112 protein-coding genes (2 of these 112 running past the window's edge) are annotated in these 112540 nt (G+C 57.8%); 64 read left to right on the top strand and 48 right to left on the bottom strand.

The annotated features are described in order from the left end of the window. Window positions 1–383, bottom strand: the 5' portion of a protein-coding gene (locus tag ACAM27_RS07760; RefSeq protein ID WP_226538146.1) for a hypothetical protein. The gene continues 382 nt to the left of window position 1, outside the view; 383 of the gene's 765 nt are visible here — the first part of the coding sequence; its start codon is at window positions 381–383; the stop codon falls past the left edge of the window. A gap of 594 nt (window positions 384–977) precedes the next feature. Continuing rightward, window positions 978–1607: a TetR/AcrR family transcriptional regulator gene (locus ACAM27_RS07755; protein ID WP_222196930.1), complete on the bottom strand. Its 630-nt coding sequence runs from the start codon at window positions 1605–1607 to the stop codon at window positions 978–980. Between the two features lie 132 nt (window positions 1608–1739). Between ACAM27_RS07755 and ACAM27_RS07750 the strand changes: the two genes are divergently transcribed. From ACAM27_RS07750 to ACAM27_RS07715, 8 genes are all read left to right on the top strand, one after another. Next, a complete protein-coding gene (locus ACAM27_RS07750) occupies window positions 1740–3536 on the top strand; it encodes an acyclic terpene utilization AtuA family protein (RefSeq protein WP_222196928.1) in 1797 nt (598 codons plus the stop codon). Window positions 3537–3759: 223 nt separating this feature from the next. Next, window positions 3760–4626, top strand: a complete 867-nt coding sequence (locus ACAM27_RS07745) for an SDR family oxidoreductase (protein WP_121207154.1) — start codon at window positions 3760–3762, stop codon at window positions 4624–4626. 9 nt (window positions 4627–4635) lie between these two features. Then, entirely contained in the window at window positions 4636–6252 is a 1617-nt protein-coding gene (locus ACAM27_RS07740; protein ID WP_121207155.1) for an acyl-CoA carboxylase subunit beta, read from the top strand. A 30-nt stretch (window positions 6253–6282) separates the two neighbouring features. Continuing rightward, window positions 6283–7443: an acyl-CoA dehydrogenase family protein gene (locus ACAM27_RS07735; RefSeq protein ID WP_011786249.1), complete on the top strand. Its 1161-nt coding sequence runs from the start codon at window positions 6283–6285 to the stop codon at window positions 7441–7443. 181 nt (window positions 7444–7624) lie between these two features. Beyond that, on the top strand, window positions 7625–8452 hold the full coding sequence (locus ACAM27_RS07730) for an enoyl-CoA hydratase/isomerase family protein (protein WP_222534440.1): 828 nt from the start codon (window positions 7625–7627) through the stop codon (window positions 8450–8452). A gap of 217 nt (window positions 8453–8669) precedes the next feature. Continuing rightward, entirely contained in the window at window positions 8670–10628 is a 1959-nt protein-coding gene (locus ACAM27_RS07725) for an acetyl-CoA carboxylase biotin carboxylase subunit (RefSeq protein ID WP_369612800.1), read from the top strand. Beyond that, window positions 10625–11449, top strand: coding sequence for an NAD(P)-dependent oxidoreductase (locus ACAM27_RS07720; RefSeq protein WP_222534442.1), 825 nt, complete (start codon window positions 10625–10627; stop codon window positions 11447–11449). The genes ACAM27_RS07725 and ACAM27_RS07720 overlap by 4 nt, the downstream gene beginning before the upstream one ends. A 68-nt stretch (window positions 11450–11517) precedes the next feature. Further along, window positions 11518–13347 (top strand): long-chain-acyl-CoA synthetase, encoded by a 1830-nt coding sequence (locus ACAM27_RS07715; RefSeq protein WP_369612799.1) that lies wholly within the window; start codon window positions 11518–11520, stop codon window positions 13345–13347. A gap of 396 nt (window positions 13348–13743) precedes the next feature. Here ACAM27_RS07715 and ACAM27_RS07710 read toward each other — a convergent pair whose 3' ends face one another. Both ACAM27_RS07710 and ACAM27_RS07705 read right to left on the bottom strand, forming a co-directional pair. Then, the gene (locus ACAM27_RS07710; protein WP_369612798.1) at window positions 13744–14724 is read right to left on the bottom strand and encodes an NADPH:quinone oxidoreductase family protein; all 981 of its coding nucleotides are present in this window, start codon (window positions 14722–14724) and stop codon (window positions 13744–13746) included. A gap of 155 nt (window positions 14725–14879) precedes the next feature. Continuing rightward, window positions 14880–15449 (bottom strand): BLUF domain-containing protein, encoded by a 570-nt coding sequence (locus tag ACAM27_RS07705; protein WP_222534445.1) that lies wholly within the window; start codon window positions 15447–15449, stop codon window positions 14880–14882. A gap of 183 nt (window positions 15450–15632) precedes the next feature. Between ACAM27_RS07705 and ACAM27_RS07700 the strand changes: the two genes are divergently transcribed. From ACAM27_RS07700 to ACAM27_RS07680, 5 genes are all read left to right on the top strand, one after another. Continuing rightward, window positions 15633–16250, top strand: coding sequence for a trimeric intracellular cation channel family protein (locus tag ACAM27_RS07700; RefSeq protein ID WP_011786256.1), 618 nt, complete (start codon window positions 15633–15635; stop codon window positions 16248–16250). A gap of 132 nt (window positions 16251–16382) precedes the next feature. Beyond that, window positions 16383–17681, top strand: a complete 1299-nt coding sequence (locus tag ACAM27_RS07695; RefSeq protein ID WP_369612797.1) for an NCS2 family permease — start codon at window positions 16383–16385, stop codon at window positions 17679–17681. 31 nt (window positions 17682–17712) lie between these two features. Beyond that, window positions 17713–18255 carry an adenine phosphoribosyltransferase gene (locus ACAM27_RS07690; RefSeq protein WP_011786258.1) on the top strand — a complete coding sequence of 181 codons (543 nt, stop codon included), beginning with the start codon at window positions 17713–17715 and terminating at the stop codon, window positions 18253–18255. 14 nt (window positions 18256–18269) lie between these two features. Beyond that, window positions 18270–18932 carry a fumarylacetoacetate hydrolase family protein gene (locus ACAM27_RS07685; protein WP_022991437.1) on the top strand — a complete coding sequence of 221 codons (663 nt, stop codon included), beginning with the start codon at window positions 18270–18272 and terminating at the stop codon, window positions 18930–18932. Window positions 18933–18992: 60 nt separating this feature from the next. After that, window positions 18993–20297 (top strand): AarF/ABC1/UbiB kinase family protein, encoded by a 1305-nt coding sequence (locus ACAM27_RS07680; protein ID WP_011786260.1) that lies wholly within the window; start codon window positions 18993–18995, stop codon window positions 20295–20297. An 8-nt stretch (window positions 20298–20305) separates the two neighbouring features. Here ACAM27_RS07680 and ACAM27_RS07675 read toward each other — a convergent pair whose 3' ends face one another. Next, window positions 20306–20983 carry an NAD-dependent deacylase gene (locus ACAM27_RS07675; protein ID WP_141067175.1) on the bottom strand — a complete coding sequence of 226 codons (678 nt, stop codon included), beginning with the start codon at window positions 20981–20983 and terminating at the stop codon, window positions 20306–20308. Further along, window positions 20983–22386, bottom strand: coding sequence for an FAD-binding oxidoreductase (locus ACAM27_RS07670; protein ID WP_014422184.1), 1404 nt, complete (start codon window positions 22384–22386; stop codon window positions 20983–20985). The genes ACAM27_RS07675 and ACAM27_RS07670 overlap by 1 nt, the downstream gene beginning before the upstream one ends. A gap of 189 nt (window positions 22387–22575) precedes the next feature. Here ACAM27_RS07670 and serA point away from each other — a divergent pair, with 189 nt between their 5' ends. Both serA and ACAM27_RS07660 read left to right on the top strand, forming a co-directional pair. Further along, window positions 22576–23805 (top strand): phosphoglycerate dehydrogenase, encoded by a 1230-nt coding sequence (gene serA, locus ACAM27_RS07665; protein WP_011786263.1) that lies wholly within the window; start codon window positions 22576–22578, stop codon window positions 23803–23805. Window positions 23806–23993: 188 nt separating this feature from the next. Beyond that, a complete protein-coding gene (locus ACAM27_RS07660; RefSeq protein ID WP_011786264.1) occupies window positions 23994–24278 on the top strand; it encodes a hypothetical protein in 285 nt (94 codons plus the stop codon). A 70-nt stretch (window positions 24279–24348) separates the two neighbouring features. Here the strand turns inward: ACAM27_RS07660 and ACAM27_RS07655 are convergent, their stop codons facing one another. Both ACAM27_RS07655 and ACAM27_RS07650 read right to left on the bottom strand, forming a co-directional pair. Then, complete coding sequence (locus tag ACAM27_RS07655; protein ID WP_014422186.1) at window positions 24349–25005, bottom strand: OmpA family protein; 657 nt, start codon at window positions 25003–25005, stop codon at window positions 24349–24351. Window positions 25006–25062: 57 nt separating this feature from the next. Further along, the gene (locus ACAM27_RS07650) at window positions 25063–26052 is read right to left on the bottom strand and encodes an alpha/beta hydrolase (protein WP_011786266.1); all 990 of its coding nucleotides are present in this window, start codon (window positions 26050–26052) and stop codon (window positions 25063–25065) included. 70 nt (window positions 26053–26122) lie between these two features. Here ACAM27_RS07650 and ACAM27_RS07645 point away from each other — a divergent pair, with 70 nt between their 5' ends. After that, a complete protein-coding gene (locus ACAM27_RS07645; protein ID WP_141067174.1) occupies window positions 26123–27016 on the top strand; it encodes an alpha/beta hydrolase in 894 nt (297 codons plus the stop codon). On the opposite strand, the gene ACAM27_RS07640 is transcribed toward ACAM27_RS07645, so the two are convergent. The 4 genes from ACAM27_RS07640 to ACAM27_RS07625 are packed head-to-tail and all read right to left on the bottom strand — an operon-like array spanning window position 26994 to window position 31008. Then, window positions 26994–27272: a GIY-YIG nuclease family protein gene (locus tag ACAM27_RS07640; RefSeq protein WP_014422188.1), complete on the bottom strand. Its 279-nt coding sequence runs from the start codon at window positions 27270–27272 to the stop codon at window positions 26994–26996. The two genes, ACAM27_RS07645 and ACAM27_RS07640, sit on opposite strands and share 23 nt — an antisense overlap. After that, window positions 27265–28170: a DMT family transporter gene (locus ACAM27_RS07635; protein ID WP_036219955.1), complete on the bottom strand. Its 906-nt coding sequence runs from the start codon at window positions 28168–28170 to the stop codon at window positions 27265–27267. Before ACAM27_RS07635 ends, ACAM27_RS07640 begins: the two co-directional genes overlap by 8 nt. Further along, window positions 28163–29548 (bottom strand): sigma-54 dependent transcriptional regulator, encoded by a 1386-nt coding sequence (locus ACAM27_RS07630; RefSeq protein WP_222196920.1) that lies wholly within the window; start codon window positions 29546–29548, stop codon window positions 28163–28165. Before ACAM27_RS07630 ends, ACAM27_RS07635 begins: the two co-directional genes overlap by 8 nt. Further along, a complete protein-coding gene (locus ACAM27_RS07625; protein WP_223268789.1) occupies window positions 29545–31008 on the bottom strand; it encodes an ATP-binding protein in 1464 nt (487 codons plus the stop codon). The genes ACAM27_RS07630 and ACAM27_RS07625 overlap by 4 nt, the downstream gene beginning before the upstream one ends. A gap of 221 nt (window positions 31009–31229) precedes the next feature. Between ACAM27_RS07625 and ACAM27_RS07620 the strand changes: the two genes are divergently transcribed. Together ACAM27_RS07620 and dctP are read left to right on the top strand one after the other, a co-directional pair. Next, a complete protein-coding gene (locus tag ACAM27_RS07620; RefSeq protein ID WP_014422193.1) occupies window positions 31230–31619 on the top strand; it encodes a DUF4168 domain-containing protein in 390 nt (129 codons plus the stop codon). A 155-nt stretch (window positions 31620–31774) separates the two neighbouring features. Then, a complete protein-coding gene (gene dctP / locus ACAM27_RS07615) occupies window positions 31775–32836 on the top strand; it encodes a TRAP transporter substrate-binding protein DctP (protein WP_141067171.1) in 1062 nt (353 codons plus the stop codon). 15 nt (window positions 32837–32851) lie between these two features. Here the strand turns inward: dctP and ACAM27_RS07610 are convergent, their stop codons facing one another. From ACAM27_RS07610 to ACAM27_RS07600, 3 genes are read right to left on the bottom strand one after another with little or no spacing between them, the layout of a single operon-like run. After that, on the bottom strand, window positions 32852–33661 hold the full coding sequence (locus ACAM27_RS07610) for a mechanosensitive ion channel family protein (protein ID WP_011786274.1): 810 nt from the start codon (window positions 33659–33661) through the stop codon (window positions 32852–32854). Window positions 33662–33672: 11 nt separating this feature from the next. After that, complete coding sequence (locus tag ACAM27_RS07605) at window positions 33673–34884, bottom strand: hypothetical protein (RefSeq protein ID WP_141067170.1); 1212 nt, start codon at window positions 34882–34884, stop codon at window positions 33673–33675. A 16-nt stretch (window positions 34885–34900) separates the two neighbouring features. Continuing rightward, window positions 34901–35743 carry a 23S rRNA (adenine(2030)-N(6))-methyltransferase RlmJ gene (locus ACAM27_RS07600; RefSeq protein WP_141067169.1) on the bottom strand — a complete coding sequence of 281 codons (843 nt, stop codon included), beginning with the start codon at window positions 35741–35743 and terminating at the stop codon, window positions 34901–34903. Window positions 35744–35912: 169 nt separating this feature from the next. Between ACAM27_RS07600 and ACAM27_RS07595 the strand changes: the two genes are divergently transcribed. The 5 genes from ACAM27_RS07595 (at window position 35913) to ACAM27_RS07575 (ending at window position 42302) form a co-directional block, all read left to right on the top strand. After that, the gene (locus ACAM27_RS07595; protein WP_022989991.1) at window positions 35913–37208 is read left to right on the top strand and encodes an imelysin family protein; all 1296 of its coding nucleotides are present in this window, start codon (window positions 35913–35915) and stop codon (window positions 37206–37208) included. 139 nt (window positions 37209–37347) lie between these two features. Beyond that, on the top strand, window positions 37348–38757 hold the full coding sequence (locus tag ACAM27_RS07590; protein WP_141067168.1) for a di-heme oxidoredictase family protein: 1410 nt from the start codon (window positions 37348–37350) through the stop codon (window positions 38755–38757). A 9-nt stretch (window positions 38758–38766) separates the two neighbouring features. After that, complete coding sequence (locus ACAM27_RS07585) at window positions 38767–39801, top strand: imelysin family protein (protein ID WP_222534447.1); 1035 nt, start codon at window positions 38767–38769, stop codon at window positions 39799–39801. Between the two features lie 12 nt (window positions 39802–39813). Then, a complete protein-coding gene (locus tag ACAM27_RS07580; RefSeq protein WP_222534448.1) occupies window positions 39814–40908 on the top strand; it encodes a DUF1513 domain-containing protein in 1095 nt (364 codons plus the stop codon). Between the two features lie 80 nt (window positions 40909–40988). Then, window positions 40989–42302 carry an MFS transporter gene (locus tag ACAM27_RS07575; protein WP_011786281.1) on the top strand — a complete coding sequence of 438 codons (1314 nt, stop codon included), beginning with the start codon at window positions 40989–40991 and terminating at the stop codon, window positions 42300–42302. Between the two features lie 15 nt (window positions 42303–42317). On the opposite strand, the gene ACAM27_RS07570 is transcribed toward ACAM27_RS07575, so the two are convergent. From ACAM27_RS07570 to ACAM27_RS07550, 5 genes are all read right to left on the bottom strand, one after another. Further along, window positions 42318–42686 carry a membrane protein gene (locus ACAM27_RS07570; RefSeq protein WP_014422205.1) on the bottom strand — a complete coding sequence of 123 codons (369 nt, stop codon included), beginning with the start codon at window positions 42684–42686 and terminating at the stop codon, window positions 42318–42320. Between the two features lie 61 nt (window positions 42687–42747). Then, entirely contained in the window at window positions 42748–44388 is a 1641-nt protein-coding gene (locus tag ACAM27_RS07565; protein ID WP_222534450.1) for a methyl-accepting chemotaxis protein, read from the bottom strand. Window positions 44389–44625: 237 nt separating this feature from the next. Beyond that, complete coding sequence (locus ACAM27_RS07560) at window positions 44626–46641, bottom strand: PhoX family phosphatase (RefSeq protein WP_141067164.1); 2016 nt, start codon at window positions 46639–46641, stop codon at window positions 44626–44628. A 179-nt stretch (window positions 46642–46820) separates the two neighbouring features. Then, window positions 46821–47135 (bottom strand): hypothetical protein, encoded by a 315-nt coding sequence (locus ACAM27_RS07555; RefSeq protein WP_011786285.1) that lies wholly within the window; start codon window positions 47133–47135, stop codon window positions 46821–46823. A gap of 79 nt (window positions 47136–47214) precedes the next feature. Continuing rightward, entirely contained in the window at window positions 47215–47466 is a 252-nt protein-coding gene (locus ACAM27_RS07550; protein ID WP_022987979.1) for a hypothetical protein, read from the bottom strand. Between the two features lie 181 nt (window positions 47467–47647). Here ACAM27_RS07550 and ACAM27_RS07545 point away from each other — a divergent pair, with 181 nt between their 5' ends. Next, complete coding sequence (locus ACAM27_RS07545) at window positions 47648–48949, top strand: alkane 1-monooxygenase (protein ID WP_222534452.1); 1302 nt, start codon at window positions 47648–47650, stop codon at window positions 48947–48949. 66 nt (window positions 48950–49015) lie between these two features. Here ACAM27_RS07545 and ACAM27_RS07540 read toward each other — a convergent pair whose 3' ends face one another. Continuing rightward, window positions 49016–49795 carry a crotonase/enoyl-CoA hydratase family protein gene (locus ACAM27_RS07540; RefSeq protein WP_011786288.1) on the bottom strand — a complete coding sequence of 260 codons (780 nt, stop codon included), beginning with the start codon at window positions 49793–49795 and terminating at the stop codon, window positions 49016–49018. A 208-nt stretch (window positions 49796–50003) separates the two neighbouring features. Continuing rightward, on the bottom strand, window positions 50004–51806 hold the full coding sequence (locus ACAM27_RS07535; RefSeq protein WP_369612796.1) for an acyl-CoA dehydrogenase: 1803 nt from the start codon (window positions 51804–51806) through the stop codon (window positions 50004–50006). Between the two features lie 277 nt (window positions 51807–52083). On the opposite strand from ACAM27_RS07535, the gene ACAM27_RS07530 reads away from it, so the two are divergent. Next, window positions 52084–53076, top strand: a complete 993-nt coding sequence (locus ACAM27_RS07530; protein ID WP_222196906.1) for a GlxA family transcriptional regulator — start codon at window positions 52084–52086, stop codon at window positions 53074–53076. A gap of 140 nt (window positions 53077–53216) precedes the next feature. Beyond that, window positions 53217–53381, top strand: coding sequence for a hypothetical protein (locus ACAM27_RS07525; RefSeq protein ID WP_011786291.1), 165 nt, complete (start codon window positions 53217–53219; stop codon window positions 53379–53381). A 66-nt stretch (window positions 53382–53447) separates the two neighbouring features. Here the strand turns inward: ACAM27_RS07525 and ACAM27_RS07520 are convergent, their stop codons facing one another. Then, window positions 53448–55502, bottom strand: coding sequence for an NADPH-dependent 2,4-dienoyl-CoA reductase (locus tag ACAM27_RS07520; protein ID WP_011786292.1), 2055 nt, complete (start codon window positions 55500–55502; stop codon window positions 53448–53450). A gap of 352 nt (window positions 55503–55854) precedes the next feature. On the opposite strand from ACAM27_RS07520, the gene ACAM27_RS07515 reads away from it, so the two are divergent. The 15 genes from ACAM27_RS07515 (at window position 55855) to ACAM27_RS07445 (ending at window position 69603) form a co-directional block, all read left to right on the top strand. Further along, window positions 55855–58656 (top strand): monovalent cation/H+ antiporter subunit A, encoded by a 2802-nt coding sequence (locus ACAM27_RS07515; protein ID WP_011786293.1) that lies wholly within the window; start codon window positions 55855–55857, stop codon window positions 58654–58656. Beyond that, window positions 58656–59027, top strand: coding sequence for a Na+/H+ antiporter subunit C (locus ACAM27_RS07510; protein ID WP_011786294.1), 372 nt, complete (start codon window positions 58656–58658; stop codon window positions 59025–59027). Before ACAM27_RS07515 ends, ACAM27_RS07510 begins: the two co-directional genes overlap by 1 nt. Continuing rightward, window positions 59024–60541 carry a monovalent cation/H+ antiporter subunit D gene (locus ACAM27_RS07505; protein WP_369612795.1) on the top strand — a complete coding sequence of 506 codons (1518 nt, stop codon included), beginning with the start codon at window positions 59024–59026 and terminating at the stop codon, window positions 60539–60541. The genes ACAM27_RS07510 and ACAM27_RS07505 overlap by 4 nt, the downstream gene beginning before the upstream one ends. Further along, window positions 60541–61029, top strand: coding sequence for a Na+/H+ antiporter subunit E (locus ACAM27_RS07500; protein ID WP_011786296.1), 489 nt, complete (start codon window positions 60541–60543; stop codon window positions 61027–61029). Before ACAM27_RS07505 ends, ACAM27_RS07500 begins: the two co-directional genes overlap by 1 nt. Further along, window positions 61026–61295, top strand: coding sequence for a K+/H+ antiporter subunit F (locus ACAM27_RS07495; RefSeq protein ID WP_011786297.1), 270 nt, complete (start codon window positions 61026–61028; stop codon window positions 61293–61295). The genes ACAM27_RS07500 and ACAM27_RS07495 overlap by 4 nt, the downstream gene beginning before the upstream one ends. Before the next feature lie 15 nt (window positions 61296–61310). After that, the gene (locus ACAM27_RS07490; protein ID WP_011786298.1) at window positions 61311–61643 is read left to right on the top strand and encodes a Na+/H+ antiporter subunit G; all 333 of its coding nucleotides are present in this window, start codon (window positions 61311–61313) and stop codon (window positions 61641–61643) included. A gap of 121 nt (window positions 61644–61764) precedes the next feature. Beyond that, the gene (locus ACAM27_RS07485) at window positions 61765–64074 is read left to right on the top strand and encodes a putative monovalent cation/H+ antiporter subunit A (protein WP_369612794.1); all 2310 of its coding nucleotides are present in this window, start codon (window positions 61765–61767) and stop codon (window positions 64072–64074) included. Beyond that, window positions 64071–64496 carry a Na+/H+ antiporter subunit B gene (locus ACAM27_RS07480; protein WP_011786300.1) on the top strand — a complete coding sequence of 142 codons (426 nt, stop codon included), beginning with the start codon at window positions 64071–64073 and terminating at the stop codon, window positions 64494–64496. The genes ACAM27_RS07485 and ACAM27_RS07480 overlap by 4 nt, the downstream gene beginning before the upstream one ends. Window positions 64497–64530: 34 nt before the next feature. Then, window positions 64531–64878, top strand: coding sequence for a Na+/H+ antiporter subunit C (locus ACAM27_RS07475; RefSeq protein WP_014422217.1), 348 nt, complete (start codon window positions 64531–64533; stop codon window positions 64876–64878). Continuing rightward, window positions 64875–66389: a Na+/H+ antiporter subunit D gene (locus ACAM27_RS07470; protein ID WP_011786302.1), complete on the top strand. Its 1515-nt coding sequence runs from the start codon at window positions 64875–64877 to the stop codon at window positions 66387–66389. The genes ACAM27_RS07475 and ACAM27_RS07470 overlap by 4 nt, the downstream gene beginning before the upstream one ends. Further along, the gene (locus ACAM27_RS07465) at window positions 66386–66859 is read left to right on the top strand and encodes a Na+/H+ antiporter subunit E (protein ID WP_014422219.1); all 474 of its coding nucleotides are present in this window, start codon (window positions 66386–66388) and stop codon (window positions 66857–66859) included. The genes ACAM27_RS07470 and ACAM27_RS07465 overlap by 4 nt, the downstream gene beginning before the upstream one ends. Window positions 66860–66869: 10 nt before the next feature. Further along, on the top strand, window positions 66870–67142 hold the full coding sequence (locus ACAM27_RS07460) for a monovalent cation/H+ antiporter complex subunit F (RefSeq protein WP_011786304.1): 273 nt from the start codon (window positions 66870–66872) through the stop codon (window positions 67140–67142). Beyond that, window positions 67135–67545, top strand: coding sequence for a monovalent cation/H(+) antiporter subunit G (mnhG, locus tag ACAM27_RS07455; RefSeq protein WP_011786305.1), 411 nt, complete (start codon window positions 67135–67137; stop codon window positions 67543–67545). Before ACAM27_RS07460 ends, mnhG begins: the two co-directional genes overlap by 8 nt. A 66-nt stretch (window positions 67546–67611) precedes the next feature. Then, complete coding sequence (locus tag ACAM27_RS07450) at window positions 67612–67893, top strand: pyrimidine/purine nucleoside phosphorylase (protein ID WP_011786306.1); 282 nt, start codon at window positions 67612–67614, stop codon at window positions 67891–67893. 63 nt (window positions 67894–67956) lie between these two features. Beyond that, window positions 67957–69603, top strand: coding sequence for a fatty acid--CoA ligase (locus tag ACAM27_RS07445; protein WP_113879969.1), 1647 nt, complete (start codon window positions 67957–67959; stop codon window positions 69601–69603). Between the two features lie 82 nt (window positions 69604–69685). Here ACAM27_RS07445 and ACAM27_RS07440 read toward each other — a convergent pair whose 3' ends face one another. The 4 genes from ACAM27_RS07440 to ACAM27_RS07425 form a co-directional block, all read right to left on the bottom strand. After that, window positions 69686–70939, bottom strand: coding sequence for a D-amino acid dehydrogenase (locus ACAM27_RS07440; protein ID WP_023009140.1), 1254 nt, complete (start codon window positions 70937–70939; stop codon window positions 69686–69688). 42 nt (window positions 70940–70981) lie between these two features. Beyond that, entirely contained in the window at window positions 70982–71341 is a 360-nt protein-coding gene (locus ACAM27_RS07435) for a translation initiation factor Sui1 (protein ID WP_011786309.1), read from the bottom strand. Window positions 71342–71361: 20 nt separating this feature from the next. Beyond that, window positions 71362–71889 carry a DUF4136 domain-containing protein gene (locus ACAM27_RS07430; protein ID WP_369612793.1) on the bottom strand — a complete coding sequence of 176 codons (528 nt, stop codon included), beginning with the start codon at window positions 71887–71889 and terminating at the stop codon, window positions 71362–71364. A gap of 71 nt (window positions 71890–71960) precedes the next feature. Then, window positions 71961–72566 carry a YigZ family protein gene (locus ACAM27_RS07425; protein WP_022991475.1) on the bottom strand — a complete coding sequence of 202 codons (606 nt, stop codon included), beginning with the start codon at window positions 72564–72566 and terminating at the stop codon, window positions 71961–71963. Window positions 72567–72576: 10 nt separating this feature from the next. Here ACAM27_RS07425 and ACAM27_RS07420 point away from each other — a divergent pair, with 10 nt between their 5' ends. Continuing rightward, on the top strand, window positions 72577–72783 hold the full coding sequence (locus ACAM27_RS07420) for a hypothetical protein (RefSeq protein WP_224849769.1): 207 nt from the start codon (window positions 72577–72579) through the stop codon (window positions 72781–72783). Here ACAM27_RS07420 and ACAM27_RS07415 read toward each other — a convergent pair. Together ACAM27_RS07415 and ACAM27_RS07410 are read right to left on the bottom strand one after the other, a co-directional pair. Then, on the bottom strand, window positions 72760–74079 hold the full coding sequence (locus tag ACAM27_RS07415; RefSeq protein WP_369612792.1) for a sensor histidine kinase: 1320 nt from the start codon (window positions 74077–74079) through the stop codon (window positions 72760–72762). The genes ACAM27_RS07420 and ACAM27_RS07415 overlap by 24 nt on opposite strands. Beyond that, a complete protein-coding gene (locus tag ACAM27_RS07410) occupies window positions 74073–74762 on the bottom strand; it encodes a response regulator transcription factor (protein WP_022991478.1) in 690 nt (229 codons plus the stop codon). The genes ACAM27_RS07415 and ACAM27_RS07410 overlap by 7 nt, the downstream gene beginning before the upstream one ends. A gap of 166 nt (window positions 74763–74928) precedes the next feature. Here ACAM27_RS07410 and ACAM27_RS07405 point away from each other — a divergent pair, with 166 nt between their 5' ends. The 3 genes from ACAM27_RS07405 to ACAM27_RS07395 are packed head-to-tail and all read left to right on the top strand — an operon-like array spanning window position 74929 to window position 77222. Further along, entirely contained in the window at window positions 74929–75288 is a 360-nt protein-coding gene (locus ACAM27_RS07405) for a hypothetical protein (RefSeq protein ID WP_022991479.1), read from the top strand. 58 nt (window positions 75289–75346) lie between these two features. Beyond that, entirely contained in the window at window positions 75347–76513 is a 1167-nt protein-coding gene (locus ACAM27_RS07400; RefSeq protein WP_369612791.1) for a GNAT family N-acetyltransferase, read from the top strand. Window positions 76514–76559: 46 nt separating this feature from the next. Further along, complete coding sequence (locus ACAM27_RS07395) at window positions 76560–77222, top strand: hypothetical protein (protein ID WP_014422232.1); 663 nt, start codon at window positions 76560–76562, stop codon at window positions 77220–77222. A gap of 6 nt (window positions 77223–77228) precedes the next feature. On the opposite strand, the gene ACAM27_RS07390 is transcribed toward ACAM27_RS07395, so the two are convergent. Beyond that, complete coding sequence (locus ACAM27_RS07390) at window positions 77229–77444, bottom strand: dodecin (RefSeq protein ID WP_011786317.1); 216 nt, start codon at window positions 77442–77444, stop codon at window positions 77229–77231. A 156-nt stretch (window positions 77445–77600) separates the two neighbouring features. On the opposite strand from ACAM27_RS07390, the gene ACAM27_RS07385 reads away from it, so the two are divergent. Continuing rightward, window positions 77601–78374: a DUF3750 domain-containing protein gene (locus tag ACAM27_RS07385; RefSeq protein WP_369612790.1), complete on the top strand. Its 774-nt coding sequence runs from the start codon at window positions 77601–77603 to the stop codon at window positions 78372–78374. A 129-nt stretch (window positions 78375–78503) separates the two neighbouring features. Here ACAM27_RS07385 and ACAM27_RS07380 read toward each other — a convergent pair whose 3' ends face one another. From ACAM27_RS07380 to ACAM27_RS07370, 3 genes are all read right to left on the bottom strand, one after another. Continuing rightward, window positions 78504–79811 (bottom strand): hypothetical protein, encoded by a 1308-nt coding sequence (locus ACAM27_RS07380; protein WP_369612789.1) that lies wholly within the window; start codon window positions 79809–79811, stop codon window positions 78504–78506. A gap of 85 nt (window positions 79812–79896) precedes the next feature. Next, window positions 79897–80208 (bottom strand): AzlD family protein, encoded by a 312-nt coding sequence (locus ACAM27_RS07375; protein WP_206852721.1) that lies wholly within the window; start codon window positions 80206–80208, stop codon window positions 79897–79899. Further along, window positions 80198–80944, bottom strand: coding sequence for an AzlC family ABC transporter permease (locus ACAM27_RS07370; RefSeq protein ID WP_369612788.1), 747 nt, complete (start codon window positions 80942–80944; stop codon window positions 80198–80200). Before ACAM27_RS07370 ends, ACAM27_RS07375 begins: the two co-directional genes overlap by 11 nt. A gap of 303 nt (window positions 80945–81247) precedes the next feature. Here ACAM27_RS07370 and ACAM27_RS07365 point away from each other — a divergent pair, with 303 nt between their 5' ends. Together ACAM27_RS07365 and ACAM27_RS07360 are read left to right on the top strand one after the other, a co-directional pair. Beyond that, window positions 81248–82345, top strand: a complete 1098-nt coding sequence (locus ACAM27_RS07365; RefSeq protein WP_022991484.1) for a Glu/Leu/Phe/Val dehydrogenase dimerization domain-containing protein — start codon at window positions 81248–81250, stop codon at window positions 82343–82345. A 90-nt stretch (window positions 82346–82435) separates the two neighbouring features. Then, on the top strand, window positions 82436–83848 hold the full coding sequence (locus ACAM27_RS07360; RefSeq protein ID WP_369612787.1) for a sodium-dependent transporter: 1413 nt from the start codon (window positions 82436–82438) through the stop codon (window positions 83846–83848). Window positions 83849–83855: 7 nt separating this feature from the next. On the opposite strand, the gene ACAM27_RS07355 is transcribed toward ACAM27_RS07360, so the two are convergent. The 3 genes from ACAM27_RS07355 to ACAM27_RS07345 are packed head-to-tail and all read right to left on the bottom strand — an operon-like array spanning window position 83856 to window position 86915. Then, window positions 83856–84752 (bottom strand): NAD-dependent protein deacetylase, encoded by an 897-nt coding sequence (locus ACAM27_RS07355; RefSeq protein WP_369612786.1) that lies wholly within the window; start codon window positions 84750–84752, stop codon window positions 83856–83858. Between the two features lie 28 nt (window positions 84753–84780). Next, on the bottom strand, window positions 84781–85332 hold the full coding sequence (locus tag ACAM27_RS07350) for a DUF1415 domain-containing protein (RefSeq protein WP_219193733.1): 552 nt from the start codon (window positions 85330–85332) through the stop codon (window positions 84781–84783). Then, window positions 85329–86915, bottom strand: coding sequence for an ABC-F family ATPase (locus ACAM27_RS07345; protein WP_369612785.1), 1587 nt, complete (start codon window positions 86913–86915; stop codon window positions 85329–85331). The genes ACAM27_RS07350 and ACAM27_RS07345 overlap by 4 nt, the downstream gene beginning before the upstream one ends. 180 nt (window positions 86916–87095) lie before the next feature. Between ACAM27_RS07345 and ACAM27_RS07340 the strand changes: the two genes are divergently transcribed. Then, a complete protein-coding gene (locus ACAM27_RS07340) occupies window positions 87096–87374 on the top strand; it encodes a peptidylprolyl isomerase (RefSeq protein ID WP_008939100.1) in 279 nt (92 codons plus the stop codon). A gap of 57 nt (window positions 87375–87431) precedes the next feature. On the opposite strand, the gene ACAM27_RS07335 is transcribed toward ACAM27_RS07340, so the two are convergent. Next, window positions 87432–88259, bottom strand: coding sequence for a DUF2059 domain-containing protein (locus tag ACAM27_RS07335; RefSeq protein WP_011786327.1), 828 nt, complete (start codon window positions 88257–88259; stop codon window positions 87432–87434). Between the two features lie 90 nt (window positions 88260–88349). Between ACAM27_RS07335 and ACAM27_RS07330 the strand changes: the two genes are divergently transcribed. Then, entirely contained in the window at window positions 88350–89078 is a 729-nt protein-coding gene (locus ACAM27_RS07330) for a lysozyme-like domain containing protein (protein WP_226538145.1), read from the top strand. Between the two features lies 1 nt (window position 89079). Here ACAM27_RS07330 and ACAM27_RS07325 read toward each other — a convergent pair whose 3' ends face one another. Beyond that, window positions 89080–89979, bottom strand: coding sequence for a LysR family transcriptional regulator (locus ACAM27_RS07325; RefSeq protein ID WP_031210210.1), 900 nt, complete (start codon window positions 89977–89979; stop codon window positions 89080–89082). Window positions 89980–90106: 127 nt separating this feature from the next. On the opposite strand from ACAM27_RS07325, the gene ACAM27_RS07320 reads away from it, so the two are divergent. Beyond that, window positions 90107–90301 carry a hypothetical protein gene (locus tag ACAM27_RS07320; RefSeq protein ID WP_014422246.1) on the top strand — a complete coding sequence of 65 codons (195 nt, stop codon included), beginning with the start codon at window positions 90107–90109 and terminating at the stop codon, window positions 90299–90301. An 85-nt stretch (window positions 90302–90386) separates the two neighbouring features. Here ACAM27_RS07320 and ACAM27_RS07315 read toward each other — a convergent pair whose 3' ends face one another. Together ACAM27_RS07315 and ACAM27_RS07310 are read right to left on the bottom strand one after the other, a co-directional pair. Then, window positions 90387–92069: an AMP-binding protein gene (locus ACAM27_RS07315; protein WP_206852734.1), complete on the bottom strand. Its 1683-nt coding sequence runs from the start codon at window positions 92067–92069 to the stop codon at window positions 90387–90389. A gap of 315 nt (window positions 92070–92384) precedes the next feature. Next, window positions 92385–92813 carry an Lrp/AsnC family transcriptional regulator gene (locus ACAM27_RS07310; RefSeq protein WP_014422248.1) on the bottom strand — a complete coding sequence of 143 codons (429 nt, stop codon included), beginning with the start codon at window positions 92811–92813 and terminating at the stop codon, window positions 92385–92387. A gap of 115 nt (window positions 92814–92928) precedes the next feature. Between ACAM27_RS07310 and ACAM27_RS07305 the strand changes: the two genes are divergently transcribed. Further along, a complete protein-coding gene (locus ACAM27_RS07305; RefSeq protein WP_369612784.1) occupies window positions 92929–94029 on the top strand; it encodes an arginine N-succinyltransferase in 1101 nt (366 codons plus the stop codon). Continuing rightward, window positions 94019–94819 (top strand): DUF1338 domain-containing protein, encoded by an 801-nt coding sequence (locus ACAM27_RS07300; protein WP_369612783.1) that lies wholly within the window; start codon window positions 94019–94021, stop codon window positions 94817–94819. The genes ACAM27_RS07305 and ACAM27_RS07300 overlap by 11 nt, the downstream gene beginning before the upstream one ends. A gap of 13 nt (window positions 94820–94832) precedes the next feature. Here the strand turns inward: ACAM27_RS07300 and ACAM27_RS07295 are convergent, their stop codons facing one another. Beyond that, on the bottom strand, window positions 94833–95492 hold the full coding sequence (locus tag ACAM27_RS07295; RefSeq protein ID WP_369612782.1) for a protein-L-isoaspartate(D-aspartate) O-methyltransferase: 660 nt from the start codon (window positions 95490–95492) through the stop codon (window positions 94833–94835). Window positions 95493–95668: 176 nt separating this feature from the next. Between ACAM27_RS07295 and ACAM27_RS07290 the strand changes: the two genes are divergently transcribed. Continuing rightward, complete coding sequence (locus ACAM27_RS07290; RefSeq protein WP_369612781.1) at window positions 95669–96334, top strand: hypothetical protein; 666 nt, start codon at window positions 95669–95671, stop codon at window positions 96332–96334. A gap of 162 nt (window positions 96335–96496) precedes the next feature. Further along, on the top strand, window positions 96497–98179 hold the full coding sequence (locus tag ACAM27_RS07285; RefSeq protein WP_369612780.1) for a murein L,D-transpeptidase: 1683 nt from the start codon (window positions 96497–96499) through the stop codon (window positions 98177–98179). An 86-nt stretch (window positions 98180–98265) separates the two neighbouring features. Here the strand turns inward: ACAM27_RS07285 and ACAM27_RS07280 are convergent, their stop codons facing one another. From ACAM27_RS07280 to ACAM27_RS07270, 3 genes are read right to left on the bottom strand one after another with little or no spacing between them, the layout of a single operon-like run. Beyond that, window positions 98266–99792, bottom strand: a complete 1527-nt coding sequence (locus ACAM27_RS07280) for a tripartite tricarboxylate transporter permease (RefSeq protein WP_011786337.1) — start codon at window positions 99790–99792, stop codon at window positions 98266–98268. Further along, window positions 99792–100238 (bottom strand): tripartite tricarboxylate transporter TctB family protein, encoded by a 447-nt coding sequence (locus tag ACAM27_RS07275; protein WP_014422253.1) that lies wholly within the window; start codon window positions 100236–100238, stop codon window positions 99792–99794. Before ACAM27_RS07275 ends, ACAM27_RS07280 begins: the two co-directional genes overlap by 1 nt. After that, on the bottom strand, window positions 100235–101212 hold the full coding sequence (locus ACAM27_RS07270; RefSeq protein WP_369612779.1) for a Bug family tripartite tricarboxylate transporter substrate binding protein: 978 nt from the start codon (window positions 101210–101212) through the stop codon (window positions 100235–100237). The genes ACAM27_RS07275 and ACAM27_RS07270 overlap by 4 nt, the downstream gene beginning before the upstream one ends. 192 nt (window positions 101213–101404) lie before the next feature. Here ACAM27_RS07270 and ACAM27_RS07265 point away from each other — a divergent pair, with 192 nt between their 5' ends. From ACAM27_RS07265 to ACAM27_RS07250, 4 genes are all read left to right on the top strand, one after another. Then, complete coding sequence (locus ACAM27_RS07265; protein WP_369612778.1) at window positions 101405–103066, top strand: ATP-binding protein; 1662 nt, start codon at window positions 101405–101407, stop codon at window positions 103064–103066. After that, window positions 103063–103749, top strand: coding sequence for a response regulator (locus tag ACAM27_RS07260; RefSeq protein ID WP_369612777.1), 687 nt, complete (start codon window positions 103063–103065; stop codon window positions 103747–103749). Before ACAM27_RS07265 ends, ACAM27_RS07260 begins: the two co-directional genes overlap by 4 nt. A 56-nt stretch (window positions 103750–103805) precedes the next feature. Further along, the gene (locus ACAM27_RS07255; RefSeq protein WP_369612776.1) at window positions 103806–104264 is read left to right on the top strand and encodes a hypothetical protein; all 459 of its coding nucleotides are present in this window, start codon (window positions 103806–103808) and stop codon (window positions 104262–104264) included. A gap of 129 nt (window positions 104265–104393) precedes the next feature. Further along, window positions 104394–104570: a DUF1328 domain-containing protein gene (locus ACAM27_RS07250; protein ID WP_022991499.1), complete on the top strand. Its 177-nt coding sequence runs from the start codon at window positions 104394–104396 to the stop codon at window positions 104568–104570. A 2-nt stretch (window positions 104571–104572) separates the two neighbouring features. Here the strand turns inward: ACAM27_RS07250 and ACAM27_RS07245 are convergent, their stop codons facing one another. Next, a complete protein-coding gene (locus ACAM27_RS07245; RefSeq protein WP_369612775.1) occupies window positions 104573–105469 on the bottom strand; it encodes a DMT family transporter in 897 nt (298 codons plus the stop codon). 95 nt (window positions 105470–105564) lie between these two features. Continuing rightward, window positions 105565–105804, bottom strand: coding sequence for a TIGR02647 family protein (locus ACAM27_RS07240; RefSeq protein ID WP_011786345.1), 240 nt, complete (start codon window positions 105802–105804; stop codon window positions 105565–105567). A gap of 181 nt (window positions 105805–105985) precedes the next feature. Between ACAM27_RS07240 and ACAM27_RS07235 the strand changes: the two genes are divergently transcribed. The 5 genes from ACAM27_RS07235 (at window position 105986) to ACAM27_RS07215 (ending at window position 111745) form a co-directional block, all read left to right on the top strand. After that, window positions 105986–107341, top strand: a complete 1356-nt coding sequence (locus tag ACAM27_RS07235; RefSeq protein ID WP_369612774.1) for a dicarboxylate/amino acid:cation symporter — start codon at window positions 105986–105988, stop codon at window positions 107339–107341. A gap of 129 nt (window positions 107342–107470) precedes the next feature. Further along, window positions 107471–108184 carry a lytic transglycosylase domain-containing protein gene (locus ACAM27_RS07230; protein WP_369612773.1) on the top strand — a complete coding sequence of 238 codons (714 nt, stop codon included), beginning with the start codon at window positions 107471–107473 and terminating at the stop codon, window positions 108182–108184. Next, a complete protein-coding gene (locus ACAM27_RS07225) occupies window positions 108184–108945 on the top strand; it encodes a methyltransferase (RefSeq protein ID WP_278800554.1) in 762 nt (253 codons plus the stop codon). Before ACAM27_RS07230 ends, ACAM27_RS07225 begins: the two co-directional genes overlap by 1 nt. A gap of 135 nt (window positions 108946–109080) precedes the next feature. Beyond that, window positions 109081–110994: a hypothetical protein gene (locus tag ACAM27_RS07220; protein ID WP_369612772.1), complete on the top strand. Its 1914-nt coding sequence runs from the start codon at window positions 109081–109083 to the stop codon at window positions 110992–110994. A 58-nt stretch (window positions 110995–111052) separates the two neighbouring features. Continuing rightward, complete coding sequence (locus ACAM27_RS07215; protein WP_011786350.1) at window positions 111053–111745, top strand: pseudouridine synthase; 693 nt, start codon at window positions 111053–111055, stop codon at window positions 111743–111745. Window positions 111746–111760: 15 nt separating this feature from the next. Here the strand turns inward: ACAM27_RS07215 and yeiP are convergent, their stop codons facing one another. Together yeiP and ACAM27_RS07205 are read right to left on the bottom strand one after the other, a co-directional pair. Then, the gene (gene yeiP / locus ACAM27_RS07210) at window positions 111761–112327 is read right to left on the bottom strand and encodes an elongation factor P-like protein YeiP (protein ID WP_011786351.1); all 567 of its coding nucleotides are present in this window, start codon (window positions 112325–112327) and stop codon (window positions 111761–111763) included. Between the two features lie 73 nt (window positions 112328–112400). After that, window positions 112401–112540, bottom strand: partial view of an acyl-CoA thioesterase gene (locus ACAM27_RS07205; protein WP_022991506.1) — the 3' portion only. Its footprint extends 358 nt past the window's final position; the window shows 140 of its 498 coding nt (coding positions 359–498); the start codon falls outside the window, past its right edge — the gene reads right to left on this strand; it ends in the stop codon at window positions 112401–112403.

Raw genomic sequence — 112540 nt, 5'->3', positions numbered from 1 at the left:
GCCCGGATCGCATTTGGCAAACCGCCCCACTTTTCATTATCCACGCATTGGGCCGCACGCTCGGCCTGCGGAGCAATATTGCGGGGCACACCGGCGAGAGCACCAGAGTTGGAGTCGTTTACAATGGCCTGCATGCCAGTCAGCAAACCTAACAGGAAGGTCAGCTCATCCTGATCGTTATACAGAAACGGACACTCTAGGGGTTCCGCGGAAGGGTCGAAATCGTATGCAGCCATAGCTCGCTTGAAGGCTTCATGACGACGTTCTGCGGTGCGCGCGTAGAGTCGTTTGGCGAGTTCCCGAGCGTCCTTGGCAGCGGGCACATCACCTCGATATTCTGCACGAAGATAAGCCAATTCAGCTTCCCAGGCTCGGTATTCCATGCAATTCCCAGCCAACAGCATAAGCAGAGAGCCGGTTGAATCGGGCGCCTCTGTCACCCGCGAGAAAGAGTACACCAAAGAATCAGTGCCCTCTCCGAGCGCACATGCCATGCCCGTGTCAGACATTTTCAGTACATACGGTGTGGCCTCCGATTCTGCATAATTGGACAGCACGATGCCCGTGGTGGTGTAGATAGGATTCGTTGAACATCCGGCCAGCAAGAGTATCGCACTTGCCAACATCAAATGGCGTGCACGACTCATTGAATGGCGCGCTTGAGAGACCATTGAAGAGATCATAATTCGACCTGTCTGACATTGTTTTTGTATGTATGGGTTCGCGAGTATTTTTATCACAATTGATTCTCGTCAATCCCTGAACAACCGCCGGATAGACCTCGACCGCCGCTCGAACCATACAAAGGATGCGAGGATTATTGTCAGACAGAAATGGCTTGACTGCCGAAATCATTATGCCGATCAGGCCAATGGCCTAGATTGAAAAAGAAATAAACAGCATTAATTGATTCAGAACAATAAGTTATTTTTATCTTCCGTTTCGGAACAAGCGTGCCACTTTGTGACTTGTGCACATTAACATTGGTCAAGACCCAGCATCGCCATCACCTGATCGGTCAGTCCATCGAGGGTCAGACCACCCCGTTCCGGGCGATACCAGGTGACCGTCCAGCTCAGGGCGCCGGTCAACATTCTTCGGGTAATGAAAGGGTCCGCTCCAAGCTGGTGTTCCTTCGACAGCTGTTGAAGCGTAGACAACCACAGGTTTTCATAGATATCCCGCAACTCCAGCACTTCAGCCTGGGAGCTTTCCGAAAGACTGCGCCACTCATACACCAACACCGCCATGGCCTCTCCGGTCTGGCCGTTAATCGACTCCAGTTCTGCCCTGATCAGCGCCCGCAGTTTTTCTCTCGCTGAATCCGCCTGGTCGGCAGCGGCCTGCATCAAGGCGGTATTCAGCCGAATGGTCTCGACCATCACCGCCTTGAGAATTTCCTCCTTGGTGCGGAAATGGTGGAACAAGCTCCCTGACTGAATACCCACAGCCGCCGCCAGATCCCGCACCGTCGTGCGCTCGTAGCCTTTATCCCTGAACAGTCTTGCTGCTTCGTTTAACAGGCGCCCGCGGGCGCTGGAGGGATCAGACACAAGTTGCTCGGCAATGAGGGATTGCAGGATTGGGTTCTGGTTCACAAAGGCCATCCGGTTGTCTTGCTGGGACTTTTTATTCTACCCGAGATTTGCCTGTTTACAAACCAAGCGCTTGCTTGGTATTGTCGTTTCGATCGTTGGATAACCTCTCGCCAGTGCGGGTATCAGAACAAGGCCAAGAACATGTCAGACGCCAACAAAACCATCCGTATCGGTTGCTCCGCCGCTTTCTGGGGCGATACCGAAACCGCCGCTGCCCAACTGGTACGCCAGGGCAATATTGATTACCTGGTCGCCGATTACCTGGCCGAGATCACCATGTCGATCATGGCCGGCCAGAAGATGAAAGACCCGACTCAGGGCTACGCCCGGGATTTTGTGCAGACGGTGATGGCGCCTCTGCTCGGCGAGATAAAGGATAAAGGCATCCGGGTTCTGGCCAATGCCGGTGGAGTAAACCCGGTGGCTTGCCGCGATGCTCTGCAGGCCCTGTGTGAAAAGGCCGGCGTCGATCTGAAGATTGCGCTGGTGCTCGGCGATGATCTGTTGATGAAAAAGAAAAAGCTGGGCGATGCCGGCATTACTGAAATGACCACCGGTCAGCCCTTCCCCGCCATGATGGTGAGCCTGAACGCCTATCTGGGTGCGCCCGGCCTGGTGGCGGCCCTGGAACAGGGTGCCGACATCATTATCACCGGCCGTGTCGCAGACAGTGCGCTGGTGCTGGCGCCGCTGGTGCATGAATTCGGCTGGCGCTGGAACGACTACGACAAACTGGCCCAGGGCAGCCTGGCCGGGCATTTGCTGGAATGCGGCGCCCAGTCTACCGGCGGTAATTTCACCGACTGGGAACAGGTGGCTGATGGCTACGCCAATATGGGCTTTCCCATCGCCGAGGTCAGCGCCTCTGGCGATTTTGTGATGACCAAGCCCGAGGGCACCGGCGGCATGGTCAGCAGGGGCACTGTGGGCGAGCAGCTGGTGTATGAGATTGGCGACCCACGGGCTTACCTGCTGCCAGATGTAACCTGCGATTTCACTCAGGTGACACTGGAGGAAATCGACAAGGACCAGGTCCGGGTGTCCGGTGCCAGGGGACTGCCGCCGACAGACAGCTACAAGGTGTCAGGCACCTGGCCAGATGGATTCAAGTGCACAGTGACGTTCCTGCTGGCCGGCCTTGATGCCCGCGCCAAAGCACAACGAGTGGCGCAGGCTATTCTGGCCAGGACGTCAGCGATGTTTGCCGAGCGCGGCCTGCCGGATTATTCCGAAACCAGTATCGAATTGCTGGGCACCGAGACTACCTATGGCCCCCATGGCAAGGGCGACCAATGCCGGGAAGTGGTGGTGAAGATTGCCACCGCCCATCCGAAGAAAGAAGCCCTGGTGCTGTTTTCCAGGGAAATTGCCCAGGCCGCTACCGGTATGGCGCCTGGCATCACCGGTATTGTCGGCGGTCGGCCAACCGTGTGGCCGAAGATTCGTTTGTATTCCTGTCTGGTACCGAAATCGGAGGTAGCGGTTTCGGTGGATCTGGCTGGTGAGAAGTCTGAGGTGGAGGTAGCGACCGAAGGTGGTTTCAATCCGGGCGATCTCGCGGCTGAGCCGGAGTCCCGGATGGAGGTGGCAACGGATACCACAGTGCCGCTGCTCAAGCTGGCTTGGGCGCGGTCCGGGGATAAGGGCGATCACAGCAATATCGGGGTGATCGCGCGGGATCGAGAGTATGTTCCTTATATTGAGGCTGCGTTAACGGAACAGGCGGTGGCCGAGTGGATGGCTCATACGCTGAATCCTGAGTCCGGCAAGGTGACTCGCTGGTCTATGCCTGGGTTGCATGCGTTCAATTTCTTGCTGGAGCACAGTCTAGGTGGCGGCGGTGTGGCGTCGCTTAGAATTGATCCGCAGGGTAAGGCGTTTGCTCAGCAGTTGCTGGAGTTTCCAGTGCCTGTGCCTTCGAATCTGGTTCCTCAATGAATGTATTAACCCCGGTTCTGGGGCAAGAGCCCCGACAGGGCATTACTTCCCTGAGCTTGGGTGCAAGCGCCCACCGGGGTACAGCCTTCCGGGACACGCCGTAAATACGTCCGTGTAGGCTTGAGCGCAGCTTCCCTGCTGCGCACGGTCCCGGAAGGCTGTACCCCGGCGGAGCGCCCGAACGTTTTTCGTGGATTCTTTGGATTGGAATAGGGAATTTTGTATGAGTTATCAGTCTGTTCTTCGCCCGGGCTTGTTTGAAGGCCAGGTTTTTATTGTCACCGGTGGCGGTTCGGGGATTGGCCGCTGCACGGCTCACGAACTGGCGGCGCTCGGTGCCCGGGTTGCGCTGGTGGGTCGTAAGCAGGAGAAGGTAGACGCGGTTAAGGCCGAAATTGAGGAAGACGGCGGTATTGCCAGCGCCCATGCCTGCGATATTCGCGAGGAGGAGTCGGTCAAGACCACGGTGAAGGCCATTATTGAGACCCACGGCGGTCTGAACGGGGTGGTGAACAATGCCGGCGGGCAGTTTGCGTCTCCGTTAACAGGCATTAACCAGAAGGGGTGGGAAACCGTGGTGCGCACGAACCTGACCGGCGGTTTTCTGATTTCCCGGGAGGCCTATACCCAGGCCTTGAGTAAAACCGGCGGTTCGATTGTGAACATTGTGGCGGATATGTGGGGTGGTATGCCTGGCATGGGCCACTCAGGGGCCGCACGGGCCGGGATGGTGAATTTTACCCAGACGGCCGCGGTCGAATGGGCGCCGTCCGGGGTTCGGGTGAATGCGGTGGCGCCGGGGTGGATTGCGTCCAGCGGGATGGACAACTACCCGACCCATATGAAGTCGTGGATTCGCAGCCTGGCGGATGCGGTGCCGATCAAGCGGATGGGTACAGAATCAGAGGTGAGTTCGGCGATCTGTTTCCTGCTTAGCCCGGGCGCGGCGTTTATCAGTGGTGATTGTCTGCGGATTGACGGCGCGGCGTCCCAGGGTGGGCGTGTGTGGCCGATGCCGAAGGCGCAGAATAACGAGCCCTATAACGGTTTCCATCGGGCGGTAACGCCGAAAGTGTTGAGTGACGACTGAGGATTTCCCATGCAGGTACTGGAAACAACAATAAGCCCCCAGTCCGACGAGTTCCGGGCCAATGTCGAGGCCATGGAAGCGCATATCTCGACTTTCCGGGATGTGGAGCAAAAGGTTCTGGACCTGGCGGAATCGGCCCGGGAGAAGTTTACCAAGCGAGGCAAGCTGCTACCGCGGGATCGCATCAATCGGTTGCTGGATCGTGGCAGTGAGTTTCTGGAGCTGTGCTCCCTGGCCGGTTACAAGATGCATGATGACAAAGACGGTTCCATGGCCGGAGGCGGGATTATTGCCGGCATCGGCAGAGTAGCCGGAGTACGCTGCCTGGTGGTCGCAAGCAACAGTGCCATCAAGGGCGGAACCATTACTCCCGCCGGTCTGGACAAAACCCTGCGACTGCAGCAGATCGCCATGGAGAACAAATTGCCGGTGGTATCGCTGTCAGAATCCGGCGGCGCCAACCTGAACTATGCCACCGATATCTTCGTGCTGGGCGCCCGGGGCTTTGCGAACCAGGCCCGGATGTCTGCAGCCGGTATTCCACAGGTAACCGTCGTCCATGGCAACGCCACTGCCGGCGGGGCCTATCAACCGGGCCTGTCGGATTACGTAATTACCGTACGCGAGCAGGCGAAGATGTTCCTGGCCGGCCCGCCGCTTTTAAAAGCCGCGACCGGTGAGGTCGCCACCGATGAGGAACTGGGTGGAGCAGAAATGCACGCCACCGTTGCCGGCACCGCCGAATACCTGGCGGAAGACGATGCGGATGGCATCCGCCAGGCCCGGGAGATTCTGGGCGCCCTGCCCTGGAACGAAAATCTGCCACTACGCCAGGAACCACAGTGGGATGAGCCGCTGTATCCGGCGGAAGAGCTGCTGGGCGCAATTCCTTCCGATGCCAAGAAACCCTACGACGTGCGCGAGATCCTCGCCCGCATCGCCGACGGCTCTCGATTCCTGGATTTCAAGAACGATTACGACAGCCAGACGGTGTGCGGCACCATCCGGATTCACGGCCACAGTGTAGGTATTATCGGCAACAACGGTCCGATCACCCCTGCCGGCTCCACCAAGGCTGCGCAGTTTATCCAGCTTTGCGATCAGGCAGGCACGCCTATTCTGTTTCTGCATAACACCACCGGATTCATGGTCGGCACCCACTCCGAACAGAACGGCATCATCAAACACGGGTCGAAGATGATTCAGGCCGTGGCCAACTGCCGGGTACCAAAACTCGCCGTGGTGGTGGGCGGTTCCTACGGCGCCGGCAACTACGCCATGTGCGGCCGGGGCCTGGACCCGAGATTCATCTTCGCCTGGCCCAACAGCCGCACCGCCGTCATGGGCCCCGCCCAGGCCGGTAAGGTGATGCGCATCGTGGCTGAAGAAAAACAACGCAAAAGCGGTATCGAGCCGGACGAAAAGACCCTGTCGTTCCTGGAACAGGCGACCGCCAAAAAGCTGGAAGACGGCTCCACCGCCCTCTACGGCACTGCCAGACTCTGGGACGACGGCCTGATCGATCCGCGGGATACCCGCCGTGTCCTGGCCATGGTGCTTTCCGTTTGCCGTGAAGCCGAACAACGACCACTGCGACCCAACGTTTACGGCGTCGCCCGTTTCTGATTTCCACACTGATTTACCGGGAGAACAACAATGAAATTCACAGCCGAACACGAAGCCCTCAGAAAGACCGTCCGTGATTTCGTCGAAAAGGAAATCAATCCGCACTGCGATGAATGGGAGGAAGCCGGCGAGTTTCCCATTCACGACCTGTTCAAGAAACTCGGCAACCTGGGCCTGCTGGGCATTCAGAAGCCGGAGGAATACGGCGGCATGGGTCTGGATTACAGCTACAACCTCGTGGCTGCTGAAGAACTGGGCATGGCCAAGTGCGGCGGTGTTCCGCTGGCCGTGGGCGTACAGACTGACATGTGCACTCCCGCGATTGCGCGCTTCGGTTCCGATGAACTGAAACGGGACTTCCTGGCCCCGGCTATTGCTGGCGATATGGTGGGCTGTATCGGTGTGAGTGAAGTGGGCGCAGGCTCCGATGTGGCCGGCCTGAAAACCACGGCTAAGAAAGACGGCGATGACTACGTCATCAACGGCTCCAAGATGTGGATCACCAACTCCCCGAAAGCGGATTTCATGTGTCTGCTGGCCAACACCAGCGACGACAAACCCCACAAGAATAAAACCCTGATGATCGTGCCCATGAACACACCGGGCATCACTTTCAGCCCGCACCTGAACAAGCTGGGCATGCGTTCGTCAGAAACCGCCCAGGTGTTTCTGGACGACGTGCGAATTCCCCAACGCAACCGCATCGGCGCAGAAGGCACCGGCTTTATGATGCAGATGCTGCAGTTCCAGGAGGAGCGCATGTGGGGGGCCGCCAACGTAATCAAGGCCCTGGAAAACTGTGTCACGCAGACCATTGAATACTGCCGCGAGCGCAAGACCTTTGGCCAGCCGCTGATCGACAACCAGTACATTCATTTCCGCCTGGCGGAGTTACAGACCGAAATCGAAGCGCTGCGCGCGCTGACCTATCAGGCCTGTGAGCTGCACATTGAGGGCAAAGATGTCACCAAGCTGGCGTCGATGGCGAAACTGAAGGCCGGGCGTCTGGGTCGAGAAGTGACCGATGCTTGCCTGCAGTTCTGGGGTGGCAACGGTTACATGTGGGACAACCCCCTGTCACGGGCTTACCGCGATGTGCGGTTGGTCTCCATCGGCGGCGGTGCCGACGAAATCATGCTGGGCATCATCTGCAAGCTGATGGGCACCTTGCCTGGAAAGAAACGCGACTGACGCTGTGCAAGGCCTTGTGGGCAGGCAGGGCTTGGTGGAGGGCCATGAGGCGGGGATCCCTTTTCGGGACACGCCTACAAGCACATCCATGTGGGCTCGTTTCGGGCCGTCCATGGCCCTCAACGGTCCCGAAAAGGGATCCCCGCCTCATAGCCCCGAACATTTTACGTGGAGTCCTTTTATGGAACAGCAGCTACCACATTGCGAAACCCTGATTCTCGAAAAACAGGGCCCTACCCTGTTCATCACCATCAACCGCCCGGACGTCCGCAACGCTATGAGTCTGCAGATGGTCGCTGAACTGTCCACCATCTTCAGCGAGATCGAAAACGACATCAGCATCCGCGCCGCCGTCATCCGCGGCGCAGGTGGACATTTCTGCGCCGGCGGCGATATCAAAGACATGGCCGGCGCCCGGAGCCAGAAAGCCGGCGAAGGCCGCGATGACCCGTTCTACAAACTCAACCGCGCCTTCGGCCAGATGATCCAGCAAGTCAACGAATCCTCCAAAGTCGTCATCGCCATCACCGAAGGCGCCGTCATGGGCGGCGGCTTCGGCCTGGCCTGCGTCTCCGACCTGGCCATCGCCGGCCCGACTGCCAAATTCGGTATGCCGGAAACCACCCTCGGCGTCATCCCGGCCCAGATCGCCCCGTTCGTTGTCGAACGCATCGGCCTGACCCAGGCCCGTCGATTGGCGCTGCTAGGTTTGAGAATCGACGCAACGGAAGCCTGCAAACTCGGCATCGTTCACCAGGTTGCGGAATCCGAAGAACAGCTGAGCGCCATGCTGAATCAGGCCCTGGAACGGATACGCCTGTGCGCCCCCAATGCCACGGCAGAAACCAAGGCCCTGCTGCATCGGGTGGGACATGAAGCCATGGCCGGTTTACTCGATGACGCCGCTGAAAAATTCGCGGCCGCCATCCGGGGGCCCGAGGGCACGGAAGGCACTATGGCGTTCATGCAAAAGCGTGAGCCCAAGTGGGCAGAGCTCCCCAATCAATAACAACTAAATAATGTCTATTGACCGTAGTTGGGCAGACTCCGACAAGGTTCGGGGAGCGCCACTGGCAGGGTGGGCTTCCGGAAAATGTCGGAGGCCATGGATGGCCGGAGAGAAGCGCACATGGACGTGCTTGTAGCGGTTTTCCGGAAGCCCACCCTGGTGGTGGTGCGGACGAGCACCCAACCCAGGCGGCAAAGTAACCAGATAGGTAACGCGTATGCTAAAAAAACTTTTAATCGCTAACCGAGGCGAAATCGCCGTAAGGGTCATCCGTACAGCCAAGGCGCTGGGCTACCGAACCGTTGCCGTCTACTCCGAAGCCGACGCCAACGCCCTGCACGTTGAACAAGCCGACGAAGCCGTCTGCATCGGCCCGGCACAGGTTGCCGCGTCGTACCTCAACGCCGACGCCATCCTCGATGCCGCAAGGAAAACAGGCGCCGACTGCATCCACCCGGGCTACGGCTTCCTCTCTGAAAACTCCGGCTTCGCCAAAGCCGTCAAACAGGCCGGCCTCACCTTTGTAGGCCCTCCCGAAAACGCCATTGAACTCATGGGCAGCAAACGCCGCTCGAAAATCGCCATGCAGGAAGCCGGCGTGCCCGTAGTCCCTGGCTACGAAGGCAACAACGCTAGTGATGATGAACTCATCGCCGCAGCCCAGGACATCGGCTACCCCCTCATGCTCAAAGCCTCCGCAGGTGGCGGTGGCCGGGGCATGCGCCTGGTCGAGAGCGAGAGCGAGTTGGCCGACAACATTAAAAGGGCCCGCTCAGAAGCCAAACAGGCCTTCGGTGACGACGAACTGATCATCGAAAAAGCGGTCATCGAACCCCGGCACGTGGAAATCCAGGTTTTCGCAGACCACCACGGCAACGCCGTTTACCTGGGCGAGCGGGACTGCTCCGTACAGCGCCGGCACCAGAAAGTGGTTGAAGAAGCGCCCTCACCTTTTGTCACCCCGGAACTGCGTAAGGCCATGGGCGAAGCTGCTGTCAAAGCGGCCCTGGCCTGCGGTTACGAGGGCGCCGGTACCGTGGAATTCCTGGTCGACAAAGACCGCAATTTCTACTTCCTGGAAATGAACACTCGCCTACAGGTAGAACATCCGGTCACCGAACTGATTACCGGCCAGGATCTGGTGGCCTGGCAGTTGATGGTCGCTGAAGGCCGCCCGCTGCCTCTGGCCCAGGATAACATCCAACTCAATGGCCACGCCATCGAAGTGCGACTTTACGCCGAAGACCCGGCCAGTGGTTTCACCCCGCAAACCGGTACCCTGCACCAGTTCACCCCGGCCGAAGGCGAAGGCCTGCGGTTTGATACCGGCGTGCGCTCCGGTGACGTGGTCAGCCCCCACTACGATCCCATGCTGGCGAAAGTCATCGCCTGGGGCCAGAACCGGGACGAAGCCCGTCGCCGCCTGATCCGGGCGCTGGAAGACACCACAGTCTTTGGTGTGACCACCAACCGCCATTTCCTCAGCCGCATCATCGCCGATGACACCTTTGGTGCCGGTGAAGCCACCACGGCCTTCCTGCAGCAGGCCTTCAAGAATGATCCGTCACTGGCGCCCCAGCCGCTCACCATCCGCGAGCTGGCCCTGAGCGCCTGCGCATTGAGCCTCGGCCAATCCGCCCAGAAAGGCTGGAGTAACGCCCCCGCCACCGTCATGCCGATGAAGCTTGAGGCCCGGGACGAAACCGTGGAACTGCTGGTTCGGCACAGTGGCCACAAACTGCTGGTGGCCCACGGCGAAGAACACTATGAATTGCAACTGCAAAGCCAGGAACCAGGCCTGCTGTGCATTATCGACAACGGGGTTCGTCAGCGGTGCCAATACTACCGGAGCGGAGATTCCCTATATTTGCAGGCGTTCGGCCGTTCCTGGTGCGTTCGGGATATTACGCACCAACCCGCCCAAGGTGCCTTGGGCACCGGCAGCGGCAAGGTCCAGGCCACTATGGACGGTGCCATTATAGATGTACTGGTGGCAGAGGGAGATCAGGTGGGACAGGGCCAGACCCTGGTGATTCTGGAAGCCATGAAAATGGAGCATCCGGTTAAGGCGGATCGCACGGGCACCGTTGGCCAGTTGCTCGCCCGCAAAGGAGACCAGGTCAAGCGTGGCCAACTTCTGGCAGACGTGCAGTCCACTGAGGAGGCAGAATCATGAGCCGGCTACAGCAGCGCACAGTGTTTATAACCGGCGGTAGCCGGGGAATCGGCCGCGCTATTGCCCTGGCCTGCGCCCGGGAAGGCGCCAACGTGGTCATTGCAGCGAAAACCGATACCCCGCATCCGAAACTACCCGGCACCATCCACACGGTCGCTGAGGAAATTCGCAACGCCGGAGGCCAGGCGCTACCGCTGGTACTGGACGTGCGGGATGAACGACAGGTCCGCCAGCGAATCGACGAAGCCGCCGGTTATTTTGGCGGTATCGATGCCCTGGTGAACAACGCCGGGGCGATACGCCTGACCGGTGTCGAAAACCTGAAAGTGAGCCGATACGACCTGATGCATCAGGTCAACGCCCGGGCCGTATTCACCTGCAGTCAGGCGGCCCTGCCCTGGCTGAAGGAATCCGGCGGCCACATTCTCAGCCTGTCGCCGCCGCTGAACCTGAATACCCGGTGGTTTTCCCAGTACGGGCCCTATACCACCACAAAATACGGAATGACCATGCTCAGCATGGGCATGGCCGAGGAGTTCCGACGCTTTGGCATTGCCGTGAACTGCCTGTGGCCAAAGACTCTGATTGCCACTGCCGCCATAGAACACGAAGTGGGCGGACCTCAATTGATGGCGCAGGGACGAAAGCCGGAAATCATGGCCGATGCCGCGGTCAGCATACTGTCCCGCAGTGCGGACGAACTGACCGGGCAAGCGCTGATTGATGAGGATGTACTTCGTCAGGATGGCGTGAAGGACTTCGAACACTACCGGTATGCCGCAGGCGACAAGCCACTGCTGCCGGATCTGTTCCTGGATTAGCCGCGGAGCAATGGGTTGGTCCGCGGTTCAAAACCTACAAAGACAATGACGACTGAAACGGACGCACCATGAGCCAAGACATCGTAACCGCACGCGACATCATGCGCAGCCTGCCCACGGTTCTGAAAAAATTTCCCTTCGTGGCAAAAGGGCTTTACTACTACCGGGTAAAGGACGACAAAAAAGAGCTGACCCTTGGCAAGCTGGTAGAGCGCAACGCTGACAAACACCCCACGCGCCCTGCCATTCTATTCGATGATCGCAGCATTACCTGGGCAGAACTGGATGCCTGGAGCAATCGAATTGCCCATTACCTGAAAGATCAGGGGCTGGTAAAGGGCGATGCCATTGCGGTACTGCTGGAAAACCGACCGGAACTACTGGCGACCGTGGTTGGCGCAGCCAAGGTCGGCGTGGCCTGCGCCATGCTGAACACCTCCCAGAAAGGCAAAGTGCTGGCCCACAGTATCAACCTGATCGAGCCACGACTGCTGGTGGTTGGTAGCGGACTGATCGACAATGCCGAGTCGGTTCGTGGAGAGGTTCAGCTCCGGCACACGCATCCCCTGCTCTACCTGCATGACGGCAACACTCTGAACACCTTTGGTGACGCGCCGGAGGGCTACGTCAATCTGGCCCTGGAAGTCAGCCGCCGACCCTCAACCCGCCCGGTCCTGAGCAACCCGGTAACCATGGGCGATACCGCCGTGTATCTTTACACCTCAGGCACCACAGGCCTGCCCAAGGCGGCGCCCGGTTCACATCGCAAATTTATCAAAGCCTACGGCGGCTTTGGCATGCTCTCCCTGGCCATGGAACCGGAAGACGTTCTGTACTGTACACTACCGCTGTATCATGGCACCGCCCTGCTGGTGTGCTGGGGCTCGGTCCTCGCCGGTGGCTCTGCCATCGCCCTGCGCCGAAAATTCTCCGCCAGCGCCTTCTGGGACGACGTCCGCCGCTACAACGCCACCACCTTCGGCTACGTGGGCGAGCTGTGCCGCTACCTGCTGAATCAACCTCCCGGCAGCCAGGACCGCAACCACGGCCTGACCAAAATGATCGGCAACGGCCTGCGCCCCTCCATCTGGAAAGAATTCAAGGAACGCTTTGGCATCGACAAAGTGGCTGAACTGTATGCCTCATCAGAAGGCAATATCGGCTTCAGCAACTTTTTCAACATGGACAACACCGTGGGCTTCTCCACCGCGCCCTACAAACTGGTCAAGTACCACGAAGGCACCCGGGACCCGATCCGCAACGACAAGGGCCGTCTGGAGGAAGTGGAAAAAGGCCAGCCCGGCCTGTTGATCGGGGAGATCAACAAGAAGTGGGCATTCGAGGGCTACACCCAGAAGGAAGCCACCGAGAAATCCATCCTGCGCGATGGTTTCAAGAAAGGCGATGCCTGGTTCAATACCGGTGATGTATTAAAAGAAATCGGCTGCCGTCACCTGCAGTTTGTCGATCGCATGGGCGACACCTTCCGCTGGAAGGGAGAGAACGTGTCGACAACGGAGGTGGAAAATATCATTGATGGCTCCGGCATGGTGGAGGAAGCCATTGTGTACGGTGTCGAGATTCCCAAAACCAACGGCAAGGCGGGCATGGTAACGCTGGTGCCTCAGTCCAATGGTTCGTCCTTCGATATCAACAAGCTGTTTGACTATCTGCAGGAGAATCTGCCGGCCTATGCGGTGCCGGTGTTTGTGCGGGTGACCAATGCCATCGAGAAGACGGGAACGTTCAAGTACCGGAAGGTGGACATCCAGAAGCTCGGCTATTCTCTGGAGCGGTCGGAAGACGATGTGTACGCCTGGCTGCCCGGTTCGTCCGGTTATACTTTGCTGACTCCGGAGCTAGTCTCGGATATTGATTCGGGGGATGTTCGGTTTTGATCCTGACTTTTGGAGAGGGGCCTCATAACCTAGCCTGCAACGCTTGGTGACAGTGAGTACGGGGTGCCCCTCCCAAAAACCGCTACAAGCACATCCATGTGCGCTTCTCTCCGGCCATCCATGGCCTCCGACATTTTTGGGAGGGGCACCCCGCACTCACTTCCGAGCCAAGGAGTGATAGTCAGTTTACTGAAAAACCTAGCTTTTCTCCCTGACTATTACTGTGAAGCTGACCGGCCGTGATGGGGAACGCTTCCAAAAAATTTTGAGGGCCATGGATGGCCCGAAATAAGCGCACATGGATGTGCTTGTAGCGGTTTTTTGGAAGCGTTCCCCAGCGCGGGCCACACCGAAACCTAAAGGCTAGGAGGGAGGCTATCCCTCAGGCTCCAAGAACTATTCTTCAACCCGCAAAACGATCTTGCCAGTGGCCCGACGCCCCGTGAGTGCCCCAAGCGCCGCCGCATATTCCTCGAACGGGAACACTTCGCTGACCTTGGGATCGATCTTGCCGTCGGCATACATCTGCAACAGCTCCATCATGTTCTGGGCGCTGGTCTGCGGCTCGCGCTGGGTGAAACTACCCCAGAACACGCCTACCACAGAACAGCCCTTGAGCAGCGTCAGGTTCGCAGGAATCTTGGGGATATCCCCTGCGGCAAAGCCGATCACCAGATGGCGGCCGTTCCAGCCCATGGTGCGCAGGGCCTGTTCGGTGAAATCTCCGCCGACCGGGTCATAAATGACATCCACACCTTTGCCCTTCGTCAGTTTCTTCACCGCATCTTTCAGCGATTCCTCGGTGTAGTTCACCAGTTCATCAGCACCGGCCTCCCTGGCCACCGCGAGTTTTTCAGCAGAGCTGGCCGCCGCGATCACTTTCGCGCCCATAGCCTTGCCCAGCTCCACCGCCGCCAGGCCGACGCCGCCGCTGGCGCCGAGTACCAGCAGGGTTTCGCCGGGCTGCAGGTTGCCTCGCTGTTTCAGCGCATAATAGGAGGTGCCATACACCATCATGAAAGCCGCTGCTTTCTCATCGGACATAGAGTCCGGAATTGGCAACAGGTTGGCTTCCGGAGCAACCACTTCTTCGGCAAACGCACCCCAGCCGGTCAGAGCGGCTACCCGGTCTCCGGGTTTGAAACGGCTGACTTTCTCGCCCACTTCAAGCACTTCACCGGACAGTTCGCCACCGGGGGAAAACGGCATGGGCGGCTGGAACTGGTATTTGCCCTGAATGATCAGGGTGTCCGGGAAGTTCAGGCCTGCAGCCTTGACCCGGATTTTTACGCCGCTGCCTTTTACGTCCGGGCTGGCAATGTCTTCGATAACCAGATTCTCTGCCGGACCATATTCTTTGCACAGAATGGCTTTCATGGTTGCTCCTGGGCTGTCTGTCTTACCCTGATGACGTCAGGGCGGGTCTGATTTGATGTTGTAATTGACCCGGATCAAGCTAAACGCACAGAGCCCGTGAAGCAAATCAAGGCTGCTTATTCATGGCAATAAGCCCGGCTGATAAGCTGGCGAATTCAGAACAGTACAGCGCCCGCTACCACGGCGACGATGATCATCACACCGGCGGCCAGAAGCCCATACCTGACGCCGGTAGACAGGGTTTGTGAGTGTTGAACCCGGGCTGGGCTGTCCTCGTCGTGATTGACCAGTTTCTGGTCTTCGCTAGAGCGCCGAATCAGGCCAATCATTTCCTCACACTGGTGGCTGGAGAACGTCGCCGGGTTGAAGTCCGGTAACTGGTGCTTGTCCAGAAAGGCCTGCACGTCGGATGACAGGGGTACATATTTCATCGACCAGTTGGAGAAGGTCGGGACGTCCAGCGGCTCTTCAATCAGCATGCGGATATTGCGGTGGCGAGAGTCCTGGCGGATTCGCTCGAAGGTTTCCCGGACAAATTCTTCCTCGCCCTCAAGGTACTGGAAAAACCGGTTGTCGCCATAATACAAGCCACCAACCAGGCCTGCCCGACCGTTATTTCTTCGGGACACCATGAGAATTCTGGCCACGTGGGGTTCGACACCCTTTTCCAGGGGCTGGGCTTCAAACGTTGCTTCGCTGGCGTAGGCGAGTCGCATCAGGGCCATATTGCAGTACTCCGGATCAATCAAACGGGAAACAAGGCAGTGATACGCGTAACTGTCGCGCAACAGATCACATTGGCCGAATCGGCCATCAACGCCTGAAGATGAATCCCGGGACGAATTCCGCTATTCTTCCAGCCTTTCACCCACGCCCCGGACCGAATTTCGTCAAATCAGAGCTGCCCCATGTTTGACATCATCTATACTCTTGAAATGATTGGCGTTGTGGCGTTTGCCATTTCCGGCATGATCGTCGCCCGGTCCAAAAACATGGATCCGGTGGGTGTTTTTGCCATCGGTTTTATTACCGCTCTGGGTGGCGGCACATTGCGGGATCTGATCATGGACAATCACCCGCTGTACTGGATCAAGCACCAGGAGCAGCCGATTATGATCCTGGCCATGGCAATCGTGTTCAGCTACTGGAGCCGGGCCCATTCCCTGAAAGAATCGAGAATCGTCTTCCCGGACGCCATCGGCCTTGGCATTTTTTCCATTCTCGGTGCGCAACTGGCTCTCGATCTGGGCCACTCCTGGTTTATCGCTTCCATGCTGGGTGTAATGACAGGCTGCTTCGGCGGCGCCCTGCGTGACACCCTGTGCAACGAAGTTCCCTTTATTTTCCGCAAGGACCAGATCTACGCCTCTATCGCCTTCGCCGGTTGCTGGCTGTACTTTGTGTGCCAGTGGTTGCTGGAGAGCGAATCCATGGCGCTGACTATTGGCCTGCTGTTTATCGTGATTGTTCGCATGCTCGCGGTGCGCTTTGATATCCGCCTGCAACGAGACCAGATGCTGAACTGAACTCTGAATCATCCCTTGGCGTGAGGCGCCTGAGCCGGTAACATTGCCGTTTTTTCACCCAATTCACGTTTTCCGCACGCAAACTGACTTTCAAACTCCCTAATCCAGGCATTCTAGAGGCAGACCCAAGTCATGCTTGAACGACTGTTCCAACTCCAGGCCCACGGCACCACTGTCCGTAAAGAAGTGGTAGCTGGCATTACCACCTTCCTGACCATGGCCTACATCATCGTGGTCAACCCCAGCATCCTGTCGTCCACCGGCATGGATTTCGGAGCCGTTTTCGTGGCTACCTGTCTGGCCGCAACCATCGGTACGCTGATTATGGGCCTCTGGGCAAACTATCCAATTGCCCTGGCCCCCGGCATGGGCCTGAACGCTTTTTTCTCGTTCACGGTCGTCGGCAGTATGGGATACAGCTGGGAAGTGGCGCTGGGCGCTGTCTTTCTCTCCGGGTTTATTTTCTTCATTCTGAGTGTGGTCAAGATCCGGGAATGGATCATCAACAGCATTCCGATGTCCTTACGCTTTGGCATTTCCGCCGGCATCGGATTCTTTCTTGCTCTGATCGCACTGAAAAACGCCGGCATCGTGGTAGATAACCCTGCGACCCTTGTGGGTCTGGGCGACATCAAAGTGGCTGAGAGCCTGCTGTTCTTCGCAGGATTCGTACTGATCTGTGCACTTTCATTCCGCAGAATCACTGGCGCCGTGATGATCGGCATCCTTGCTGTTACCGTGGCCGCCATGATGCTTGGCATGGTGGAATACAAAGGTTTTGTGTCTGCCCCACCCAGCCTTGCCCCCACCTTTATGCAACTTGATCTGGCCGGCGCACTGAATGTTGGCATGATCAGCATTATCTTTGCCTTTCTGTTCGTGGATCTTTTCGATACCTCCGGCACCCTGGTCGGAGCAGCCCAGCGTGGTGGATTGCTGGATAAAGATGGCAAGCTGCCCCGTCTCGGACGAGCTCTGATGTCGGATTCCGTCGCAACCATGTCAGGCGCAGCCCTGGGTACCTCAACCACCACCAGCTATATCGAATCAACCGCTGGCATTTCCGCCGGTGGTCGCACAGGACTGACGGCTGTTGTCGTGGCCCTGCTTTTCCTCGCCTGTTTGCTGCTGTCACCGATCGCGAGCATCATCCCTGCCTATGCGACCGCACCGGCCCTGTTCTACGTCGCCGTGCTGATGGCAAGCGGCCTCAAACTGATCGATTGGGATGACATCACCGACGCCGCACCAGCGATCGTCACGGCACTGACCATGCCGCTGACCTTCTCTATTGCAAACGGCATTGCCCTGGGTTTCATCACCTACGCCGTGATCAAGGCGTTGTCTGGCCGCTGGTCCGATCTTAACGCCAGCGTCGTTACCATTGCCGTTGTATTTGTTCTGAAATTCATGTTCCTGGACGCCGCCTGAGCGGCGCCCAGAGTAATCACCGGATCCGCCCATGGACTATTTTTCCGAGAGCATCAAGAAAGCCATCCGCACTGTGCCGGACTGGCCCAAACCCGGCGTCTCCTTCCGGGACATCACCACGGTCCTTCAGGACAAAACGGCATTTCGTAAACTGATCGATGCCTTTGTCCATCGCTACCATGGCCAGCACATTGATGCGGTTGCCGCCGTCGATGCCCGGGGCTTCATTATTGGCTCGGCGCTGGCCTACGAGCTGAATGCGTCTCTGGTACTCGTGCGCAAGAAGGGCAAACTGCCCTTCGACACCCTGGTGGAAGACTACGAACTGGAATACGGCACGGCTTCCGTCGAGCTGCACGAAGACGCTTTCAAACCCGGCGACAAGGTCATCCTGGTGGACGATCTGATTGCCACTGGCGGCACCATGCTGGCCGCAACCCGTCTGATCCGCCGTATCGGTGCTGAAATCGTAGAGGTCGCAGCCATGATTGATCTGCCGGATCTGGGTGGCTCACGCAAGCTGCAGGAAGAAGGTCTGCAGGTTTATACTGTCTGCTCATTCGAAGGAGACTGAGCGGAGGCGCCACCATGGGCGATTATCAGCATCACTGGAAAGATGGAACACCGGTTCATCTTCCCCTTGGCAAAATCGTTTGTGTGGGGCGCAACTACGCCGAACACGCCCGGGAGCTGAACAACCCGGTACCGGAAGAACCGCTGCTGTTTATCAAACCCTCCACCGCAGCGGTTCATATCACCCGCCCGCTGGTCTACCCCAGAGGCCAGGGTGCGGTGCACTTTGAAACCGAACTGGCCGTACTTATCGGCCGCCCCCTGACCAATGCCTCCGCCAGCGAAGTGGAAAGTGCCATTCTCGGTTATGGCCTGGCCCTGGACCTCACCTTGCGGGACGTGCAAAGCAGCCTGAAAGAAAAGGGACACCCCTGGGAGCGCGCAAAGGCCTTCGACGGCGCCTGCCCGCTTTCACCGTTCGTTGCCGCCGACCAACTTGCCAAGGGCAACCTGAACTTCACACTGGATATCGACGGCCAGCGCCAGCAGACCGGGAATACCGGCGACATGCTGAACCCGATCGTGCCCCTGATTGCTCATATGAGCACCCAGTTCACCCTGTTACCCGGCGATGTGGTGCTGACTGGCACGCCCAAAGGCGTTGGCCCGCTTGTCAGCGGCCAGACTCTGTCCCTGGAGCTGGAAGATGTGTTATTTGTGGAGACCACAGTGGTCTGAACGCAACACGGATACGGATATTCAGACGAGCTACAAACTTCCCGTAGAACAGGCACTACCATGGCCAGGAAACCCGTTACTTCACGCACAGGACGCTTCTTCAAACTCGCAGGCATGACCGCCACGGTGGCGGGCCAGTACGCCGGCCAGAGAGCGCGGCGCATGTTCCGCACCGAAAATGACGAAGGCGCCCAGAGCGAAAGCTACACCCGGATGGCCGGGCAAATTGCCGATACCCTGGGCGAGCTCAAGGGGGCGGTGATGAAGGTGGGGCAGATAGCCTCCCAGACCCAGGACTTCCTGCCCAAAGAATTCTCGGACGCGCTGGAAAAACTCCAGAAAGAAGCACCACCGATGCCATTCGAGGTGATTCTGGAACAGGTGGAAAGTGAGCTGGGCAAGCCGGTTGGCGAGCTGTTTGAATACCTGCAGGAAACACCCTACGCCTCTGCCTCCATCGGCCAGGTACACCGCGCCCGCCTGCACGATGGCACGGATGTGATCGTGAAAGTGCAATACCCCGGCGTGGATGAATCCTGCGACTCCGACCTCAAACAGCTACGACTGGCCCTGAAGCTCGGCGGCCTGCTGAAAATGCCCAAGGAGACGGTTGACCAGCTGTTCGGCGAAATCCGGGTGCGACTGAAGGAAGAGCTGGATTACGAGAACGAGGCGCGAAACCTCAAGCTGTTCCACGAATTCCACAAAGATCAGCCGTGGGTGATCATCCCGGAGGTGGTCGACAGCCATTCAACCCGTCGGGTCCTCACCCTGGGGCTGGTGGAGGGCGACCACGTCAGCAAGGTCACGCCGGAACACTACTCCCAGGAAACCCTCAACCTGATTGGCCACCGGATTTTCACGATCATGGCCGATCAGCTGTTCCGGTTCCAGTGCATTCACGGCGACCCTCACGCGGGCAATTTCGCCTACCGGCCGGATGGCACCATTATCATGTATGACTTCGGCTGCGTGAAGAAACTCAAACCGGAGATTGTCGAAGCCTACCGCAAAGCCTTGATCGCAGCGCTGGATGAGGACTACCAGGCCCTGGACCAGTACCTGATCGACCTGGGCGCTCGCGTGGACAGCCAACCGGCGGTCGATGAAGCCTATTACGCCATGTGGAGGGATATCCTGATCATCCCGTTCCTGAACGATGAGCCCTACGACTTCGCCGAGGCCGATATCCATAAACACGTGGCCGCCAAAACCAGCACGGTATTCAAATACCTGGATTACTTCAAACCACCGGTCGAGAGTATTTTCATAGACCGGATGATTGCGGGGCATTACTGGATGCTAAAACGCTTAGGTGTCCAGGCAGCATTCAGAAGTGAACTGGAGAAATACCTCCGAGGCTAACGCCAAGTTCACAAATAACGCGAAACCCACTCCCGCACCCCTTCCGAGGCCCCTTTGCGAATCACGCGTGCCCGGGAGACGGACGCAGGTTCGCCGGGATCAATCACCGTGATGGGCACATCAATGTCCACCTCGTAGACCAGCCCTGCCGCCGGATATACCTGCAGCGACGTACCCACAATCAGCAACTGATCTGCGGTGCGCACCACCTCTGCCGCCGCATCCAGCATCGGGACTTCTTCGCCGAACCAGACGATATGGGGCCGAAGCTGGGCACCGCGATCACAGGTATCCCCGGGATTGATGTCGTTGTAGCCGATGTCGTAAATGAGGTCCGGATAGGTGGAACTGCGGGCCTTGGTGAGTTCACCGTGCAGGTGCAGCACATTGCTCGAACCGCCGCGCTCATGCAGGTCGTCCACATTCTGGGTGACCACGGTCACCTGAAAACGGCTTTCCAGCTCCGCCAGCAAGCGGTGCGCAGGATTGGGCTGGACGGTTTGAAGTTGCCGCCTGCGCTCGTTATAGAACCTCAGCACCAGATCCCGGTTGCGCTCGAACGCCTCCGGCGTGGCCACGTCGTACACACTGTGCTGCTCCCACAGCCCACCGTTGTCCCGGAAGGTGGAGAGGCCGCTTTCGGCGCTGATTCCAGCGCCGGTGAGTACAACAATGTGCTCTTGCATCAGTCGAAGATCTTGCCCGGGTTCATGATGTTATTGGGATCGAACACCTGCTTGATACCGCGCAGGTAGGCAATTTCCGCCTCGCTGCGGGTGTACTGCAGGTAGGGTTTCTTGGTCATGCCCACACCGTGCTCAGCAGAGACACTGCCCTGATAACGCTCGACAATTTCAAATACCCACTTGTTCACCTGCTGGCATTTTTCGAAGAAATCTTCCTTCGCCATGTCCTCCGGTTTGAGGATGTTCAGGTGCAGGTTGCCGTCACCAATGTGGCCGAACCAGATGATCTCGAAGTCCGGGTAATGTTCGGTAACCACGTTGTCGATTTCCTGGAGGAAGCCCGGCACCTTGGAAACCACCACCGAAATATCGTTCTTGTAGGGAATTCGCGGCGCGATGGATTCGGAAATCCGCTCGCGCAGCTGCCAAAGGTTCTGTGCCTGGGTTTCACTCTGGCTGATGACGCCATCCAGCACCCAGCCTTCTTCCACACACTGCTCAAACAGTGCCATGGCATCGTCCATTACCTGATCAGAAACAGCCTCGAACTCCAGCAACGCATAATATGGCGCCTCGGTCTCGAACGGTGCCTGAACCTGGCCGTGGGCCAGTACATGCCCCATGGCCTGGTGAGAGAAAAACTCGTAGGCGGTCAGATCCAGTTTTTTCTGGAAAGCCTGCAAGACATCCATGGTGTTGGTGAGGTCGTTCAGGCCCAGCACCAGCACGGTCAGGTCATCCGGCTTGCGGGTAAGCTTCATGGTGGCTTCGGTAATGAAACCCAGGGTGCCCTCGGCACCGATGAACAGATGTCGCAGATCGTAGCCGGTGTTGTTCTTGGCCAGATCCTTGTTCAGATCCAGCACATCACCTTTACCGGTCACCACTTTCAGTCCGGCAACCCAGTCCCGGCTCATGCCCCAGCGAATGACCTTGATGCCGCCGGCATTGGTGGACAGGTTGCCACCGAGCTGGCTCGACCCGGCGGAGGCAAAATCCACCGGATAGTACAGGCCGTTTTCTTCGGCAAAGGTCTGCAGTTGCTCGGTCACCACCCCGGCCTGGCAACGTACGGTGCGATCACTGGCGTTGAAATCCAGAATCTGGTTCATGTTGTCGAACGCTACCACCACTTCGCCATTGGCGGCCACGGCGCCGGCACTCAGGCCGGTACGTCCGCCCGAAGGTACCAGAGCCACCTGATTGTCATTGGCAAACTTCACCAGCGCCTGCACCTGCTCCGTGGTTTTCGGCAGGACAATGGCCAGCGGCTTGGGCGGGTAGATTTTGGTCCAGTCCTTGCCGTAATTGTCCAGATCCGCAGGATCGGTGAGAACCTTGCCCGGGTTTTCGGAGGTGGCAACCAGCTCTTTAAGGGAAGCGATGATCTGTTCGGAACTCATGGATGTGTCAGTCTCTTCGAAGTTGGGCCAGGGCCTGTTCAGAGATCACTCACAAAGAATTGATTCAGGCAAACCGGCGCGCTGTGAAAATCTGCGTTTATGGTATCATACCGCCCCTGTTCTGTGAGCCAGGCCGACGATCCCTGGCTGCAGGTCATTTCACGTGACGAAAGGTTCGGAAGCAAGCCCATGTCAAATACGTCTCTCGAAAAGAGCAAAATCCGGATCCTGCTGCTGGAAGGCGTGCATCAATCTGCCATTGATACCCTGAATGCCGCGGGTTACACCAATATCGAGTATCTGACCCATTCATTGGGTGAGGAAGAGCTGATCGAGAAGATTGCCGATGCGCACTTCGTTGGTATCCGCTCTCGCACCCAGTTGACCGAGAAAGTATTTGAAGCCGCCAGGAAGCTGGTGGCTGTGGGCTGCTTCTGTATCGGCACCAACCAGGTTGACCTGCAGGCCGCGACCCGCCGTGGCGTGGCCGTGTTCAACGCGCCTTTCTCCAACACCCGTTCCGTGGCAGAACTGGTTCTGGCCCAGGCCATCCTGCTGCTGCGCGGCGTGCCGGAAAAGAACGCCAAAGCCCACCGTGGCGAGTGGCTGAAATCCGCCAAGAACAGCTACGAAATTCGTGGTAAGAAGCTTGGCATCATCGGTTACGGCAACATCGGCACCCAGTTCAGCGTGCTGGCCGAAAGCCTGGGAATGGACGTCTATTTCTACGACGTGGTTTCCAAACTGCCGATTGGTAACGCCACGCAAGTGGGCACGCTGCAGGAACTGCTGAACATTTCCGATGTGGTTTCCCTGCACGTACCGGAGACTCCGGCAACCAAATACATGTTCAAGGCCGAGCAGTTTGCCCAGATGAAGCCGGGCAGCATTCTGATGAACGCTTCCCGCGGTACCGTGGTGGATATCGACGCCCTGGCCGATGCGCTGAGCTCCGGTAAACTGCTGGGCGCGGCCATCGACGTATTCCCGGTGGAGCCCAAATCCAACGACGAAGAGTTTGTCTCGCCACTGCGCGAGTTCGACAACTGCATCCTGACTCCGCACGTGGGTGGCTCAACCATTGAAGCCCAGGAAAACATCGGGCGCGAAGTGGCCGAGAAGCTGGCCATGTACAGCGACAACGGCACCTCCGTTTCTTCGGTGAACTTCCCGGAAGTGGCGCTGCCGTCGCACCCGAACCAGCACCGCCTGCTGCACATTCACGAGAACGTGCCGGGCGTAATGTCGGAAATCAACCAGGTGTTCTCCGAAAACGGCATCAACGTCTGTGGCCAGTACCTGCAAACCAAGGAAGATATTGGTTATGTGGTGGTCGATGTGGACAAGGCCTACGGTGAGCTGGCGCTGGAAAAGCTCCGCCAGGTAAAAGGCACTATTCGCTGCCGCGTACTGTTCTGACAGACAGCTGCCTTCAAGAACCGGAGCATCCCCCTGGGAGCTCCGGTTTTTTTATGCCATTTCGGGCCACAACGCCGCATTTCAACAAAACTTCATGCTGCCGCCCTTGAGATTCGGCCATACGTAGCCATGCTGAAAAGTACCAGTCATTCAAACCGGGCCGGAACAGGCCCAGCATGGAGGTAATTATGTCCTTGAAGGAATCTCTGCAGAAGAAACTGGAAACCCAGACCGAGTACTGGAGCAAACAGATCGACAGCCTGCGTGCCGAAGCCGACGAAAAGATGGCCAAGGCAAAGGATGACCAAGCGGAAGCCGAAATTCAGAGAGAGTTTTCAGAGCGCATTCAGGCCGTTGAAGACCACATCGAGACTGCCCGAAGCAAACTGGGCGAACTCAAGGACTCCGGCGAAGATCAGCTGGAGGATCTGAAGAAGCGAATCGACGAATGGCTGCCGAGCAACACCAACTGATTGCGACAGCCAGAAAGCAAAAAGCCCCGGCATAAACCGGGGCTTTTTTTGTTGAATGCTGAGCAGGATATTACTGCATCGGCACCAGCGTCAGCTCAACGCGACGGTTCTGCTCACGACCAGCCGCCGTATCGTTGGAAGCAATCGGGTAGCGCTCGCCATAACCGGTGGCCCGGGTACGACGGGGCTCAATGCCCTGATTCAACAGGAAGTCACGGACAGAAGACGCGCGACGCTCGCTCAACAGCTGGTTGTAGCTGTCTGAACCGGTGCTGTCAGTATGGCCTTCAATCTGGATGATGGTTTTGTCGAACTCTTTCAGAACCAGAGCCACAGACTCAAGAGTGCCGGTAAAACCGGAACGGATGGTGGACTGATCCGTATCAAAGGTGATGTTACCCGGCATGATCAGGTCGATCTGGTCACCATTACGGACGACGCGAACACCGGTACCTTCCAGCTTCTGGCGCAGCTGGGCTTCCTGGCGATCCATGTAGTAGCCGATACCGCCACCCACGGCCGCACCGCCAGCGGCACCAATCAGTGCGCCTTTGCCACGATCACTGCTGCTGGAGGTTGCTGCGCCAATAGCAGCACCACCGATCGCGCCAATAATACTGCCCTTGGTGGCGTTCGAAGTTTTCTCTTCCCCGGTATACGGGTCATAGGTCATACAGCCACTCAGGCCAACAGTTGCTACCGCAAAGGCAAGAATTGTCTTTTTCACTGTCTTCTCCCGCTTCTGTAATCGTTGGTCCGGAGCTTTTGGCACTACAGCCACTGCTTACTCCGAGAATGTATCGATAATGGTATTGAATACCGTCGCCTGCAAATCCTGCGCTTCGTTCACAAGATGATGACGACCGTCCGGTATTCTTCGTTCCTTCACTGAGGAAAATTTATTCCGGATAATCCTCAGATTGTGCTGCCAGTCTACCGTCAGATCCTTCTCACCCTGCACCACGGTGACCGGAAAATCCACCGGCCTCGCCGACTCAATGTGCGGCACCCATTGTCGCAATGCAGTCACCCAATCGACATGAACCGCTCTTGCCTGCAACGGGTCGTGTTCCCGCAGGAACCGAAGAAAGCGGGTATCGCCACTGTTCGGGCCGAATACCCGTTTCCAGCGAGTCAGGAACGGTTTGACCAGACTGTGGAGAATCTTTGCCCCCAGCCAGCCCATAGGCCTTACCAGTGGCGCCAGCAACACCACTTTGCGGAACGCCGAGGACTCCCGGTTGTGGTGGTTCGACAGCAGGTAGTCAATCAATATTGCGCCACCCGTACTCTGCCCCACTGCGTACCAGGGCCCCCGAATCTTGTCCCTGACCTTCGCCATTACTTCCGACAGTACGGCCTGGTACTCCAGGAAACTGCCAATGGCGGCCGGCGTGCCACTCGACAATCCGTGCCCGGGCTGATCGTAGGCCAGAACATCGAAGCCTGCACCAAGACAGCGGTCAATCAATTGGGTATACAGACCCACATGATCAAAATAACCATGCAGAATGAACACCGTGCCTTTCGGGCTGGCGCTCTCCGGCAGCCGGAAGTAATGCACCATCACTTCATGCCGCTCGGCACAGATGTACCCCTGATGGTAGACCACATCCGGATGCTCAACCCAAAGATCAAGGCCATAGAACCGGCAATACGCCTCCATCTCGGAACTCAGTTCCCGGCTGGCGGACGGATCAAACGGTTCCAGACGGTCCAGCAGGGAATGTCTGTCCCAATTCGGTATTTCTATGGTATCTGTTTTCCAGTACACGTAGAGTTAAACGCCTGTCATGAATCCATAAATGCCAGTCATCCTAACGCATTCACAAGGGAGAACACAGATGTTCCAGCCGCTTCTTGAGGCCGGGTTGAGAGGGACCATGCACCGTTTTGTGAAGCCCGTCCTGTCCCGGGCGTTTCCGTTATCGGTGCAGCGCCGATACACCCGGGAAGCTTATCGAACATCCTACCCGCCTAAAGACGTCAGTTTCGCGTGGGAAGACCTGGGCGAGGTACCGGTTCTGCGCGCCTCCCCGAAAGACCGTTCTGGCGGCACCGTACTGTATTTTCACGGCGGAGGCTATGTTATGGGCTCTGCCGATACCCACCGGGGCATTGCCGGCCATCTGGCCAAATTCTCTGGCTGCGACGTACTGATCCCGGATTACCGGCTGGCGCCGGAGCACCCGTTTCCCGCCGCTCCAGACGATGCCGAAGCCGTATATCTGGCCTTGATCAACCAGGGAGTAAGCCCCGGCTCCATTGCCCTGGCCGGAGATTCCGCCGGCGGCGGTCTGTCGGTGGTACTGGCCATGCGATTGCGGGACCACGGTCATCCACTACCCTCATCCGTCACCTGCTTCTCGCCCTGGACAGATCTGTCAGAAAAGGATCTTTACACTCCGGAATGTGAACCGGTCCTGCACGCTGCCTGGACCTTCAAAGCCGCGAAAATGTATGCCAACGGCGTGCCTTTGACGCACCCGCTGGTGTCGCCTGTCTACGGCGACCTGAGTGGCCTGCCTCCCCTGCTGATTCAGGTCGGAAGCCAGGAAGTTCTGCTCAACGACGCCCGTCGATTAGCGGAGGCGGCCAAACAGGAACACGTGGAAACCACGCTGGAGATCTACAACAATCTCTGGCATGTATTCCAGGTGCACGCCGCGCAGCTTGACCGGGCCAGAGAAGCACTGGCCGTTGCCGGGCGCCACATCAGGCATCATCTTCAAGCCTGACGACACCCCGGATCAAAGCTTCCTTTCGAACCTTGGGCCAGCGCTTGACCTGCCATTCCAGTCGGGAGGCGCGGCTCCTGTCGCCGGCAGGTACATGGAACTCCAGGGTTAACGGCCCTTTACCTCTCAGGCTCCGGGCACCTTTAGGTGCCCCCGCCTGATGCTCGGCAAACCGCCGCTCCACATCTGTGGCAATTCCGGTGTAGAGGCTACCCGATGCGGTGCGAACAAGGTACAGATACCAGTTCTCAGCCATGGTTCAACGCCTGCTCCCGGTCACGGACTTTCTTCTGCTGCAGCCATAATCCCGCAATGATCAGCACCAGCCCGACGTAGGTCGAGGTGAGAATAACTTCGCCCAGAATGAAGTAGATAAACACCAGGGACAGAAAAGGCGAGATAAAAATCAGATTGCTCACTTTCGAGGTGTTTTCTGCTTTTTTCATGGCCTGGGACCACAGCACAAAGGCTATGCCCATTTCAAAAACGCCGACGTAAACCGCAGCGGCCATCGAACTCCCGACCGGCATGACCAACCCCGCCGTCTGCCAGCACACCAGCACAATGACCGGCAGTCCAAATAGAAAATTCAGAAACAGGCCTACCACCGGGTCCCGGGTATCCCGGGTGGCAATAATCCAGTAAGACGCCCAAACCAGCGTGCTGCCCAACGCCAGCGAGACACCGAGGGGGTCCGAGAATGAGAGCGAGGTTACGGCACCGCGGGTGGCGATCACTACCACTCCGGCGTAACACACCAACCCCGCCAGAATATCGATCCTGCGCAGTTTCTGCCCCAGAAACGGCACCGACAGATAGGCCAGCACCAGTGCCCAGGTGTAGTTCAGAGGCTGGGCCTCCTGGGCGGGCAGACGGTCGAACGCGCCAAACAGCAGAAAGTAATACAGACAGGGATTGATCAGCCCCATCAGCATGGACTGCAGGTATTGGCCCCGCCGCAAACGGAACACCAGTCCCCAGCGCCCCTGTAGCATGAGGATAGCCGCCATCACGACGATGGATGCGGTACAGGCCACCAGCAGCATCTGAACCGGCGCAAGATCCGCCAGTGACAATTTGAAGGCGGTAGCAACGGTCGACCACAGCAGCACCGTGGCAAGGCCGTACATCATGGCCTGTTTCTGATCAGTCATGCCCATGCTCCAAATCCGACTCCAGCCAGCGATACAGTGTTCTGCGATTAATGCCGAGTATCTGGGCCGCCCGGCGTTTATTACCATCAACGGCAGCCATGACCCGGCGCACGTAATCCTGCTGGAGCATCTCCAAGGTGGGCCATTCGGAAAGTTTCCCGGGCGAAGCGGCAACGGCAGCCTGAACAATCCCGCCCTGGCGCTTCCGGATGCGTTCGGGCAAATGCTCGGGCTGTATGGTATCGCTTTCACAAAAAGTGACCGCCCGCTCAATCGCACTGGACAGCTCACGCACATTGCCCGGAAACGGATAATCGCGGAGTATCCTTAACGTAACGTCACTGAACTTCAGGAACCCCCGGCTGTGACGACGTGCTGCCTCACCCAGAAAATGCATGGCCAGCAATTCAACATCCTCATCCCGCTCCCTCAGGGGAGGCACCGTTAACGACAGGGTTTCGAGACGATAATACAGGTCTTCGCGGAAATGGCCCTGCTCAACAGCCCGAAGCAAATCCACATGAGTTGCCGCCAGAATGCGAACATCCACCATTTCCTCATGGACAGCTCCCACTGGTTTGATGCAGCCCTCCTGCAACACCCGAAGCAGTTTGGCTTGCAGAGCCAATGGCATTTCACCAATCTCGTCCAGCAGCAAGGTGCCACCGTTCGCCTCTGCAAACAGCCCCCGACGGGCCTGCCGTGCACCGGTAAAAGCACCAGCCTCGTGACCGAAGAATTCACTTTCCATCAAGTCTCGCGGTATACCGGCACAATTCACCGCAAGGAACGGCCGTGCTGAGCGCTCACTTTGCTGGTGGATTGCCCTCGCAACCAGCTCTTTCCCGGTTCCACTTTCGCCATTAATCAGAACCGCGGCCTGACTGCGGGCAACCTGGCGAATGTCTGACCTGAGGCGATCCATCATCGCACTGCCGCCGATCAAGCCCATGCTTTCATCGCCGCCGCGCCCGGACTGATACTCCGCCAACTGCCGGTTCAGATCCGCCTGGGCCAGCAACCGTTTGATCTTTAACCGGAGATGATCCGTTGAGAGCGGCTTGGTCAGAAAATCATCAGCGCCGGCCTTCAAAGCATCGACCGCCTGGTCCACCGTCCCAAACGCGGTAATCACGATAAAGGGAATACCGGGATGCTCGGCCTGCTGAAGCGACAGAATCTCCAGACCGTCACCATCGGGCAAGCGCAGATCCGACACGATCAGGCCCGGGCGTTCGTCTGCCAGAGCAGTCCGCGCCTCGGCCACCATACTGACCCTGCGTACGCGGTATCCATCCACTTCCAACTCCTCCATCAGCAGTTGGCCAAGGCTGGCGTCATCTTCGACCAGCAGGATCGTGACAGGCCGGCTGCTCATTGCCCCACCTCTTTCGGAAAATACAGCGCCATACCACAACCACCCAACTCGCTATCAATCACCTCAACGGCCCCCCCGTGTTCTTTCATGACACTCTGAACCACTGCCAGCCCTAACCCCGTGCCTTCGCCAGCCGGGCGGGTGCTGAAGAACGGCTCGAAAACCCTGGCGTGATGCTCCGCCGGTATACCAGGGCCATCGTCCTCGACCCGGAACACCCAAAACTCCCCGGTCTCGCCGACAGAGAGCGCGACCTGTTCCCGGCCAGCCTGACACGCATTTCTCACCACATTCAGACACGCCAGGCCAACCCGGAGCGGCTCCGCCCGTGTCGGCATCGGCCTGTCAAAAGCGTCGGCTTGCAGCGAAACCGCCTGGCAGCGCCTGTCTTCACGGGCGCGGGTAACGACGTCCTCGAGAATGTCTGCCAGGTTTACGGGTCGCCGGGACTCGGGCACATGCCGGAAACAGTCCAGCAGTTGCTGGATAATCATGGTCATCCGGTCCACCTGATGTTCGATATCATCCAGATGCCGTTGCTGCTCCTGCTCCAGCCCGGCCCTGGCCAGAATGCGGGCCCGGCCCTGAATAACGTTCAGAGGCGCCCCCAGCTCATGAGCTACCCCGCCTGCGACCCGGCCAATCATCGCCACTTTCTCCTGGTATTCCAGCTGTTCTGCCAGGGCCCGTTCCCGGGCAATCCTGTCTTCGATTTCCGCCTCGGCCTCGGCCATTCGTTCGCCCAGAGCACGAATGCCCTGCTGAATCTGACGCAGCTCCTGTGGCCCTGCCTCCGATGTCTCCAACCGCCAGGCGCCCGGTTGCAGAGAAGCCATGCTCTCCAGCAAACGGTTCACATGTCGCCCCACGGTGCGGTAATGCCCCAGAACGACAACGAGGATGATGGTGGCCGCAATCATCGACCAGATCACCACTGCCCACCAACGGCTGGTGGCCACCAGATCATGGAAATCACTGCGTTGCCGCGTTACCTGCAACAAACCCTGAATCCGCCCGTCTTCCGCAACCAGCGGCGTGAACTGGGAAAACACCGACTCGCCATCCACCCAGCGAAACGCGCCCCCGAGCTCACCACTGGCGATTGCCTTTTCGGCGCTGGCGCTATTGGTGACATCGGAGTCAGCAACACCGAGACTGGCCACCCGGTCACCCCCGGCGTCAAACACCGAGGCCCCGGAAATGCGCCCGATCTGGAAGATGGATTTCAGGGATTCGCCCAGGACCAGTTCATCGCTTTCGGCCAGCGCCTTACTCACCGGCCCGCTGACCGCTCGCGCCACCAGTTCCAGGTCTTCACGAAGGCGATCGTTCAGAGCGCGCTCTACCGCCCCCATGCCAATGTAGATAGCAATGCCACTGAACAGCAGCAGCGGCACTACAATACTGAGCACCAACGTTAATTGCAGCGACCGGAACAGTGCTCCCACCCGTTTTCCCATAAACACCACTCTGCAGAAATGTCACAGCCTTTCTGCCACATGTGGCATTTTGCCACAAGACAGATTACTGAGCTTTAACCATAGAAAACCCATAAACCACTGTTTTTATTGACTTTATAGAGAAATTAAAACCTGGCACGGGAATCGCTACTGTCACATCGACATTCACAAGTTTGTGGCTGGACGACCGAGCCGGCCTCATTAAAACCAGGAGTAAAGCTATGAACAAACTGCTTGTATCCATCACCGCATCTCTGGCACTGCTGGCAACCGCACCGGTGATAGCACAACAGAACCCGGCCCCGGCCGAACAGGGCTCGGGTTACAGCAACCCCGCCGCCGCAGGCAGCCAAAGCACCAATTACAGCGATGCTGAGCTGAAACAATTCATTGAGGCACAATCCGGTGTTATGGAAGTGCGCGAAGAATACATCGAGAAGATCGAATCAGCCGAGTCTCAGCAGAAGGCCCAGGAACTGCAGATGGAAGCCAACGACGAGATGGTCTCGGTGATCGAAGACGTGGGTATCGATATCCCCACCTATAACGCCATTGCCACCGCCTATAGCAGTGAGCCGAAGGTACGCAACCGCGTTGACGCTCTGATGTAAATTTCCTGCCTCCGGTTCGTCGTCTGGCCCCGCTTCGGCGGGGCTTTTTTGTGGCTGTTCGTCTGGCGTTTACACATCGGCCTTTTCTCCTCGGTCTGTTGTGTTACCTTTTCCCTCTAGACTCAAATGCGCCGGATTCTGGAGCCCTGAATACAATGACCAAACGCCACCCGCTTCTCAGCTTCAGCCTCGTTGCCACTGCGGCAGTGATGCTGCTGACCGGCTGCTCCGACAATGGCTCCTCGTCAGCCGCGCAGAGTTCGGCGGACGGCAAACCAGAGTATCCGGTCACCTGGCGCTTTGCCCTGGAAGAGATTGAAGGCAGTGTTCAGCATCTTTACGCACAGCAGTTCAGGGAACAGGTCGAAGCGCTGTCTGCTGGAAGGATTGAGGTCGATGTCTTTCCTTATGGCTCTTTGGGCACCTCGGCCCAACTGACAGAACTGACTCGCAACGGCTCAGTCAACCTGGCCTTTGCCTCGCCCGGCCACCTGGCCGATACCGTTCCGGAAACCGGCCTTTTTAATCTTCACTTCCTGCTTCCGGAAGAACAGGAACCGGCCCGTCGCCTTCTGGAGGCGCCCGAGTTTATTTCCGCATTTGAACCGGCCTACCACAACGCTGGCCTGCAACTGCTGGGGTTCGTGCCGGAAGGCTGGATGACCTGGACGGCCAACAACCCCCTGAGAACCCCCGCCGATTTCCAGGGGTTAAGATTTCGCACCATGACCTCGGAAACCGCAGCAGAGGCTTTCCGAAGCTATGGTGCTGACCCCGTACAGACGCCTTTCGCCCAGGTATACAGCGATCTCCAGCTCGGCAACATCGACGGCCAGAGCAACCCGGTGTTTGCTATTGAGGAAATGGGGTTCCATGAAGTCCAGAACGTCATGACCATGGCCAGGGCCTCACGGTTTATCGCATCTGTTGTGGCCAATGAGGACTGGTTCGGAGGACTCCCCTCGCAGGAACGGAAATGGCTGGAGGAAACCATTGCACAGTTATCCGAGGAAGCCTGGACTCTCCAGGAGGACCTGAACAAGGAGCGGCTGGAGACCATACTGGAACAGGGCGGTATCCGGGTCGTACGGCTGACGGAAGATGAAAGGGCGGCCTTCCGCGATGCGAGCCTGCCCGCCCGGCAACGCTTTATCGAACTGACCGGAGAGAAAGGCCAGGCGCTGATTCAGCGGGCAACGTCGATTGCGGGTGACTGATCAGCCCTGCCCGGATCAGGCTTTCTGAGCCTGCAGATAAGGGTAGGAGACCATCGGGACACCCTCGTCACCACAGATCTCCGCGGCCCTTGCGGTCAGGTCTGAAATGAAACGCGCCTGCTCTCTGGGCTCCAGCGGGTAGGCTTTCAACCGATAGCACATACCGGCTTCCCGTGCGGCAACCGTGACCAGCACCGGCTGGTAGGTTTTGGTGAGCGGGCAGGCAAAGATCGCATCCCGGAACAGGCCCAGCATCCGGCCGACATCGTGGTTCGGGTCCAGAAAAACCTCGGCCACGCACATCAGGTTATCCGTGCCGTCATTGCCATTGGCCAGCAGTGTATTCCATAGCAGGCTGTGAGGAATCACAATCACGGTATCATCCAGCGTCACGATTTCTGCGGCCCGGGTACCGATACTCCGCACCTCACCATAGCGACCGTTCACTTCGATCCAGTCACCCGGTCGGTAAGGCATTTCATAGAGCGTAACGATGCCTGCAATGAGGCTGTTGGCGTAGTCCTTGAAGGCAAAACCCAAGGCAAGACCCAAGGCACCGAAGATGGCAATCATGTTCTCGAATGAGGGTTCTACCAGAATGGGCACCACCACAATGATCGTCAGAACAATGACCAGAAGCCGGAAAAGAGGAACGGATGCGAGAAGGTATAGCCTCGGTTTTCCCGATAGTTTCGCAGCCAGTACCGGAACTGCTTTCTGAACCATCAGGATCAGCAACGAAGCCGCAACAATGACCGCCAGGGCTTCCAGCAAAGCCTCGGAGGTAATTGAAGACAGCGCGTCCTTGATACCGAAATCGCCCATAACCGTTTCTCCTAGAAGCTGTCCACCGGATACCCTTTGGATTGCAGATACCGCCGCACAGCCGGATACGCCAGTGCCTGCACCCGAAAGATGCCTTCCTGCTCATCCCCGGTCACTACATCGGCTCGTTCCAGCCGGGACAGTGCTATCCGCAATTCCTCGCCAGGCAATCCCGACGTCAGCTCCAGCTGCCCCAGGCTCAGGCCGCCATGCATCAACAACGCATGCAGCAGGTAGCCGGACCGCCGGGCTGAACTCTGGGGCACGGCAGGCAAACTCAGCTGATCCAGTGGCGCCACCCAGCACTTGCGGCCCTCTTGATGTGCATCCCCTTCCCCTTGCTGCTGCGCCTCATCCTCGGGCCGTGCCCGAAGAGTTCGGCGCCAGATAGCCAGGGCAACCCCCGGATTTCCCCGAGCCAAAGTGGCCAGATCCCGGGTAAACAGGCTGTATTTTCGCTCGTCGTCCCCGGTTGGCGCCGGCAGTACATACAGGCCATCCTGGGTCATTCTCGCCGTCAGTGGTCCTTGCGAGCGCTCCCCCGCCAGATGTCCAAGCCAGTTGGTAAGACGATCCCCCGACAAAGGGCTGGGGGTCAATGGGGCCAGGTGGAGCTCTGGCAGGTACTGAGTCCAGAACTGCCAACACCAGCTGGAACAGCCAATGATGCCCTCACCCACTTTATCCCGCGCCAGGCGCGCGAATAATTCACGCAGTAAGCCAAGACCGGACCGGTGTCGCAGCCAGAAATCTGCCAGTTCCGGTATTACCCAGTCATCGTCCTGAAGCTGGCGATCCCACCAGCCGGTAATGTCTCTTTCAGGCATTAACAGATTGTGCGGCGGGGCGATCACCCGCCGACCCGAGGCCCCCAAAGCTTCGGCAATACCTGAGAATGGTGGTGCCACCAGAAAACTGGCCTTGCGTGACTGCCCGCCTGACCGGCGCAACTGTTCCAGCTCGTTCAATAAAGCCCGGGCAAGTTCTTCACGATCCGGTACCGGGGCATAGTCCTGAATCTGGCGTTCCGACAGGGTAGGCAAATCATCCAGACTTCTGAACGCCTGTTCGTCAGGATGAATGCCCGCTTTTAACTGATCCAGAATATCCCGGAGACCACTGCGAATGGTTCTGCGGACGGAGGTCTCCGGAACCCGCCATTGCTCCAGAGGAATCAGCCCGCCAGGCAGGCATGGGTGATCAGCTTGGTTGTTGTCAGTCAACGGCGATACTCCGGGCCTATTCAGGCACCAGCCAATCCATGGAAGGCGACAGACCGAGCCGATCGGGGCCGGTCAGATCCGACATCATGGCCGCAAAACGTTCATCGAACCCCCAGGGCGGGTTCACAATCAGCATGCCGGAACCCACCATGCCCCGTTCGGGCGGCTGATCCAGCATAACCTCGCACTGAAGAATCTTGCGCACCGAGCCGGACTCCCTCAGCGAATCCATCAGCTTTTGTTCCAGGCCACTGGTTAACAGGGGATACCAGATAAGATAGACGCCATGGCGGCATTTTTTCCACGCGTCCATCAATGTCCGGGCTACGGCCTCATAATCGGTTTTGATTTCGTAAGAAGGATCAATCAGCGCCAACAGTCGTGGCTGTGCCGGCGGCAAGCATTTCAGGAGCCCTTTCAGGCCATCCTCATGGCGCACCTTCACCCCCGATTCATCAGCCCACTGAGCCAGCTGACGCTCTTCCGAAGGGTGCAGCTCGAAAGCGGTGACGGAATCACCCGGACGGCAAAATTCCGCAAACCATGCCGGCGAGCCCGGATACGTCCGTAGCGGCCCATTACCCGGGTTGTACCGCGCCAATACCTCCAGAACCGGCTGCCAGTCGCCGGTGGCCAGTTGCTCCCGGATCCGCCACAAGGCCTGAACACCAGCATCGGCTTCGCCGGTTTTTCTTGCCCGCTCGCTGCCCAAATCGTAACGGGCGCTGCCCGCGTGGGTGTCAAAACAGGCTATGGCAGATTTCTTGGATTGCATCATGGCCAGCACCAGTGACAGTGCAGCATGCTTCTGAACATCGGCAAAGTTGCCGGCGTGGAAGGCGTGAAGATAACTCAGCATAAAAGGCTCCCGGAATCAGGAGCCCATTAAGCCGCAGTCACCTTGGCCACGCAAGCGGCCCGACAATCACCTATATCAAAAACCCCTTGCTATGTAGGGTTTCCAAACCCATAATCTGAACGCTAATATTTCTTATTTGCAAAAAGACCTCATCAACATGGAGTTTGAAATGAAAAACCTGTTTCGCCCAGCCCCATTGGCACTGACCATTGCCACAGCCCTTACCGCGGGCTGCGCAAACGCGCCCTGGTCCGCCGAGCACAGTGCGCCGGCCACCAAAGCATCGGTGGTAACCCATTACGCCGATCTGGCCCATGCCACCTACGAGGATGCCCTGATTACTGCGCGCGCGCTGGACGAGGCTACTGACCGCCTGATTGCCAACCCCACCGAAGCCAACCTCAAAGCGGCAAAAGAAGCCTGGCTGGCCTCACGGGTTCCTTACCAGCAGTCAGAGGTTTTCCGCTTCGGCAATGCCATCGTGGATGACTGGGAAGGCCAATTGAACGCCTGGCCACTGGACGAAGGCCTGATCGACTACGTCAAAGCCGACGACTACCAGCACGAACTCGGTAATGCCGGTGCAACCGCCAACATCGTCGCCAGCAACAGCATTAACGTCGGCGGGGAAACTCTGGATGTGGCAACACTCACCCCCGAACTGCTGGCTGACCTGAACGAAGTCGGCGGTTCCGAAGCCAACGTAGCCACCGGATACCATGCGGTCGAATTCCTGCTGTGGGGCCAGGATCTGCACGGTTTTGAAGGTGGCGCAGGCGAGCGCCCAGTTACTGACTACGCCAAAGGCAACGACTGCACCAACGGCAACTGTGAGCGCCGTGCCCAGTACCTGGATGCCGTGACTGATCTGCTGGTCGATGATCTGGAGTGGATGGTTGCCCAGTGGGCCCCGGGCACCTCAGACAACTACCGTTCCCAGCTGACGTCCGCAAACGCCGACGAGGGCATCCAGAAAATGCTGTTCGGTATGGGTTCCCTGTCCCTCGGCGAGCTGGCCGGTGAGCGCATGAAAGTTGCCCTGGAAGCCAACTCCTATGAGGACGAACACGACTGCTTCAGCGATAACACCCACAACTCGCACTACTACAACGGCCAGGGCATCCAGAACGTGTATACCGGCACCTATCGTCGCGTAGATGGCTCTGTGGTTTCAGGCCCGTCCCTGTCTGATCTGGTTGAGCAAACCAACCCGGAGCTGGATGCTCGCCTGAACCGTCAGCTGGACGCGTCAATGGAAGCCCTGGCGCTCATGAAAGCCCGCGCCGAAAGCAGCCAGAACCCGATGGCCTTTGACACCATGATTGCCCCGGGCAACGCGGAAGGCACCCGCATTGTCAACGGCGCTATCATGGCGCTGGTTGAGCAGACCGGCTCTATCGAGCAGGCTGCACGGCAACTGGGCATTCAAGCTCTGTCACCGGACGACGCCGGCCATTCATTCTGATTAATCCGGTTGCAGTAAACGGATACCGGGAGATAGAAACTCCCGGTATCCTGCTAACAAGAACAAGCCATGGAAAACCCTCCTTTATGCCCGAAGGTCGATTTTCCATGGCTTCTTCCATTCTGAAACGCGAGTAGTTATGAAACGAGCACTCATCTTCTGTCTGTTGCCGCTGGCCTTCAGCACTCAACCCCTGATTGCAGAGACTCACGCTGGTTACCCGATACAAACTACACCGGCCACAGGCGGTGAAGGCACGGTCAATCAGGCCGACACCAACGCCTACTCGCTGCCCCAGGGCAACCTGTCCATGACCAAACGCCTGGATTTCAGCGTTGGCAACAGTTTCTTCCGCAATCCCTGGGTGGAAGCACCGGCCAGCACCGATGCCCGGGACGGCCTGGGCCCCCTGTTCAATACCAACTCCTGCCAGGGTTGTCACATCAAGGATGGCCGTGGACACCCGCCCGGCGTTGATGAACCGCCTGTCTCCCTGTTCCTGCGGCTGGCAGTACCCGCCGATCCGGTCAAGGATGCAGAACTCCTGCGCAAGCACGGTTTCAAACCCGCACCGGTCTACGGCAGTCAATTGCAGACTGCGGCCCTGCCGGCCGCAAAACCGGAAGCGGATCTGGTGATTGACTGGGAGCCAGTTCAGGAAATACTTGGGGATGGAACGGTGGTTGAACTGCGCAAACCGGAATATCGCATCGAGAACCCCAACTATGGTCCTATGCCGGCAAATTTGCTGGTCTCTCCCCGGGTGGCACCACAAATGATCGGCATGGGACTGCTGGAAGCCATCCCTATTGCCGATCTTGAGGCATTGGCCGATCCGGAAGATACCGACAACAACGGGATTTCCGGCAAGCTTAATCAGGTGTGGGATGTCGCCAGCCAGCAAACGCTGCCGGGCCGGTTTGGCTGGAAAGCCGCGGAACCGGATGTGCACCAGCAAAGCATGGGCGCCTTCGCCGGCGATATGGGCCTGACATCGTCCATCAAACCCACCACCGACTGCACCCCGGAACAACAGTGCGAACGGTTTACTCACGGTGGTGAGCCCGAAGTGAGCGACAAGGTCGCCAACTTTGTCACCTTCTACGCCAAGAGTCTGGCGGTCCCTGCCCGTCGGGATCTGGGCGCTGAATCCGTGCAGAAAGGCGCCAGGCTATTCAATGAAACCGGCTGTGCCGGTTGCCACACCCCGAAACACCAGACCGGAGAAGTGGCCGACCGCCCGGATCTGAGCAACCAGACCATCTGGCCCTACACCGACCTGTTACTGCACGACATGGGCCCGGCCCTGGCAGACGGCCGGGACGAGTTCCTCGCTAACGGCAACGAGTGGCGCACGCCACCGCTTTGGGGCATAGGCCTGGCCCAGGTGGTTAACCCCCAGTCCGGTTTTCTGCATGACGGCCGCGCCCGCACGCTGGAAGAAGCCATTCTCTGGCACGGTGGCGAAGCCCAGCCGGCAGCTGACCGCTATCGTCAGATGGCCGAGCCGGAGCGCAGCGCCCTGATCGATTTTCTGAATTCACTCTGAGGATCCACTATGCAACCGATCACCAGACTGTTCTTCGCCTCCGCCCTGCTCGTCTGCACTACGGCGGCACTCGCGGCCAACGCCGATACCCGGGCCCGCGAACAGTGGCATGGCGCTATTCAAAACGGCTACGAATCGCTGGCAACCAAAACCGAACAACTGGCATCGGCGGCAGTCGGTTACTGCAATACGCCAACGTCCGACAGCCGACCGGCCCTGAACGATGCCTGGCTCGATGCCTTCCTGGCCTGGCAGCGGGTCCGATTTGTTGACTTCGGCCCGGTGGAGAACAACAACCTGTCCTGGCAATTCCAGTTCTGGCCGGACCCGAAAAACCTGGTCGCTCGCAAGGCCCGGTATCTGCTTGGCACCGAAGCTCCCGTTAACGCCGAGGTGATCAACCAATCCGGGGTAGCGGTTCAGGGCTTTCCCATGGCCGAATACCTGCTATTCGATGAGCAACTCAACAGTGGAGAAAACGCCCTGCCCGCAGCCAAAAACTGTGAGGTGCTCTCGGCGGTCACCCGACATATGGCACGTAATGCCCGGGGTCTCGCAGACAGCTGGGCCAGCTTCAAACAACACTATCTGGACACCGGGCCATACCGCGACACCACCATCAAAGCCAGTATGAAGGCGCTTGAAATACTGGAAGAGCGACGACTGGCGCAGCCCATGGGGCTAAGGGGCAATGGCAAACGCAACCCTTACATCACCGATGCCTGGCGCAGTGGCCAGAGTCTGATGGCGGTGGAAGCAACAGTGGCAGGGCTCGAGAAATTCTACCTTCCCGGACTGATCACTTTGCTGAAAACCGACGGCGAGGCCAGACTGGCAGAGCGCATTCAGAGGCAGTTTGAGGAAGTGGCTGACAACTTTCCGGAAGCCCATGCTGCCATGACAACGCTCATGGAGAGTGATGAGCGGTTCCGCATTCTGCAAGGGCTCTTTGTGGATGTCTCCCAGCTTTCAACGCTGGTCAATGACGAAGCCGCCGTGGCGCTTGGCGTAGTGCGTGGCTTCAACTCAAGTGACGGCGACTGAACAGGTATACCCATGCTCATCTATCGCAGAACCCTGATCAAAGCCACCGTCGCCGGAGCTATGGCCGCCACCCTCACCGGGTGCTCGTTGCTCCCCCGCAAAACCGGCCCACAGCCCGAACGCTATGCCGGCGCGGTTGGCCTGCCGGATGGACGCTTTGGCGTGAGTGCCTTTGATCGATCCGGCAACGTTCAGTGGCAGGCGCCGGTAGACACGCGATGCCACAGCGGCTGTAACCGGCCCGGCCGAAACGATACTCTGTTTTTTGAACGCCGACCGGGCTGGTCGTTCTATGTGTTTGATGCAGAAACCGGCCAACGCAGACACCGCATCATGGCCCCGGAAGGCGAACACTTTGTCGGCCACGGCGTGTTCTCACCTGATGGCCGGTGGCTTTACGCCACGGCCAGCCGCTACCAGCCCGGCGAAGGCATTGTCGCCGTCTACGATGCCGAGCAGGACTATAAACGGGTGGACACCTTTGAACTGGCCGGCATCGGGCCCCATGAGCTTACCCTGCATCCGGACGGCAACACTCTGGTCATCGGCCTGGGCGGCATTCTGACTCACCCTGATTACGACCGCATCAAACTCAATCTGGATACCATGCAACCGGCCCTGATTCTGATGGACCGCCGGTCCGGCCAGATCGTTGGCCGCTTTCCCCCTGCCCACCACCAGCAGAGCTCCCGCCACGTCAGCGTCAGTACCGAAGGCAAAGTCTATGTTGCCTACCAGTACCAGGGACCGCTCTACAAGCGACCTCCGCTGTTGGCGCGCATAGAAGATGGGCAACTCCGGGAATATCGCTTTGACCCGGAAACCCAGGCCGCTCTCGGCAACTACATCGCCAGCGTGGTGGCCCATCCTGAAAACGACCTGATCGCCGCCGCTTCCCCCGTGGGCGGCACCGCTATTGTCTTCCGCGGCAAGACCGGGGAGCTGGTTGCCAAAGCCCGCATCACTGACTGCGCCGGCATTCAGACTCTGGCAGGAGGCGATTTCCTGGTGTCCTCGGGACAGGGCCGACTGGTGCAACTGAGCGCCGGACAACCTGCGAAAGACATCGCGCGGCTACCGGTACAGTGGGACCACCACCTGGTCTGACCGGCACCGCTGGTCCTCCCGCTTAAGCACACCCGAGCTAACTGGTATGCTTGGCAAACATTTTTCCGGAGGACGGCCCTTTGCCAGCAACCAAACCCGACACCATCGACCAGCTCTACGGACTGATTGCCAACGAAGAGGACGCACGGGTCTGTAAAGACATCCCGGAGGAAGCCTGTCGGGAAGTACCCCGAAACTTCTTCCTGATTCTGTTCAGCAATGTGCTCACCAAACTCGGCGACTTGCTGATCAGCCCCAAGACCGTGCTGGCCTGGCTGATGAGTGCCGTTGGCGCACCGGCTCTGGTAGCCTGGTTGGTGCCTATCCGGGAATCCGGCTCCATGGTGCCGCAGATGGTGATCGCCGCCTGGGTGCGTCGCAAGGCGGTGCGCAAATGGTTTTGGACCCTGGGCAGTTTCGGGCAGGCCGTCAGCGTGGCTGCGATGGCGGCAAGCGTGTGGTTTCTTGAAGGCTATGCGGCAGGTGGCGGCATTGTCGCGGCGCTTATTGTGTTTTCACTGGCCCGGGGATTCTGCTCGGTCTCCATGAAAGACGTTCAGGGCAAGTGTATCCCCAAAACCCGCCGGGGCCGGCTGTCTGGGCTGGCAACCACCATTGGGGGCACCGCCACGGTGGTGCTCACAGGACTGCTGTTCTGGGATCGGGGCGACCCCAGCATTGCGTTCTACACCACATTGCTGCTCCTGGCAGCTACGCTGTGGGTGATTGCCGGGGTTCTGTTTGCCAATGTGGAAGAGTATGCCGGGGAAACAGGGGGCGGTGGCAACGCGATCAACGAGGCTTTTAAAAGTCTGTCGCTGCTACGGGACGATGCGCCCTTCAGGCATTTTGTCATCACTCGTGCACTGCTTTTGTGTTCGGCTCTGGCGTCTCCCTATTTCGTGGTGCTCGCCCAACAGGAATCCGATATTGGCTGGATGCTGGGCGTCTTTCTGCTCGCCAGCAGTCTGGCCAGCTCCCTGAGCGCCAGCTTCTGGGGTTGGGCCGCCGACACCTCCAGCCGCCGAGTGATGATTCGGGGTGCCGCCATGGCCAGCTCGGTCTGCCTGGTGGTTGGTGTTCTTGCACTGGTGCTGGGCCCCGGGTTTGGCGGTGCCTGGTTCTATCCCGTCGCGTTTTTTGTGCTGAGTATTGCCCATGCCGGCGTGCGTCTGGGGCGCAAAACCTATCTGGTGGATATGGCCGGAGGCAACAAACGGACAGACTACACAGCGGTCAGCAATACCGTTATCGGTGTGTTGCTGCTGGTAACCGGGGGGTTCACAGCCGCCATTTCCATGATTTCGGACGTGGCGGTGATTCTGGTATTGGGACTGATGGGGCTGGCGGGCATGCTGAGCGCATTACGCCTTGAAGAAGTGACGGAAGACTGAGCCATCAAGACCCCGTTACATCGGGGTCTTGCCATCGTTCAGGGCCAGGGCACCTTTGACAATTCGGTAGATCACCCAGATCGCAATACCCAGCAGAATAAACCAGCCCACGATCAGCATGGTGGTAATCACCCCGATGACTGTCCACAGCAAACCAATCCAGAAGGTGCGGATCTGCCAGCGGAAATGGGGCTCTATCCAGGTACCACGGACATCATCCAGTTTGACGTAGTTGATGATCACGCCCACCAGTGCCGTCAGCCCCCCCAGGAAAAAAGACAACGCCTGCAGGATGTAAACCACCACCGCCAGATTCCTCGCAGAGCTGGGCTCCTGTGATTGCTGACCGTCAGGTTTTGCGGGGATATACTCGGTTTCGGACACAGGTGTTCTCCTTGTTACGTCCCTGGCAGTCTATCACAGCCTTGGCTGGAGCCCAGTGCGATCAATTCCCCGCCGGCCGATACCCAACCCGGAAACCGCCCCAGTGCTTACCGTTCACATAGATGGGCACCGACAGGTCGTGCATGATCTCACCGGTGTCCCGGCGATAGGTCTGGAGCAGCATGCTTTCGGTATGACTCCCGCAGCGTATGCCAGTGCGGTCATTGAACAGTCGCTTGCTGCGGCTTTTCACCAGGTCGACTTCCGGATTACCACTCGGCGGGTGGGCAAAATCCTTGTTATGGGTAGGCACATAACCGTCCGGCGCGCAGGCGATGGAGAACACAATGGCCTCATGGGATTTCTTGATGGGCTCCTGTATTGCCGGAAACATCTGGTCAGTAAACCGATCGAAGCTGCTGGAATACTGTTGGGGCTGGGTGTTGGCAATCGGTGTTCGCTTTTTGTCAAACAGCGCCGCTTCACTCAAACGGCCCTCTCGAATTGCCGCCTCAAACAACTGGCCAATCTGCTGCGCCCCTTCCAGTGCTTTCTCATAAAACGGCCGGTGGTAGCTTTCGCTGCTGTTCAGCGCAAAGGCAGCATTCGCCTTCTCCGCCAGCTCCATCAACGTGGAAGCCTGGTCCGCCAGCGATGCCACACTGGTATCACTTTCGGATATATGGTCACGGACAGACTCAATAGCCGAAAACACCTGGGCCAGACTCTGCTCGTTGTTCTGGTCAATCTCGGCAATACGGGCAACCTGCTGCTGAACCCGGTCGGATTGATCCCGAATCTGATCCAGCTGGCCGCCAACGCTCTCTACAGATGCTAGCCCGTCTTCCACGGTTTTCGCCAGAGATTCAATGCGGGACACAATCTTGGTTGTGTCATTCTGAATTTCGTCGAGGGTGTCCGCCACTTCACTGGTGGCCTGGGCAGTGCGCCCGGCCAACTGCCGGACTTCATCGGCCACCACCGCAAACCCGCGGCCCTGTTCACCGGCTCGGGCCGCCTCAATGGCGGCATTCAGTGCCAAAAGATTAGTCTGCTCGGCGATACCCTGAATGGTGGACGTCACGCCCTGGATCTTGCCGGATTTTTCGTGCAGGGCCTGAATCAACCTGAGGTTCTCTTCCGACTGTTGATGCACCAGGCGCACATTTTCAATGGCCGACACCAATGACTGACGCCCCTCCACGCTGACTTCGCGATTCTGCAATGCCATGGTGGCGGCGTTGGTGGCCTGTTCCGATGATTCCCGAACCGATTCCGTGATCTGGCCGGCGTAGTCGGCCATCTGAGCGGTTTCTTCAACCTGTCGGTCCAGGCGCTGCTTCACCTGATCCGCCGCAAACGAGACTTCGGCGGCCGAGATGGCATTCTTGTCGGCACTGGCCGAGAGGGTTTCAACCAGGGCCTTGCCCGCACGGGCATCCGCCAGAAGCTGCGCACACTGAGCCCGCAAGGGATGATTGTCAGCCAGGGAGCCATCATTCAGGTCGTTGATTCCACGCTCTATTGGTTCAAGCACCCGTAAAACCAGATAGCAAGCCGCAGCAGCAAGGCCCACAAGGAGCCCGATTAACAGAGAGGCGGCATCGAGCCCCATCAACGGAGCCACCAGAATGCAGGCAATACCGAGCGCAACAGCAATGCCCACCCCCCATAAAATTGCAGTGCGATCGAGTAAACCCATGGTGCCCTCATCTTTGTCATTGCTAACGCAAGCATGTTGTTATTGCAGGCCATCCCGGAGAGTAAAGAAATGATATGAGTTAATAACTGCTACTTTAGTGGATTAAAGATACCACTATTGCAGTGCCCAAGGGGTTTATCGGCATCTGGAAGGAAATCTGAAATACAGAAGAGAAAAGCCCGGGCGGAACGAGTCCGCCCGGGCTTTTTGGCAGAGCCTGACAACCGTTATGGCTGATCAGGCACCGATAACGCCGCTGTCATCGCGGGTAACGATAACCGTTGCATCACGCGGACGCGGATCGTTGGCATCCGGCCAGTTTGCTTCCGGGTGCTGGATATTGACGAACATGGTCTTCACATCCGGTGTGGAGACAACGCCTGTAACCTCACAGCCAACCGGCCCAACGAAGAAACGCTTGATCTCGCGGGTTTCCGGGTTAGCCGCCAGCATCATGTTGTTCTGATAAGGTGCTGCATCGGAGCCATCGGTCTGAATCCAGAGGCGACCGTTATAATCGAACCAGAGGCCATCCGGACTGTTGAAGATGTTGTCATCAGTCAGAGATACGATAACCTGGTCGTCAACCACGGTTTCCGTGCCCTGCTCACCGGCAAACACGAAGATATCCCAGTCGAAGCTGGTCGCAGTGTGATCGTTGCCGTCTTCGCTCCAGCGAATAATATGACCGGTGCGGTTGTTGGCATTCGGATTTGCCGCGTTTACCTGCTCCTCCGTCCGGCGGGAGTTATTGGTCAGCGTAAAGTAAACCTGACCGGAATTCGGATCTACTGCCCCCCACTCCGGGCGATCCATCGGGGTCGCACCTGCGATGTCGGCAGCCAGGCGAGTGTTCAACAAAACATCAGCCTGATTCTCAAAACCGTCAAACTGAACGTTGCCAACCATTTCGCCCTGGGCCGCAGCCACTTTGGCAGCAAAATCCGCATCGTTCAGATCCAGCGCCAGCCAGTCGCCCGAGCCATCGTCATTAAAGCGAGCCACGTAGAGTGTGCCCTCGTCCAGGAGGTAGCCACCGGCCGTTGCAGCGTAATAAGGCTTTGAGGAGACAAATTTGTAGATGTACTCGAAACGGGAATCATCACCGGAATAACATACGACCGGCTCACCTTCCTTAACCGGCGCAAAAATCACACCCTCGTGACCAAAGCGGCCCAGCGCGGTTCGCTTCTGTGGTTTGCTCTCTGGAGTAAACGGATCAATTTCCACCATGAAACCGTAGGTATTGGCCTCATTCCGGTAATCATCCGCCGCCGACGCACCCGTCGGGGTAACATCAAAGCGCACGTATTGATCCGCACCGCTGTCAGCCAACTCCCAGTCGTAGCGGCTTGAATCGCCGACGCCATGGCGGGTCTGCTCCCGGGGCTGCGTTGCATCGCTATTAGCGAAGTACCCGTGCCAGTTTTCCTCAGCCGCAAGGTAAGTTCCCCACGGCGTCGGGCCCATCGCGCAGTTGTTCAGAGTACCGCGGGTTTCCGTTGCATCCGGACTGTATTTGGTGACCAGTTTGTCGTAACCACGCACCGGACCACGGATATCCATTTCGGTATTACCCGTAACCCGGCGATTAAACGGACTCCCGAAAACAATATCCCACTTGCCGTTGTTGTCGCGTTTGATATGAACCACAGACACACCGTGCGCGGCGATTTCCTTGCGCACTTCATCGGCCGGACGCATACCGTTGATGTAGGTAGCCCCGTTGGCATGCAAAGCGCCTTGATTGATGTACTCATGGTTCATCACCAACAGACCTTCGCTGGAGCTGTTACCACCGGCTTTCAGATCAATCGGGAAAAAGTGCACGCCGTCATGATGCATGCCCATTTGCTGCTCTTGCTCTTCTCCGGTATTGGTGCCATCCGGCTTATAGGCCGGGTAAGACCCGGTAATTGGCGTGCCCCAGGGAAGAAACGCTTCAGAGGAGTATCCCTCGGGAACAACGACCTGATTCGCGGTTGAAGTAGGGACAGCCTTGAAACCCAGTTCAGTGCTGGATGTGTTTCCACCGGTAGTACCGCCATCGTTGTCACTATCACTGTCACTGCCACAACCGGCAAGCCCCAACCCCATAACGCTGGCCAGAGCGGCGCCTACGCTACCTTTCATGACGGTACGACGCTGCATTCTGGCAGACAGTACCTGATGGAACGGGGTGTTTTCGGAATGATTGACGACTGGCTCGTAGTTCGGGTCCAGGTAATTCGGATCAAGATCGTGCTTGGCCATGGTTTGCCTCTCTCGGATTGGTGGACAAGTCCTTTATTTCGAGAGGCAAGTGTCGGCAAGTAATGTGACAGGACGTAAACAGATTTAAGTCAGAATGTTGAACGTTCGATGACAACCGGCGAGGCAGAAACAGAAACGGGGCCAAAAGGCCCCGCAACCGCGCGATGCAACTCAGCTGATCACTGAGTCATTTCGTCGTAGCCTTCTTCCATGGAGTCCGCTGCTTCTTCCATGGAGTCACCCGCTTCATCCGCGGCTTCTTCAATCTCGTCGCCGGCGTTTTCGGCACCTTCCTGCATTTCACCAATCACGCCTTCATCCTGACCCGTGGCTTCTTCCCAGGTTTCTTCGGTGGCGTTAGCGGCGTCGTCCATCATTTCCTCGGCATTTTCACCCGCTTCTTCAAAATCCGCGCCTTCATCGCTCTCGGAGCTGCAGGCAGAAAGTCCAAGCGTGGCAACCAGTGCGAGTGCGCTCAAGGTAAACTTGTTCATAACATGTCCCTCTGTCGGTATATGTGTACAACGCCAACAGAGTAGAGGCAGCCCGCGGTCAATAGCAATTACCGGGCGATTACCCTTTCGTTAACCGCTCACCGTCGATCATGATGATGTGGTCCGCTGAGACCACCTGTCCTTTTCCCAGCACCACGAAATCCCGCCCGGCCCGGCTAAGCACTTCCCGGATAACGCCGTGAACCACGCAGACCTGCCCATTCGGGTCCTGATAGATGATTTCCGCCAGTTTCATGGCGCGCGCGTATTCCTGAAGCCGTTGTTGCAACGTCCAGGACATAGTAGCCGGAGATGGATTGGTGGCACTCATTCGACGCTTCCCTGTTTTTTTTGTTTCCAGAAGTCTGGACCACAAGCTCTGGATTCGCCAGCTGGAGCCTGATTGTCATTAGAGGCCAGTTCGCTTAACCAGACCCCCTTACTTGTTGTATTGCCAGATTGTCCGACATAAATTGAACAAACAAACACAACGAGTTCCACGGAGAGCCCATATGAACGCCAAAGTGAAATCCTCGCTCGACACGCACCAGGTCGCCGCGCCCCGGAAAACCGGGACATCGGATTCAAAAGACACCGCCACCAAGGCCGAGACCTGGAAAGATCCCAAGCGCTATATGTGGCTGTTGGGGCCTGCGCTTCCAGGCATTGGCCTTGCCGCTCTGACTGGCTACGCCCTGGCCCCGAAACGACTGAAGGCTCTGGCCTGGACCGGGCCGGCACTGGTGCACGGCATTATTCCGGCACTGGACCGGGCGATTGGTGAAGACAAAAGCAATCCTCCTGAATCGGCGGTAAAGACCTTGGAGCAGGACAAGTATTACGACCGTATTGTGAAGGCGTTTATCCCCACCCAGTACGCCATGACCTTCATGGGCGCCTGGCTGGCCAGCCGGAAAAACACACCACTTGAGGACAAGATCGGCCTGACCCTGACCGTAGGCGCCATCAACGGGGTAGGCATCAACACCGCCCATGAACTGGGCCATAAGTCCAATAAACTGAACAAACTGATGGCCATGGCCGCCTTGGCTCCCACCGCCTACACCCACTTTGTGGTTGAACATAATTTTGGTCATCACAAGCGGGTAGCCACACCTGAGGACCCCGCCAGCAGCCGAATGGGCGAGAGTTTCTGGAAGTTCCTGCCCCGAACCGTGTTCGGCGGCATCAAGTCGTCGGTCAAGATCGAAAAGGCACGCCTGGAACGCAAGGGTAAGAGCTTCTGGAGTCTTGATAACGAACTGCTACAGGGTTGGGCCATGACGGCCGGGTTCTTTGGCGCCACGACGCTGGTCTGCGGCCCGAGGGCGGTGCCGTTCCTGGCGGCACAGGCGGTTTATGGCGCCAGTCTGTTGGAGAGTGTGAATTACATCGAGCACTATGGTCTGTTGCGGCAGAAGGACAAGAATGGCAAATATGAGCGCACGAAGCCGGAACACAGCTGGAACAGTAATCACATTGTGACCAACCTGTTCCTGTATCAGTTGCAACGGCATTCTGACCACCACGCCCATCCGACCCGGAGTTTCCAGGCCTTGCGCCATTTTGAAAAGGCGCCCCAGTTGCCGGGAGGGTACGCATCGATGCTGTTGCCGGCCTACCTGCCCCAGTGGTGGTACGAGACGATGGATAAGCGGGTGATTGACCACTATGAAGGGGATCTGTCGAAGATCAACTGGGACCCTGATCGCAAGGAGGAGTTGATGGCCAAGTATGCGGACTATGCTGCGAAAGTGGCAGCGGAGGCTGCGGCTCGGCGGGCTGGCTCTTCTTCTGAGTCTGAGGCTGCCTGATTTCGTGGTTTGATTGCCGGCCCCAGCCTGTTGGTTGGGCGCCGGCTGCGGGTTGGGGCAATCCTGCTACTTGCCTTTGAACACCGCCTCTCTTCTCTCCAGGAATGACTGAATTCCTTCTTTGACATCTTCGCTGGCCATGACCGGGCGTAGTTCCGGGAACATACGTTCCTTGGCCGCTTCCTGGCCTTCGGACACGGCAATCTTGGACGATTTCAGGCTGCCCTGAACGCCCAGAGGTGCGGCTTTGGCAATCTTTTCGGCGATTTCCATGGCTTTGTTGAGCTGTTCGCCGGGTTCCACCAGTTCCTGAATCAGGCCCCACTGGTAAGCCTGTTCCGCGGTCCATTCATCACCAGTGAGCAGGTAGCGCTGGGCGTTGCCCCAACCGATTTCGCGCTGCAGGCGAATGGTGGCGCCACCGCAGGCGAAGATGCCGCGTTTCACTTCCAACTGAGCGAAGCGGGTGCCTTTCGCGGCCACGCGGATGTCGGTGTTGAGCATCATCTCGACGCCACAGGTGAAGCAGATGCCCTGGGCGGCGAAGACCACCGGCTTGGTGAGGCTATCGCCGGTAATATCGAAGGGGTCGAGTTCGCCTTCGCCGGGTTCAATGCCTTTACCGTTGGCGAACACGCCGGCCCAGTCATCCAGTTGCAGGCCGCTGGTGAAGTGGTCACCTTCAGCGTACATCACTGCCACGCGCAGCTCCGGATCGTTCTGGAGCTGGTAATAGGCGGCAGCGATTTCGTGGTACATGGCCCGGTTCATGGCGTTCATTTTTTCCGGGCGGTTCAGTCCGATCAGCAAAACATGATTTTTCTTATCAACATTTACCAGAGCCATTGCGCTTTCCTTTCATGTTTTCTTGTCAACAGGCTATGCCCATGTGCGGGCGCGAACGGCTGGGAGTCCTTTCAGGGAACGTCTTTGGCCATGAATGGCCAAAGTCGAGCGCACATGGACGTGCTCGTAGCGTGTCCCTGAAAGGACTCCCAGCCGATCGTGCCTGCTCTCAAACCAGCGGGCTACATCAAGAACAAAAGCACCAAACTCAGAACCAATCAGCCTTCATATTCAGACACGTATCATCCTGATTCCGCAGCAGCACCAGATCCTGAGCCACGGTGGGCAATTCCCAGTGGAAGAAGTACTGGGCGGCCTGCAGTTTGCCCTGGTAGAAGTTGCGTTCGCTTTCGCTGTTGGCAGACCCCAGTGCGTGGGCTGCGGCATTGGCCTGCCGCAGCCACATCCAGGCCACGATAATGTGGCCGAACAGGTGCAGATAGCAGCTGGCGTTAGCCAGGGTTTTGTCGACTTCGCCGCCCATCAGGGATTTACCCAGGCTCTGGGTGACTTTTACCGCCTGCTGCAAAGTCTCACTCAGAGACAAAGCCCACTGCTGGCAGCGCTCGGTGGTGGCCGCCTGCAGATCCACCTGCATTTCCTGCATCAGCAACTGCAGGCCGTGGCTCTGGTCCTGCCAGATTTTACGGCCCAGCAGGTCCAGAGCCTGGATGCCGTTGGTGCCTTCGTGGATGGGGTTCAGGCGGTTGTCGCGCCAGCACTGCTCGACCGGGTATTCGCGAGTGTAGCCGGCGCCGCCGTAGACCTGGATTGCCAGATCGTTGGCTTTCGGACCGTATTCCGAGGGCCAGGCTTTGATCACCGGGGTAAGCAAATCCAGCAGCTTGCCGGCTTCCATTCGTTTCTGCTCATCCGGGTGGGTGTGCTGATCATCCATCAGGCGGGCGCCGCAGAGGCAGAGCGCCAGGCCGCCTTCGCTGTAGGCCTTCTGGGCCAGCAGCATGCGGCGTACGTCCGCGTGGTCGATGATGGGTACTTGAGGGCTTTCCGGATTCTTTTCGCTGGCCTTGCGGCCCTGCAGGCGGTCCTTGGCGTATTCCAGGCTGTGCATGTAGCCCCGATAGCCAATCACAGCGGCGCCAAAGCCAACGCCGATGCGGGCTTCGTTCATCATCTGGAACATGTACTTCAGGCCCTGATGGGGTTCACCTACCAGGTAGCCGTGGCAGGGGGCATCATCGCCGAAGCTCAGGGCAGTACTGGTAGTGCCGCGATAGCCGAGTTTGTGGATCAGGCCGGCGAGGCTGACGCCGTTGCGGTCGCCCGGATTGCCGTTCTCGTCCACATGGAATTTCGGGACGATGAACAGGGAGATGCCTTTTACGCCCGCCGGTGCGCCTTTGATTTTCGCCAGCACCATGTGAACGATATTTTCGGTGATGCTCTGCTCGCCACCAGAGATGTAGATTTTGGCGCCTTTGATCAGGTAGTGGCCGTCGTCGGTGGGCGTGGCGGAGGTGCGGATGTCTGCCAGGCTGGAGCCGGCATGGGGCTCGGTCAGGGCCATGGTTCCGCTGTAGCGGCCGCTGAGCATATTGGGTAGAAATTTGGCCTTCTGTTCTTCGTTGCCGAATACACGAATCAGGTTGGCGGCGGCGGTGGTCAGAAACGGGTAGCCGGCGGTGCCGGGATTGGCGGCGGTGAAGAAGCCGTTGCAGGCCGCCATGACGGATTCCGGCAATTGCATGCCGCCGAGGTCGTAGTCGTATCGGCCAGCTAGGAAGCCGGCTTCGGCGTAGGCATCGAAGGCCTGTTTGACGTCCGGGAGCATTTCTACCTGGCCGTTGACGAATTTGGGTTCGTCTTTGTCGGCAGCACTGTTGTGGTTGGCGAATTTTTCTTTCGCCATTTTGTCGGCCGTTTCGATGACGGCGTCAAAGGTTTCTTTGCTGTGTTCGCTGAAGCGCTCGCGCTGGATGAGGGATTCGGTGTCCATCACCTCATAAAGTTGGAAGGCAAGGTCGCGGCGGTCGATCAGGGTGTCGGTCATTCTTGGTCTCCTGTTGATTGGTCATAGCGTCTCATAACGGCTATGGTTGTTGGAATTGTCATTTCTGACTTATTCTTGGTTGAATCCGCCACAACCTAGTGGTGACTGACGCCCGGCAGGAGGTGTGGGGGAGCTTTCCGGGAGACGCCGTGAAGCCATCCATGGGGGCTTGAGCGCAGCTTCCCTGCTGCGCACACTCCCTGAAAGCTCCCCCACACCTCCCGCCTACTTCAGCATCGGCTGATCAAGCTTCACACAACCACGGAGCATTCCTGCATTGAAAACCGTCACCATCATCGGCTTTAATGGGGCTCTGGCCAGCGCCATCACCGGTATGATCGACCTGTTTCGCCTGGCCGGGGTGACCTGGGCCCGAATTCATGGCGAGCAGCCGACGGCATGGTTCAGAACCCGGCTGCTGACCGAGGATGGCGAGCCCTGCCGATGCATCAATGGCGTGACCCTGTTGGCGGATGGTTCCTGGCAGGATATTGACGAACTGGGTGCCGATGACCTGCTGATTATTCCGACCATTGGTGCACCCATTGATGAAGTTCTGCAAACCAACCCCCTCCTGATTCAGTGGCTTTCAAAGTTTCAGACTGCGACGCCCGGCGATGTTCGGGTGGCCAGTAACTGTACCGGCGCGTTTTTGCTGGCGGCGGCGGGGTTACTGGACGGTCGGGAGGCCACCACACACTGGGGGTTTGGTGAACAGTTCAGACGGCAGTTTCCGGCTGTAAATCTCCATGCCGACAAGCTGGTCACGGTTGATGGCCCTGTGGCCTGCGCCGGGGGTGGTATGGCCTGGTGGGATCTGGGGGTGTATCTGGTTGAGCGGCTGGCAGGTGCGCAGGTGGCCCGGGAGTTGGCGAAGGCGTTTGTGATTGACGCCGGGCGCACGAGCCAGGCTCCCTATAGCGTGCTGCAGGCCAAGCGATACCATTCAGACAAGGTGATTCACCAGGTTCAGGATTGGCTAGAGGCGCATTTCAGAGAGCCGGTTTCATTGCCAGAGCTTTCCAGCTTCGCCGGGTTGTCCGAAAGGTCGCTGTTACGTCGGTTCCGGCAGGCGACAGGGGATTCACCGTCCAGCTATCTGCAGCTACTCCGTGTGGAGGAGGCTCGCAGGCTACTCGAATCCTCAACGGGAGGGCTTGAGTCGGTCACCCGGGCAGTCGGATACGAGGATGTGAGCTCGTTCAGCCGGCTGTTTCGTCGGCATACGAAGCTTTCACCGGGCGCCTATCGGGCGAAATTCGGCCGATAGTATGGTGTTACAGGTCACAATTCAGTCTTTGGTAGTGTTTCTGTGGCGCGGGTTATGCATCAAACTGTCTTGTAGGCGATTTTTTGCCGCTGTACGTAAATAATCTTGACAGTATTAACCCTTCGGGGGAGGTCGTTTCCATGAACGCACCGTTGAAGCAGAGCCGGGCCGATGTACTTAACCGGCTATACGATATGAAGCGCAAGCAGCTCGCGCAGGCCAGTCAGCAGGGTAACAGCCTGCGTTGCCAGGTATTGGAAGCCGAAGCAGAGGCGATTTCCAATGCCCTGAAAACCGTTCGATAGCCATTTATCCAGACAACAGCTATCGAACGCCACTTCCGGTCAACTGATGACGTAGCAGGTCACTTTTTAAATGGCTGCCGCGATTTCGGTTCCCTGACGGATGGCCCTTTTGGCATCCAGCTCTTCCGCCACATCAGCACCGCCAATGAGGTGCGCTTTCACGCCTTTATCAGCAAGCTGGTCGAACAGTTCCCGATAGCTTTCCTGTCCCGCGCAGATGATCACGTTGTCCACGGCCAGAACTCTGGTCTCGCCGGTCTTTCCGTCCTTGTCGGTCAGGGTAATATGCAGGCCTTGATCGTCGATTCGATCGTAACGGCAACCCCGGAGCATTTCGACGTCCCGATGCTTGAGGCTGCTTCGGTGCACCCAGCCTGAGGTTTTGCCCAGGCCGCCGCCGACTTTGCCGGTTTTACGCTGCATCAGATAGATCTTGCGGGGCGATGGGGTCTGCGCCCGTTCAGCCAGGCCGCCGGGGCCCTCAAACGTGGGATTCACCCCCCATTCCGCCTGCCATTCAGCCACACTCACCTGTTCGCCTTCCGGGTGCTTGCCAAAGTCGTGAGTCAGGAATTCACTGACATCAAAACCGATACCACCAGCCCCGATCACAGCCACCGACTTGCCCACCGGTTTGTTGTGGCGTAGAACATCCAGGTACCCAAGGACTTTCGGGTGGTCGATGCCTTCAATCTTCGGTGTTCGTGGTTTGACGCCGGTGGCGATGATCACGTCGTCAAAGCCCTGTTCGATCAGCTCGTCGGCCCCCACACGGGTTTCGAGCCGCAGGTCGATTTCCAGCAGATCAATCTGACGCTGAAAATAGCGCAGGGTTTCGTAGAACTCTTCCTTGCCCGGAATACGTTTGGCGTAATTGAACTGGCCGCCAATTTTGTCGTCAGCTTCAAACAGGGTCACCTTGTGCCCCCGTTTTGCCGCCGTGGTGGCTGCTGCCAGGCCAGCGGGACCGGCGCCGACCACCGCTACGCGCCTGACGACAGGCGCTACCGTGAGCACCAGTTCGGTCTCGTGGCAGGCCCGGGGGTTTACAAGACAGGAGGCGCGCTTGGCCTGGAACACATGGTCCAGACACGCCTGATTGCAGGCGATACAGGTATTGATCTCGTCGCCGCGCCCCTGTTCCGCCTTGCGGACAAACTCGCTGTCGGCCAGCAGCGGGCGTGCCATGGACACCATGTCAGCCTTACCGGCAGCAAGGATTTCCTCGCCTTTTTCAGGCGTATTGATACGGTTGGTGGTACACACCGGGATGTCCACCTCGCCATAGAACTTGGCTGTCACATCCGCAAAGCCGCCGCGGGGTACCGAGGTCACGATGGTGGGAACGCGGGCCTCGTGCCAGCCAATACCCGTGTTGATAATGGTTGCACCGGCTTTCTCGATGGCCTTGCCCAGAGTGACGATCTGCTCCCAGGTCTGGCCGCCTTCCACCAGATCCAGCATGGACAGGCGGTAAATAATGATGAATTCCGGCCCGACCGCCTCACGCATGCGGCGAACGATTTCCACCGGCAAGCGCATTCGGTTTTCGTAGGGCCCACCCCACTTGTCGGTTCGCTTGTTGGTGCGTTCACACAGGAACTGGTTGATAAAATAACCTTCGGAGCCCATCACCTCAACGCCGTCGTAGCCGGCGAATTTAGCCAGCTTGGCGGCATTCACGAAGTCATTGATCTGCCGTTCCACACCTTTTGTTGAGAGGGCTCTGGCCTTGAACGGACTGATCGGTGCCTTGGTGGCCGAGGCCGACACAATCAGCGGCTGATAACCATAACGACCGGCGTGCAGCAATTGCAGGCAGATTTTTCCGCCCGCTTCATGCACGGCCCCGGTCACATGACGATGCAGCAAAGCAGTCGCACGGTTATTCATCGTAGACGCCAGCGGGGCCAGCTGCCCCACCAGGTTGGGAGAAAAGCCACCGGTTACCATGAGCCCGACGCCACCTTCCGCCCGTTCGGCAAAATACCGGGCGAACTTGTGGATATTCCAGAAACGGTCTTCGAGGCCGGTATGCATCGACCCCATCAGCACCCGGTTCTTGAGCTCAGTGAACCCCAGATCAAGCGGTTTCAGCAGGTTGGGATAGGCGTTGGTCATGGCGCACTCTCATCGAATATTTATCGGGAGTATACACTTGATCAATGGCAAGTTGACTTGACCTGACCGACGGGCCACGTATCATCGCATTTCAAGTTTGACTGACGGAGCAACCATGACCGCAAGGTCCTTCGGCTGCATTAGAATCACCCGCCCACCCGTTACCGCTGACATCGCGCGGCATCGGGGACGCCTTCCGTATTTCCCGGACCCGCCTGTTTCCTGCTGAATCCACCCTGAACCATGCCGACCCGATCCCGATGCTCATCGTGCACGGTGGCTGGTCGGAGACTAGACTCAGGCAAACACGCCTTTGGTACTCATGTAAAAGAACACCGATAACGAGGTTGCGATGTCGCTACCGCTGGTTGTATTTCTGCCATTTCTGGGGGCTATAGCTGCCCCGCTGTTTGCCCTTGGGGGGCGGACAGCGATTGCGATTGCCTCTTCTGTTCCGGCGCTTATTGCCCTGGCTGCCCTGTTCCCGCACTGGGAAACACTGGCCAACGGTGGCACCGTCCTGCAATCCTGGGAGTGGTTACCGGCGATCGGCATTTCCTTCAGCTTCCGCCTCGATGGACTGTCTCTGCTGTTCGCACTGCTGATTCTGATTATTGGCGTGTTGATCATTCTCTATGCCCGCTATTACCTGAAGCCGGCCGAGAATATCGGGAAGTTTTACGCGCTGCTGCTCTGTTTCAAAGGCTCCATGCTAGGCATCGTACTCTCCAGCAATCTCTTGCTGATGATGATTTTCTGGGAACTGACCAGTCTCACCTCGTTCCTGCTCATCAGTTTCTGGAACCACAAACAGGACGCCCGTCGCGGCGCCCGCATGGCGCTGGCGGTGACCGGTGGCGGTGGGCTGGCGTTGCTCGCGGGCATTCTGATCATCGGCAACATTGTCGGCAGTTTTGAACTGGACGATGTGCTGGCCGCCGGCGATGTTATCAAAGCCCACGCCATGTACCCCGTCGCCCTGACGCTGGTACTGCTGGGCGCGTTTACCAAGTCTGCCCAGTTCCCGTTCCATTTCTGGCTGCCCCATGCCATGCAGGCGCCCACGCCGGTTTCGGCCTACCTGCACTCTGCCACCATGGTCAAGGCCGGCATTTTCCTGATGGCGCGTTTGTACCCGGCATTGGCTGGTACGGAACAATGGTTCTACATGGTCAGTTTTACCGGCATGGCAACTTTGCTGATTGGCGCCTACGTGGCCATGTTCAAGCACGACCTGAAAGGGCTGCTGGCGCACTCCACCGTCAGCCACCTGGGCCTGATCACGCTGTTGTTCGGTATGGGTACCGAGCTGGCGGCGGTGGCAGCGGTATTCCACGTCATCAACCATGCCACCTTCAAGGCCTCACTGTTCATGGCCGCCGGTATTATCGACCACGAAACCGGTACCCGGGACATGCGCCGGATTAACGGCCTGTGGCGATACATGCCCCATACGGCCACTCTGGCCATGGTGGCCGCGTCATCCATGGCCGGGGTTCCGCTGCTGAACGGCTTCCTGAGCAAGGAAATGTTCTTTGCCGAGTCCCTGCAACTGAATCTGCCCGGCATCTGGGCCTGGCTGCCGCCGATCGTCGCCACGCTGGCCGGTATTTTTGCGGTCGCCTATTCCGCACGTTTTATTCACGACGTGTTCTTTAACGGCAAGCCCGTCAATCTGCCCATCTACCCGCCCCACGAACCGCCCCGGTACATGAAAATCCCGGTGGAGATCCTGGTCTTCGCCTGCATCATGGTAGGCATGTTCCCGGCAGTATCGGTCGGGCCTCTGCTCTACGCTGCCGCCCACGCCACACTTGGCGGCGAGGTGCCGGATTATCAACTGGCGGTTATCCATGGCTTTAACCTGCCACTGATCATGAGTTTTGCGGCTTTCTTTGGCGGTTTAATCATGTATAGCCAGCGCCAGAAATTCTTTGATTTCCACGCGCGCTTCAAGGAAATCGACGAGAAGGCCGTATTCGAAGCGATCGTACTGCGGATCGTCGACCTGGCGAACGGCTTTACGGCAAGAATCGAGAACGGCTCTCTGCAAAGATACGGCATGCTGCTTGTGGTCAGCGTGCTGGCAGTCGCTGCCATGCCACTGCTGGATCTGGGCATCTTCATTGGTGAGACCGGGCTGAGCCCTGTGGACTGGCCCACGGCCATTGCCGCAGGCGTGCTGATCATTTGTGCCCTGTTGACGGCTGCCGTGCACCGGCAGCGATTTTACGCGCTGGTTGTGCTGAGCGTGGTCGGCCTGATCGTTGCACTGGCGTTTGCCCGCTTTTCGGCGCCCGACCTGGCCATGACCCAGTTGTCGGTGGAAGTGGTGACCATTGTTCTGCTCATGCTGGCGCTCTACTACATGCCTGGCTGGACACCCGTGGAAACACCGCTGAAACGTCGCTTCCGGGACATCGCCATCGCGGGTATTGCCGGTATTGGTATGACTCTGGTTACCCTGGCCATGCTGACGCAACCGTTCAGTTCGATTTCCGATTTCTTCCTTGAGAACAGCAAACCGGGCGGTGGCGGCACCAACGTGGTCAACGTCATCCTGGTGGACTTCCGGGGCTTTGATACCCTGGGCGAAATCACCGTTCTGGCGATTGCTGCCCTGGGCATTTACGCGCTGCTGAAAAACACGCCGCTGACGCCACCACCCAGTGATGGCGAAGGCCATGCCTGGTCACGGGATGCCTACCCGTTAATGCTGCGCTTGATTGCCCGGCCACTGTTGCCGCTGTCCCTGATGGTGTCGGCATTCATCTTCCTGCGTGGCCACAACCTGCCCGGCGGCGGATTTATCGCGGGTCTGATCACCTCGATAGCCCTGATCCTCCAGTACATTGCCAGTGGCCTGAACTGGACCCAGGACCGGATTCCGTTCAAATATCACAACGTCATTGGCCTGGGCCTGTTGTTCGCAACCATTGCCGGCGCGGCCAGCCTGGCCTTCGGCTATCCGTTCCTGACCTCAACATTCGGCTATATCACCTGGCCGGTAGTCGGCAAGTTCGAGGTAGCGTCAGCACTGGTCTTCGACCTGGGTGTTTATCTCACGGTAATCGGGGCCACCCTGTTGGCGCTGGTGACCATTGGCCGCATATCGCCGCATTCGGCCATCAAGAGTAAGAGGGAGGGCGCGTAATGGAACTTGTCTATGCATTGGTGATTGGTGCCCTGACCGCCTCCGGCGTTTATCTGCTGCTGCGGGCGCGCACGTTCCCCGTGGTGGTTGGCCTGACACTCCTGTCTTACGGGGTAAACCTTTTCCTGTTCTCCACTGGCCGGCTGGCTACCGGCAAGCAACCGATTATCGGCACTGCGGAAAGCTATGCCGACCCACTGCCGCAGGCGCTGGTTTTAACGGCCATCGTGATTGGCTTCGCCATGACGGCCTTTGTGGTGGTGATGTCGCTACGAAACCTTGCGGATAACGAAGATGACCATGTTGATGGCAAACAACCCTATAAATCGCCAGCACCGGAGCAGGAAGACGAGGAGGTAACCGGTAAATGAACCATTGGCTTACCGCTCCGATTCTGATTCCTCTGCTTGGCGGCATTCTGCAGGCACTGATGGGCTATGCCCCCATCACGCTGCGTCGAACCCTGGCACTGGCAACCACCGTGCTGATCCTGGTCTCGGCCATAGTCCTTCTGGTGCTGGCAAACGACGGCAGTTACCGCATTTATGCTTTTGGCAACTGGCAGCCGCCGTTCGGGATTGTCCTGGTTCTGGACCGGCTGGCCGCGCTGATGCTGGTCATGACCTCTGTTCTGGCCCTGTTCTGTCACCTGTATGCCATCGGCGGCGCCGATGAGGGTAACCGACAGTTCCACGCCCTGTTCCTGTTCCAGTTGATGGGCCTCAACATCGCCTTCCTGACCGGTGACCTGTTCAACCTTTTCGTTGCCTTCGAGGTGCTTCTGATCGCCTCCTACGGCTTGCTGATGCATGGTGGAGGCACCATAAGGACTGTACCTGGCCTCCACTACGTGGTTCTCAACCTGATCGGCTCGGCGATATTCCTGATCAGTGTGGGCATGATCTACAGCGTCACCGGCACCCTGAATATGGCAGACCTTGCGGTCAAGGTTCCCCAGGTAACCGGTGAAAGCCTGAATATCGTCAAGACCGGCGGCATGATGCTGCTGGTAGTCTTTGGCCTGAAGGCCGCCATTCTGCCGCTGTGTTTCTGGCTGCCCCGTGCCTACTCCAAAGCCACGGCGCCCGTTGCGGCTCTGTTTGCGGTCATGACCAAGGTGGGCATCTACGCCATCCTGCGGGTATACCCGCTGGTGTTTGGCGACGAAGCCGGTGAGCTTGCCAATCTCGGCATGGATTGGCTGTTCCCGATCGCTCTGGCCACCCTGGCCATGGGCGTCATAGGCGCTCTGGGCTCTGGTAGCCTGAAGACGCTTGTGGCCTGGCAGGTGATCATATCCGTGGGCACCCTGCTGGCTCCCATCTCTCTGGGCTCCGAAGCCGGCCTGTCTGCCGCCTTGTTCTATATGCTCAGCACGACCTGGACCGTCGGCGGCCTGTTCCTTGTATCGGAACTGATAGCCAACCAGCGCGGCAGCGCGAACGATCGCATCATCACCGCTCCCAGGATGCATAACCGCACCTTCCTGAGCGTGCTTTTTCTGATCGGTGCCGTTGCCGCCGCCGGGTTGCCTCCGCTCAGCGGCTTCATTGGCAAGCTGCTGATTCTACAGTCCGTTGAGCCCGGTTTCGAAATGGCCTGGCTCTGGTCAGTGCTGCTGGTTGGCAGCTTCCTCACAATCATTGCCTACAGTCGGGCCGGCAGTATTGTTTTCTGGCGAACCGTCGACGGTCACCTGGAAAAGCCGGACCCATTGAATGGTCGGATTTCTGTAGCAGCAGGCGCGCTCACCGCACTGGCGATCGTCCTGGTCGTGTTTGCCGGTCCAATAACACGCTATACCGATGCAACGGCCGAACAGCTACACAATAACAATGCCTATATCGAAATCCTGCAGATGCCTATGGTCGGGGAGGATGACTGATGCTTGATCGACTGAGGTTTCCCCACCCCTGGCTGAGCCTGACCCTGTTCGTCATGTGGCAATTTCTGAGTGACGGCATCAGTGGCGGCAGTATTGTTCTTGGACTGATCCTGGCCTGGATAATCCCCCTGATGACCCAGGGTTTCTGGCCTGATCCACCCACCTTGCTCAAGGCCTGGAAGACACCTGCCTACCTGTTGCGGGTTCTGTGGGACATTGTGGTCGCCAGCGTTGATGTGGCAAGGCTGATACTGAGCCCTCGCGCACCACGGCCGATGTTCATCTGCTACACCCTGGAACTAACGGATCCGCTGGCTATCAGCATTCTAGCCAGCACCATTTCCCTGACGCCGGGCACCGTTAGCGCGGATGTGAGCGATGACAACACACTGCTGCTGATTCATGCCCTGGACGCCGAGGACGAGCAGGAAGTCATCGACACTATCCGGAACCGGTACGAAAAGCCTTTGCTGGAGATGTTCCAATGATGCTAACCGCGCTCTACATCACCATTGCCATGGTCACGCTGGCCGCCTTGCTGAACGTGTACCGCCTGATAAAGGGCCCGGATGCGCCGGACCGGATACTGGCGCTGGACACCCTTTACATTAACGCCATCGCATTGATCATTCTGTTGGGCATCACGCTGAAAACACGCATGTACCTTGAGTCTGCGCTGCTGATTGCGGTTATGGGATTTGTTGGAACCGTCGCCATGGCCAAATACCTCAAGCGCGGCAGCGTCATTGAATAACCCGGAGGACACCCTATGAGCACCTTCGCAGAATACGCCATTTCCGCCATGCTGATTATCGGTGGCGTTTTTACCCTGATCGGTGCCATTGGTCTGGCTCGACTGCCGGATTTCTACACCCGACTACACGGCCCAACCAAAGCCACCACGGTTGGCGTTGGCGCCATCGTGATCAGCTCCGTGATTTACTTCAGCACGCTTGGACGAGGCATCGGGATAGAGGAAATCCTGATCACGGCGTTCCTGTTCATGACGGCGCCCATCAGCGCCAACTTCCTGGCAAAAGCCGCGATGCACCTGGAAGTCAGAACCTCCAAGAACACTCGCGGTCAAAGCTGGGATCAGTGAGTCCCTTGCAACCATGGGCTCGGTGAGCCTTTTGTAAAAAAGGATCGTATTTATCAAAGGGCTACCGGCAACCAGAATCTGTAAAAACACTTAAAGTCAGATCTAAAAGGAACCATCTCCCATGATGTTACTGGCTGTGCTATCCGGTTTTTTGCTGGCGGTCGCGGTACCGGCGCTTTATCGTTTGGCAGGCAGTTACATTGGCTGGGTATTGGCTCTGCTCCCCGCTTCCCTCACAGCTTACTTCGCCAGCCTGATTCCCACGATCCGTGGTGGTGAAAGGCTCCTGATTGAAACGCCCTGGATGCCGGGGCTCGGGATAACCCTGGACTTCATGGTCGATGGCCTGTCCCTGGTGTTTGCCCTTTTGATCAGCGGCATCGGCACCTTCATTCTGATCTACGCCGGTTCTTACCTGAAAGGCCACAAAGACCTCGCCCGGTTCTACGTCATCATGCTGTCTTTCATGGCATCCATGCTTGGACTGGTGCTTTCGGACAATCTCATTACCTTTTTTGTGTTCTGGGAACTGACCAGCATCACTTCCTACATGCTGATCGGCTTCAACCATGAAGATGCCGAGGCACGAAAGTGTGCGCTCCAGGGCCTGTTCGTAACCGCCGGTGGCGGGCTCGTGTTGATGGCGGGCCTGATCCTGCTGATTTTTATCACCGGGGATTCCTCCTTCTCGGGCCTTCTGGCGTCAGAACTGTCCATTCATGAGCACCCATATTACACCGCGGCCGCGGTCTGCATACTGATTGGCGCCTTTACCAAATCCGCGCAGACGCCTTTCCATTTCTGGCTGCCAAACGCCATGGCGGCACCCACCCCGGTTTCGGCCTACCTGCATTCTGCGACCATGGTGAAGGCGGGCGTGTATCTGCTGGCCCGCCTGAATCCGTCAATGAGTGGAGACATGTTCTGGAGCGGCTCCCTGTTGGTGTTTGGTGCATTAACCATGCTCACCGGCGCCTATCTTGCCTACAGCAGCACCGGCATCAAGAAGGTTCTGGCTTATTCCACGGTGATGGCGCTGGGCACCCTGACCATGCTGGTGGGTGTGGGTACTGAACTGGCCATCACAGCTTTTATCTGCTTCCTGGTGGCCCACTCCCTGTACAAGGGCGCCTTGTTTATGCTCGCCGGCGCCCTGGACCACGAAACCGGCACCAAAGATATTACCCGGATGGGTGGCCTGAGGCACAGCATGCCCAAAACGGCCGTCATTACCGGGCTTGCCGCCCTATCACTGGCAGGGCTTCCACCACTGTTCGGGTTCGTGGCCAAGGAACTGTTACTGGAGTCGCTGTTGAATGCGCCAATATGGCAAACCGGGCTTCTGGTGGCCGCCGTTCTCTCGGCCATGCTGGTGGTGGCCGTCGCCGGTCTGGTGTTTATCAAGCCCTTTTTCGGGCCGGTTGTTAAAACGCCCAAACTGCCCCACGAGGCTCCGTTTACAATGCTGATCGGCCCCGGCGTGCTGGCACTGCTCGCCCTGGTTTTCGGAATCATGCCATCTCTGCCCGCAAATCTGGTTCTGGACGCCGCTATTTCAGCAGTCTCCGGCTACCCGGTAGAAACCGCCCTCGCCCTCTGGCATGGCATCAACCTTCCCCTGATGCTTTCCGGTCTCAGTCTCCTGGCAGGCTCGTTCCTGGTGGTAGGCTGGCGCCGACTGCAGCCAACCCTGTATGCGCTTAATACCGCCGCCAGCCGAATCGGCCCCGAGGCGGGTTATTTCCGCTTCATGGAAGGGATCAGTCAGGTTGCGGGCTGGCAGACCCGGCTCCTGCAGAACGGCGTTCTCGGAATCTATCTTCTGGTACTGGTTCTTATCACCTTCTCTCTGGCAGGCTATACCCTGCTGACCCGGCATGGTCTCCAGCTGGATTTTGACTTCAGTGACAGTTATTTCTACGAGTGGGGAATCGCGCTGCTGATTGTCGCTGCGACCGTCTTTGCCTGTGTCACCCGGTCCCGGCTTGGCTCGGTTGCTTCGCTGGGGGTACTGGGCTTTGGTGTGGCCCTGACCTTCATTCACTTCAGTGCACCGGATCTGGGCATTACCCAACTACTGGTGGAGACCCTCACCGTCATTCTGCTTGTGCTGGTGCTGTTCCGGCTGCCACCGTTTGCCAAGCTGTCCTCGTCCTGGGAACGTTACCGGGACCTGTCTGTCGCAGTGTTTGCGGGCGTGGTGATGACGCTCATCATTCTTGCTGTTCTGGATATCCAGTACTTTGACAGCATTTCCAGCTACTACGTTGAAAACAGCTATGGTCTGGCGTTTGGCAAAAATATCGTCAATGTAATTCTGGTGGACTTCCGGCAACTGGATACTCTGGGGGAAATATTTGTACTGGGTCTTGCCGCAATTGGCGTTTACTCCATGATCAAGCTCAGGGCGGAGGACCAGTACAAGCCATGAAATCCAACACCGTGATTCTCCACACCGCGGCATTGGCGATCATGCCGCTGCAGCTGATGTTTTCGGTGTTCCTGCTTTTGCGCGGGCACGACGAACCCGGCGGCGGTTTCATCGGGGGCCTGGTCGCTGCAAGCGCGTTTGTTCTCTACGCCTTCGCCTTCGGCGCGGAAGCCACCCGCAAACTCCTTCGGGTGCACCCGAAGGATCTCCTGGCAGCCGGCCTGCTGTTCGGGCTGGCATCCACAATTCCGGCCCTGTTGTCTGGTCAGGCCATGCTCACCGCCCACTGGTGGGAGCTTCCGCTGCCGGGTGACAGCTACCTGAAGTTATCGACCGTACTCGTCTTCGACATTGGCGTGTATCTGGCGGTCCTTGGCACACTGATGACATTCGTGATCGGTCTGATGGAGGTTGAGGGATGAGGCGAACACAGTTTTTTGAAGGGGGAGCATCGCTATGGAAAGCCTGATGGCCCTTGTGGTTGGTATCTTGTTCGCGGCCAGTATCTACATGATGCTCAGACGCTCCATCGTGAAAATCGTTATTGGCCTGATCATTCTGAGCAATGCGGCAAACCTGCTGATTTTTGTGGTGTCGGGTCTAACCCGGGGCGCACCTCCGCTGATAGCCGACGGCGCGAAGCAGGTGGCTGGAACGGTGGCAGATCCGTTACCCCAGGCCCTCATCCTTACGGCTATCGTGATCGCGTTCAGCGTTCTGGCCTTTGCGGTGGTTCTGATCCGCCGGGCATACGAAGTTGTGGGCACCGATGATCTGGACAAGATGAAGGATACCGACACTTGAACCTGGAAGTTGTTCTCCCGATTCTGATCCCCCTGACCGCCGGCGCCCTGTCCCTGGCGCTGTGGCGCTCGGTTCAGCTGCAACGCCTGGTTGGCGTGGTAGCCACCGCTCTTTTGCTGGCCGCCAGCATCTGGCTGATGCGCTCAACCATCGACAAAGGCTTTCTGGTGGTTGAAATGGGCAGCTGGCCGGCGCCGTTCAGCATTGTGCTGGTGGCGGACATCCTCAGCGCCATCATGATTGTGTTGACTGGCATTATCGGGCTCGCCATCGCCATCTACTCCCTGGCTTCAACGCCTCCGGGCCACGAAAGGTTCGGCTACTACCCGCTGATGCACCTGTTGCTTGCCGGGGTCGCTGGTGCCTTCCTGACCGGCGATATTTTCAACCTCTTCGTCTGGTTTGAGGTCATGCTGCTGGCCTCCTTTGCCCTGCTCACCCTCGGTGGCGAGCGTGCCCAGATGGAAGGCGCCATCAAATACGTTACCCTGAACCTGTTTTCATCGGCCCTATTCCTGTCAGCCGTCGGCCTGCTGTACGGTATGGTGGGCACCCTCAACATGGCGGATATCGCCCAGAAGGTGAGCCGAGTTGAAGATCCCGGCATGATCACCGTTGTGTCGCTGATGTTCATGGTGTCGTTTGGCATCAAGGCGGCGGCATTCCCACTGTTTTTCTGGCTCCCGGCCTCGTACCACACCCCTCAGGTCGCAGTATCCGCACTGTTTGCGGGATTGCTGACGAAGGTCGGGGTGTATGCGCTCTATCGGGTATTTACACTGATATTCACCCAGGATGTGGAATACACCCACACCATCCTGCTCTGGGCGGCGGCACTGACCATGCTGACCGGTGTACTCGGCGCCGCCGCACAGTTCGAGTTCCGCAGGATTCTGTCCTTCCACATCGTCAGCCAGATCGGCTACATGCTTCTGGGACTAGCCTTGTTTACGCCCCTGGCGCTGATTGGCGGTGTGTTTTACATCATGCATCACATCATCGTTAAAACGAATCTGTTCCTGGTGAGCGGCATCACCTATCGCCTGCTGGGCAGCTATGAGCTGAAAGACCTGGGTGGCGTGTATCGGCAGCGCCCTTACCTGGCGTTACTATTCCTGATTCCGGCCCTGTCGCTGGCAGGTATTCCGCCCTTGTCCGGCTTTTTCGCCAAGTTCGTTGTTGTCCGTGCCACACTGGAATCCAGCGAATATCTTGTCGCAGCGGTCGCCCTGCTGGTGGGCTTGCTGACCCTCTACTCCATGATCAAGATCTGGGCGGAAGTATTCTGGAAGAAAGTCCCCGAGCACGTTACCGACACCAGACGGCTCAATGGTGACATCAAAGACCAACGCAGTTGGGCCTACTACACCCCTGTGGTGGGGCTTGCGGTGTGTACACTGATCATTGGCCTCTATGGTCAGCCCATTTACGTGCTTGCAGAATCCGCCGCCGAGCAACTGATGAACCCGCAGCTTTACATAGAAGCGGTTCTGGGAGGGCAACCTGAATGATCGGCCTGTTCTGGAATTTACTGCTGGCTCTGGCCTGGGTAACCCTCACGGGCAGTATCACGGCCATGAACCTGCTGGCAGGTTTTATCTTTGGCTACGTCGCCCTCATGGTGCTGCAGAAACAGGTGCCGGTGTTGAAAGGGTATTCCCGCCGGATTCCCCGTCTCGCCGCTTTCCTGGTGTATTTCCTGAAAGAACTGGTGAAGTCGAATCTGAGGGTCGCCTATGACATCGCAACGCCTGTCTGGCACATGAAGCCGGGGGTGATCGCGTTTCCGCTCCGGGCTGAGACCGATATGGAAATTCTCTTTGTCAGCAGTGTTATCTCTCTCACACCCGGGACCCTGAGCCTGGACGTTTCTGATGATCGAAAGGTGCTGTTTATCCATGCCATGTTTCTTCACGACGAAGAGCAACTCAGAAACGACCTTAGAGAACTCGAACGCCGAATCCTGAAGGTGACACGCTAGGAGGCCAGTCATGCTGAATGTGGTGATCAATATTGTCTATCTCATGCTGTCACTGGCCTTGCTCTTCGCCTTCATTCGGCTCACCCGGGGGCCATCCCTGCCGGACCGGGTGGTCGCACTGGAGCTGATCGCCTCCATCGTGGTCGGCTATGTGGGAGTGCACGCGATTGACACCGGCGTGGCCAGTTTTCTGGATGTTGCCATCGTTATCGCTCTGACTGCCTTTCTGGCAGCCATCGGCTTCGCCAGATTCGTCGAGCGGGGAGGCGTAAAGAATGATTGAAATACTGGTATCGGTCCTGCTCCTGGTGGGCGCTGCTTTCATGGTACTGGCCGCCATCGGCGTTCTGAGGTTGCCCGATCTCCCCACCCGTATGCACGCCACGACCAAAGCCGGTGCCCTCGGGGCCATGATGACCATGGGTGGCGTGGCGTTCTATTTCGGGGATAGCACCGTGGCCGCTCGCGCCGTTGCCATTGTTATCTTCATTCTTTTGACCGCTCCCATTGCCGCCCATGTCATAGGCCGAGCCGGTTATTTCACCGGCACCAAACTATGGGCAGGCACTATCAAGGATGAACTGCAGGAACGATACGACCCGGAGACCCATAAGCTCAGTAGCGGTCTAGAGGAGCTAGAGCCAGAGATGCCAACCCACACTGAAAAAGGCACCTCAAACCAATAGTTTGTGATTGGCAGCACAGGAATTTCCAGTATAGTAGGCTGCAAACCATTTCAAGGAATACCAGACATGCTGACAGTCAATGAATACTTCGATGGCAAGGTAAAATCAGTGGCTTTCCAGTCCAGCACACTGCCTGCCACAATCGGTGTTATCAGTGCCGGGGAATACGAATTCGGCACCTCAGAAAAAGAAACCATGACGGTCGTCAGCGGTGAACTGACCGTGCTGCTGCCAGGCCAGCAAGACTGGCAAACCTTCGGCGCCGGCGAGAGCTTTGAGGTAGCGGGGCAAGCAAGCTTCAAAGCAAAAACGGATGCCGATACTGCTTATCTCTGTACCTACGGATAAGCCCCACTCAGCCCGTCTTTCTTACCGTGACAACAAACATAAGCAGAGAAAGAGGACAACAACATGGCTCAACCCCGAATTCTCAAACCGGCTGACAATGCCCACCAGTACCAGCTCCTGATCAAGCGGTTACTGATGTCCGGCCCCCGCTACAACCCGGACCAGGAAATCGTTTACGCCGATCGCAGCAAGTACACCTACAAGGATCTTGTCGAACGCATCCATCGACTTGCCAATGCCCTGACAGACGCCGGTATCAAACCCGGCGATACCGTGGCTGTGATGGATTGGGATACCCCACGGTACCTTGAGTGTTTCTTTGCGATTCCGATGATTGGCGCCATACTGCACACGGTCAACGTGCGCCTGTCGCCGGAGCAGATCGTTTACACCATGAACCACGCCGAAGACGACGCGGTACTGGTGCACGATGACTTCCTGCCCATCATCGAGGGCGTGAAAGACGAGATCAAAACCGTCAAAACCTGGATTCAGGTAACCGACAGCGACAAGCCGGGCAACGCCTCTTTCGACACCCACGGCGAGTACGAAGCCCTGCTCGCGGGGGCCAGCAACCACTTCGACTTCCCCGATTTCGACGAGAACAGCGTCGCCACCACTTTCTACACCACCGGCACCACCGGTAACCCGAAAGGCGTGTATTTCAGCCACCGCCAGCTGGTACTGCATACGCTTTCCATGGCCGGCAGCATCTCCCATTTCGACGAAATGCCGCTGTTGCGTTCATCCTCGGTGTATATGCCGGTTACGCCCATGTTCCACGTTCACGCCTGGGGCGTGCCTTACGCGGCCACCATGATGGGAATAAAGCAGGTCTATCCCGGTCGCTATGAACCCGAGTTGCTGGTGGATCTGCTCAAGGAGCACAAAGTCAGCTTCTCCCACTGCGTGCCCACCATCATGCAGATGATGATGGCCACCGAGTCCATCAAGACCGCCGACCTGAGCAACTGGCATGTGCTCATCGGTGGCAGCGCCCTGACCAAAGGCCTGTGCGATGCGGGGGCGAAACTGGGCATCAAGATGTTCACCGGCTACGGCATGTCGGAAACCTGCCCGCTGCTGAGCACCACGCACCTCTCCCCGGCGGATCTTGAACTGCCCCTGGAGCAGCAAACCGCAATCCGGGTGAAGACCGGTAAAGCCGTGCCCATGGTGGAACTGGAAATTGTCGATCCTGATGGCAAACCGGTACCCCATGATGGCGAAGCCAAAGGTGAAGTGGTCGCCCGGGCCCCCTGGCTGACCCAGAGCTACTTCAAACAGCCGGACAAAGGCGAGGAACTGTGGGAAGGCGGCTGGTTACACACCGGTGATGTCGCCTCCATGGAGCCGGACAACACGCTGACCATCAAAGACCGCATCAAGGATGTGATCAAGACCGGAGGCGAATGGCTGTCGTCGCTCGACCTGGAGAACATGATCAGCCAGCACCCTGCCGTTGCCGGGGCTGCGGTGGTAGGTGTGCCCGATGAGAAATGGGGGGAACGTCCCTACGCCCTGATCACCCTGAAGCCCGGAGAATCCATCTCTGAGCAGGATATCAAGCAGCACCTGCAACAGTTTGTCGACAGTGGCGACATTAATAAATGGGCGATTCCCGAGCAGATGCGTTTTGTGGAAGACATTCCCAAGACCAGCGTCGGCAAGATCAACAAGAAATTGATTCGAGATCAGTTGAAAGACTAATCTTCCGGGGAAGCAAAAACGCCGGCGTCCTGGTAACAGACGCCGGCGTTTTTATTTGTGCACTGCCGGAATCGTCGGCTGCTCAGAGACCGGAGAAGGTGAAGTCCACCTCGGGACTCTTGCCAGCCACAATATCCGCCAGAGCGGCCGCCGAGCCACAGGAGTGGGTCCAGCCCAGGGTACCGTGCCCGGTATTGAGGTACAGATTGCTGAAGTGGCTTTTACCGATGTAGGGCACATTGGATGGCGTTGCGGGCCGCAAACCGGTCCAGAATTCGGCCTGATCCCAATAGCCAGCCTCGGGCATGACTTCCGCAGCCCGACGGACAATCGCCCGACAACGGGTAAAGTTCAGGTCGCGACGGTAACCGTTCAGTTCTGCCGTGCCAGCGACACGCATTCGGTCACCCAGACGCGAGTACACGAGCTTGTATTCATCGTCGGTCAGGCTGACGTTAAAAGCTGCTTCTTCGTTTTTCACCGGCACGGTAATAGAGTAACCCTTGGCCGGATAGATATTCAGGAACATCCCGAGCTGGCGGGCAAGTACCGCACTGAAACTGCCCAGGCTCAACACATAGCTGTCCGCCCGAAGCGTGTGGTGTTTGCCGTCCTTGAGCGCCAGCACTCCCAGGATCCGGTCACCCGCCCGATCAAAACCCAGCACTTCGGTGCCATATTCAAAAGCCACCCCGGCTTCTTTACATTTCTCAGCCAGAGCCTGGGTAAACTTTCGGGCATCGCCGCTTTCGTCATCAGCGGTGTAAGTCGCGCCGGCAATACGATGACGGATCGGTTCAAGGGCTGGCTCCAGCTCAACCGCACGACCAGCATCGATAACCTGACGGTCACAGCCCAGATCACGCATGATGCGGGAAGGTTCCAGGGCCGCATCGAATTCGGCAGGGTTGGTGTAGAAATGCAGAATGCCCTTGGCTAACTGGTCATAATCGAGCTTCAGTTCGTCTCGCAGTGACTGCAGGCATGAACGGCTGTAAGTACCGAGATTGACCATCTGGCGGATATTATGGGCGGCTTTGGCAGAGGTACACTGAGCCAGGAACGACAGCGCCCAGCGCCACTGGTAAAGATCCAGCCGGGGCCGGAACAACAGTGGGGCATCCGGCTGGAAAAGCCATTTTGCGACTTTCAGGGGCGCCGAAGGATTGGCCCACGGCTCGGCATGGGACACCGATACCTGCCCGCCATTGGCGTAGCTGGTTTCCAGTCCTGACTGGTTCTGTCGGTCGACCACGGTTACCTGGTGCCCCTGTTTCTGCAGGTACCACGCGGTGGTGATACCAACGACGCCTGCCCCAAGTACCGCTATGTGCATGCCTGCCTCCCCTGATTGATCAACTGTGGTAGCTTCAGAACGTTAGCCGCCCGCGCGCTTGACGGTCCAGCCTTTCTGCTCCAGTAACGGCACCAGAATATCTCGCTGGTCGCCCTGTATCTCCACCACTCCGTCTTTTACTGTACCACCTGTACCGCATTTGGCCTTTAGCTGTTTGGCGTAGGCTTTCAGTTCTTTGTCGTCGAGCGGAATACCGGTCACCAGGGTCACGCCCTTGCCTTTGCGCCCCTTTGTCTCCCGGCTGACGCGCACAATACCGTCTCCGGCCGGCCTCTGCGCTCCCCGGCAGGTGCAGTCATCCACCGGGTTACGGCACTCCGGGCACATCCGCCCCTGGTCCGTGGAGAACACAAGGCCGCCTTTGCGCTTGTTCATACCCATGGTTACGCCTTTATCTGCAATCAGTTCAGGCCCGGAGGGTATTTGGAAAACATTTCCGAGACAACCTCGTCAATCAATTTCCGACGGGTTTCCGGCGACTGGTTTTCATTGAGATAGCGCCGGCTCGCGGCTTGCCAGACCACTTCCTCGGTGGTCCGATCAACCATTCTCACCACCAGTTTGCCCTCGGTTACCTCTCGCACCGGTGGCGGCGATGAGAGGCCCCAGCCGAAGTTGCCATGGCCGAACCCGAACCCCAGGCCAACGCCTACCTGCTCAAGCCGTTCCTCTGCCACAATCTGCCAGCTGATCAGAAGATCGGCTTCAGTCTCCGTGACTTTTTTCATCGCCTTCCGGTTCAGCTCGCGCTCTACCGCGTCCCGAACCCGGGCGTCATCCAGCGAGGTGAAACCAGTGTCCTGGGCGTTGCTGGCAAAGGCCCAACTGCTGTAATTGCCAAAAACGGTGGCTGGATTGTAGTCGGTCACCACATTGCTGGCACAGCCGGTTATGGCCAACGCCAAAGCAGCGATCATGATAATACGCATAGGCTTAACTCCGTTGTTCCCATATGTCTCCAGTATACGCGTGCCCAGGTCTACCGGCCTGCCTCAGTCAGTCAGGTTTCAAAACGGTAATCCATCTTCTGGGACTCACAAAAAGCGCTGAAGTCCTGTTGCTGAGCCACAGGCAAGGAAACGCTGGCTGTCACCCGCGTAGTATAGGAAATCGCGTCGATACGCCCTTCATGCCCGTCGCACCAGTGCCGCAGCGGTTGCTCATCGGCAAACCCGAACTGCACCGTTGCCTGCACACGTGCCTGCTGCACCACGCGATCAACGGCGGACAAGACACTTTCAGCGGCGCCGGCATAGGCCCGAACCAGGCCACCGGCTCCAAGCTTGATACCACCAAAATAGCGGATAACGATCACCAGTACGTCGCCCATATCCTTGTGCTGAATCACGCCCAGAATGGGTTTGCCGGCGGTTCCGGAAGGCTCACCATCATCATTCATGGCAGCCTCGGCCGCAGAGCCGGGCCGGCCGATCTGATACCCCCAGCAGACATGACGGGCATCGGGGTAGTCGCGGTGGGCCTGGTCAACGTATGTTCGTACGTCGTCCCGGTCACTGACGGGATACACTCGGGCAATAAAACGGCTTTTCTTCACTTCCGTTTCCCGCTCAAGGTATCCTGCAGGAATCGGGTAATCCTTACTCATGGGCGATCCTATGACGACCGAAGATAACGAACAGACCCAACCCGGGACCGCGGCCCCTGCACGGATACGCAAGGCCGCCTGCGGCATCCGGTTTGATGAGGACGAGCTGCAGGAAGGCATTGATTTTTCTGCCGCCAGCAAGCTGAAACCGGGCAGTGACAACGCACCGGATCAAAGCCCGAGCGCCGATTCCTCAGCCTCCGACAAAGACCGGTAGCTCAAGGGTCACTTCCAGGCCACCCTCGTCCCGGTTGCGGGCACTGATGTGCCCGTCGTGGGCCTGAATGATATCACGGGCAATAGCGAGCCCCAGCCCCCAACCTTTGCCACCTCGGGATTTGTCAGCCCGGAAAAACGGCTCAAACAAGTGTTGTAGCAGGTCTTCAGGAGCACCCGGCCCCTCATCAGCGACGATCAAACGGATTCTCTCATTGCCCGTGGACAGAGAGAGCTTCACCGATTTGCCCGGCGGCGTGTGGTCCAGGGCATTTTGCAGCACGTTATCAAACGCACGCTGCAATAAACCACCGTCGCCAAGCACAGACACCGCTTTGCTCTCCTCCGAGGCCACCAGTTTGCACTCCACGCGCTGGTGCTCAGCATAATCGGCGGCATCCTGAAGCACGTGATTGACCAGGACCATCGGCTTGACCGGCTCACGCGCCATATCACCGCCGTTCTCGGACACCCGGTACAGGGTCAGAATCTGGCCGGTCATGGTTTCCAGCCGCTCGTTCTGGCGCAGAATACTGGTCATCAATGCCTCATCGGCGCCGCTGTCCGAAGCCAGTTCAATAGCCACCCGCTGGCGTGCCAGCGGAGTACGAAGATCATGGGAGATATCCCGCAACAGCTGGTTCTGACGATCCAGCAGCTGGCACAGCCGGTCTGTCATACCGTTAAATGCAGTCGCCAACTGGCCCACTTCATCACGGCGCCGGGCAATGCGACCAGCAACCCGCAGCCCAGTATCCCCCCCGGCAATCGCCCGGGCCGTCCCCTCCATGTGTCTCAACGGCCGCGAGACCATTCGCGCAATCCACCAACAGGCCAGGGAGATCAACAGGAACGCCAGCCCCATCTCCACAAACCGGAACATTCTCGGGTCCAGCCAACCATCGCCGCCCATCCGGGGCCAGGCAACTAGCTGATAGCCCTCCTGCAGATCCAGAACAGCTGGCCTGTGGGGGTACCAACCGGACTGGATGCGTTCCCGAATCGCCCGGGGCAGTCGATGCTGGCCCTGTTCCTTTTCGATCAGCATCAGGTGCAAATCCAGGCGTTCACCTTCCGAACGCAAAAAGCGCCAGGCATCCCCCCGACCCCGCTGTTCACGAATGACTAGAGCTTCGCGAGCCAGTTCCTGTAAACCCACCTGGCGTTCAATCGCCTGGCGTTCCCGGTCCAACAGATAACGCGAGGCAAGGTGGCTGGCCACCACGGTTACCGCCATGGCCAGCCAGATGGATAGAAAAATCCGCCAGAACAGAGGAAACATAAAGCGCTTCAACATGTGGGTATCCGGTAGCTGTATCCCAGTCCTCGCACCGTCTCGATGCGGGGTGGGTCATCATTGCCCAGTTTCTTGCGAAGATTGCTGATGTGCATATCCAGAGTGCGGTCGTAGGCCTCAAGGCGGCGCCCCAGCGCCCACTGCATGAGATCGGTCTTGCGGACCACGCTGCCGGCATGGGCCAGCAACACCTGAAGCACTTCATACTCGGTGCCGGTCAGTTCCAGGGGCGCGTCATTCTGGTAGATGCGGCGCTGTCCAGGCTCCACCCGCAAGTCACCATAAGTCCGGCTGGCGTCCACCTCGGTTTTCTGATCCCAGGCGATACGACGAAGCAGGGCCTGAAGCCGCGCCACCAGCTCTCTGGGATTGCAGGGCTTGGGAATGTAATCATCGGCGCCCACTTCAAAGCCGACGATTCGGTCAGTTTCATCGCCACGGGCCGTCAACAGGATCACGGGTAAGTGCGTCTTGCCCCGAAGTTCCCTCAGAACATCCAGACCATTGATATCAGGCAGCATGATATCGAGCACCACAATGTCACAATCCTGGCCCAGAGCGAGAGCCAGTCCATCACGACCATTGGCGGCCTCACGCACACTGAAGCCCTGGCTGGCCAGGTAACGGGCTAACAGCTCCCGTAACTCATCGTCATCTTCAATCAACAGTACCCGGTTCTGCATAGTCTTCTCTCTGGGATGTGCCGGTCACAGTCTAGCATGGCCATCCTGCAGCGCTGCGGGCGGTCTCCCGGCCTTTACCGAACCTTTACGTAGCCCTGACACCATCTGACGTTGCGTCCGCGTAGCATGGCCATCATCCATTGTGAACAACGACGAGGAAAGACCAATGAAAGTAAAAACCACCCTGTTAACCGCCGGTGTACTGGTGGCAAGTCTGATGGCCGCCAGCCCGGCTGTTCTCGCGGAACGGCACGGCAAACACAACCAGAACGGCAAGTGGGACAAACAGGAACTGTGCGAGAACTTCCGTGAAGGCAAAGGCCCCTTTAACCGTGAGGAGCGCCGGGCCGAGAGGGAAACGTATCGGGCAGAAATGGCCGATCGCCTGAAACTGAATGAGGAACAGCGCCAGATCTGGGCGGAGATTCATCAGGAACGACAGGCCAAACAGGAAAAACGCATGAATCAATGGCAGGAAAAAATGCAGCAACGCTGTAGCAACAGTGGGAAGCAAGACAAGGAGTGATCAAATGACGGGTTCTGGCGTATGGTAGAAGGTATTCGTCAACGACCTGAAACCAACCATGTCAGAAAACGCGCCACGCGAACTCACTCTGGAGACCCGAGCCAGTATTGCCGCCATCCCGAAATCGGACTGGCAACGACTGGCGGGGGTCTCCAATCCGTTTCTTCGATACGAATTCTTTCAGGCACTGGAAGAGAGCGGCTGCACCCGCACCGAAACGGGCTGGACCCCCAGCCACCTGGTATTCAAGCACGAAGGCCGGATTGTGGGCCTGGCACCCGCCTACCTGAAAACCCACTCTATGGGTGAATATGTGTTCGACTGGGCCTGGGCCGACGCCTACCAGCGATACGGCCTGCCCTATTATCCAAAGCTGTTGATCGCCATTCCGTTCACGCCTTCTGCCGGACCTCGACTGTTGCTGGACACCGGGGGGCGACGACAGCTGACACCCGAACGCCTGCACGACTTGCTGGATACCCTGACACACCAACTGGGCGCACACTCCTGGCACTTACTGTTTCCCAACGCCGAGGACCAGCAACTGCTGGCGCATGACGATGAACTGCATCGCATCGGCTGCCAATTCCACTGGCACAACCACAATTACCGCAGCTTCGAGGATTATCTGGCAGCATTGAATTCCCGCAAGCGTAAATCCATCCGCAAGGAACGCCGGCATGTGGCGGAACAGGGCATCACCTTTGCCCGCTTCCATGGCAAGGATATTCCAGACCAGGTTCTGGCCGCCTTTTATGTGTTCTACCAGGCCACCTACCTGAAACGGGGTCAGAGACCTTACCTGAACAAACGTTTTTTCGAATTGCTGAGAGAACGGCTACCCGAGCATATGCACGTGATCATGGCGGTCAAACAGGGCGAAATGATCGCCGGGGCCCTGTTTCTGTCGGGGCAAAACGCTCTTTACGGCCGGTACTGGGGCTGTCTGGACGAATACAATCACCTGCATTTCGAGACCTGTTACTATCAGGGCATCGAGCTGGCGCTGGCGCTTGGGCTGACACATTTTGATGCCGGCGCCCAAGGCGAACATAAACTGGTTCGGGGGTTTGAACCGGTGATCACCCATTCCTGGCACGGTATACAGCACCCCGGCTTCCGGGACGCCATTGCCGACTTCACCCGGGAAGAAGCAGAGCAGGTACAAGGGTATTTTGCAGAGGCGGAAACCTTACTGCCGTTTAAACAACAAACACCGCAATAGTCTGTATACTGATTGACCAGGACGGACTTCAATCAGGTGAACGGCCATGGATACCGGTCTGCCAGGAAGCATACTCACCTCATTTGATCCACCCCTGATGGTGGCATTGGGTGCCTTTGTGCTGGCGCTTCTCAGCCTGATACTGGCATCCCGGTTACGGAACAAAAACCAGAGCCAGCTCAGCGCATTGAGGGAAAGGTCGGACACCCTCTGGCGTGAAATGGATGACATCCGGGTCAGCCAGTTCAACCGCTCAGATCATAGCCCGTCGACCAGCCATTCCTCACTGGACCAAGCCCGTTACCAAACGGAAATGGAAGCCTACCAGAAGACCTGGCCGGCCATCTGGCTTCTGCACGAACGCCTGGGGCAGTTTCTGCGAACTGTCGAAACCGGTGAATCCGCCAACGACTTACGTCTGGAGGCCAGAAACGCTGCGCTGGACGCCCGAAATCACCTGAACCAGCACCGCCCCTTCTGTCACGAAACGGTGGATGAACTGCTCACCCGGCTCATTGACGTGGAAATCAAGGCCCACCTCGCCGCCTGCCAGTACCTGGACCTGGTGAAGGAAGTCCGGCACGGCGCTTCCGATCACGACCGGAGAGTCCTGCACGACAAGTTTCACAGCCTGCATGAGGGCGAGGCTCGGGAGCTTTTGAATCACCTGGTGACCACCATCCGGCACCGCGCCATAAGAAGCGGCTAAGTTTGCTTAGCTATCGGCAATCCGGAAACCGATTTTCAGGCCCACCTGATAATGACCGACCTTTCCGTCGACAATGTGGCCACGGGTTTCCGTTACCTCGAACCACTCCATATTGCGAACACTTCTCCCACACTCATCCAGCGCGTTCTGAATGGCATCTTCAATGCTTGTCTTTGATGAGCCTACGATTTCCACTTTTTTGTAGACATGGTGATCAGACATGACAGCCTCCTGACTCAAGAATATTTACACCTTGAGCCTAGAAGCCAGCGTGAGCTTGGGCAAACTACCATTCTTTAACCTGCTTCATCCATTGACCGTTAAAAGGCGTATCATCTCGCCTGTAGCATGCTGGAAATACTCGAACCGGACCTGTAAATGAAACGACTTCTCAAATACGCCGCGGGCCTGCTCGGCGCCCTGCTGTTGCTTCTGGGCGGCCCCCTTCTGTTGGCCGCCAGCAGCAGCCTTGAGGTTGCGGAGAGCTGGCGTACCGCCAGCCGGGAAAGCGCCGGTATAGCGCCTCGACCGGAACAGGTGGAGGAAGCCATTATTCAGGTCTATGGCGCACGCGCCTGGAGCTGGCGAGGCTACTTTGCGGTACATACCTGGATTGCGACCAAAGAACAGGGCGCTGATTATTATCAGGTGCACGAGGTCACCGGCTGGCGCACCTACGTGGTCAATTCCCGCCCCGGCGACCCGGACAGACTCTGGTACGGCGCCAGGCCGGAACTGTATGCAGATATTCGGGGAGAGAAAGCCGCGGCCTTGATTCCGCAGATCTACCAGGCAGTGGAAAATTATCCCTACCCCACCCAATACGAAGCCTGGCCGGGGCCAAACAGCAACACCTTCGTAGCCTGGGTGATACGGGAAACGCCGGATTTCGACGTAGCCCTGCCCAGCCACGCCATTGGCAAGGACTACCTGGGGGACCGGCTGATCGCCCCAAGCCCGGGTGGCGCGGGCTATCAACTATCCCTGGGTGGATATTTCGGTGTCTTGGCCGGGGTTCGAGAGGGTCTGGAAGTGAATATTCTGGGGTTGTCGCTGGGTATCAATCCCATGGCGCTGGGTATCAAATTACCGGGACTCGGCGAGCTGGCCTTGCTTGACACAAACCCCATGCACGAGCAACCAGCTCGCTAGACGCTCAGGGGTGGGGGTGGTCTCCCAAAAACCGCTACAAGCACATCCATGTGCGCTTCTCTCCGGCCATCCATGGCCTCCGACATTTTTGGGAGACCACCCCCACCCCTGAGCTGCACTGTCCCAAAGTCAAAGCTTGGCGAATTCCAGATACCGACTGGCTGCCTGCTTCTTCTCATCCTGGCTGTTCAGCAACTCCAGCCGCAATTTATCAATGATCTTCAGATAACCATCCAGCGGGGACTTTTCTTCGCCCTGCTCTTTTGAAGCCTCAATAAACGCCTGCTGCTTCTCACGAATTTCGTTCAGTTTTTCTATGGCATTGCGGATCGCTTCCTCTCGTGCAGAAGCTGCGCCGCTCATCTCGGGTTCAGCGTTACGAACCCCAAGAACGGTTTCCACCGCCGGGGCCGACTCGGTGTTCTGTTCCGCCAGGTCCAGCTCTTCCAGAGTCCGAACTTCACCGTCAGTGGTCAGGTAAATACCAGAGGCCTTGATCTGCCCCAGGGGCACGCCCTGAGGATTGGTCAGAGTGAAGCGGTCGTCCACGCTGTCGACATACAGTGCCTGGACACCAACCTCCGCCAGCGAGCGCAGATCCTGGCCGCCATCAGCCGTCTGTACCCACACCGACAGGGACTGAAAAATCTCATCGTTAGCATCTATCCAGCGATTACCATCGTCATCAAACGCAGCCAGCTCGCTGAAGCCAGATCCACTTTCCGGGCCGAACAATTCGCTGCCATCGTCCACTTTACCGTTACCATTGCGGTCAAAAACCAGATATCCGCTGCCCGCGCCCAGAGAGGCGAACTGCGCCGTCTCGCCGTTGCCCGTCATGTCGAATTCAAACAGGGTGTCGGTCAGTCTCGCGGTAGAAGCACCAAAGTTGATCACCAGCGGATCAGTCAGGGGACGCTCCTGAATCTGGATCAGCTCGGAATATTCATAGCTACGGGACTGGGACTGCCTGAGCGACAGGGTAAAGTCGATGGTTTCACCATTGTCGAGGGTAATACTGCCAGTTGACGCGAAGCTGCGGGTTTCACTTTCGGAGTAGAACATATAGCGACCGGCAGATACCGACAGACTCTTCGGCGATTCCGCGGCTGCTTCACCCCCCAGGGCGGCTCGGCTGACCGTCAGCGCCTGCTGCCCCATCAGGAACAGCTCTGAAGACTTTTCGACCAGTTCCGAACTGGTGAAGGTGGCCGCTCGGTTGGCCCCGGTCACCTCACTGGTACTGGAAAAGGCCATCTGCTCCTGGCTGCTGTAGCGATACGCCGCCTGTCGGATCAGCGACACTTCGGTGCCCCGATTGGTCTGCCCTTGCGGTACCGGGGCGGCAGACTGGCGGACTCTCAGTTGGGAACTATCAAACGCCGAGACCTGGCGGCTGCTGTCCTGAAACAGCGAAATCTGGCTGGATGCAATCATGGTGCGGTACCTCAGTGACACTGGGTCACTTAACGGCACCATCACCGAAAACTTGAGCAGATTTCAACCACACCCACCGACGACGTCAGAGCAAATAACGAACGGTCGCAGCGGCCAGCAGGCCAATAGCGATAGCGGGAAGCGGCTTGTGAAGTACAAGCATGGTAACCGCCGTGGCTACCAGTGCTGCCAGCGCACCCGGATCGCCGGCCACCGCCATGGGTACGATGATGGCGATCAGCACCGAGCTGGCCATGGTATTGATAAAACTCTCTACCCTCGGGTTGATGCGCACAAACGACATCACGAACACGCCGCCAAAACGGGTAATCAGTGTCACCACGGTCATGATAGTGATCAGCGCCAGCACACCGAAGGTTGTAGTTTCAATGGTCATCAGACACCTCCCGCTGATTATCCGCCACCTCGGTTTTGTGTTCCAGCCAGAACAAACCGACCAGACCACCAGCGATCGCACCAACCACCACGTGCATATTGGGCGGTAGCCATTTCCAGGCGGCAAGGGAGGCTGCGCCGGAAACGCACCAGGCGACCAGCACCCGCGGGGATTTATTGCCACCCAGTGCCATGGCCAGCAGGAAGCAACCCAGCACCATATCCAGCCCGAAAGCTTTGGGGTTCTGTAACAAACCGCCGAAGTAGACGCCCAGGGCTGTACCAACAATCCAGGCCAGCCACAGAACCAAGCCACCCCCGATAATCACTTCCAGATTGCGCCTGCCATTCTGGTAATCCTGGGCCGAGACCGCCCAGTTGGCATCGGTCAGCAATAGCAAGAGCGCATAACGCCGCCCGGGAGAGACTTCCCTGAGCATCGGGTATAGCGAGGCGCCCATCAGCAGGTGCCTGGAATTGATGGCAAAAACCACGGCGATCAAAGGCAGAACCGAGACATCGGCGCCCCAGATATCCACCGCCGCAAACTGCGAAGCGCCAGCAAACACGGTCGTGCTCATCAGGATAGACTGCAGCGGCGTCAACCCTTCCTGAATGGCGGCCAGACCAAAGGCAGCACCAAACGCCACCACAAAGAATGAGATGGGGAGCAGGCGGAAGAACTCGGAACGGACTTTCCGCGAATCAAACTGATAAGGATAGGAGGCGACAGACATCTGAAGAAGCTAAGCCGGATAGTGCAAAACGCGTATAGGTAGAAACCACCATTAAGCGTTTTTTTTCTTACCAGTGCTCAGGCAGTTAGATGATTAAATCAAACAAGTTCACAATTCCGCCGGCCGCCAAGGTTGACGTTCACGTAAACTTGCATTAGCTTGAATTTCGTCCGGCCCCAAAAGGGCAACCCGACCAATCCTTCGGGAGGACACCTGAAATCGACACCCTGGCCACAAGCCAGACCGACAAAAACAAGACAGAACCTGCCGCCGGGATCCGGCTGTGCGGGAGAGGATTTCAACATGCTGTTCAGCCATCCGGAGTTCGATCACCACGAACACCTGTCGTTTTTCTGCGATGCCGAAACCGGCCTCAAAGCCATTGTCGCTATTCACAACACCTCCCGCGGCCCCGCTTTAGGCGGTTGCCGAATGTTTCCTTACGCCAGTGATGAAGAAGCGCTGCGAGATGTGCTTCGCCTGTCCAGGGGCATGACCTACAAATCGGCCCTGGCCAATCTGGACCTCGGTGGTGGCAAATCCGTGATTATTGGCGATCCGCGCAAGCACAAAACACAAGCCCTGCTGGAGGCTATGGGCAAGCACCTGGAAAGCCTGGGAGGCCATTACATTGCGGCCGAAGACTCCGGCACCAGCGTGCCGGATCTGAAAGTGATGGGGCGCCATACCCGCCATGTGGCCGGCGTTGCCTACCGTACCGGATTCGACGGCACCCCCAGTAACGGGGATCCCTCTCCTGTCACCGCTTACGGCACCTTTGTTGGCCTCAGAGCAGCAGTAAAACACCGGCTCGGCAGCAACGACCTTACCGGCCTGAAAGTAGCCATCCAGGGCATCGGTAATGTCGGGTTCCGCCTGGCCCAACACCTGAAAGACGCTGGCGCTGAACTCTGGGTGAACGATATTCACGCCGACAACATGCAGAGGGCTGTCGACCAGCTCGGCGCACACGCCGCCTCGGCGGAAGACATACTGACTCTGCCCGTGGATGTTATCGCACCCTGCGCCATGGGCGCCGTCCTGAACGACCGCAGTATTCCTGCCATTCGCGCCGGTATCGTCGCAGGCGCGGCCAATAATCTGCTGGATCGCCCGGAACACGACGCGGCACTGAAACAGCGGGGCATTCTGTACGCTCCAGACTTTGCGATTAACGCCGGCGGCATCATTGATGTGTTCTACGAACGCACAGGGGCATCCCCGGAAAAAGTGCGCGCCCATGTGGAAACCATCGGCGACACCCTGACCGAAATTTTTAACCGTTCTGACCGCACCGGGCTCCCTACCGGTGAAATTGCCAATGAACTGGCTGAAGAACGGTTCACCAAGCATGCCGCGGGTGCTGGGCTGGCGCCCCAGCGGCTGTCTCGCACCGGATAACCTGACACCGGTGCTTCCCCTTGGGAGCCGCAGTCTCTGCGGCTCCATTTTTAACCCCAGTAACAAAAACAAGACCTTCGGGAGAAAACCATGTCTGTCTCATCATCCGGTTCTGCTGCCTATTCCGGCAGCCTTGAGGGCTCCAATGCCCAGCGCGGGCTCTGGTCATCACGGCTCGCGTTCATCCTCGCGGCCACCGGTTCCGCTGTGGGCCTCGGAAACATCTGGAAATTCCCCTACGTAACCGGCGAAAACGGCGGTGGCGCTTTTGTGTTGGTCTACCTGCTGTGCATCGCCATCATCGGTATTCCCATCATGATGGCCGAGGTGATGATCGGCCGTCGTGGTGGCCACAGCCCGGTTAACAGCATCAAGGCGATCGCCCAGCGGGACGGACTGAACCCGGCCTGGAAACTGGTCGGCGCCGTGGGCATTCTTGCAGGCTTCCTGATTCTGTCGTTTTACTCGGTGATTGGTGGCTGGGCCATTTCCTACGTTGGCACCACCGCCAGCGGCCAGCTCTCCGGCCAGACCGCAGATGCCGTGGGTGCGATTTTCTCCGGCCTGCTGAGCAATCCCGGCACCCTGTTGCTGTGGCACACGGTGTTCATGGCCCTGGTGATGCTGGTGGTGGCGAAAGGTGTGCGCTCCGGCCTGGAGCGGGCCGTCAGCATTCTGATGCCGGCACTGTTTGTGCTGCTACTGATTGTGGTCGGCTACGCCATGACCACCGGCCACTTTGGCCAGGCGGCAGCCTTCCTGTTCCAGCCGGACTTCTCCAAGCTCACCACCTCCGGCGTACTGGTGGCACTGGGACACGCATTCTTTACTCTGAGCCTGGGTATGGCAGTGATGATGGCTTATGGCTCCTACCTGCCCAAGAATATTTCCATCGCCAAAACCTCCATTACCGTCTCGGTGATTGATACCGGTGTCGCCCTGCTGGCCGGCCTGGCTATTTTCCCGATCGTCTTTGCCAACGGCCTGGAGCCCGGTGCTGGCCCTGGCCTGATTTTCCAGACCCTGCCCCTGGCCTTCGGTCAGATGCCCATGGGCTCACTGTTCGGCACCTTGTTCTTTGTACTTCTGATTTTCGCCGCCTGGACCTCTGGCATTTCCCTGCTGGAACCGATCGTTGAATGGCTGGAAGAACAAAAAGGCATGAACCGCACCGTCAGTACGCTGGGTGCCGGTGTGGTGTGCTGGGCTCTGGGTATTGCCTCTATTCTGTCGCTGAACCTGTGGGCGGATTTCTCACCACTGGGCTTCATCCCGATGCTGGAAGGCAAAACCATCTTCGACCTGCTGGACTTCTTCACCGCCAACATCCTGCTGCCGCTGGGTGGGCTACTGGTCGCGCTGATGGCCGGCTGGGTAATGTCGAAACCGGCCATGGAGAAGGAGCTGGCCCTGTCACCGGGTACGTTCAACCTGTGGTTTGTCACCGTGCGCTTCATCACCCCGATTGCGGTGGGCGTGGTGTTCATCTACAACCTGATGTAAATAACGCTCACAACTGATCGAGGGAGGCCTTCAGGGTCTCCCCGATCCTCGCGTTCAGTTTCAGATCCACCAGATCCTCAGCCCGGGTCCGCCCCAGATTCAGGGTGGCAATGGGCTTTTTCCACTCGCTGGCGTAGCGGCAGAAACGGAAGCCGGAATACACCATCAACGACGAACCGATCACCAACAGGCCATCGCTCGCCTTGAGTACATCAAGCGCAGAGTACACCCTGTCCTTTGGCACATAATCCCCGAAGAACACTACATCCGGTTTCAGGATACCGGCGCATCTGGGGCAGTCCACCGGTCGGAACTCGGAAAAATCCACATCCAGATCGGCATCCCCATCCGGTGCCGTCTCCGCTGTGTACTTCAGAAATCCGGGATTGAGCTCGGCGCAACGGTCATGTACCTCATCCCGGGGGCAACGATAGCCGCAGCCCATACACACGACTTCGTCCGCCCGCCCGTGTAGATCCGTCACCGCCCGGGTGCCCGCCTTCTGGTGAAGACGATCCACGTTCTGGGTAACCACCAGGCTGCTGTGGTTGAGCAGTTCCAGATCCGAAATGTAGTGATGGGACGGGTTAGGCGCGGCATTACGCATGACCGGCCAGCCAATCAGACTGCGCGCCCAGTATCGCTGGCGGGTGAGGAAGTCCTCCATGAACGCCTTATGCTGCACCGGTTGCTTACGCTTCCAGGCACCATCGCCATCACGATAATCCGGAATACCGGAATCCGTGCTCACGCCGGCTCCGGTGAGAATCATCAATCTTGGATGTTGTTGGATAAACTCCGCCAGCAACGCCCCGGCTTCGTTCGGGTTATGCATCACAGGCGGCGTTTCCAGCTCGGGCAGGCGCTGGCTGGAACTGAATGGGCGGGTTCGATGCTCAGTCATTTCCGTTACAACTCAGAGGCTCGGAATGTCAGGTTTCGGCGTCGGTGCACCGTTTCAGAATAGTACGCATCTTCTCCACACCGAGCTCATTCATCAACGCAATATTCCGGTCGGGAATACCATCTACGTCCGGATAGTGATCAATAGCCGCTTCCAGACTCGCCTCCCGCAACAGGTGCAGCATGGGGTACGGTGATCGATTGGTGTAGTTTTCCGCGGCCTCTGCATCGGTGCCGGCGAACTGATAGTCCGGATGGAAACTGGCAACCTGAAAGACACCTTCCAGCTCCAGATAGCTCAGCAAGGCATCCGCGGCATCGAGAAATTCGTTGTAAGCGAGAAAATCCTGCAACACACCAGGATGGATCAACAACGTGGTTTCGACGTCCGGCTCGTCTTCCAGGCGCTGCAACTCTGACTGCAACGCCTGTAGCAGCTCATCCTCGTTCTCCGCCTCGCTGACGACAAAACGCACGCGGTTCTTGACCAACTCGCGCCTGGCGAAGGGGCAGAGGTTGTAACCAACCACCACTTCTTCAACCCATTGCCGGGTGGCGCTTACAACCTGTGGTTCATTCATAGGTAGCCCTGGCTCCGAAGATAATCGTCATAGGAGCCACTGAAGTCAGTCACTCCATCAGCTGTGAGCTCAATAATCCGCGTCGCCAGCGAGGAGACAAACTCGCGATCATGGCTTACGAAAATCAGCGTTCCCGGATAGTTCTCCAGCGCCAGGTTCAAAGCCTCGATAGACTCCATATCCAGGTGGTTGGTGGGCTCGTCCATCAGCATCACATTCGGTTTCTGCAGGATCAGTTTGCCGAACAGCATGCGGCCCTGCTCACCCCCCGAGATTACCTTTACAGACTTGCCAATATCATCACCGGAAAACAGCATCCGCCCCAGCGTACCGCGCACTAATTGTTCGCCGCCGGTGGTCCATTGCGCCATCCAGTCGGTGAGGGTCTCGTCGCGGGCAAAATCCGCGGTGTGGTCCTGGGCGAAATATCCAACCTCGGCACTGTCGGTCCACTTCACCTCGCCGGAATCTGGCTCATAAGCGCCAGCCAGGCATTGCAGGAGTGTGGTTTTACCAATCCCGTTCGGGCCAATAACAGCCACGCGTTCTCCCGCCTCAATCTGCAGATCCAGGTTTTTGAACAAGGGGCCTTCATCGAAGCCCTTGGTCAGACCTTTCAGAGTCACGGCCTGACGATGCAGCTTCTTGCCCTGCTCGAAGCGGATAAAGGGACTCACGCGGCTTGAGGGCTTCACCTCTTCCAACTGGATCTTGTCGATCTGACGGGCGCGAGAGGTGGCCTGTTTGGCCTTGGAGGCGTTGGCGGAGAAGCGGCTGACGAACTGCTGCAATTCCGCAATCTGGGCTTTTTTCTTGGCGTTGTCCGCCAGCATGCGCTCTCGGGCCTGGGTGGCGGCGGTCATGTATTCGTCGTAGTTGCCGGGGAACAGACGCAGCTCACCATAATCCAGGTCCGCCATGTGGGTACATACACTGTTCAGAAAGTGACGGTCGTGAGAGATGATGATCATGGTGCTGTTGCGGGCCACCAGAATGTTTTCCAGCCAGCGGATGGTGTTGATGTCCAGGTGGTTGGTGGGCTCATCCAGCAACAGTACGTCGGGGTCAGAAAACAGAGCCTGTGCCAGCAGCACACGCAGTTTCCAGCCCGGCGCCAGAGCACTCATGGGGCCGTTGTGCTGCTCCAGAGGAATATCCAGGCCCAGCAGCAACTCACCGGCTCGGGATTCCGCGGTGTAGCCATCCATTTCGGCAAACTGCACTTCCAGGTCTGCCACGGCCATACCGTCTTCCTCACTCATCTCTGGCAGCGAATAAATGCGGTCCCGCTCTTTTTTCACATTCCAGAGATCTTCGTGGCCCATAATCACAGTGTCCATCACTGAGCACTGTTCATAGGCAAACTGATCCTGACGGAGCTTACCCAGCCGGGTATTCGGTTCCAGCATGACCTGGCCCGCCGATGGCTCCAGATCACCACCCAGAATTTTCATCAGGGTGGATTTACCGCAACCATTCGCCCCGATCAGGCCGTAACGGTTGCCGTTGCCGAATTTGGCCGACACATTTTCAAACAGGGGCCGCGCCCCGAACTGCATGGTGAGATTGGCGGTGGAGATCAAGAAACAAACCTGTCGAAGTAGAGGCCGACGAGCGCCGGCGAAAAGAAAGCCGGCATTGTACAGGTTTGCACCAGAGACTGTGAGGCCGCAGAAACACGGACAAAAACCACTTGCCTCAGGGCGCCGCTGCGGGCAGCATTCCGGTCTGTGTTCCATTCACCCAACGACAGGAAATTGATCATGGCACAAGCAACCGCACGCCACATTCTGGTAGACAGTGAAGCCAAGTGTGAGGAACTGAAGAAAGCCATCGAAGGTGGCCAGGATTTCGCAGAAGTCGCCAAGCAGCACTCGTCCTGCCCTTCCGGCCGTAACGGCGGCGACCTGGGTTCTTTCGGGCCGGGCCAGATGGTTCCGGAGTTCGACAAAGCCGTTTTCAACAGCGAGCTCAATACTGTGATCGGCCCCATCAAGACCCAGTTTGGCTACCACCTGCTGGAAGTCACCAGCCGCAGCTGATCCGATGATTGGCCCGGCCGGTGTTCGGAATATCTCCGACGCCGGCCGGAGTGCGTCCTACTCCGATCCTGCCGGCGGTGCCATAAACCTCGATATCTGCCGTCCAATGCTCTCGACAGGCTCCATGATCGCCTGCTGAATACTGCTGGTCACAACCTGAGAAAACTGCTTACCGGCGGGGCTTTCGAGGAAGTCCAGGTACAATGCCAGCTCCTGAGCGCTGATCTTGTCGTAGGTATAAAGATAGCTGTCGTAGACCTGCTGGCCAACCACACCCCGAAGCATTCCTCGCTGGTTTTCGATACGGCGCTCCAACTGCTCATAGTGCATTGATTCGCTGCTGAGTGCCGACATGGCAGTGGCCAACCCCAACTGAACAGCAATGGTGGTATCCACCGCGCTTTCGGTTGCCCGGGCGGCCCGGTCGAATCGATCGAACATCTCGGCTTTGGGAGTGCCTTTGTACTTTCGATTCAATTCCGGCGCGCTGGCCTGAATCTGCGGCCAGGCTTCCGGCGCCGAGGCGGCAATCTCTGCGCTCGAAATTTTCCGGGCGACGGGTGTCTGGTACCACTCACTTACCGCCTGAAGCTGTTCGTCCGTCAGCTGTGCTTGCAGATCGGTAATGATCTGCTGCTCAATTTTGTCGGCGCTGAAACTGCTGCTCACGACATAGCCAACGGTATCCGCCACCATGGGCGGCACCTGGCCGCGTTGTTTCAGCCCTTCCCGAATACCCTGGCTTAGCATCGCCGGGTATTGCTCAACAATGTCGTCAATCGGGGAGGCTTCGAGCACGCTGGCGGCATCCGGGGCCGCCTGAGCTGAGCCCACGCCAAGCATGGCAACGACTAAAACAGGTTTAACTAGGGCCAATCGCTTCATTTACCTATCATCCTGGCTAATGCAATGACTCTCTTATGCCATGGGCCCAAGGCTGGCAGCAAGCAATCCAGGGGTTCAGGAGATGACAGTTTGGTAGGAATACGCAACAGGTCAGGCCGAAAGAAAAAGGGCCGCCATAAGGCTGAAAAAGCACGCTGGCTTCGCCTGGCCAAATGGTATGGGCCACCGGTGGCCGGCTTACTGATCGGGATCTGGGCCACGCTCCGCTTCAGCCTGCTGGCTCCGGATCCCCCGGCGAGACCGGAAAATCTTTGCGACATTTTCCGGGAGCATCCGGTCTGGTACGACTATGCCAGCGCGTCACAACAACGTTGGGGAACCCCCATTGCCACCCAGATGGCCTTTGTCTATTACGAATCATCGTTTCGAAGCCATGCCAGACCACCGCGTACCCGGCTATGGGGTCTGATTCCGTGGGCAAGACCAACCACAGCCTTCGGTTACGCTCAGGCCCTTGATCCAGCCTGGCAGGAATACCTGACAGCAAACGATGGTGACTGGCTGACGGTGCGCAGCGATATGAAGTACGCCCTGGATTTCGTCGGCTGGTATAACCGCCTGAGCCACCAGCAACTGGGTATCCCCTATACCGCCCCGAGGGAACTGTACCTGGCCTACCATGAAGGCAGAACCGGCTATGCCCGGCGCTCCTTCGACCGTAAGCCGCAGCTTCAGGCCCTGGCCAGCCGGGTCCGGGCCAGGGCTTACCGCTACCACAACCAGTTGCAGCAGTGCGAAGCGGAGTTCCAGTGCTGGCGCTGGTACCAGTTCTGGCCGTTCTGCTCGGCTGAAGACTGAGCTACAGGGCTCCCGAAATCTCGATCACCGACTCCAGACCCTGCAAGCGCTCTACCAGAAACTCCATGACCATTCTGACCCGGGCCATCTGCTGGGTATCCTGGTTTACATGGAGCCAGAGGTCGATGCTTTCGCCCTCCAGAGGATCGGACAGCCGCCGCAATTCCCTGGTGGCGTCGCCCAGGTAACAGGGCAGTACCGCCAGGCCTGCCCCGGCCCGGGCAAGGGCATGCATGGACTGCAGGCTATTGCAGCGAATCACCGACGTGACATTTTTCAGCTGTTTGCGGTACCAACGCCCCGTTGCCAGGTGGCTGAAGGATTCGTCTGGCAGTATCCATGTACAGCCTTCCGGCTGATTCTCGATATCCATGTTCCGGTGCCGGCGGCAGTATTTTGCTGCGCCATAGACCGCGGATTCAATCGCGGCAATCCGTTCACCTTCCAGCGTTGCCTGGGGCTTGTTCTCCGGCCGAAGGGTAAGGTCGGCTTCCCGGTGGCTGAGATTAGCCACATCGTTATCGGTGAGAACTTCCAGCTCAATCTCGGGATAGGTGCGCACCATCTCGGCCAGAATCGGGCTGAGCAGTTCATTCATCATCACGTCTTCGGCGGCCACACGAACCTTGCCAACCGGTGCGGAATCATCCCCCACCAGTTTGCGTTCCAGGTTTTCCATATCGGTAGCCAGCCGTTCAGCCTCCCGAAAGGCCATTTCTCCCACGGGTGTGAGCTGCAATCCGCTCTGGTTACGCTCAAAAAATTGCACCCCCAGCGACTCTTCCATCTGATCAAGTCGCCGTAAAACAGTCGTTTGGTGAACACCCAGAATTTCACCGGCTTTTGCAAGCGTTCCGCCTATTGCAAGGGCCCTTATATATCGAAGATAATCCCAGTCCATAATCACTGCATATTTGCAACAAGGGTACGGATTTTAACGTATTCAAGCTGCAAAAAAGAATCCTTAGAATTAAACGTAAATTAAAGATAGATCGCTAACAATCCACCAGATGAAGGAGGAAGGCGCTATGACTCAGAACCATATCGCAACCGTTAAACCGCTGCCGTCCAGTATCCTCCACAACAGTACTGAGGTCAGGCGCCAGTATACCCGCGCTGCCGCAAGGCAGGCGATGCAGTTTATCAGCCGCAAGGTGCGAATTTTCAATCGCAAGGCGGTAGCCGTGGCGCAGGATATGCCCCAGGTTCAGGGCGGCCACTAAAACAGACTGCACGCCTTTCGGGGTTGCTGAATAAAAAACGCCGGCATGTTTCCATGCCGGCGTTTTTTTGTTCGCTTGTACCCGGTCAGAATTCCCAGATCACTTTACGTTTCTGCTCAAACCACTCGTCCATCTTACGGTTGTAGAAATCCTCAATAACATTGCGTTTGATCTTCATGGTGGGCGTGAGCATACCGTTTTCCATGGTCCAGGGTTCACGTACCACGACGACAAAAGCCACCTTTTCGTGGGACTCACATTCCGCATTCACGGAGTCCAGTTCCTCCGCCAGCTCTTGTTCCAGCTCGCTGCGACTGCCTCCCCGCTCCAGTTCATCGCGGGCCTCCTCGGAGAGCAGTACCATCAGGCACGGCTGGGGCTGGTTGGCACCCGCCACACACACCACTTCCGCCTTGGGGTGATTGAACCGGTTCTCGATAGGCACCGGCACCACGTATTTCCCCTTTGAGGTTTTGAACAGGTCTTTTACCCGCCCGGTAATGCGCAGGCATCCATCACGGTCAATTTCACCCATGTCACCGGTTTTGAGAAAACCGTCATCCGTCAGGTCTTCCCGGGTTTTTTCCTCGTTCTTGTAATAACCGAGCATCTGGCCCGGACTCCTCACCTGAACCTCGCCTCCTTCCCCGATTCGATGCTCAACACCCGGGTTGGCCATACCAACGGTGCCCACCTTGGCCTGGCCCGGACGGTTGGCATGGGAATAGCCGAAGTTCTCGGACATGCCGTAGACCTCCAGCAACTCCAGACCAAGGCTTCGGTACCAGCCGATGATCTCTGCCGAGAGCGGAGCCGCACCGGTGAGTGCCGCCCGGCAATGATCCAGCCCCAGCTGTTTGAGCACCTTCTTCTTAACCAGCGTGTTCAGAATCGGGATATTGAACAGCAATTTCTGCTTCTTGGGCGGCAACTTCGCATTCACCCCCAGGTAGAATTTCATCCACAGGCGAGGCACCGAGAAAAACAGGGTTGGCCGGGCCCGCTGCAGATCCTCCTGAAAGGTATCCAGCGAGTTGGCAAAGTACAGATGGAAACCGTAATACAGTGACTGGGTCTCCACCGCCGCCCGTTCGGCCACATGGGCCAGGGGCAGATAGGACAACATACGTTCGCTGGCCGATACGGGGAATAGCTGCTGCAGCCCGTCAGCAACCGAGATCATGGTCCGGAAGCTGTGCATCACGCCTTTCGGCCGCCCGGTACTGCCAGAGGTGTAAACAATGGTGGCCAGATCATCGGGATCGGGCAGTTTCGGTATCGCCGGGGACTGTTCGGCGATGATGTCCTGCCATTTGGGCGTGTCGTCCCGAGGCGATAGGGGCAGCGAGATAATCGGTAATTGCTCGGGAATATGGCCTTTGATGTCATGCCAGCCATCGGCCGTGCCATCGAGTTTGCCGAGAAACAGCATCTGAGCTTCACTGTGCTCCAGAATATAGGCTGCGGTCTCGCCATTCAGAGTTGGATAGAGCGGCACGCTGACGTGCCCTGCTGCCCAGATGGCCAGATCGGACAGAATCCAGTGGGCGCTGTTTTTGCCCAGAATCCCGATATTGCTTCGCTGAGGCAACCCCAGCGTGTTCAGGTGAGCGGCCATGCGCGACACCTGGTCGGCGGCTTCACGCCAGGTAATATCTTCAACGCGCCCGTCGGGGTATGGCTGGGTCAAAAAAACGTTGTCGGGAGTATGCTCTGCCCAGTAATAAAGGCAATGCAGCGAAGTCTGCTTGTTCGGATCTACGGCCATTGTGCGTCCTTGTTATTGTTTTCTTCCTCTCCATACTAGCCAACTTTCCGACTCCCTCAATAGCAATAACAATCCCGGTGATTGGCCGTTTAGCTCGAATCTGAGACCTGTCACTCAAAATACTTCGTGACATCCGTCAAGTCTGGTCTAGATTGAAAGTTGCAGCGTAAAGATTGTCATCACCTCAGGAGGTCGTTATGAAATCGTCAACGCGCTCTGTTCTGATCTTTCCAGCCTGGGCCCTGATTCTGGTCGGTTCCGGTGCCTTTCTCTACAGCGCCTGGGCAGGCATGCTCGGTTCCTGACCGTTAAACGCTAACGTTTGAAGCGGGTTTCCAGCACGACGGCTGAGTTGGTTCGTTCGACGCCTTCGAGATTGCCGATGTCGTCCAGCACCTTACTTAACTCCTCCAGAGTACGGGCCTGGACAATCGCTATAAGGTCATATTCCCCGCTCACGGCAAATAACTGTGCCACCTGGCTGATACGCTCCAGTTCCGTGTTGGTTCGTGCGGTCAGCTTCTGCCGGACCTTGATAGACACGTGGGCTTCCACCTGCCCTTCCAGATAATCCCCTCCCAGGATCACCGAATAGCCTCGAATGACACCGCTGGCCTCCAGCCTGGCAATGCGATTCTGAATCGTCGATCGGGACACGTGCAGTGCTTTGGCCAGTTCGGTCACACTCGTACGGGCATTGCGCCGGAGCAGAGCAAGCAGTTTCTGATCGCGACTTTCTGTCATTTTGACCCCTAAACTTATCATTTCAACAAAACAATAGATCATTTCGAACATACTGACACTGCAAACCGGCGGCTTACGCACTCATACTGATAAAAAACAATTTTGAGGTGCCGCCATGATTATTCGCCCGGTTCGTCATGACGACCTGAACGATCTGTACGAGATAGCCTGCGAGTCCGGCCCGGGATTTACTTCCCTGATGCCGGACAAAGACCGGCTATCCCGAAAAATTGAGGGCTCAATTCGCAGCTTCCGCTCACAGGCCGTCGACCACAGCGAACAACGCTACCTGTTTGTGCTTGAAGAGGAGACTTCCGGGCAGATCATGGGTACAACCGGCATTACCTCTGGAACCGGCCGGTCGCAACCGCTTTACCATTTTCGCCACAGCACCCTCACTCATCACTCCAGAGAGTTGGGGCTCCGGCGCTCCGTGGGCGCGCTCACCCGCTGCGTGCACTATCGGAACTGTACGGAGTTCTGTTCACTGTATCTGCGCCCGGCTTTTCGCCGCGCCAATGCCGGCAAATTACTCTCCAAAGTCCGCTTCGCCTTCATCGCCCAACATCTGGACCGCTTTCCGAACCTGGCCATTGCCCAGATGCGGGGTGTGGCCGATGAACACGGCCAGTCGCCCTTCTGGGACTGGCTGCGGGATCACTTTATTGATCTGGATTTCAGCCAGGTCACGCAACTGGCGGGTGCCGGTTCACTGGACTTCGTCGAGGACCTGATGCCCTCATTACCGCTCTACACTCATTTGATGAGCAACCCGGCCCGGGCTGTCATCGGTCAGGTGCATCCGGACACCAGGCCCGCGCTGGCCATGCTTAAGGCAGAGGGGTTCCGCCCTCGGGGAATGGTGGATCTGTTCGACGCCGGCCCCACCGTTGAATGCCGGACAGATAACATCCGTAGTGTCCGGGGAGCTGCACTGATGTCGGCAGAGATCAGCACAACCGGAAACCAACACCTTCCAGACACAGGCCGCCCGGTGCTTGTGACCAATACCGGGCTCGAGGACTTTCGAGCGATGGTTGTGAATACAGACATTCACGCCCTGGCCAGCGGCCGGATCGAGCTTTCAACCAAGCAGGCCGATGCGCTGGGCCTCAGTGTGGGCGCATCGGTACGAACCCTGCCCCTGGGCCAGCAAGCCATTCCGGCGGCCTCAATCCATGTCACAGATTCTGCGGAGGTTCACTATGCACTCTGACGTCGACACCCTGTTTCGCGCGCTCTGGGAAGACTACCGGGCCGTAACACCTTCGGCAGACCGCATTCATGGCCTGCTGGCCGAGCGCGAGAACACCGCCATCGTGAATGATCACATCGCCCTGAGAACCTTCAACCTCGCGCCGGTGGGTCTGGACGCCCTGGCTGCGCATTTTCTGGCTTTAGGTTACCAACCCGGTGGCGAATACCATTTTGAAGCCAAGAAGCTATACGCCCGGCATTACGAGCACCCGGACCCGGAGGTGCCAAAAGTGTTTATCTCCGAACTGCTGGTCGAACAATGCTCAGACCAGCTACAAGCGGTGGTGCAGGGTCTGGTAGACCAGATCGACCCGAAAAGGGTGCAGGCTGATGACTTTCTCTACTCAGGCCGACACTGGAATCTGGATTACTCAACCTATCGACAGTTGCTTGAGGAAAGTGAATACGCCGGCTGGCTGGCAGCCTGGGGCTATCGCGCCAACCACTTTACCGTGAGCATAAACCACCTGGACACGATTCACTCGGTACCAGACATCAACACGCTGCTGAAAGAACAGGGTTTTTCCGTGAATGCCAGTGGTGGAGAAGTGAAAGGTTCACCGCAGGACTGCCTGGAACAGTCGTCCACTATGGCCGACCGTGTTACCGCGCACTTTACCGACCAGGACGCAGTCATTCCGAGCTGCTTTTACGAATTTGCCAAGCGCTACCCAATGGCCAACGGCAAACTCTATAGCGGTTTTGTTGCCGCCTCCGCCGATCGGATTTTCGAGAGCACCCATAGTTAAACCAGGGAAGGCTTCAGGGCCAGCCTTCCTCACCCAGCAGCGGGACAAAGCGAACATCGCCGTAGCTCGCCTGCTCATACTCGGAATCCGACAGTCGGGTGATGCAGAGCAGTTCCTGAAGGCCGCCCTCTGTGCCCACCGGAATCACCAGCCGCCCGCCGACCGCCAGTTGCTGCTTGAGGGCCGCCGGCACCGCAGGGGCTCCGGCAGCCACGCAGATGCCATCAAATGGCGCCGCCTCTGGCCAGCCTAACGTACCGTCTGCGCATTTCACATGCACCTGGGTGAAGCCTGTTCGGTCCAGATTCTTGCGCGCCTGGGCCGCCAGTTCCGGAATGCGCTCAATGGAAAATACTTCCAGAGCGACACTGGCCAGGACGGCGGCGGCGTAGCCGGAGCCGGAGCCAATATCGAGCACTCGTTCGCGGCCCTTGAGACACAGAGCTTCTGCCATCAGGGCAACGATGTAAGGCTGAGAAATGGTCTGCCCCTGGCCAATGGGTACCGGGTGGTCCTCATAAGCCTCGAAGCGCAGATGTTCGGGAACAAACTGCTCTCTGGGCACACACTCCATGGCCTCCAGTACCCGTCCATCGGAAATGCCCCGAGGCACCAGCTGGCACCGGACCATGGCCCGTCGCATATCACTCAGATCCTGTCCGTCTTTGTTCATAAGGCGTCCCTCCTCATGCTTACCTGTCGTTACAAAGGCATAACTTTTTTACAACAGTGCGAACACCCGGGACTGACTACTTTTTAACCACAGGTTACTCCCGATACCGACACAGGAGAACCAGACAACAACAAAAAGATCAGGGCCCATAAAGCGGCCCGAATGGAGCGCAGACCATGTCAACATCCGTGGACCATCTTAAGGAACGTACCCAGGACGCCAGCGACCTGCTAACGGACGTCGTACCCTCGGCCATTACTCTCGCCACCATGCTACGCCACCGGAAAATGGCGGCCTGGTTGCGGGAAGAATTTGATGGCTACACCGACAAGGACAAGGCCCCGCCCTATCGACGCGACCTGCCCGGTCACATTGTTGCAAAATCTCCCCAGTACGGCTGGATTCCAGCGCCGGTGGATGAGCGCCAGACCGCGGAATACGGTCACCTGGACCTTCCGGAGGGCATCAAGTCCCTGGAGCAGGTGTGCCTGAACTGCAAGAAAGGCAATGGTCATCGGGCATTGCTGGACAAAGACGACATGGCCCATGTGCAAAAGCAAATCAACCTCAAGGCGGAACTGGCGATCAATCTCAGCCGTGAAGTGTACTGCCGCCTGTTGCGCACCATCCGCTCGGCGATCTACCTGTGGACAGAGTCCCTGGCCGACGCCGGCATGACCGGGGAACACAATCATTACAGCCCGGAAGAACGTAAGACCGTCGAGCACCTGGACACGCCTGAGGCCTTCTGGCGCCAGGCCATGGAGCAGGTGGATGAACTGCCCGTGCCCGATGTCAGGGAACTGGGTTTCCTTGAACGTATGTTTGGGCGCGCTGGCTAAGCCCCAGCCATTGCCGCCCGCAGTCTCGGGCGGCAGAAGCCAACCGCGCTTTGCCCCTACCGGGATTGAACGATCAGGCTATACTGCCGTCAGATAGACTGCCCCGGCATTACGGACACTGCAGGGACAGCCTCTGATCGTACACCGCAATGGAGGCGCAGAATGCAGGAAGCACGTTACCCACTCATCCTGTACGGGCTTCTCCTGGCTCTGGTGTTTGCGGTTCCGGCCAGGGCCCAGGGCAATGATGGACTGATCAACCGCATTGAAGCCCTGCAGGCTGGTTACCCGGTATCGGTGCTGGAATCCCGGCTATATGCCAAGGAAGCACTGACGCGATTCTACGAAGCCAGAGGGTACACGCTGGCCTGGCAGGACCCGAGCAATCGCAGGGAATTGCTCGAAGCCATTCGGGAAGTGGCCGGTGACGGTCTCAACCCCCGCGACTACCACTACGACACCCTTGCAGCACTTGCCCTGAAAGACCTCAATGACAGCGCCGAAGAATTACAGACTGACCTTGACCTTGTACTCTCGGATGCCTTCCTGCTACTGTCGTCCCACCTACACCACGGCAAGGTCAACCCCACGACCATCCATGCGGAATGGACCGCCAACCGCCAGCAAAGGGAGATGCAGCCGGTCTTGTCCGAAGCCCTCGCCAGCGGCACCGTCTACACCACCCTGCAGGATCTGAAACCCCGCTCTGCGGCCTACCATCAACTGGTACAACGACGCAAAGCGCTGGGTGAGCTGATCAGCGCAGACTGGCCGGCTATCGTTTCGGGACCAAGTATCCGACCAGGCGATACCGATAACCGCATACCCGACATTCGTCGTCGCCTGGCACTGTTGGGCGACCTCTCCGGCGATTCGCCAGAAGCCTCGAATCACCAACACTACGACGACGTTCTGGCCACTGCGATCCCGTTATTCCAGGCCCGACACGGCCTGGAACCAGACGGAATCATCGGCCCAGACACCCTGACAGCGCTGAACCTGTTGCCCCTGGAACGGATATACCGCCTGGACGCCAATCTGGAACGCTGGCGGTGGTTACCGGAATCCCTGGGAGAAACCTATGTCGTCGTCAACATCGCCGGTTTTGAGCTGGTGCTCGTAGAGAACGGCGAGCAGGTCCACCGCCAACGGGTAATTGTTGGCAGGCGATACCGGCAGACGCCAGTATTCAGCGATCGCATTCGCTACCTGGTGTTCAATCCGACCTGGACGGTACCCCGGAAGCTGATGATCGAAGACCAGCTACCGATCATACGGTCAGATCCGGAGTATCTGGAGCGCCTGGGCTTCAAGGTTTTCAGGGGCTGGGGCGCAAACCAGAGCGAAGTCGATCCAGCAGAAATCGACTGGACGGAACTCTCGAAGAACAACTTTCCCTACCAGCTGATTCAGCAACCCGGCCCCCAGAATGCGCTGGGCCAGGTCAAATTCATGTTCCCGAACCGGTACGATATCTACCTCCACGATACACCGGCGCAATCGCTGTTCACTCGTCTGGAGCGAACCCTGAGCTCCGGCTGCATCCGTCTGGAACGCCCCTTTGAGCTGGCCGAACGATTGCTGGCCAGCACCAACGGATGGAACAAGAGGCGAATTGAGCAGACCCTGGCAACCGCCGAACCGGCAACCGTAGTGCTATCGGAACCGGTGCCTGTGTACCTGCAATACTGGACCACCTGGATTGATCCGGCCGGCGTTCTCCAGTTCCGGAACGATGTGTATGATCGTGACCGCCGTTTGCTGCAGGCACTGCGTGCAGACTCTGAGGGCGGACAGTCACTTACACCCAGAGATGACAATCGTCCCACGGCACGCACGGACTAGTTTCGTGCGATCATAAAAAAACACCGGGCAAAGCCCGGTGCAAAGACTGACAAAGGCAGCTCGTCAGAAAAGCCTTGAAGATATGGTTAGTCGCTGACAGGGGACTCTTTGATCGCCGCATTCATCCTCCGGCGAAGTAGTGGCCCCACGAGATAAGGCAGCACCAGGCCAAGGCCGGCGACAGTCCATAGCCCGATGGCGAGAGGACTCCCCCAAAGAATGCTCCAGTCGCCGTCCGACAGGACCAGGGCATGTCCCAGGTTTTTCTCCATTTCCGGCCCCAGCAACAGGCCCAGAATGATGGGAACCAGAGGAATCTCAAGTTTGCGCAGAAAATAGCCGGCAATACCGAAGGCAATCATGAAATACAGATCGAAGGTGCTGTGGCTGATCGAGTAGATCCCGACAAACGCGACCATCGTGACAATTGGCAGCAGATACATCGGCGGAACAGACAGCAACCTTACGAAGAATCCCACCAGCGGAATGTTCAACACCAGCAGGAGGACGTTGCCAATCAGCAGCGCGGCAATAACGCCCCACACAATGTCGGCATTCTGGGTAAACATCAGCGGGCCCGGTGTGATATTCAGCGAAATCAGCATCGCCAGCAGGACAGCGGTCGTGCCGCTGCCCGGCACACCCAATGTCAGCATGGGGACCAGGGCACCCGAGGATGCCCCGTTGTTACCGGCCTCGGGCGCAACAACGCCCCGGATGTCACCTTCACCAAAACGGCCTTTTTTGCCGACCACCTGTTTTTCCAGGGTGTAGCTGATAAAACTACCCAGAGAAGCACCCGCCCCCGGCAGCACACCGGAAATAAAGCCGAGAATCCCGCCGCGAAGCTGTGTTGGTATGGTCGTTACCAACTCCTTCAGGCTCAGGCTGAGCTTGCCAACCTGCATTTTCTCTCGCCCTTCCCCCATGCGATGCTCCACGAAAAACAACAACTCGGAGATGGCAAACAGACCCACAATGGCCAGAATGAAATCGATACCTTCATAGAGTTCAAGCACACCGAAGGTATAGCGTTGGGTTCCCGTGGAAATATCAATACCCACCGTGGAAATCATGATCCCCAATGCCGCCGCAATAACCGTCTTCATGGGGTTCTTGCCGGTGATCCCGCCCAGTGTGGCAAACGCCAGCAGAAACAGCGCAAAGTACTCGGCAGGGCCGAAGGTAAGGGCAAACCTGGCCAGCACGGGCGCCAGCATGATTAACCCGATGGTCCCGATCAGGCCACCCGAGAAAGATGCGATGGCAGAAACCGCCAAGGCATCAGCGGCCCTCCCTTTACGGGCCATCGGGTAGCCATCCAGGCAGGTCATCATCGCCGGTTCATCGCCCGGTATGTTGAGCAGAATGGAGGAGATTCGCCCGCCGTACATGGCGCCTGCATAGACTGCGGTCAACAGAATCATGGCGGTTTCGGGCGGAAGTCCCAACGTAAACGCCAGTGGTATAAGAATCGCCACACCATTGGCCGGCCCCAGTCCCGGAAGACAACCAATCAGGGTTCCCACAAATGCGCCAAACAGAGCGAACATCAGGTTGTACGGAGTCAGCGCAACGGCAAACCCCTCCATCAGAAAGCCAAGGGTTTCCATCAGTGCACCTCCAGCGGGCCAGCCGGCAAGCTCAACGACAACCCGTAATTGAACAGGACGAACACCACGACGGCGCTGCCTAAACCGGTAAGAAAGGCACGTTTAGGCGCTGCTCCCATGCGCCAGCTGAGCGTTCCGACAGCCAACGTTGTCGCGATGACAAATCCCAGCGGCTCCAGCAACAAGGCATACACCACCAGAACCAACACCGAGACCAGAAGTTCCAGTGCCGATTTACCAAGCGGCCACCGGGCATCCGGGTCAGGCTTGATCATCAGATACAGACTTCCGGCCACCAGAACCACCGACAAGATGGTAGGAAAGGTCTCTGGGCCGACCCCCTCAGCGCCACCAAAGGGTTCCGGCCACTGCTGCGCAGCCCAGCCATAAGCCACTGCCAGGACCAGAAGACCCAGGCCGAGAATACGATCACCGAAGCCCGTCATTTGAGTAACCCGATTTCACGAGAGAGTGCTTCAATGTCCTGCACCTGGTTGCGCACGAATTCGTCAAACTTGCTGGCAGGAGGGTGAAACGGAATCAATCCGTTGCGGGCCATCACCTGTTTCCATTCTTCGCTGGCGTACAGGGTGTCGACCGCATCTACCCAATACTGCTTGGCGGCTTCATCCGCGTCTTTAGGCATATAGAAGCCCCGCCAGTTTGGCCCTACCGCATCAATGCCCTGCTCTCTCGCTGTGGGCAGATCACTGAATTTTCCTGGCAATCGTTCATCGGCCAGAACAGCGATCACTCGCAAATCTCCGGACTCCATGAACCCTGTCGCCTCAGACAGATCACCGGTAAACGCATCCACCTGGCCACCCACAACCTGAGTCATGGCTTCACCGCCATTGTTGTAGGACAGATAGGGAATCGATGGGAGTTTTTCCGCACCCGCCGCTTTTGCGGCAATCAGCACCTTCAGGTGGTCCCAGCCACCCCGTGCGCTGCCACCGGCAAACTTGACGGACTTGGGATTGGCCTTCACGGCATCCATCAGTTCTTTGAGGTTCTGATACCTGGAATTCTTGCTTACCGCGATAATCCCGTAGTCGGCGCCCAGTGCGCCCACCCAGGTGACCATATCCGCATTCATGCCAGGAAACTGGCCCTGGGCCAGGCGTGTTGTCGTTGCCGTGGAAGCCGCCACCAGCAGCTTGTTATCACCTGCGCGCTTGCTCACGGTATGAGCGTAGGCAACGCCTCCGCCAGCGCCGGCCATATTGACGGTCTGCACTGTTCCATCAACCAGGCTGAGATCCTGCAGCACATTGCCTACGCTCCGGCAGGTAAAGTCCCAGCCGCCTCCGGGATCCGCCGGTGCCAGACACTCAACCTTGCCAGAAGGTTGCCAAGCCATTGCAGAGGTACTGACGGCGGCCGCCGCCGCCAGAGAGAGGAATCGTTTGAACATCATTGTGGTCACCTTACTCAGTTGTTTTTGTGATGATCGCCAGGCCACCGGAACGAATGAAGAAGGGCTCTCCGGTGAGGCGATTAAGGGCAGACTATTAGGTGAAACCCGAGACACAGAAGCTTGTGGGCGTAACGCCTTTAAAGGCTTTTTTCTGCATTCTGTGCATAAAGATCACGGGCGGTGGCCGCGAGGATGGATTACCCTGAAAAGCAAACGACAAAAAGCCGTGCTCTATCCGTGTTAAGAAAAACCAAACTGAAAACCCGAATGATCCTGACCCTGGGGTTGCTCGGCACCTTGCAAACGGTGCTGATTGGCAGTTTTGCCGGCTATTACCTCAGTGAGTCACTGTATGAGGAAATTGGCGAGCGCGCTCTGATGGTCGCCAAAACCGTTGCCGCCACACCGGCTGTTATCGAGGGCGTCCGCACCAGAAACATCCCTGCGCTCAATCAACTGGCCCGTCGGCTTACCGAAACCAATGAAGCCCTGTTTATTGTCATAGGCGATCACCAGGCAATCCGTCTGGCGCATCCGGACCCGACCCGGATTGGTTATTCGATGGGTGACGATGATGGTGATTACGGCCAACAGGCTCTGCAACACGGCCAGGCGTATGTCGCTCGCGCCAAAGGCAGCCTTGGGGAGTCCATGCGAGGAAAGGCTCCGGTATCCACTCCGGAAACGGGCAATATTATCGGGATCGTATCGGTGGGTTACAGTCTCGAGCAGGTTGAGAACACCATACGTCGATATAATTTTGTTCTCTATGGTGTTGTCGGGCTCATGCTTTTGTTCACAGTATTCTCGGCCATCATCATCGCCGGCCGATTCAAACGTGCCATCTTCGGCCTTGAACCAGAGGAGATCGCCCGGTTGTTCCAGGAGCGGGACGCTACCCTGCAATCCGTTCGTGAAGGCATTATTGCAGTCAATCGGGACGGGGTAATAACCACCGCCAACAGGGCAGCCTATGAGACACTGGAACTGCCTGAGAACGAACCTCTCGCAGGCAAGCCCATTCTGGACATTCTGCCGGAAAGCAGCCTGATGTCGGTATTGCAAACCGGACAGCCCGACTTCGACCGTGAAGTCTGGTTAAGAGGACGACAAATGGTGGTCAATCGGCTGCCAGTTCGCCAGGGTGAGCAGATCATCGGCGTGGTAGCCAGCTTTCGCCGGCGAGATGAGCTTGATCAGGTGAGTAGACAACTCACGCGAATACAACAGTATGCGGATACCCTTCGCAGCCAGACCCATGAATACTCGAACAAGCTTCACACCATCGCCGGGTTGATACAGATTGGCGCGACTGAAGAGGCGCTCAATCTGATTGGCAGCGAGGTGAGCGACCATCAGGCGCTGCTGCATCTTCTGCTGGAAGCGGTGCCAGACCCGATTATCGCTGGTTGTCTGCTCGGAAAGTACAATAGGGCGAAGGAAATGGGCCTGCGCCTGGAAATAGACCCCGGCAGCCAGATGGCCGACCTCCCGGCGGAGCTGCCCAGGGATCAGTTGGTCAGCGTTCTCGGTAACCTGATTGACAATGCGCTTGAAGCCACGCTCCACAAGGCGGGCAACGGCGGCCGGGTATCACTGTCGATGACCGATCTGGGGCACGAGCTGATTTTCGAGGTTGAAGACGAGGGCCCCGGAGTTCCCGGGCCGGATCGGGCCCGGATTTTCGAGCGTGGCTTCAGCACCAAAGGTGAGAAACACGGGATCGGCCTGCACCTGGTTCAGCAGTTTGTCGATCGCTGGGGAGGCTCTGTGACGGTTGAAAACCTGTCCGAATGTGGCAGTCGTTTTACGCTCTACTTACCGAAAACGCCAATGGCGGGAGGACATCCGTGACCACGATCCGACTGCTTATTGTTGAAGACGATCCGAAGATCGCCGAGATTCAACGCCGGTTTGTTGAGCGTGTTGAACAGGTGGAACTCTGTGGCATAGCCCATACCCTGGCCGATGCCAGGGATCTGATCGACGTACTGGAGCCTGAACTGATCCTCCTGGATGTCTACTTTCCCGACGGCAATGGTTTGGACCTGCTCCGGGAATTGAGAGCCCGTGACCGTCGGTCAGACGTCATTCTGATTACTGCAGCCAAAGAGGTAGAAATACTTCGTAGCGCCCTTCGTGGGGGCGTATTCGACTATATTCTGAAACCCCTGGTGTTCGAGCGCCTGCAAGAAGCCATTAATCGCTACCGGGAGCATCTGGACAAGCTACTGGCACTGAACAAGCTCGCCCAGAAAGAGGTAGATGCACTGTTACCCAGAGCCACCACCGACACCGAACCCTCCGTGCCTGAACGGCTGCCGAAAGGTGTCGACAGCCTCACGCTGGACAAAATCAGAGGGGTAGTTGCCACAGGTGGGCACTGGAGCGCGGAAGAAATGGGGGCCGAGATCGGAGCCTCCCGGACAACGGCCCGCCGCTATCTGGAATTCCTGGTCGGCATCGGTGAACTCTGCGCAGAGGTAAACTATGGTAGCGTTGGGCGCCCGGAACGACGCTATTGCCTGAAAGCCTGAAGGCACTTAAGTGGCCCTTATTCTTTACACATTACTGGCACAAGCAGGAGATCCCGATGAAACATCTGATTGCCGCCGGCATCACAGCATTGACGGTGACCTTGACCGGTTGCCAGAACCTCCCAGAAACAAAGGAAGGGGCCAACCGTAATGTTGTTTTTCTCAAGGCCACACACTGCCTGGAGGAACCCGTCGGCGACCAGGATCGTATTCATTTTGGCCCCTGCCTGAAGATTACCGACATCAATGGAGAAGCGCCGACCGTGCGCAGCGACGGCTTTATCGAGCTGCCCGTTGCCCGGCCAATGACCATCGGCACCAGCTGTGTCTACCGCCATGCCGATGGCACGCCCATTCCTGCAACCGTGGGCACCGCAGAGTTTCAGGTGGACAGCACTACGTTCCCGGACGGCGGCAAGCGTTGGTACCTGCACGCCCATGAGCAAGCAAGAGGGGTGGTTGGCTGCCAGCCAACACTCTCCACGTCGGTGTTTCCGACCCGAAAAACGGACTGAAAAGAACTCTAGTGCGGCGATGGCCAAATGACGGGGCCGTTACCATCCCTCCACAAAGCCCGCTGAAAATTGCGTACCGGGAAGCCCTGTGCCACGGTTAAAGGGCAACCCTTGAATGGAGGACAGGAAATGCTCTATTGGGCTATTGTTTGTCTCGTAATTGCAGTGATCGCAGGAATTCTGGGTTTTGGCGGTATTGCAGGCACAGCGGCCAGCTTCGCGAAGATACTGTTTTTCGTCTTTCTGGTGCTTCTGGTGGTGTCGCTGGTTGTTAACGCCCTGCGCGGTAAGGGGCCAAAGGTATAGCATCAGCGATTTAACGGTCGTGGCCCTCCAGTAACCACGAGGGCCACCCCGGCTACCGCCACCACTCCCCCGGCAATGGCCAACGGCCCTAACCGCTCATTGAACAGAATAAAAGCTTCCAGTGCCGTTACCGGTGGCACTAGATAAAACAGACTGGCCACCTGCGAAGCCGCACCGCGACGAATAAGCCACATCAGAATCAGAATGGCACTTACCGACAGCCCGAACACCAGCCATCCCAGCGCCAGACTGAATTGCACTGTCCATTCGATGTGCCGGGTCTCCAGCGTGAAGGCACCAATCGCGAAGAACGCTGCAGCCGCTGTGTACTGAATCATGGTGCCAGATATCAGATCCACTCCGGTTCCGAAGCGCTTCTGATAGACCGTACCCAGGGAAATTCCGATCAACGACAAGCCGGCCCAGAGAATGGTGACCGATGAAAAACTACCACCATTGGCACCGCTGCCCAGCTTTTCCGCCAACACCAACGCCACCCCGGCCAGCCCCATGACCAGCCCCAGCCACTGCCTGCCAGCAACCGACTCCCGCAGAATCAGAACGGCTGCCAGCGCTGTTACCAGCGGTTGAAGACCAACAATCAGTGAGACCAGGCCTGAAGGCATGCCCTGATCGATGGCATAGAACACCCCGCCCAGATAGGTTCCCTGCACCAACAACCCGGTAATCGCCAGATGTCCGGCCCCACGCCAGCCCGGCCAACGGGATTTCATGGCCACGGCGAGAATAGCCAACGGCACCAGCGTCAGCAGCATACGGATCAGCAGCAGGGTAAAGGGCTCCGCATAAGGCAGACCATACTTGGCGCCAATGAACCCGGTGCTCCACAACCAGACAAACAGGGCGGGCACAAAAAAGGAGTAATAGATCGGTGGCATAAGTCCCGGCAGAGGCTGGAAAAAGAGCCTCGACTATACCCGGCCAATCAGGCCGGGAACAGGTACAGCCTTGCCATTACAGAGACACAGTCACCCTATGGGGCGGTGAGCATTGTCTGAAGCTTCTGGGTAAACTCCACCGCTTCGCAACCAAGCGGAGTCAGGTAACCACCATCCTTCTGGCTTATCAGCCCTTTGGCAAACAAGGATTCCGCCGCGCGCAGCGTTTCCGGCGCCGCACTGTGAGCGTGCACCTTGATGCCCTCCTGGGTAGAGGCGGACGGAAACTGCAATAACAGGTTCAGCTCAGCAAGGTGGTTCGGAGAGAACGGCATAAAAGCTCCTTATCGTCAGCGTTCTCTGCAGTTTAGCCCAAACAGTCGTAGACCGAAGCGGAATCACAAAGAAATTGATCCAGATGCATAGTTTGCCTGACTATCCTAAGGTTATTGTCTTCAAAGGCCCGATCCCTGCCTGTCACCGGCACAGAAAAACGGCAACACGGACACGTTGATCATGGATAACACACCAGCTCAGACCACCGACAATGCACCTCGCTCGCTGCGCCATCTGAGCGTCTACCTGGCCACACTGGTCAAAGGCAGGCTTTGGCTTAAAGTGCTCATTGGCATGGGGCTTGGTCTGGTGGTGGGCACCCTGCTTGGTCCTTCGGTCGGCCTGGTCGAACCGAACACGGGCACCTTGATCGGTAACTGGCTGGCGTTTCCGGGACAGCTCTTCCTCGCCACTATACAGATGATCGTCATACCACTGGTGATTGCCTCGGTGGTGCGAGGACTGGCCGCCAGCGACAACCTGGAACAACTCCGGAAAATGGGTACCCGGGTTACCCTGTTTTTTGTCATTACAACCGCCATTGCGGCCACCATCGGCCTCTGGGTGGGCGGCCTGGTTAACCCGGGAGATCTGATGACCGGCCTGACCACACCGCCAGCCGATGCCGCGCCGGTGGCCGCCGACATCCCCGGCCTGGACGCCATCCCCCAAACACTGATTGGACTTCTGCCCGGCAACCCCCTGGACGCCATGGTGGAAGGGCAGATGCTGCAGGTGGTGATTTTCTCCATCATCATCGGCGTTGCGCTGGTCAGTATGTCGGGCGACAAAGCCAAGCCGATGCTCGACCTGCTCGATTCACTGCAGCAAATCTGCATGACCGTGGTTCGCTGGGCCATGCGCCTCGCCCCCTATGCCGTGTTTGGCCTGATGGCACAACTGACGACTACCCTGGGTTTTCGTGCCATGATTGGCATGGCCTCCTATGTGGCAACGGTGCTGTTCGGCCTCGCCGTCCTGATGGGGTTTTATCTGGTCATTCTCAAACTGCTGGCAGGTGTACGGCCACTGCAGTTCCTGAGGGATACCCGTGATGTCTTGCTGCTGGCATTTTCGACCTCCAGCTCCGCCGCTGTCATGCCCCTGTCTATCCGCACCGCAGAGGACAAACTGGGGGTGCGCCCGTCGGTTTCCCAGTTTGTAATCCCCCTGGGCGCCACCATCAACATGAATGGCACTGCGCTTTATCAGGCCGTCGCGACCGTTTTCCTGGCCCAGGTCTACGGCATCGACCTCAGTGTTGGCAGTATGGCCCTGGTGGTCGCCATGGCAGTAGGTGCCTCCATAGGGTCGCCGGCTACCCCGGGGGTCGGCATTGTCATTCTGGCAATGGTACTGCAATCGGTGGGTGTACCAGCCGCAGGCATTGCCTTGATCATGGGCGTGGACCGAATCCTGGATATGTGCCGAACCGCCATCAATGTGACCGGCGACCTGGTTGCCTGCCGGCTGCTGGAGAACTGGTCGGGCAAGCGACTTCCGCCGCCAGCCGGACCGATTGCCGGCGATGCCTGAAGACAACGGCCAATTTGTGACCCCATGAACAATCGGTATCATGAAGGCACGAAACTCCTACACTTGAACGGCCATCTACCGCGATAATAGACGTAGTGTGTCATTCAGAAACAAAGCTTCGGGTTCTTGATGAATTTCAGCGGTACATCCCTGACAACCAGAGTCACCATTGCCCTTGTCACCGGACTCCTTCTCGCGACAGCTACGACCCATGCCGACAGCATCAAACGCATCGTGCATCCGGACGGACGGGTGGAATTCACCAATGTGAAAAGCAAAAGCCAGCCACGAGCCTCCACCAAGAGTGAAACCGTGTATCGTTACACCGACGAACACGGTGTCGTGGCCTACAGCAGCCAGCGCCCGGGCAACGCCGACTTCGATGTTATCCGCTTCCACTGCTACGCCTGTGACCCGGAATCCAGCGTCGACTGGCACAAAACGCCATTGTTCCTGAGCCCCTATCGCAGTGAAATCCAGACCGCGGCAGCTGAATTCAATGTTGACCCGGCCCTGGTGCGAGCCGTTATACATGCCGAGTCTGCCTTCAACCCCAAGGCCATTTCACCGGTCGGTGCCCAGGGACTGATGCAGCTGATGCCGGGGACGGCACAGGAACTGGGCGTAAAAGACCCACTGGAGGCCAGCGAAAACATCCGCGGCGGTGTCGACTACCTGGCCAAAATGCTCAAACGCTTTAATGGCGACACTCGCCTGGCGACCGCCGCCTATAACGCCGGCCCCGGCGCCGTTGGCCGCTACAGGGGCATTCCGCCTTACGCGGAAACCAAAGCCTACGTGGAACGTGTAGGTATCCTGCACCAGCGCTACGCCGCCAACTGATGGGCACCATCATCAAACGGCCCGATATCAAGGGCGATATCGTGCATGTCGCCAACGACCGCTACGGCAATATTCTGGTGATTGATGATCGCAAACACCGGATTCTCAGTTTTGATTCCGTGTTTGAGCAAAGCAAAATTTTGCGCCGGGCACCCCATGTTCCCGTCCACGAATACAGCCGTGCCATGCTGCTGCCCATTGCCTTCGCCAGGCCCGACCACATCACTGTGCTTGGTTTGGGCGCAGGCGTCGTCGCCCACGGCATACACCGCCTGTTACCCGACAGTCAGGTTCATGTGGTGGAGTTGCGTCAAAAGGTGTTCGAGACCGCACGGGACTGGTTCTCGTTCCCGCAACATGAGCGCCTTCATGTCACCGTCGCCGATGCCTGGCATACACTGGAAACGCTTCCGGGGGCCAGCACCGCCATGATTGTCACGGATCTGTACAGCGCAGACCGGATGTCGCCCCTTCAAGCCCAACGCCGGTTCATCAAGGCCTGTGCCCGGGCACTCAAACCTGACGGCTGGCTCGTTCTTAACTATCACCGCATGCCGGAGCCGGACGGTAACCTGCTGCGCGAGCTGAAACGCCAGTTCCCGTGTCTGCTCACCTTCAAAAGCAAAACCAACAACTGGGTTATCTATGGCTGTAATCGGGCGTTTGATCCCTGGCAGATACCCGACTCAGTCCTCAAGGCATTGGAAGAACAACTGCCGGTTGGATGGCCCGCGCTGATGAAAAAAATCCGGGTCTTATAAAATCCGCCCTGCCGACCACGAAAAATCTTACTCCGTTTTACATTTTTTTATGTATTTTCCGGTAATTGTTCACAGTTTTCAGGCTAAACTCTGCGCCTCTCTACACCCTCTCTTACTCATGTAAAGGAACAAAGCATGGCATTTGAGTACGGAGCTCAAAAACTCAACATCCGGAATCCATTCCGGTTCGAAGGGCTGGTCCGGTCCATTCGTGGTGCAATTCTGCTGGCGATTGGCGTCTATCTCCTGTTTCAGATTCAACCCCTGCTTGGTACCGACAAACCCAGGGCCTGGGTTAACCTGTTGATCGGCGGCCTGTTTGTAATGGGCGGGTTGAAGGCGCTGGGCGGAGGCCTGTTCCAGGTCATGCGTTTCTTCGTGGGCCGCGCCGCGCCGGCCTCACTGGCCAAAAACGTTGCCCGTGAAGCCGTGAACGAACGCGAGCCGACCCTGTATAACTCCAAAATGCTCCACAACATGCTCATGAGCAAGAGCAACCCGACCTTTATCGAGCCCACCGGCTGGTTCGCCCGGGCGGTTCACTCGGTCTTTCCCAACCTGATTGTCACCCCCTGGCCCATTCGCAACGTCGCTCAGAATCTGGCCATGAAACTGACCAAGAGCTTCGTGGCCATCGCCGCCTTTCTGGTGGCCAGCCTGGTGGTCACCATGGTGTTCTCAGGCACCGAAGGCGCGGATGTTGGCAGCACGGTTATCTCACTGATCCTGCAAGCGTCATTGCTGGTGTACCTGGGCCTGTTGTGGGTCAAACTCGGCAACCCGCTGTCCCGCAGTAACATGACCACTCTGGGCCAGACCACCAGCAAGGGACTGGCGCTGGTGATCATCGGTGCCATCGCAGTGCCGATCCTGACTGCCCAGGGCTGGCTTGGCTTCTGGGACAGTCTGCACGTCAGTGCCCGCCAGGATTTGGCAGGCCTGATGCCCCTGCTTGAACCGGTTTTCCGTACCGGGTCCCTGCTGACCCTGACTATCGTCTGTGCTCTGGCGACAGCGGCCATTGCGGTGGTTTTAATCAAAGCACGCATTGGCATGGTGCCCATCGCAACCAGCAGCTCTGAACTTAACAACAGCTGGCGATTCGATCTGCACCCACGCCAGATTTTCACGACGCTGCGCGACCTGGTGTTGATGCAAAAACGTCAGCAGGAGCTGCCGAACCGGGTATATCTGGACAGCAACGACACCGGTGATGCCAACCGGGAGAATGAGCAGTTCAACGGCGACCTTCTGGTCGAGATACAACCTGTTGTCGAAGACCGCGAAGAGCCAAAATCCCTGCGTTGGGCCCGGGCAAGCGGAACCATCGCTGGCCAGATACTCCTGTTGGCGGGTGCCCTGCTGCTCTGGCTGGGTGCCGATCGCGTGATGGACCATGTTTACGCTCTGGATCAGCTTCGCGCTACCCGGCTCGATGTCGACCAGGCATTGAACCTGCTGTTCGTCCCCGCAGGCGCCACTGCCGCCATCCTGCTTGCCAGCTTGCTATTGCTCGGCTTCGGCCGGACACTGTCCAGAATCTGCCATCTGTTCTGGGCCGAGATCTTCTTCAAGTCCAACCTGTTCGATATGCACTGTGAAGGCACGGTGATGCGGGCAACTCATTACCGCGGCGCCGACCGTCACAGTGCGTCCAGTGAACAGGATGTCTTCAGTTTCGACGCCACTTACTTCGCTCTGGCAACCGAAGCGGTCAGCTCAACGTTTGCGGTCTCTGGCCAGCAAAACCTGGAGCAGCCGAGGTATCTGCTGTCCCTGTCGCCATGCGATGGATTCATCAACAGCGTGGTTGGCGAACTGGAAGACCAGTTCCGTCGCCGCAACGACGAAATAAAGAGCGAAAAGCAGGCCGACCGGGAACAGCGGCTCGACTATATCCGCCAGGAGCAGGAAGCGCGCAGAACCGGGGATATGGCCGCCCAGGGCCTGGTTGCACCAGAGCAACGGGCATCACTGGAATCAGACGTGGTGTCAGATCAGGACCGTGAGAAGATTGCCCGCTGGGAGGGCGACACAGCCGATAGCTGATGGCAAATCAGACAGCACACCAGGAGCTCTTCGGAGCTCCTTTTTTGTCGGGCACAACATGAAGCTCTTACGGATACTCACCAATCAGAACGGTATTAGCCGCCGACAGGCCAAGGCCCTGCTCGCCGCCGGCCGTGTTCATGTTGATGGCGAGCGCTGCCATGATCCGGACCTTGACATCCCGCGGTTTCGTGAAGTGTGCGTTGACCAGCGAATCATCCAGAGCGCGGCCCCTTCGTATTACCTGATGCTGAATAAACCATCGGGCTATCTGAGCGCCACCCGGGATGACCAGCATCCCACCGTTATGGAACTGATTGACCCATTGCTTCGGCCGCATGTGCACATCGCAGGGCGACTGGACAGGGCAAGCACCGGACTATTGATCCTCACCAGTGACGGGGTCTGGAGCCGACGGCTGACCGAACCGGCGGTTAAAATCCCCAAGGTATACCGGGTAACCACGGCTTACGCCATCTCACCGGAGACAGAGGATCGGTTCAGGGAAGGCATCTGGTTCGAGTACGAACAACTCAGAACCTCGCCCGCGTCGCTGGAGCCATTAGGAGAGCGGGAAGTGCGGCTGACGATCTACGAGGGCCGCTATCATCAGGTAAAACGCATGTTTCACGCCGTGGGCAACCGGGTGACCTCATTGCACAGGGAAAGCATGGGCGGGCTGACTGTGGATGGGCTAGAGCCTGGCAGCTACCGCCATCTCAGCGCACAAGAGGTCAGCTCAATCGGCTGACCTCTTGTCATATCATCAGGCGCGGCTGAGGAATTTGCGCTCTTCCACGTTCACGCGAATTCGGTCACCCGTGGAAATGTGCTCAGGAACCTGTACCACCAGGCCTGTGGTCAGGCGGGCGGGTTTGGTTCTGGCGGTTGCCGAGCCACCCTTGATGGACGGGTCGGTTTCCTCAATGGTCAGTTCCACCGTCGGCGGCAGGTCAATGGCCACCGGGTTTTCGCTCACCAGAATCACCATTACCCCTTGGGTGTCCTCAGTAATGAACAGCAACTCATCCTCAATGGCACTGCGGTTGAGCATGTACTGAGTAAAGTCTTCGGTATCCATGAACACATACTCATCACCATCAGCGTAGGAGAAGGTCGCTTCCCGGCGCACCAGGTCGGCCAGATTGAGCATGTCCGAGTCCTTGAAGGTCTCATCCAGTTTCTGGTTGGTGACCACATCGTACATGCGCATCCGGTAAAGGCTGCCTCCGGCACGGCCCTGGGGCACGGAGCGCTCGATATCCTTCACGAAATAGACGCGGCCTTCGTATTCAACCGCCTGATTCTTTTTGATTTCACTTGCTTTAGGCATGACATCCGGTTCCAGAATAGTTAGTCATCACGGGGGCTGGTATACCACGACTGGCGGTAATATGCGATAGCCCTCAGCCACTCGCCTTCGACAATTCATCCCGGGTGCGCAAACGCCCTTCACGGCGTATCTGTGCCTTGGCATAACGGCGCTTCTGGTCCTCGGTTTCCGGGATTACCTGGGGCACATCCACCGGCTTGCCCTGTTCATCGA

The organism is Marinobacter sp. RI1, from assembly GCF_041155085.1.
Classification (GTDB): Bacteria; Pseudomonadota; Gammaproteobacteria; order Pseudomonadales; family Oleiphilaceae; genus Marinobacter; species Marinobacter nauticus.
This window is presented reverse-complemented; position numbering and strand designations above follow the sequence as displayed.

Excerpts from the sequence above, each read along its gene's own strand:
- ACAM27_RS07540 (WP_011786288.1), bottom strand. The coding sequence starts at position 49,795 with ATGGCTCTGGTAAATGTTGATAAGAAAAATCATGTTTTGCTGATCGGA.
- serA (WP_011786263.1), top strand. The coding sequence starts at position 22,576 with ATGTCAAATACGTCTCTCGAAAAGAGCAAAATCCGGATCCTGCTGCTG.
- ACAM27_RS07495 (WP_011786297.1), top strand. The coding sequence starts at position 61,026 with ATGATGCTAACCGCGCTCTACATCACCATTGCCATGGTCACGCTGGCC.
- ACAM27_RS07380 (WP_369612789.1), bottom strand. The coding sequence starts at position 79,811 with ATGATTGCATCCAGCCAGATTTCGCTGTTTCAGGACAGCAGCCGCCAG.
- ACAM27_RS07535 (WP_369612796.1), bottom strand. The coding sequence starts at position 51,806 with ATGACCGACACCCTGATCGACCGCCGCGACCTTGCCTTCCAACTTTAT.
- ACAM27_RS07625 (WP_223268789.1), bottom strand. The coding sequence starts at position 31,008 with ATGGGAAAACGGGTGGGAGCACTGTTCCGGTCGCTGCAATTAACGTTG.
- ACAM27_RS07365 (WP_022991484.1), top strand. The coding sequence starts at position 81,248 with ATGCTGTTCAGCCATCCGGAGTTCGATCACCACGAACACCTGTCGTTT.
- ACAM27_RS07745 (WP_121207154.1), top strand. The coding sequence starts at position 3,760 with ATGAGTTATCAGTCTGTTCTTCGCCCGGGCTTGTTTGAAGGCCAGGTT.
- ACAM27_RS07405 (WP_022991479.1), top strand. The coding sequence starts at position 74,929 with ATGAAAGTAAAAACCACCCTGTTAACCGCCGGTGTACTGGTGGCAAGT.
- ACAM27_RS07580 (WP_222534448.1), top strand. The coding sequence starts at position 39,814 with ATGCTCATCTATCGCAGAACCCTGATCAAAGCCACCGTCGCCGGAGCT.
- ACAM27_RS07450 (WP_011786306.1), top strand. The coding sequence starts at position 67,612 with ATGCTGACAGTCAATGAATACTTCGATGGCAAGGTAAAATCAGTGGCT.
- ACAM27_RS07420 (WP_224849769.1), top strand. The coding sequence starts at position 72,577 with ATGACGACCGAAGATAACGAACAGACCCAACCCGGGACCGCGGCCCCT.
- ACAM27_RS07640 (WP_014422188.1), bottom strand. The coding sequence starts at position 27,272 with ATGGCTGAGAACTGGTATCTGTACCTTGTTCGCACCGCATCGGGTAGC.
- ACAM27_RS07700 (WP_011786256.1), top strand. The coding sequence starts at position 15,633 with ATGTTTGACATCATCTATACTCTTGAAATGATTGGCGTTGTGGCGTTT.
- ACAM27_RS07660 (WP_011786264.1), top strand. The coding sequence starts at position 23,994 with ATGTCCTTGAAGGAATCTCTGCAGAAGAAACTGGAAACCCAGACCGAG.
- ACAM27_RS07490 (WP_011786298.1), top strand. The coding sequence starts at position 61,311 with ATGAGCACCTTCGCAGAATACGCCATTTCCGCCATGCTGATTATCGGT.
- ACAM27_RS07220 (WP_369612772.1), top strand. The coding sequence starts at position 109,081 with ATGGCATTTGAGTACGGAGCTCAAAAACTCAACATCCGGAATCCATTC.
- ACAM27_RS07690 (WP_011786258.1), top strand. The coding sequence starts at position 17,713 with ATGGACTATTTTTCCGAGAGCATCAAGAAAGCCATCCGCACTGTGCCG.
- ACAM27_RS07280 (WP_011786337.1), bottom strand. The coding sequence starts at position 99,792 with ATGGAAACCCTTGGCTTTCTGATGGAGGGGTTTGCCGTTGCGCTGACT.
- ACAM27_RS07475 (WP_014422217.1), top strand. The coding sequence starts at position 64,531 with ATGGAAAGCCTGATGGCCCTTGTGGTTGGTATCTTGTTCGCGGCCAGT.
- dctP (WP_141067171.1), top strand. The coding sequence starts at position 31,775 with ATGACCAAACGCCACCCGCTTCTCAGCTTCAGCCTCGTTGCCACTGCG.
- ACAM27_RS07720 (WP_222534442.1), top strand. The coding sequence starts at position 10,625 with ATGAGCCGGCTACAGCAGCGCACAGTGTTTATAACCGGCGGTAGCCGG.
- ACAM27_RS07680 (WP_011786260.1), top strand. The coding sequence starts at position 18,993 with ATGGCCAGGAAACCCGTTACTTCACGCACAGGACGCTTCTTCAAACTC.
- ACAM27_RS07590 (WP_141067168.1), top strand. The coding sequence starts at position 37,348 with ATGAAACGAGCACTCATCTTCTGTCTGTTGCCGCTGGCCTTCAGCACT.
- ACAM27_RS07565 (WP_222534450.1), bottom strand. The coding sequence starts at position 44,388 with ATGGGTTTACTCGATCGCACTGCAATTTTATGGGGGGTGGGCATTGCT.
- ACAM27_RS07370 (WP_369612788.1), bottom strand. The coding sequence starts at position 80,944 with ATGTCTGTCGCCTCCTATCCTTATCAGTTTGATTCGCGGAAAGTCCGT.
- ACAM27_RS07225 (WP_278800554.1), top strand. The coding sequence starts at position 108,184 with ATGGGCACCATCATCAAACGGCCCGATATCAAGGGCGATATCGTGCAT.
- ACAM27_RS07585 (WP_222534447.1), top strand. The coding sequence starts at position 38,767 with ATGCAACCGATCACCAGACTGTTCTTCGCCTCCGCCCTGCTCGTCTGC.
- ACAM27_RS07685 (WP_022991437.1), top strand. The coding sequence starts at position 18,270 with ATGGGCGATTATCAGCATCACTGGAAAGATGGAACACCGGTTCATCTT.
- mnhG (WP_011786305.1), top strand. The coding sequence starts at position 67,135 with ATGATTGAAATACTGGTATCGGTCCTGCTCCTGGTGGGCGCTGCTTTC.
- ACAM27_RS07395 (WP_014422232.1), top strand. The coding sequence starts at position 76,560 with ATGGATACCGGTCTGCCAGGAAGCATACTCACCTCATTTGATCCACCC.
- ACAM27_RS07480 (WP_011786300.1), top strand. The coding sequence starts at position 64,071 with ATGAAATCCAACACCGTGATTCTCCACACCGCGGCATTGGCGATCATG.
- ACAM27_RS07505 (WP_369612795.1), top strand. The coding sequence starts at position 59,024 with ATGAACCATTGGCTTACCGCTCCGATTCTGATTCCTCTGCTTGGCGGC.
- ACAM27_RS07715 (WP_369612799.1), top strand. The coding sequence starts at position 11,518 with ATGAGCCAAGACATCGTAACCGCACGCGACATCATGCGCAGCCTGCCC.
- ACAM27_RS07265 (WP_369612778.1), top strand. The coding sequence starts at position 101,405 with ATGGATTACCCTGAAAAGCAAACGACAAAAAGCCGTGCTCTATCCGTG.
- ACAM27_RS07730 (WP_222534440.1), top strand. The coding sequence starts at position 7,625 with ATGGAACAGCAGCTACCACATTGCGAAACCCTGATTCTCGAAAAACAG.
- ACAM27_RS07290 (WP_369612781.1), top strand. The coding sequence starts at position 95,669 with ATGTCAACATCCGTGGACCATCTTAAGGAACGTACCCAGGACGCCAGC.
- ACAM27_RS07355 (WP_369612786.1), bottom strand. The coding sequence starts at position 84,752 with ATGACTGAGCATCGAACCCGCCCATTCAGTTCCAGCCAGCGCCTGCCC.
- ACAM27_RS07320 (WP_014422246.1), top strand. The coding sequence starts at position 90,107 with ATGACTCAGAACCATATCGCAACCGTTAAACCGCTGCCGTCCAGTATC.
- ACAM27_RS07310 (WP_014422248.1), bottom strand. The coding sequence starts at position 92,813 with ATGACAGAAAGTCGCGATCAGAAACTGCTTGCTCTGCTCCGGCGCAAT.
- ACAM27_RS07485 (WP_369612794.1), top strand. The coding sequence starts at position 61,765 with ATGATGTTACTGGCTGTGCTATCCGGTTTTTTGCTGGCGGTCGCGGTA.
- ACAM27_RS07270 (WP_369612779.1), bottom strand. The coding sequence starts at position 101,212 with ATGATGTTCAAACGATTCCTCTCTCTGGCGGCGGCGGCCGCCGTCAGT.
- ACAM27_RS07465 (WP_014422219.1), top strand. The coding sequence starts at position 66,386 with ATGATCGGCCTGTTCTGGAATTTACTGCTGGCTCTGGCCTGGGTAACC.
- ACAM27_RS07755 (WP_222196930.1), bottom strand. The coding sequence starts at position 1,607 with ATGGCCTTTGTGAACCAGAACCCAATCCTGCAATCCCTCATTGCCGAG.
- ACAM27_RS07295 (WP_369612782.1), bottom strand. The coding sequence starts at position 95,492 with ATGAACAAAGACGGACAGGATCTGAGTGATATGCGACGGGCCATGGTC.
- ACAM27_RS07375 (WP_206852721.1), bottom strand. The coding sequence starts at position 80,208 with ATGACCATTGAAACTACAACCTTCGGTGTGCTGGCGCTGATCACTATC.
- ACAM27_RS07385 (WP_369612790.1), top strand. The coding sequence starts at position 77,601 with ATGAAACGACTTCTCAAATACGCCGCGGGCCTGCTCGGCGCCCTGCTG.
- ACAM27_RS07525 (WP_011786291.1), top strand. The coding sequence starts at position 53,217 with ATGAACGCACCGTTGAAGCAGAGCCGGGCCGATGTACTTAACCGGCTA.
- ACAM27_RS07340 (WP_008939100.1), top strand. The coding sequence starts at position 87,096 with ATGGCACAAGCAACCGCACGCCACATTCTGGTAGACAGTGAAGCCAAG.
- ACAM27_RS07595 (WP_022989991.1), top strand. The coding sequence starts at position 35,913 with ATGAAAAACCTGTTTCGCCCAGCCCCATTGGCACTGACCATTGCCACA.
- ACAM27_RS07250 (WP_022991499.1), top strand. The coding sequence starts at position 104,394 with ATGCTCTATTGGGCTATTGTTTGTCTCGTAATTGCAGTGATCGCAGGA.
- ACAM27_RS07240 (WP_011786345.1), bottom strand. The coding sequence starts at position 105,804 with ATGCCGTTCTCTCCGAACCACCTTGCTGAGCTGAACCTGTTATTGCAG.
- ACAM27_RS07520 (WP_011786292.1), bottom strand. The coding sequence starts at position 55,502 with ATGACCAACGCCTATCCCAACCTGCTGAAACCGCTTGATCTGGGGTTC.
- ACAM27_RS07560 (WP_141067164.1), bottom strand. The coding sequence starts at position 46,641 with ATGGCCAAGCACGATCTTGATCCGAATTACCTGGACCCGAACTACGAG.
- ACAM27_RS07670 (WP_014422184.1), bottom strand. The coding sequence starts at position 22,386 with ATGAGTTCCGAACAGATCATCGCTTCCCTTAAAGAGCTGGTTGCCACC.
- ACAM27_RS07215 (WP_011786350.1), top strand. The coding sequence starts at position 111,053 with ATGAAGCTCTTACGGATACTCACCAATCAGAACGGTATTAGCCGCCGA.
- ACAM27_RS07335 (WP_011786327.1), bottom strand. The coding sequence starts at position 88,259 with ATGAAGCGATTGGCCCTAGTTAAACCTGTTTTAGTCGTTGCCATGCTT.
- ACAM27_RS07705 (WP_222534445.1), bottom strand. The coding sequence starts at position 15,449 with ATGGCCCTGATGCGACTCGCCTACGCCAGCGAAGCAACGTTTGAAGCC.
- ACAM27_RS07635 (WP_036219955.1), bottom strand. The coding sequence starts at position 28,170 with ATGACTGATCAGAAACAGGCCATGATGTACGGCCTTGCCACGGTGCTG.
- ACAM27_RS07305 (WP_369612784.1), top strand. The coding sequence starts at position 92,929 with ATGATTATTCGCCCGGTTCGTCATGACGACCTGAACGATCTGTACGAG.
- ACAM27_RS07545 (WP_222534452.1), top strand. The coding sequence starts at position 47,648 with ATGAACGCCAAAGTGAAATCCTCGCTCGACACGCACCAGGTCGCCGCG.
- ACAM27_RS07460 (WP_011786304.1), top strand. The coding sequence starts at position 66,870 with ATGCTGAATGTGGTGATCAATATTGTCTATCTCATGCTGTCACTGGCC.
- ACAM27_RS07630 (WP_222196920.1), bottom strand. The coding sequence starts at position 29,548 with ATGAGCAGCCGGCCTGTCACGATCCTGCTGGTCGAAGATGACGCCAGC.
- ACAM27_RS07325 (WP_031210210.1), bottom strand. The coding sequence starts at position 89,979 with ATGGACTGGGATTATCTTCGATATATAAGGGCCCTTGCAATAGGCGGA.
- ACAM27_RS07645 (WP_141067174.1), top strand. The coding sequence starts at position 26,123 with ATGTTCCAGCCGCTTCTTGAGGCCGGGTTGAGAGGGACCATGCACCGT.
- ACAM27_RS07360 (WP_369612787.1), top strand. The coding sequence starts at position 82,436 with ATGTCTGTCTCATCATCCGGTTCTGCTGCCTATTCCGGCAGCCTTGAG.
- ACAM27_RS07230 (WP_369612773.1), top strand. The coding sequence starts at position 107,471 with ATGAATTTCAGCGGTACATCCCTGACAACCAGAGTCACCATTGCCCTT.
- ACAM27_RS07390 (WP_011786317.1), bottom strand. The coding sequence starts at position 77,444 with ATGTCTGATCACCATGTCTACAAAAAAGTGGAAATCGTAGGCTCATCA.
- ACAM27_RS07415 (WP_369612792.1), bottom strand. The coding sequence starts at position 74,079 with ATGTTGAAGCGCTTTATGTTTCCTCTGTTCTGGCGGATTTTTCTATCC.
- ACAM27_RS07285 (WP_369612780.1), top strand. The coding sequence starts at position 96,497 with ATGCAGGAAGCACGTTACCCACTCATCCTGTACGGGCTTCTCCTGGCT.
- ACAM27_RS07500 (WP_011786296.1), top strand. The coding sequence starts at position 60,541 with ATGCTTGATCGACTGAGGTTTCCCCACCCCTGGCTGAGCCTGACCCTG.
- ACAM27_RS07275 (WP_014422253.1), bottom strand. The coding sequence starts at position 100,238 with ATGACGGGCTTCGGTGATCGTATTCTCGGCCTGGGTCTTCTGGTCCTG.
- ACAM27_RS07600 (WP_141067169.1), bottom strand. The coding sequence starts at position 35,743 with ATGCTGAGTTATCTTCACGCCTTCCACGCCGGCAACTTTGCCGATGTT.
- ACAM27_RS07515 (WP_011786293.1), top strand. The coding sequence starts at position 55,855 with ATGTCGCTACCGCTGGTTGTATTTCTGCCATTTCTGGGGGCTATAGCT.
- ACAM27_RS07510 (WP_011786294.1), top strand. The coding sequence starts at position 58,656 with ATGGAACTTGTCTATGCATTGGTGATTGGTGCCCTGACCGCCTCCGGC.
- ACAM27_RS07555 (WP_011786285.1), bottom strand. The coding sequence starts at position 47,135 with ATGAACAAGTTTACCTTGAGCGCACTCGCACTGGTTGCCACGCTTGGA.
- ACAM27_RS07750 (WP_222196928.1), top strand. The coding sequence starts at position 1,740 with ATGTCAGACGCCAACAAAACCATCCGTATCGGTTGCTCCGCCGCTTTC.
- ACAM27_RS07675 (WP_141067175.1), bottom strand. The coding sequence starts at position 20,983 with ATGCAAGAGCACATTGTTGTACTCACCGGCGCTGGAATCAGCGCCGAA.
- ACAM27_RS07620 (WP_014422193.1), top strand. The coding sequence starts at position 31,230 with ATGAACAAACTGCTTGTATCCATCACCGCATCTCTGGCACTGCTGGCA.
- ACAM27_RS07410 (WP_022991478.1), bottom strand. The coding sequence starts at position 74,762 with ATGCAGAACCGGGTACTGTTGATTGAAGATGACGATGAGTTACGGGAG.
- yeiP (WP_011786351.1), bottom strand. The coding sequence starts at position 112,327 with ATGCCTAAAGCAAGTGAAATCAAAAAGAATCAGGCGGTTGAATACGAA.
- ACAM27_RS07315 (WP_206852734.1), bottom strand. The coding sequence starts at position 92,069 with ATGGCCGTAGATCCGAACAAGCAGACTTCGCTGCATTGCCTTTATTAC.
- ACAM27_RS07245 (WP_369612775.1), bottom strand. The coding sequence starts at position 105,469 with ATGCCACCGATCTATTACTCCTTTTTTGTGCCCGCCCTGTTTGTCTGG.
- ACAM27_RS07255 (WP_369612776.1), top strand. The coding sequence starts at position 103,806 with ATGAAACATCTGATTGCCGCCGGCATCACAGCATTGACGGTGACCTTG.
- ACAM27_RS07695 (WP_369612797.1), top strand. The coding sequence starts at position 16,383 with ATGCTTGAACGACTGTTCCAACTCCAGGCCCACGGCACCACTGTCCGT.
- ACAM27_RS07710 (WP_369612798.1), bottom strand. The coding sequence starts at position 14,724 with ATGAAAGCCATTCTGTGCAAAGAATATGGTCCGGCAGAGAATCTGGTT.
- ACAM27_RS07725 (WP_369612800.1), top strand. The coding sequence starts at position 8,670 with ATGCTAAAAAAACTTTTAATCGCTAACCGAGGCGAAATCGCCGTAAGG.
- ACAM27_RS07300 (WP_369612783.1), top strand. The coding sequence starts at position 94,019 with ATGCACTCTGACGTCGACACCCTGTTTCGCGCGCTCTGGGAAGACTAC.
- ACAM27_RS07235 (WP_369612774.1), top strand. The coding sequence starts at position 105,986 with ATGGATAACACACCAGCTCAGACCACCGACAATGCACCTCGCTCGCTG.
- ACAM27_RS07610 (WP_011786274.1), bottom strand. The coding sequence starts at position 33,661 with ATGGGCGATTTCGGTATCAAGGACGCGCTGTCTTCAATTACCTCCGAG.
- ACAM27_RS07400 (WP_369612791.1), top strand. The coding sequence starts at position 75,347 with ATGTCAGAAAACGCGCCACGCGAACTCACTCTGGAGACCCGAGCCAGT.
- ACAM27_RS07435 (WP_011786309.1), bottom strand. The coding sequence starts at position 71,341 with ATGGGTATGAACAAGCGCAAAGGCGGCCTTGTGTTCTCCACGGACCAG.
- ACAM27_RS07440 (WP_023009140.1), bottom strand. The coding sequence starts at position 70,939 with ATGCACATAGCGGTACTTGGGGCAGGCGTCGTTGGTATCACCACCGCG.
- ACAM27_RS07445 (WP_113879969.1), top strand. The coding sequence starts at position 67,957 with ATGGCTCAACCCCGAATTCTCAAACCGGCTGACAATGCCCACCAGTAC.
- ACAM27_RS07350 (WP_219193733.1), bottom strand. The coding sequence starts at position 85,332 with ATGAATGAACCACAGGTTGTAAGCGCCACCCGGCAATGGGTTGAAGAA.
- ACAM27_RS07735 (WP_011786249.1), top strand. The coding sequence starts at position 6,283 with ATGAAATTCACAGCCGAACACGAAGCCCTCAGAAAGACCGTCCGTGAT.
- ACAM27_RS07430 (WP_369612793.1), bottom strand. The coding sequence starts at position 71,889 with ATGCGTATTATCATGATCGCTGCTTTGGCGTTGGCCATAACCGGCTGT.
- ACAM27_RS07740 (WP_121207155.1), top strand. The coding sequence starts at position 4,636 with ATGCAGGTACTGGAAACAACAATAAGCCCCCAGTCCGACGAGTTCCGG.
- ACAM27_RS07550 (WP_022987979.1), bottom strand. The coding sequence starts at position 47,466 with ATGAGTGCCACCAATCCATCTCCGGCTACTATGTCCTGGACGTTGCAA.
- ACAM27_RS07425 (WP_022991475.1), bottom strand. The coding sequence starts at position 72,566 with ATGAGTAAGGATTACCCGATTCCTGCAGGATACCTTGAGCGGGAAACG.